The sequence below is a fragment of the Streptosporangium amethystogenes subsp. fukuiense genome, from assembly GCF_042665875.1.
GTDB classification, from domain to species: Bacteria; Actinomycetota; Actinomycetes; order Streptosporangiales; family Streptosporangiaceae; genus Streptosporangium; species Streptosporangium fukuiense.
In genome coordinates this window covers 5,381,983-5,496,489 of sequence record NZ_JBHTEE010000001.1, presented here as the reverse complement: position 1 = coordinate 5,496,489, position 114,507 = coordinate 5,381,983, and the positions used below count along the sequence as shown (strand labels likewise).

Annotated in this window: 95 protein-coding genes and 1 tRNA gene (2 of these 96 cut by a window edge); 43 read left to right on the top strand and 53 right to left on the bottom strand. The window is 70.9% G+C overall.

What is annotated here, in order from left to right; translation table 11 throughout:
* The 8 genes from ACFQVD_RS23450 to ACFQVD_RS23415 form a co-directional block, all read right to left on the bottom strand.
* Positions 1-1,239: the 5' portion of a pectate lyase family protein gene (locus ACFQVD_RS23450; RefSeq protein WP_343973589.1), read on the bottom strand. 69 nt of this gene lie to the left of the window's left edge; only the first 1,239 of its 1,308 coding nucleotides appear in the window; it begins with the start codon at positions 1,237-1,239; its stop codon lies off the left edge, out of view.
* A 121-nt stretch (positions 1,240-1,360) separates the two neighbouring features.
* Positions 1,361-2,677 (bottom strand): ABC transporter substrate-binding protein, encoded by a 1,317-nt coding sequence (locus ACFQVD_RS23445; protein ID WP_343973586.1) that lies wholly within the window; start codon positions 2,675-2,677, stop codon positions 1,361-1,363.
* Positions 2,678-2,804: 127 nt separating this feature from the next.
* On the bottom strand, positions 2,805-4,778 hold the full coding sequence (locus tag ACFQVD_RS23440; protein WP_343973583.1) for a DUF6807 family protein: 1,974 nt from the start codon (positions 4,776-4,778) through the stop codon (positions 2,805-2,807).
* Positions 4,779-4,782: 4 nt separating this feature from the next.
* Complete coding sequence (locus ACFQVD_RS23435; protein WP_343973580.1) at positions 4,783-5,847, bottom strand: mandelate racemase/muconate lactonizing enzyme family protein; 1,065 nt, start codon at positions 5,845-5,847, stop codon at positions 4,783-4,785.
* A 7-nt stretch (positions 5,848-5,854) separates the two neighbouring features.
* On the bottom strand, positions 5,855-6,727 hold the full coding sequence (locus ACFQVD_RS23430; RefSeq protein ID WP_343973577.1) for a 5-dehydro-4-deoxyglucarate dehydratase: 873 nt from the start codon (positions 6,725-6,727) through the stop codon (positions 5,855-5,857).
* Entirely contained in the window at positions 6,727-7,611 is an 885-nt protein-coding gene (locus ACFQVD_RS23425) for an NAD-dependent epimerase/dehydratase family protein (RefSeq protein ID WP_343973573.1), read from the bottom strand. Before ACFQVD_RS23425 ends, ACFQVD_RS23430 begins: the two co-directional genes overlap by 1 nt.
* Before the next feature lie 48 nt (positions 7,612-7,659).
* Positions 7,660-8,541, bottom strand: coding sequence for a carbohydrate ABC transporter permease (locus tag ACFQVD_RS23420; RefSeq protein WP_343973570.1), 882 nt, complete (start codon positions 8,539-8,541; stop codon positions 7,660-7,662).
* Positions 8,538-9,452 (bottom strand): carbohydrate ABC transporter permease, encoded by a 915-nt coding sequence (locus ACFQVD_RS23415; RefSeq protein WP_343973567.1) that lies wholly within the window; start codon positions 9,450-9,452, stop codon positions 8,538-8,540. The genes ACFQVD_RS23420 and ACFQVD_RS23415 overlap by 4 nt, the downstream gene beginning before the upstream one ends.
* A gap of 257 nt (positions 9,453-9,709) precedes the next feature.
* On the opposite strand from ACFQVD_RS23415, the gene ACFQVD_RS23410 reads away from it, so the two are divergent.
* Positions 9,710-10,693, top strand: coding sequence for a LacI family DNA-binding transcriptional regulator (locus tag ACFQVD_RS23410; protein ID WP_343973564.1), 984 nt, complete (start codon positions 9,710-9,712; stop codon positions 10,691-10,693).
* Positions 10,694-10,723: 30 nt separating this feature from the next.
* Positions 10,724-11,677 (top strand): aldose epimerase family protein, encoded by a 954-nt coding sequence (locus ACFQVD_RS23405; RefSeq protein ID WP_343973561.1) that lies wholly within the window; start codon positions 10,724-10,726, stop codon positions 11,675-11,677.
* 50 nt (positions 11,678-11,727) lie between these two features.
* On the opposite strand, the gene ACFQVD_RS23400 is transcribed toward ACFQVD_RS23405, so the two are convergent.
* Positions 11,728-12,603 (bottom strand): LysR family transcriptional regulator, encoded by an 876-nt coding sequence (locus ACFQVD_RS23400; protein WP_343973558.1) that lies wholly within the window; start codon positions 12,601-12,603, stop codon positions 11,728-11,730.
* A gap of 75 nt (positions 12,604-12,678) precedes the next feature.
* Between ACFQVD_RS23400 and ACFQVD_RS23395 the strand changes: the two genes are divergently transcribed.
* Positions 12,679-13,203, top strand: a complete 525-nt coding sequence (locus ACFQVD_RS23395) for a cysteine dioxygenase family protein (protein ID WP_343973555.1) — start codon at positions 12,679-12,681, stop codon at positions 13,201-13,203.
* Between the two features lie 174 nt (positions 13,204-13,377).
* Here the strand turns inward: ACFQVD_RS23395 and ACFQVD_RS23390 are convergent, their stop codons facing one another.
* The 5 genes from ACFQVD_RS23390 to ACFQVD_RS23370 all read right to left on the bottom strand — a co-directional run bounded on the left by ACFQVD_RS23390 (position 13,378) and on the right by ACFQVD_RS23370 (position 19,080).
* Positions 13,378-14,124: a PspA/IM30 family protein gene (locus tag ACFQVD_RS23390; RefSeq protein WP_343973552.1), complete on the bottom strand. Its 747-nt coding sequence runs from the start codon at positions 14,122-14,124 to the stop codon at positions 13,378-13,380.
* An 8-nt stretch (positions 14,125-14,132) separates the two neighbouring features.
* Positions 14,133-14,864 carry a hypothetical protein gene (locus ACFQVD_RS23385; RefSeq protein WP_343973549.1) on the bottom strand — a complete coding sequence of 244 codons (732 nt, stop codon included), beginning with the start codon at positions 14,862-14,864 and terminating at the stop codon, positions 14,133-14,135.
* Positions 14,864-16,687, bottom strand: a complete 1,824-nt coding sequence (locus ACFQVD_RS23380; RefSeq protein ID WP_343973546.1) for a substrate-binding and VWA domain-containing protein — start codon at positions 16,685-16,687, stop codon at positions 14,864-14,866. The genes ACFQVD_RS23385 and ACFQVD_RS23380 overlap by 1 nt, the downstream gene beginning before the upstream one ends.
* 26 nt (positions 16,688-16,713) lie before the next feature.
* Entirely contained in the window at positions 16,714-17,445 is a 732-nt protein-coding gene (locus ACFQVD_RS23375) for a substrate-binding domain-containing protein (protein ID WP_343973543.1), read from the bottom strand.
* Positions 17,446-17,733: 288 nt separating this feature from the next.
* Positions 17,734-19,080 carry a M20/M25/M40 family metallo-hydrolase gene (locus ACFQVD_RS23370; RefSeq protein WP_343973540.1) on the bottom strand — a complete coding sequence of 449 codons (1,347 nt, stop codon included), beginning with the start codon at positions 19,078-19,080 and terminating at the stop codon, positions 17,734-17,736.
* Between the two features lie 292 nt (positions 19,081-19,372).
* On the opposite strand from ACFQVD_RS23370, the gene ACFQVD_RS23365 reads away from it, so the two are divergent.
* Positions 19,373-20,767 carry an aspartate aminotransferase family protein gene (locus tag ACFQVD_RS23365; protein ID WP_343973537.1) on the top strand — a complete coding sequence of 465 codons (1,395 nt, stop codon included), beginning with the start codon at positions 19,373-19,375 and terminating at the stop codon, positions 20,765-20,767.
* 70 nt (positions 20,768-20,837) lie between these two features.
* Positions 20,838-21,953, top strand: coding sequence for an alanine dehydrogenase (gene ald, locus ACFQVD_RS23360; protein WP_343973534.1), 1,116 nt, complete (start codon positions 20,838-20,840; stop codon positions 21,951-21,953).
* 53 nt (positions 21,954-22,006) lie between these two features.
* Here the strand turns inward: ald and ACFQVD_RS23355 are convergent, their stop codons facing one another.
* The 6 genes from ACFQVD_RS23355 to ACFQVD_RS23330 all read right to left on the bottom strand — a co-directional run bounded on the left by ACFQVD_RS23355 (position 22,007) and on the right by ACFQVD_RS23330 (position 29,045).
* Positions 22,007-23,419, bottom strand: coding sequence for a tetratricopeptide repeat protein (locus ACFQVD_RS23355; protein ID WP_343973531.1), 1,413 nt, complete (start codon positions 23,417-23,419; stop codon positions 22,007-22,009).
* Between the two features lie 99 nt (positions 23,420-23,518).
* Complete coding sequence (locus ACFQVD_RS23350) at positions 23,519-24,694, bottom strand: sulfite exporter TauE/SafE family protein (protein WP_343973528.1); 1,176 nt, start codon at positions 24,692-24,694, stop codon at positions 23,519-23,521.
* 72 nt (positions 24,695-24,766) lie between these two features.
* Positions 24,767-26,314, bottom strand: a complete 1,548-nt coding sequence (gene iscB, locus ACFQVD_RS23345) for an RNA-guided endonuclease IscB (protein ID WP_386368636.1) — start codon at positions 26,312-26,314, stop codon at positions 24,767-24,769.
* A gap of 224 nt (positions 26,315-26,538) precedes the next feature.
* Positions 26,539-27,183, bottom strand: a complete 645-nt coding sequence (locus tag ACFQVD_RS23340; protein WP_343973682.1) for a Uma2 family endonuclease — start codon at positions 27,181-27,183, stop codon at positions 26,539-26,541.
* Positions 27,184-27,273: 90 nt separating this feature from the next.
* The gene (locus tag ACFQVD_RS23335) at positions 27,274-27,921 is read right to left on the bottom strand and encodes a response regulator transcription factor (RefSeq protein WP_343973523.1); all 648 of its coding nucleotides are present in this window, start codon (positions 27,919-27,921) and stop codon (positions 27,274-27,276) included.
* Complete coding sequence (locus ACFQVD_RS23330) at positions 27,918-29,045, bottom strand: sensor histidine kinase (protein WP_343973520.1); 1,128 nt, start codon at positions 29,043-29,045, stop codon at positions 27,918-27,920. The genes ACFQVD_RS23335 and ACFQVD_RS23330 overlap by 4 nt, the downstream gene beginning before the upstream one ends.
* Before the next feature lie 131 nt (positions 29,046-29,176).
* Here ACFQVD_RS23330 and ACFQVD_RS23325 point away from each other — a divergent pair, with 131 nt between their 5' ends.
* Positions 29,177-30,958 (top strand): gamma-glutamyltransferase family protein, encoded by a 1,782-nt coding sequence (locus ACFQVD_RS23325; RefSeq protein WP_343973517.1) that lies wholly within the window; start codon positions 29,177-29,179, stop codon positions 30,956-30,958.
* Positions 30,959-31,089: 131 nt separating this feature from the next.
* On the opposite strand, the gene ACFQVD_RS23320 is transcribed toward ACFQVD_RS23325, so the two are convergent.
* The 3 genes from ACFQVD_RS23320 to ACFQVD_RS23310 all read right to left on the bottom strand — a co-directional run bounded on the left by ACFQVD_RS23320 (position 31,090) and on the right by ACFQVD_RS23310 (position 34,758).
* Entirely contained in the window at positions 31,090-32,547 is a 1,458-nt protein-coding gene (locus tag ACFQVD_RS23320) for a flavin-containing monooxygenase (protein ID WP_386272023.1), read from the bottom strand.
* A 320-nt stretch (positions 32,548-32,867) separates the two neighbouring features.
* A complete protein-coding gene (locus ACFQVD_RS23315) occupies positions 32,868-34,325 on the bottom strand; it encodes a flavin-containing monooxygenase (RefSeq protein WP_343972500.1) in 1,458 nt (485 codons plus the stop codon).
* A 256-nt stretch (positions 34,326-34,581) separates the two neighbouring features.
* A complete protein-coding gene (locus tag ACFQVD_RS23310; protein ID WP_169750083.1) occupies positions 34,582-34,758 on the bottom strand; it encodes a hypothetical protein in 177 nt (58 codons plus the stop codon).
* A gap of 132 nt (positions 34,759-34,890) precedes the next feature.
* On the opposite strand from ACFQVD_RS23310, the gene ACFQVD_RS23305 reads away from it, so the two are divergent.
* The gene (locus tag ACFQVD_RS23305) at positions 34,891-35,691 is read left to right on the top strand and encodes an SURF1 family protein (RefSeq protein ID WP_343972495.1); all 801 of its coding nucleotides are present in this window, start codon (positions 34,891-34,893) and stop codon (positions 35,689-35,691) included.
* Between the two features lie 29 nt (positions 35,692-35,720).
* Positions 35,721-36,032, top strand: coding sequence for a DUF3817 domain-containing protein (locus ACFQVD_RS23300; RefSeq protein ID WP_343972492.1), 312 nt, complete (start codon positions 35,721-35,723; stop codon positions 36,030-36,032).
* Positions 36,033-36,157: 125 nt separating this feature from the next.
* Here ACFQVD_RS23300 and ACFQVD_RS23295 read toward each other — a convergent pair whose 3' ends face one another.
* The 6 genes from ACFQVD_RS23295 to ACFQVD_RS23270 all read right to left on the bottom strand — a co-directional run bounded on the left by ACFQVD_RS23295 (position 36,158) and on the right by ACFQVD_RS23270 (position 43,987).
* Positions 36,158-36,349, bottom strand: coding sequence for a hypothetical protein (locus ACFQVD_RS23295; protein WP_326636344.1), 192 nt, complete (start codon positions 36,347-36,349; stop codon positions 36,158-36,160).
* Positions 36,350-36,574: 225 nt separating this feature from the next.
* Positions 36,575-37,933 carry a hypothetical protein gene (locus ACFQVD_RS23290; protein ID WP_343972486.1) on the bottom strand — a complete coding sequence of 453 codons (1,359 nt, stop codon included), beginning with the start codon at positions 37,931-37,933 and terminating at the stop codon, positions 36,575-36,577.
* Between the two features lie 27 nt (positions 37,934-37,960).
* Positions 37,961-39,520, bottom strand: a complete 1,560-nt coding sequence (locus ACFQVD_RS23285) for a serine/threonine-protein kinase (protein ID WP_343972483.1) — start codon at positions 39,518-39,520, stop codon at positions 37,961-37,963.
* Positions 39,513-41,243: a hypothetical protein gene (locus ACFQVD_RS23280; protein WP_343972480.1), complete on the bottom strand. Its 1,731-nt coding sequence runs from the start codon at positions 41,241-41,243 to the stop codon at positions 39,513-39,515. The genes ACFQVD_RS23285 and ACFQVD_RS23280 overlap by 8 nt, the downstream gene beginning before the upstream one ends.
* Positions 41,240-42,889 (bottom strand): serine/threonine-protein kinase, encoded by a 1,650-nt coding sequence (locus ACFQVD_RS23275; protein WP_386272014.1) that lies wholly within the window; start codon positions 42,887-42,889, stop codon positions 41,240-41,242. Before ACFQVD_RS23275 ends, ACFQVD_RS23280 begins: the two co-directional genes overlap by 4 nt.
* A 249-nt stretch (positions 42,890-43,138) precedes the next feature.
* Positions 43,139-43,987, bottom strand: a complete 849-nt coding sequence (locus ACFQVD_RS23270; protein WP_343975987.1) for an arylamine N-acetyltransferase family protein — start codon at positions 43,985-43,987, stop codon at positions 43,139-43,141.
* A gap of 292 nt (positions 43,988-44,279) precedes the next feature.
* Between ACFQVD_RS23270 and ACFQVD_RS23265 the strand changes: the two genes are divergently transcribed.
* A complete protein-coding gene (locus ACFQVD_RS23265; RefSeq protein ID WP_343975984.1) occupies positions 44,280-45,221 on the top strand; it encodes a GNAT family N-acetyltransferase in 942 nt (313 codons plus the stop codon).
* Between the two features lie 177 nt (positions 45,222-45,398).
* Here the strand turns inward: ACFQVD_RS23265 and ACFQVD_RS23260 are convergent, their stop codons facing one another.
* Genes ACFQVD_RS23260 through ACFQVD_RS23250 form a run of 3 tightly spaced genes read right to left on the bottom strand, consistent with a single transcriptional unit; the run spans position 45,399 to position 48,698 of the window.
* Entirely contained in the window at positions 45,399-46,163 is a 765-nt protein-coding gene (locus tag ACFQVD_RS23260; RefSeq protein ID WP_343975981.1) for an ABC transporter permease, read from the bottom strand.
* A 43-nt stretch (positions 46,164-46,206) separates the two neighbouring features.
* Entirely contained in the window at positions 46,207-47,784 is a 1,578-nt protein-coding gene (locus ACFQVD_RS23255; protein WP_343975978.1) for an ABC transporter permease subunit, read from the bottom strand.
* Positions 47,781-48,698, bottom strand: a complete 918-nt coding sequence (locus ACFQVD_RS23250) for an ATP-binding cassette domain-containing protein (protein ID WP_343975975.1) — start codon at positions 48,696-48,698, stop codon at positions 47,781-47,783. Before ACFQVD_RS23250 ends, ACFQVD_RS23255 begins: the two co-directional genes overlap by 4 nt.
* Before the next feature lie 87 nt (positions 48,699-48,785).
* On the opposite strand from ACFQVD_RS23250, the gene ACFQVD_RS23245 reads away from it, so the two are divergent.
* From ACFQVD_RS23245 to ACFQVD_RS23230, 4 genes are all read left to right on the top strand, one after another.
* On the top strand, positions 48,786-49,973 hold the full coding sequence (locus tag ACFQVD_RS23245) for a sensor histidine kinase (RefSeq protein WP_343975972.1): 1,188 nt from the start codon (positions 48,786-48,788) through the stop codon (positions 49,971-49,973).
* Positions 49,970-50,632, top strand: coding sequence for a response regulator transcription factor (locus ACFQVD_RS23240; RefSeq protein WP_343975969.1), 663 nt, complete (start codon positions 49,970-49,972; stop codon positions 50,630-50,632). Before ACFQVD_RS23245 ends, ACFQVD_RS23240 begins: the two co-directional genes overlap by 4 nt.
* Positions 50,633-50,865: 233 nt before the next feature.
* Complete coding sequence (locus ACFQVD_RS23235; protein WP_030906926.1) at positions 50,866-51,555, top strand: response regulator transcription factor; 690 nt, start codon at positions 50,866-50,868, stop codon at positions 51,553-51,555.
* A gap of 180 nt (positions 51,556-51,735) precedes the next feature.
* The gene (locus tag ACFQVD_RS23230) at positions 51,736-55,206 is read left to right on the top strand and encodes a DUF4153 domain-containing protein (protein WP_343975965.1); all 3,471 of its coding nucleotides are present in this window, start codon (positions 51,736-51,738) and stop codon (positions 55,204-55,206) included.
* A gap of 187 nt (positions 55,207-55,393) precedes the next feature.
* On the opposite strand, the gene ACFQVD_RS23225 is transcribed toward ACFQVD_RS23230, so the two are convergent.
* Both ACFQVD_RS23225 and ACFQVD_RS23220 read right to left on the bottom strand, forming a co-directional pair.
* Entirely contained in the window at positions 55,394-56,557 is a 1,164-nt protein-coding gene (locus ACFQVD_RS23225; RefSeq protein WP_030906920.1) for an epoxide hydrolase family protein, read from the bottom strand.
* The gene (locus ACFQVD_RS23220; RefSeq protein ID WP_343975960.1) at positions 56,554-56,985 is read right to left on the bottom strand and encodes a hypothetical protein; all 432 of its coding nucleotides are present in this window, start codon (positions 56,983-56,985) and stop codon (positions 56,554-56,556) included. The genes ACFQVD_RS23225 and ACFQVD_RS23220 overlap by 4 nt, the downstream gene beginning before the upstream one ends.
* Positions 56,986-57,368: 383 nt before the next feature.
* Here ACFQVD_RS23220 and ACFQVD_RS23215 point away from each other — a divergent pair, with 383 nt between their 5' ends.
* Positions 57,369-58,595: an MFS transporter gene (locus ACFQVD_RS23215; protein WP_343975957.1), complete on the top strand. Its 1,227-nt coding sequence runs from the start codon at positions 57,369-57,371 to the stop codon at positions 58,593-58,595.
* Positions 58,585-59,337 carry a MerR family transcriptional regulator gene (locus tag ACFQVD_RS23210; protein WP_343975954.1) on the top strand — a complete coding sequence of 251 codons (753 nt, stop codon included), beginning with the start codon at positions 58,585-58,587 and terminating at the stop codon, positions 59,335-59,337. Before ACFQVD_RS23215 ends, ACFQVD_RS23210 begins: the two co-directional genes overlap by 11 nt.
* A gap of 462 nt (positions 59,338-59,799) precedes the next feature.
* Here the strand turns inward: ACFQVD_RS23210 and ACFQVD_RS23205 are convergent, their stop codons facing one another.
* Positions 59,800-60,006 carry a hypothetical protein gene (locus ACFQVD_RS23205; protein WP_343975951.1) on the bottom strand — a complete coding sequence of 69 codons (207 nt, stop codon included), beginning with the start codon at positions 60,004-60,006 and terminating at the stop codon, positions 59,800-59,802.
* A 715-nt stretch (positions 60,007-60,721) separates the two neighbouring features.
* On the opposite strand from ACFQVD_RS23205, the gene ACFQVD_RS23200 reads away from it, so the two are divergent.
* A complete protein-coding gene (locus ACFQVD_RS23200; protein WP_343975948.1) occupies positions 60,722-61,246 on the top strand; it encodes a hypothetical protein in 525 nt (174 codons plus the stop codon).
* Positions 61,247-61,360: 114 nt separating this feature from the next.
* Here ACFQVD_RS23200 and ACFQVD_RS23195 read toward each other — a convergent pair whose 3' ends face one another.
* Positions 61,361-61,504, bottom strand: coding sequence for a helix-turn-helix domain-containing protein (locus ACFQVD_RS23195; protein WP_343976014.1), 144 nt, complete (start codon positions 61,502-61,504; stop codon positions 61,361-61,363).
* Between the two features lie 92 nt (positions 61,505-61,596).
* Here ACFQVD_RS23195 and ACFQVD_RS23190 point away from each other — a divergent pair, with 92 nt between their 5' ends.
* Together ACFQVD_RS23190 and ACFQVD_RS23185 are read left to right on the top strand one after the other, a co-directional pair.
* Positions 61,597-61,971, top strand: a complete 375-nt coding sequence (locus ACFQVD_RS23190; protein WP_343975945.1) for a type II toxin-antitoxin system RelE/ParE family toxin — start codon at positions 61,597-61,599, stop codon at positions 61,969-61,971.
* A complete protein-coding gene (locus tag ACFQVD_RS23185; RefSeq protein ID WP_343975942.1) occupies positions 61,968-62,300 on the top strand; it encodes a helix-turn-helix domain-containing protein in 333 nt (110 codons plus the stop codon). The genes ACFQVD_RS23190 and ACFQVD_RS23185 overlap by 4 nt, the downstream gene beginning before the upstream one ends.
* A 66-nt stretch (positions 62,301-62,366) precedes the next feature.
* Here ACFQVD_RS23185 and ACFQVD_RS23180 read toward each other — a convergent pair whose 3' ends face one another.
* On the bottom strand, positions 62,367-64,061 hold the full coding sequence (locus ACFQVD_RS23180) for a glycosyl hydrolase family 8 (protein ID WP_343975939.1): 1,695 nt from the start codon (positions 64,059-64,061) through the stop codon (positions 62,367-62,369).
* Positions 64,062-64,255: 194 nt separating this feature from the next.
* On the opposite strand from ACFQVD_RS23180, the gene ACFQVD_RS23175 reads away from it, so the two are divergent.
* The 4 genes from ACFQVD_RS23175 (at position 64,256) to ACFQVD_RS23160 (ending at position 68,727) form a co-directional block, all read left to right on the top strand.
* Positions 64,256-65,779 carry an N-acyl-D-amino-acid deacylase family protein gene (locus tag ACFQVD_RS23175; protein WP_343975936.1) on the top strand — a complete coding sequence of 508 codons (1,524 nt, stop codon included), beginning with the start codon at positions 64,256-64,258 and terminating at the stop codon, positions 65,777-65,779.
* A gap of 179 nt (positions 65,780-65,958) precedes the next feature.
* Positions 65,959-67,068, top strand: coding sequence for an alanine racemase (locus ACFQVD_RS23170; protein ID WP_343975933.1), 1,110 nt, complete (start codon positions 65,959-65,961; stop codon positions 67,066-67,068).
* A 32-nt stretch (positions 67,069-67,100) separates the two neighbouring features.
* Complete coding sequence (locus tag ACFQVD_RS23165; protein WP_030906870.1) at positions 67,101-67,487, top strand: Rid family detoxifying hydrolase; 387 nt, start codon at positions 67,101-67,103, stop codon at positions 67,485-67,487.
* Between the two features lie 31 nt (positions 67,488-67,518).
* On the top strand, positions 67,519-68,727 hold the full coding sequence (locus tag ACFQVD_RS23160; protein WP_343975927.1) for a hypothetical protein: 1,209 nt from the start codon (positions 67,519-67,521) through the stop codon (positions 68,725-68,727).
* Between the two features lie 12 nt (positions 68,728-68,739).
* On the opposite strand, the gene ACFQVD_RS23155 is transcribed toward ACFQVD_RS23160, so the two are convergent.
* On the bottom strand, positions 68,740-69,294 hold the full coding sequence (locus tag ACFQVD_RS23155) for a TetR/AcrR family transcriptional regulator (protein WP_343975924.1): 555 nt from the start codon (positions 69,292-69,294) through the stop codon (positions 68,740-68,742).
* Positions 69,295-69,363: 69 nt separating this feature from the next.
* Here ACFQVD_RS23155 and ACFQVD_RS23150 point away from each other — a divergent pair, with 69 nt between their 5' ends.
* Complete coding sequence (locus tag ACFQVD_RS23150; RefSeq protein WP_343975921.1) at positions 69,364-70,122, top strand: alpha/beta fold hydrolase; 759 nt, start codon at positions 69,364-69,366, stop codon at positions 70,120-70,122.
* Here the strand turns inward: ACFQVD_RS23150 and ACFQVD_RS23145 are convergent.
* Positions 70,074-70,694 carry a LysE family translocator gene (locus ACFQVD_RS23145; RefSeq protein WP_343975918.1) on the bottom strand — a complete coding sequence of 207 codons (621 nt, stop codon included), beginning with the start codon at positions 70,692-70,694 and terminating at the stop codon, positions 70,074-70,076. The two genes, ACFQVD_RS23150 and ACFQVD_RS23145, sit on opposite strands and share 49 nt — an antisense overlap.
* Before the next feature lie 312 nt (positions 70,695-71,006).
* Between ACFQVD_RS23145 and ACFQVD_RS23140 the strand changes: the two genes are divergently transcribed.
* Entirely contained in the window at positions 71,007-73,766 is a 2,760-nt protein-coding gene (locus ACFQVD_RS23140) for an ATP-binding protein (protein ID WP_343975915.1), read from the top strand.
* A 208-nt stretch (positions 73,767-73,974) separates the two neighbouring features.
* On the opposite strand, the gene ACFQVD_RS23135 is transcribed toward ACFQVD_RS23140, so the two are convergent.
* Positions 73,975-74,352 (bottom strand): response regulator transcription factor, encoded by a 378-nt coding sequence (locus tag ACFQVD_RS23135; RefSeq protein ID WP_343976011.1) that lies wholly within the window; start codon positions 74,350-74,352, stop codon positions 73,975-73,977.
* A 183-nt stretch (positions 74,353-74,535) separates the two neighbouring features.
* Here ACFQVD_RS23135 and ACFQVD_RS23130 point away from each other — a divergent pair, with 183 nt between their 5' ends.
* From ACFQVD_RS23130 to ACFQVD_RS23080, 11 genes are all read left to right on the top strand, one after another.
* On the top strand, positions 74,536-75,717 hold the full coding sequence (locus ACFQVD_RS23130) for a C40 family peptidase (RefSeq protein ID WP_343975913.1): 1,182 nt from the start codon (positions 74,536-74,538) through the stop codon (positions 75,715-75,717).
* Between the two features lie 91 nt (positions 75,718-75,808).
* Positions 75,809-75,880 (top strand) — tRNA-Arg (locus ACFQVD_RS23125).
* A gap of 326 nt (positions 75,881-76,206) precedes the next feature.
* Positions 76,207-78,222 (top strand): sensor histidine kinase, encoded by a 2,016-nt coding sequence (locus ACFQVD_RS23120; RefSeq protein ID WP_343975911.1) that lies wholly within the window; start codon positions 76,207-76,209, stop codon positions 78,220-78,222.
* On the top strand, positions 78,219-78,869 hold the full coding sequence (locus ACFQVD_RS23115) for a response regulator transcription factor (protein WP_343975908.1): 651 nt from the start codon (positions 78,219-78,221) through the stop codon (positions 78,867-78,869). The genes ACFQVD_RS23120 and ACFQVD_RS23115 overlap by 4 nt, the downstream gene beginning before the upstream one ends.
* A gap of 237 nt (positions 78,870-79,106) precedes the next feature.
* On the top strand, positions 79,107-79,727 hold the full coding sequence (locus ACFQVD_RS23110) for a hypothetical protein (protein WP_343975905.1): 621 nt from the start codon (positions 79,107-79,109) through the stop codon (positions 79,725-79,727).
* 764 nt (positions 79,728-80,491) lie between these two features.
* Positions 80,492-81,208: a Crp/Fnr family transcriptional regulator gene (locus ACFQVD_RS23105; protein WP_343975902.1), complete on the top strand. Its 717-nt coding sequence runs from the start codon at positions 80,492-80,494 to the stop codon at positions 81,206-81,208.
* Between the two features lie 137 nt (positions 81,209-81,345).
* Positions 81,346-82,050 carry a hypothetical protein gene (locus tag ACFQVD_RS23100; protein WP_343975899.1) on the top strand — a complete coding sequence of 235 codons (705 nt, stop codon included), beginning with the start codon at positions 81,346-81,348 and terminating at the stop codon, positions 82,048-82,050.
* 17 nt (positions 82,051-82,067) lie between these two features.
* Positions 82,068-82,409: a hypothetical protein gene (locus ACFQVD_RS23095; RefSeq protein WP_343975896.1), complete on the top strand. Its 342-nt coding sequence runs from the start codon at positions 82,068-82,070 to the stop codon at positions 82,407-82,409.
* On the top strand, positions 82,406-84,514 hold the full coding sequence (locus ACFQVD_RS23090) for a hypothetical protein (RefSeq protein ID WP_343975893.1): 2,109 nt from the start codon (positions 82,406-82,408) through the stop codon (positions 84,512-84,514). Before ACFQVD_RS23095 ends, ACFQVD_RS23090 begins: the two co-directional genes overlap by 4 nt.
* Positions 84,511-85,914 carry a hypothetical protein gene (locus tag ACFQVD_RS23085; protein WP_343975890.1) on the top strand — a complete coding sequence of 468 codons (1,404 nt, stop codon included), beginning with the start codon at positions 84,511-84,513 and terminating at the stop codon, positions 85,912-85,914. Before ACFQVD_RS23090 ends, ACFQVD_RS23085 begins: the two co-directional genes overlap by 4 nt.
* Entirely contained in the window at positions 85,904-87,211 is a 1,308-nt protein-coding gene (locus ACFQVD_RS23080) for a DUF4407 domain-containing protein (RefSeq protein WP_343975887.1), read from the top strand. Before ACFQVD_RS23085 ends, ACFQVD_RS23080 begins: the two co-directional genes overlap by 11 nt.
* A 259-nt stretch (positions 87,212-87,470) precedes the next feature.
* Here ACFQVD_RS23080 and ACFQVD_RS23075 read toward each other — a convergent pair whose 3' ends face one another.
* Positions 87,471-89,237 carry a PD-(D/E)XK nuclease family protein gene (locus tag ACFQVD_RS23075; RefSeq protein WP_343975884.1) on the bottom strand — a complete coding sequence of 589 codons (1,767 nt, stop codon included), beginning with the start codon at positions 89,235-89,237 and terminating at the stop codon, positions 87,471-87,473.
* Between the two features lie 480 nt (positions 89,238-89,717).
* Here ACFQVD_RS23075 and ACFQVD_RS23070 point away from each other — a divergent pair, with 480 nt between their 5' ends.
* Genes ACFQVD_RS23070 through ACFQVD_RS23060 form a run of 3 tightly spaced genes read left to right on the top strand, consistent with a single transcriptional unit; the run spans position 89,718 to position 93,021 of the window.
* Positions 89,718-90,590 (top strand): polyphosphate polymerase domain-containing protein, encoded by an 873-nt coding sequence (locus ACFQVD_RS23070; RefSeq protein ID WP_343975881.1) that lies wholly within the window; start codon positions 89,718-89,720, stop codon positions 90,588-90,590.
* A gap of 16 nt (positions 90,591-90,606) precedes the next feature.
* On the top strand, positions 90,607-91,284 hold the full coding sequence (locus ACFQVD_RS23065) for a DUF4956 domain-containing protein (protein ID WP_343975878.1): 678 nt from the start codon (positions 90,607-90,609) through the stop codon (positions 91,282-91,284).
* A gap of 6 nt (positions 91,285-91,290) precedes the next feature.
* Positions 91,291-93,021, top strand: a complete 1,731-nt coding sequence (locus tag ACFQVD_RS23060) for a CotH kinase family protein (protein WP_343975875.1) — start codon at positions 91,291-91,293, stop codon at positions 93,019-93,021.
* 156 nt (positions 93,022-93,177) lie between these two features.
* Here the strand turns inward: ACFQVD_RS23060 and ACFQVD_RS23055 are convergent, their stop codons facing one another.
* The 3 genes from ACFQVD_RS23055 to ACFQVD_RS23045 all read right to left on the bottom strand — a co-directional run bounded on the left by ACFQVD_RS23055 (position 93,178) and on the right by ACFQVD_RS23045 (position 96,815).
* On the bottom strand, positions 93,178-94,326 hold the full coding sequence (locus ACFQVD_RS23055; RefSeq protein WP_343975872.1) for an NAD(P)/FAD-dependent oxidoreductase: 1,149 nt from the start codon (positions 94,324-94,326) through the stop codon (positions 93,178-93,180).
* A gap of 111 nt (positions 94,327-94,437) precedes the next feature.
* A complete protein-coding gene (locus ACFQVD_RS23050) occupies positions 94,438-95,403 on the bottom strand; it encodes a TIGR03557 family F420-dependent LLM class oxidoreductase (RefSeq protein ID WP_343975869.1) in 966 nt (321 codons plus the stop codon).
* Between the two features lie 77 nt (positions 95,404-95,480).
* A complete protein-coding gene (locus tag ACFQVD_RS23045) occupies positions 95,481-96,815 on the bottom strand; it encodes an NAD(P)/FAD-dependent oxidoreductase (protein ID WP_343975866.1) in 1,335 nt (444 codons plus the stop codon).
* Positions 96,816-97,089: 274 nt separating this feature from the next.
* Between ACFQVD_RS23045 and ctaD the strand changes: the two genes are divergently transcribed.
* Positions 97,090-98,790, top strand: coding sequence for an aa3-type cytochrome oxidase subunit I (ctaD, locus tag ACFQVD_RS23040; protein WP_386271995.1), 1,701 nt, complete (start codon positions 97,090-97,092; stop codon positions 98,788-98,790).
* A 7-nt stretch (positions 98,791-98,797) separates the two neighbouring features.
* Here the strand turns inward: ctaD and ACFQVD_RS23035 are convergent, their stop codons facing one another.
* The gene (locus ACFQVD_RS23035) at positions 98,798-99,631 is read right to left on the bottom strand and encodes an MBL fold metallo-hydrolase (protein WP_386271993.1); all 834 of its coding nucleotides are present in this window, start codon (positions 99,629-99,631) and stop codon (positions 98,798-98,800) included.
* 47 nt (positions 99,632-99,678) lie between these two features.
* Positions 99,679-100,995: a carotenoid oxygenase family protein gene (locus ACFQVD_RS23030; protein WP_343975860.1), complete on the bottom strand. Its 1,317-nt coding sequence runs from the start codon at positions 100,993-100,995 to the stop codon at positions 99,679-99,681.
* A 148-nt stretch (positions 100,996-101,143) separates the two neighbouring features.
* Between ACFQVD_RS23030 and ACFQVD_RS23025 the strand changes: the two genes are divergently transcribed.
* Positions 101,144-101,353, top strand: coding sequence for a hypothetical protein (locus ACFQVD_RS23025; RefSeq protein WP_343975857.1), 210 nt, complete (start codon positions 101,144-101,146; stop codon positions 101,351-101,353).
* A gap of 17 nt (positions 101,354-101,370) precedes the next feature.
* Here ACFQVD_RS23025 and ACFQVD_RS23020 read toward each other — a convergent pair whose 3' ends face one another.
* Both ACFQVD_RS23020 and ACFQVD_RS23015 read right to left on the bottom strand, forming a co-directional pair.
* Entirely contained in the window at positions 101,371-102,264 is an 894-nt protein-coding gene (locus ACFQVD_RS23020) for a serine/threonine-protein kinase (RefSeq protein ID WP_343975854.1), read from the bottom strand.
* 25 nt (positions 102,265-102,289) lie between these two features.
* A complete protein-coding gene (locus tag ACFQVD_RS23015; RefSeq protein WP_343975851.1) occupies positions 102,290-104,233 on the bottom strand; it encodes an N-6 DNA methylase in 1,944 nt (647 codons plus the stop codon).
* Positions 104,234-104,317: 84 nt separating this feature from the next.
* Here ACFQVD_RS23015 and ACFQVD_RS23010 point away from each other — a divergent pair, with 84 nt between their 5' ends.
* The gene (locus ACFQVD_RS23010; RefSeq protein ID WP_343975848.1) at positions 104,318-105,121 is read left to right on the top strand and encodes a PP2C family protein-serine/threonine phosphatase; all 804 of its coding nucleotides are present in this window, start codon (positions 104,318-104,320) and stop codon (positions 105,119-105,121) included.
* 76 nt (positions 105,122-105,197) lie between these two features.
* Here the strand turns inward: ACFQVD_RS23010 and ACFQVD_RS23005 are convergent, their stop codons facing one another.
* Together ACFQVD_RS23005 and ACFQVD_RS23000 are read right to left on the bottom strand one after the other, a co-directional pair.
* Positions 105,198-106,028, bottom strand: coding sequence for a phosphoribosylaminoimidazolesuccinocarboxamide synthase (locus tag ACFQVD_RS23005; RefSeq protein ID WP_343975845.1), 831 nt, complete (start codon positions 106,026-106,028; stop codon positions 105,198-105,200).
* 210 nt (positions 106,029-106,238) lie between these two features.
* Positions 106,239-107,933 (bottom strand): bifunctional NAD(P)/FAD-dependent oxidoreductase/class I SAM-dependent methyltransferase, encoded by a 1,695-nt coding sequence (locus tag ACFQVD_RS23000; protein WP_343975842.1) that lies wholly within the window; start codon positions 107,931-107,933, stop codon positions 106,239-106,241.
* 123 nt (positions 107,934-108,056) lie between these two features.
* Here ACFQVD_RS23000 and ACFQVD_RS22995 point away from each other — a divergent pair, with 123 nt between their 5' ends.
* Together ACFQVD_RS22995 and ACFQVD_RS22990 are read left to right on the top strand one after the other, a co-directional pair.
* A complete protein-coding gene (locus ACFQVD_RS22995; protein ID WP_343975839.1) occupies positions 108,057-108,662 on the top strand; it encodes a helix-turn-helix domain-containing protein in 606 nt (201 codons plus the stop codon).
* 207 nt (positions 108,663-108,869) lie between these two features.
* Positions 108,870-109,979: a DNA alkylation repair protein gene (locus tag ACFQVD_RS22990; RefSeq protein ID WP_343975835.1), complete on the top strand. Its 1,110-nt coding sequence runs from the start codon at positions 108,870-108,872 to the stop codon at positions 109,977-109,979.
* A gap of 97 nt (positions 109,980-110,076) precedes the next feature.
* Here ACFQVD_RS22990 and ACFQVD_RS22985 read toward each other — a convergent pair whose 3' ends face one another.
* The 3 genes in view from ACFQVD_RS22985 to ACFQVD_RS22975 are tightly spaced (at most 50 nt apart) and all read right to left on the bottom strand, a layout consistent with a single transcriptional unit that may run on beyond the window.
* Positions 110,077-110,439 carry a DUF488 domain-containing protein gene (locus tag ACFQVD_RS22985; protein ID WP_343975832.1) on the bottom strand — a complete coding sequence of 121 codons (363 nt, stop codon included), beginning with the start codon at positions 110,437-110,439 and terminating at the stop codon, positions 110,077-110,079.
* Between the two features lie 50 nt (positions 110,440-110,489).
* Positions 110,490-110,675: a hypothetical protein gene (locus ACFQVD_RS22980; protein WP_343975829.1), complete on the bottom strand. Its 186-nt coding sequence runs from the start codon at positions 110,673-110,675 to the stop codon at positions 110,490-110,492.
* Positions 110,672-114,507, bottom strand: partial view of a DNA repair ATPase gene (locus ACFQVD_RS22975; RefSeq protein WP_343975826.1) — the 3' portion only. 1,213 nt of this gene lie beyond the right edge of the window; the window shows 3,836 of its 5,049 coding nt (coding positions 1,214-5,049); the start codon falls outside the window, past its right edge — the gene reads right to left on this strand; its stop codon occupies positions 110,672-110,674. Before ACFQVD_RS22975 ends, ACFQVD_RS22980 begins: the two co-directional genes overlap by 4 nt.

Here is a 114,507-nt window from a genome sequence, read left to right as displayed (position 1 = left end):
GGTGTGCAGGGTGGGGGTCCAGCCCGCGTCCGTGCCGAAGTCGGGGTCGTGGGCGGCGTTGTAGGCGGCGACGAGGTCGAGGGGGACGACGGGCCCGCCGACGCGGAGCACGTTCCCCCTGGCGGTGAGGGACGTGCCGCCCCAGTTGTAGAGCAGGCTAGCCGGAGACACGGCCCGGCTCAGCCGGAAGAAGTTGTTCTCGGCGAAGATCTGCGACTGCACGCCCACGCCGAGGGCGTACACGAAGGTCGAGGCGTCCGGGATCTCGTAGTAGTTGTTGTAGACGTGCACCTGGCCGAAGCGCACCCGGGGCAGCCGCTGGAGCGTGTTGTCGAAGTGGTTGTGGTGGACGGTGACCTTCAGCTTGCCCGCGTCGGTCGCCGGGTTGTTGGTCGAGCCGATCAGCATCGTCTTGTCATGGTCGGCGAACCGGTTCCAGGAGGCCGTCACGTAGTTGGAGCCGCTGGTGATGTCGAGCTGCCCGTCGTGCACCTGGTAGGGCCTGCCGAAGTACAGCGGCTGGTTCGAGTCCGGGTTGTCGCCGTCGGTGAAGGTGTTGTGGTCCACCCACACGTGCGTCGAGCCGGTCACCGAGATGTTGTCGTAGAGGGAGTTCCAGTTGCCCTCGTCGCCGTCGGTCGGGTCCCACTGCGGGAAGCAGTCGGCGGTGTCCTCGAAGTCGATGTTGCGGACGATGACGTTGTCCGCCTTGTCGATGTGCAGGTTGACGCCCCGGATGCGCGCGTCCTTGCCGAGGCCGACGATCGTGGTGTTGGAACCGACCTTGAGCTTGATGTTGGCGGTCTGCCTGGCGGCCGAGGCGGCCCGCGCGTCCTCCAGCGGGCCCGAGGGCTCGGTGTCCCTGCCCCACACCGCGGGGTCGTACGCGGCCAGGTAGGCCTCCAGCGTGTAGCCGCCGGTCGCGTAGTCCGCGCAGGTCCTGTCAGTGTCGATGGTGCCCTTCACATAAATGATCTTCGGCGAGGGTGCGGCGAGCGCGGCGGCGAGCTGGGCCCGGGTGGACACGGTGTGCGTGTTCGACGTCGGCGCGGCGGCGCCGCCGGTGGTTCCGGTGCCCTCGGCGGCCCAGCCGTCGTTCGCGGGCAGGGTCTGGCGGCCGAGGTCGGCCTTCCGTCCGGCGGGTGAGGCGGTGGGGGTCTCCGGGACGGCGGCGGATGCGGCCGGGGCGGCGAGAACCGCCAGGGAGAGCAGGGCGGTGAGCGCGACGGCTCGTTTCATGGTGGTTCCTCCACAGGTCAGGTGGGAGGGGAGGCTCCGTGAGAACCTCGGGAGCCTTCCGGAATGGCGAAGGCGGGCGCGCCCAGGTCAGGGATGGGCGCGCCCGCCCCGATGGTCAGGCTCAGCCGCCGTTACGCTGCTTGTACGACGCCTGGGCCTCCGTCAGTTTGGCCGCGAACGCGTCCAGGAAGTCCTTGGGGGACAGGGCGCCCTGCAGGACCTTCTGGAACTCCGGCTCCATGTCGGTCTTGGTGATCGCGTTGAACTCCGGCAGGTGGTAGGGCATCTGCACGATCTTCGTCGCCGGGTCGTTGAGCACCTTGACCGCCGCGGCGATGTGCTGCAGCCCCGCGATCCACGGCTCGTCGTTGACGTCGGTGTTGGCCGGGAGCACGCCGGTCTGCTCCGACCAGTAGCTGTTCATCTCCTTGGAGGCGGCGAACTCCGCGAACTTGTACGCGGCGTCCTTCTTCTCGCCGGAGGCGAACACGCCGATGCCCGAGACCGGGTTGGACAGGATCGCCTGGACGCCCCCGTCGGACTTGGGTACGGGCATGGCCGCCACGTTGCCCGCGCCGATCGTCTTGACGTGGTCCTGGTACGACCCCAGGTTGTGCTGCATGATCGCGATGTTGCCGCCGTCGAACTGGGCGACCATCTTCGTGTAGTCGTTGCTGATGTCGGCCTCGGGAGTGACCTTCTTGTACAGCCCGGCCAGCTTCGTGAGGGCCGCCACGTTCCTCGGGTCGTTGACCGTCGCCTTTCCCGAGGCGTCGAAGATCTCGGTGATGCCGGACTGGCCGTACACCACCTCCAGCATCTGCGCGATCGAGCCCGCCCCGCCGCGGATGGTGAAGCCGTAGCGGTTCTTGGCGGTGTCGGTCAGTTTTTCGGTGGCGGTGAAGAAGTCGTTCCAGGTCGTGGGCGTCTTGAGGCCGGCCTCCTTGAACCAGTCGGTCCGGTACCAGAAAACACCCATATTTGTGGACATGGGAACCAGGTAGGTCTTGCCGTCGGGCACGGTGCCCTTGACCGTGCTCACCACCTGCTCGTTCAGCTTGCCGTTCAGCGCGCCACCGGAGATCCGGGCGTCCACCGGCTCCAGCGCCTTCTGCGCCACCAGGCTCGACAGCATCGCGGTGGAGACACCGCCCACGTCGGGCAGGCCGCCTCCGGCGATCGCGGTGTCGTACTTCTGCTGCGCCTGGGCGATCGGGATGCCGACGTACTTCACCTCGATGGACGGGTTCGCCTTCTGGAACTCGGCGATGATGTGCTGCCACACCGGGGTGCGCGCCGGGCCGCCGTTGTCGTCCCAGAAGGTGATCGTGGTCTTCCCGCCGGAGGACTCCGGCTCCTCCGCGCCGCACGCGGCAAGCCCGGTGCCGAGCGTCAAGGCCGTGGCCAGGATCGCCAGGCGCTTTGAGGGTGAAGTCATTGCTCTCTGCCTCTCTGTGTCGTGTCCCCCGACATTGCTTGACCGTATGGGTGCCGCACTCCGCCCGAGGCGCTCTGCTGTCCCGGGTTGGTCACATCGCGTGAGATGCCGTATCGCCCCTGGCCCGTCACCGGGCGACCTCCGCGGCGAGCGCCGCCGCGTCGCCGGGGTCCAGCCGGCCGTCCGCGACGACGGTGACGATCCTTCGCCTCAGGGTGCCCTCGATGAGCAGCGGCGTGTCCCAGGCGAGGGCGGGGCCGGCGCCCGGGTACTCCACGATCCGGACGAACCAGGGGTCGTCCCGCTGGACGAAGACCAGGGTCCAGTCCGCCGAGGCCATGGCGAGCCACGGGGCCGTCGACCCGTGCACCGCGTCCTCGCCCTCGGCGTCCGCCGTGAAGACCTGGCGTCCGGCGGCCGTCCCCGGCGCCCGCCAGAAGAAACCGCCGTACCCGGCCCCCGCGCGGCCCTTGGTGGCCGAACTCCTGACGGGCAGCGGCTCGCCGGTGAGGTTCGTCAGCTCGAACGACATGTCGAGCGCCCAGCAACCACCCAGCTCCACCACCCGTACGCTCCGCGCCTCGCGGGCCGTCTCGACGCCGTCGGGCCCCTCCCAGGCCAGTGACTCCCCGAACCCGGAGGAGTCGCGCCAGGAGAATCCGAGATGCCGCTGCGTGCCGTGGTCGCCGAGCCAGGTGGGACCGGCGTCGCGGACATAGGTGCGCCCGCCCCAGAAGTTGCCCCCGCCCAGGTCGGAGATCGCGATGCTCACTCCCAGGTGGTGCACGTGGTCTTCCGGCGCGACCTCGGTCACGGTGGTGCCGCCGAGGGTGCGCACCGGGTGCAGGTACGGCCGGGGCGACGACGTCGGCGGCAGCTCAGGCGCCACGACGTACTCGGCGACCTGGCGCCCGTGCGCCACGAGCACCGGCCGCAAGGCGTCGCCCCGGAGCGGTCTCCGCGCCCCGTCGCCCGGGCCGGGAACCGTCCGTCCCGCGCCGGCTCCCCCCGCGCGGCGGAGGCGCCCGCTCCAGGGCACCCGCAGTTCCGAGTAGAGCGCCAGCCGCTCCGCGCTCGACGCCGTCACCTCGGCGATCCTGGGCAGCACCCGGCGCTCCGCACCGACCTCCTGGAACACGTCCGGTATGGCGGTGGGCTCGGGCGCCAGCCGGACCGCCTCCAGGACGCGCATGAAACCCCGGGTCCGCTCCAGCGGTACCAGCAGCTCCGTGCCGTCGCGGAGGTGCGCGACGAGGTTCTCCAGCAGGTCGGTCCTCGGGTGCACGGCCGAGGTCCCGTCGAACTCGACCCGGTCCTCGGTGTAGGTCAGCCTGATCCGTCCCTCCTCGCCGTGCACGATCAGGTACGGCTCGTGCCGCCGATCCGCGCAGAGCGAGACCGCGACGGTCACCACGGTCCCGTCGTCCATCCGCATCCGCACGGATGAGGTGTCGTCCGCCTCGATCGCGTTGGCCCGGTAGAGCTCGACCTCGACGTCTCCCACCTCCGCCCCGGAGATGGCCAGCGCGGTCGCGGTCGCGTGCGCGAGCGGGTTGGTGAGGGCGCCGTCCACCACGGGCACCCCGTCGACCTCGCGCCTGCCGGCCCACGGCACCCGGCTGTAGTAGGTGTAGGGGCGCTCCCACGCGCCCGCGGCACCGATCCCGGTGACCCGGCCGATCGCTCCCTCGGCGACCATCCGCCGGATCGCGGGGATCGCCGCCGAGCCCAGGCTCTGGAATCCCACCTGGCAGGCGAGCCCGGTCTCGGCGACCACCGCGGCGATCCGCTCGTAGTCGGCGTAGGTCGCGGCGGGCGGCTTCTCCAGCAGCACGTGCGAGCCGGCGCGCAGTGCCCGCTCCGCCAGCTCCGCGTGGGTGTGGATGGGCGTGCACAGGATCGTCACCTCGGCGGAGGTGCGCCAGATCAGCCCGGCCAGGTCGCCGGAGAACTCCACCCCGGCGGGCAGGTCGTCGACCGGCCGCACGTCGCACACCCCGACCAGCTCGACCAGCCCCGCCTCGGTCAGCCGCCGCACGTTCGACAGGTGCCACCAGCCGTGCCCGTGCGCCCCGGCCAGCACCACGCGAACCGGTTTCATCAGGTCACCTCCATCGCAGTCCAAGGCCCCGGTGGTCTCCGGCGCGCAGCTCGCCCTTCTCCACCGAGACCGGGTAGGGCTCTTCGATCAGGCCGAGCGCCGCGAAGGAGGCGTCCTCGACCTCCTCGGTCATGCACGGCAGCGGCAGGGCCAGGGCGAGCTGCCCGGAGATCTCCGGCAGCAGGTGCGGGTAGACGGGCACCCCGAACGTCCTGGCCAGCTCGGCGATCCTGAGCAGCGGGGTGATCCCGCCGACCCGCACCACGTTCGGCTGCAGGACGTCGCAGGCCCCGGCGAGGAGCAGGTCCCGGAAGTCGTAGACGGAGTAGGCGCTCTCTCCCACGGCGATCGGGACCTCGACGCAGGAGCGGAGCCGGGCCTGCCCGGTCACGTCGTCGGCGGGCAGCGGCTCCTCCACCCAGTGCAGTCCGTACTCCGCCAGGGCGGAGATCGCCCGCCGGGCCCGAGGCAGGTCCCAGCGCTGGTTGGCGTCCACCATGAGCAGCGTGTCCGGCCCGATCACCTCGCGGACCGCGGCGACCCGCGCCACGTCCTCGGCCAGCGAGTCGCGGCCCACCTTGACCTTGACCGCCGGGTGGCCCGCGGCCCGCCACCGCCCGGCCTGCGCGACGAGCTCCTCCATCGAGTAGTGCAGGTTCACGCCGCTGCCGTACACCGGCACGCTGTCACGGCGCCGCCCGAGCGTGTCGACCAGCCCCGCCTCGCCGCAGCGCAGGTCCCACAGCGCCAGGTCGACCCCGGCCATCGCGATCGTGGTGAGCCCGCCGCCGCCCGCCTCGCGCAGGTGCCGCCAGAGCCGGTCCCAGACGACCTCCGGATGCGGCTCCAGGCCGACGACGGCCTCGCCGATCTCGCCGTCCAGCAGGGCCCGCACCGCCCGGGCCCCGATCTGCGGGGTCCAGGAGAACCCGGTCCCGCTCCGTCCGTCGGCCAGCGTCAGCCGTACGACGACCACGTGGTTGGCGGGCACGTCGGCACCCCACGGCCGCGGCAGCGCCACGGTCCGCAGCGTCGTCTCCAGGGAGGTGATCACTGGCCGCGCGGTCATCGGCCGCTCACCGCCCGACCAGGGCCAGGCCGGACTTGATCAGCCCGGCGAGCTCCTCCACGTGCTCGGCGGAGGGGTCGACCAGCGGCGGCCGTACCCCGCCGACATCCAGGCCGCGGTGCCGTACCCCGGCCTTGACCAGCGAGACCGCGTAACCGGGAACCCGGTCGCGGAGCCGGACCAGGGGGGCGTAGAACTCCCTGATCAGCCGCTCGTCGCCGCCCAGATAGGCGGTGGCGATCTCGGGGGCGAAGCAGAAGACCGCGCTGGAGTACAGCTCCACCCCGATGCCACGGTAGGCCGGCATGGTCAGCTCGGCCGTCGGCAGGCCGTTGAAGAACAGGAAGTCGGGCCGTTCCTCCCGCACCGCCAGCACCGTCCGCTGCATGCGGTCGATGTCGCCGACGCCGTCCTTGATCCCGATCACACCGGGGATCCGGGACAGCTCGACCGCCTGCTCGGGGGCCAGTACCACCGAGCCGCGCTGGTAGATGATCGTGGGCAGCACCCCGGCGACCGCCGAGACGTACGCCGAGTAGCCCTCGCGCGTACCGTTCACCAGGTAGGGGGGCATGAGCAGCAGCCCGTCGGCGCCTGCGTCCCTGGCCGCCCCGGCCTGGGCGAGCGCGGCGCCGATCGGTCCTCCCGCTCCCGCCAGCACCGGCACCCGGCCGTTCACGGTCTCGGCCGCGATCCGCACCGCCTGGGCGTGCTCCGCCTCCGACAGCGCGGAGAACTCGCCGGTCCCACAGGCCACGAAGACCCCGCCGGGACCGTGCTCCAGTCCGCGCCCCACATGCTCGGCCAGTACGTCACCGGCCACCGAGCCGTCGGCGCGGAACGGGGTGACGGGAAAGAACAGCACTCCGCTGAGGTTCATCACAGGGCTCCAATCTCGGTGCGCCAGCTCCGCTTCGCCTGCCAGCCGAGCAGTCGCCCGGCCTTGGCCGAGGAGAAGGCAGGCGTCGAGCCGGTCAGTTTCTCCGCGAGTCCCGCGGTCGCGGGGTTGACCCGGGGGAGGAGTTCGGCCAGTGGCTCGCGGGCCAGCGCGTCGGCCGCGCCCGCGAAGAACACCTCGCCGCTCGGCAGTCCGGGCAGCTTGTCCAGCAGGGCCAGCACCATGTCGGAGGCGTCACGGGCGTCGATGTAGTTGAACAGCGACGTCCCCGCGATCTCCGGCCGGTCCAGCCGCTCGGCGATCGTGTGCCCCGACTGGGTGGGCGCGCCCGCCCACTCCTCGGGGGCGACGACGAAGCAGGGCCGCACGGCCGCGAACCTCGCCTTCGAACTGCGCGCGAACGTGGCCATCACCTGCTCGGCGACCAGCTTGGACAGGCTGTAGGCGTTCCACGGCGCGACCGGATGGTCCTCGTCGAGCGGCAGGTAGGAGGGGACCCAGCCCTCCGTGCCGTACCCGATGACCGTGGGGCTGCTGGCGACCACGATCCGCTCGACCCCGACCCCGGCGGCCGCCTCGCAGACGTTGAACGCCAGCTGGGTGTTGACCCGGTAGGTGAAGGCGTCCGTCCTGCTGAACGGGGTGGCGATCGCGGCCAGGTGCACCACGGCGTCCGGCCGGAACCTGGTCATCACCTCGAAGGACTCCCCCAGATCCGTCAGGTCGGCGGGGAGCACCGCGGTGGCCGCCGAGGGGGTGCCCGGCGCGGTGTCCACACCGATCACCTCGTGCCCGGCGTCTGCCAGCGCGGTGACCACGCTCCGGCCCAGCCGCCCGGCGCTCCCGGTGACGAGAGTTCGTGTCATTGGTCGCTCACCGTTCCTTAGTCGACATGGGACTCGCCGCCAGGGGACTCATCCCTTCACCGCCCCGGCGGACATGCCCTGTACCAGATAGCGCTGAATCACCGCGAAGACCAGCACCACCGGTACGGCGGCGACGACGCCGCCCGCGGCCAGGGCGCCGAAGTCCACGCTGAACTCGCCCAGGGTGTACGCGAGACCGACGGGCACCGTGAACTTCTCCTGCTCGCTGACGAACATCAGCGCGAACAGGAAGTTGTTCCAGCTGTGGATGAAGGCGAACGAGCCGACCGCGACCAGGGCGGGGCGCAGCAGCGGCAGCACCACGGCGAAGAAGCCGCGCAGCCGGCCGCAGCCGTCCACCCAGGCGGCCTGCTCCAGCTCCACCGGGACGTTCCTGATGAAGCCGCTGATCAGGATGAGGGAGAGCGGCAGCTGGAAGACCGTCTCGGCGATCACCAGGCTCCACAGCGAGTTGACCAGGCCGAGGACGCGGAAGATCTCGAAGAGCGGGATCAGCATCATCGCGCCGGGGATGAACTGGGTGCAGAGCATCCCGACCATGAACAGCTTCCGGCCGCGGAACTCGTACCTGGCCAGGGCGTAGCCGCCGGCCAGCGCGACCACGGTCGTCATGACCAGGGAGGCGACGCCCACCATCAGGCTGTTCTTGAAGAAGACCGCGAAGCTCAGGTCGTTCCAGACCGTCGCGAAGTTGTCGAACGTGATCGGCCAGGGCAGCAGCGAGGTCGATCCCCTGGGCCGGAACGCGAAGACCAGCATCCAGTAGAAGGGGACCAGCGTGAACAGCAGGTAGAGCCCGAGGGGGACCCAGATCTCCCAGCGGCCGACCTTCCCCTTCTCCCTGCGGCCGGTACGCGGCGCGAGCGCGGACGGGGCCAGGCGCGGCCGTTCGGCCGTCTGGAGTGTCATGACTTCGCTCCGAACTTGCTCAGCCGCAGGTAGGCGATCGAGAAGAAGGTCAGGATCAGGAAGGCGGCGGTGGTCAGCGCCGAGCCGTACCCGAAGTCGTGGGACTGCACGGCCTTGGCCGCCACGTACAGCGGCAGTGTGGTGGTCGCGTGCGCCGGGCCGCCGCCGGTCAGCGTGTAGAGCAGGTCGACGTTGTTGAACTCCCACACGCAGCGCAGCAGCGTGGACAGGATGATCGCGTCCTTGAGGTGCGGCAGCGTGATGTGGACGAACCGCCGCACCCGCGAGGCACCGTCCACCGAGGCCGCCTCGTAGAGTTCCTTGGAGATGCTCTGCAGGTCGGCCAGGAGCAGGATCGCGAAGAACGGCACCCCGCGCCAGAGCTCGGCGAGCACGGCCGCCCAGAAGACGGTGTCCGGGTTGGCCAGCGGCGCGGCGCCGTACTGCATGAGGCCGAGGTCGGCGAGGTAGCGGGAGACGCCGGTCGTCGGGTTGTAGAGCAGGATCCAGATGCCGGTGGTCAGCACCCCGGAGACCGCCCAGGGGGAGAACACGGTCGCCCGTGCCAGGCCGCGGCCGACGAAGGTCTCGTTCACGATCAGCGCCAGGACCAGCCCGAACACCAGCTGCAGGAACACCTCGACGCCGACCCACTTGAGGCTGAAGCCGAGGCTCTGCCAGAACAGCGGGTCCTCGAACAGCAGCCTGCGGAAGTTGTCGAGGCCGGCGAAGCCGTTGTCCCAGGGCTTGGTGACGTTGTAGGTCTGCAGGCTGTAGTAGATGACGCTGGCCATCGGGTAGACGAGGAAGCCGAGCATCGCGATCACCGCGGGGGCGATCAGCAGGTAGGGGGTCCTGGCCGCGGGGCCCAGGCGGCGGCGTATCCGGGGATTCGCCGTGGTGATTGCCATCGCCGGCAACTCCTTCCGAGTCGGCGTCAGGGGCTGCAACCGGTTGCATGAAACATGGCGGACATATCCCAGCAACGTCAAGGGCCCAATTTCGTAAACCACCGCTCATTTACGGATTTTTCGTTATTTGCAACTTTGATGGCCTCGCGGTCCCTGCCGCTGGGCCCGATCCCGGTCCGGTTCCGGCGTTGACAGTTACGCAACCGCTTGCACTAATGTGCTCAGGGGCCGGTGAAGGGCCATGACGGAGGAGCACGGTGGCAGCGACGATCAGAGATGTGGCGCGGGCGTCGGGAGTGCACGTCTCGACGGTGTCCCGCACCTTCTCGGCGCCGCACCTGGTGAACGCCGAGACCCGCAATCGCGTGCTCGCGGTCGCCGAGGACCTCGGCTACCGGCCCAACCGGGCCGCGCGGGCACTCACCACCGGCAGGACCCACAACATCGGCCTCATCGTCGCGGACATCTCCAACCCGTTCTTCCCGCCGCTGATCAAGGCCGCCCAGGCGCATGCCAGAACCCGCGACTACCACGTGTTCGTCGCCGACACCGACGAGGATCCACAGGTCGAGGAGGAACTGATCCAGACCCTCGCCAAGCAGGTGGACGGGGTCCTGCTCTGCAGCCCGCGGCTCTCCAACCGGGTCATAGAACGTCTCCACGCCGAGGTGCCGTTCGTGGTGGTCAACCGGAGGGTGAAGGGCATGCCGACGATACTGATGGACGTGGGCCAGGGCGCCCGCCTCGCCATCGAGCACCTGACCGGGCTCGGCCACCGCAGGATCGCCCTGCTGTCCGGGCCGAGCGGCTCGTGGACCAGCGGCGAGATGCGTGCCGCGGCGGCCGCGATGGACGGTGTCGAGCTGGTGATCCTCGGCCCGAACGCGCCCACCGAGCGGGGCGGCCTCGCCGTCGCCGAGGAGGTGATCGCCTCCGGCGTCACCGGTGTGCTCGCCTACAACGACCTGGTGGCCATCGGGCTCATCGAGGGGCTGTACGAACGAGGCGTGCGCGTCCCCGACGACATCAGCGTGGTCGGCGTCGACGACATAGTGGCCGGGCGGCTGAACCGGCCCAAGCTGACCAGCGTGGCCATGCCCACGGCCGCCGCCGGGCGGATGGCGGTGGACCTGCTGCTGCAGTCCTTCGACGAGGGCGCCACCCCCACCCTGGCCACCCTCGACACCCACCTGGTCGTCCGCGAATCCACAGACCGTGCCGCGCTTTTCCCCCGGGGCTGAGCCCCCAGGTCTCCACGCTGGAGGTTTTTGATGAACTTCGGAATCACCCCGACGGGGGAGCATGTCGAGCGGCACGTGCTGTCGAACGGGCCGATGCGCGCCTCGATCCTCAGCTACGGGGCGATCCTGCAGTCGCTGGAGGTCCACGGCGTCGACGTGGTCCTCGGCTACACCGGCCTCGACGACTACCTGACGCGCAGCCGCTACTTCGGCGCCGTGGTCGGCCGGTACGGAAACCGCATCGCGAACGGGCGTTTCACCCTCGACGGCCGTGACCACGAACTGCCGGTCAACAACGACCCCAACAGCCTGCACGGCGGCCCCGGCGGCTTCTCCAACCGGGTGTGGCGGGTGACCGAGGTCTCCACCTCGGCCATCACGCTGGAATATGTCAGCCTCAACGGCGAGGAGGGCTATCCGGGCATACTGACCGCCTCGCTCACCTACACGCTGACCGAGGACGCGCTAAGGCTGGACTACCGCGCCTTCACCGACGCGCCGACGGTGCTGAACCTGACCAACCACTCCTACTTCAACCTCGCCGGCGGCGGCGACATCCTCAAGCACGTGATCCGGATCGACGCCGACCGCTACCTCCCCGTCGACTCCACCAAGATTCCGACCGGTGAGCTGGCCCCGGTGGCGGGCACCCCGTTCGACTTCACGACCCCGCGGGAGATCGGCGACAGGATCGACGATCCGCTGCTGGGGGGCGGCTACGACCACTGCTACGTGCTGCGCGGCGGCATCGAGGTCAGCGAACCGGTCAGCGGGCGCGTCATGGAGGTCTCCACCACCGAGCCCGGCGTGCAGTTCTACTCCGGCAACATGCTGGACGGCATCGCCACCGCGTACGGCAGGCACGCCGGCCTCTGCCTGGAGACCCAGCACTTCCCCGACTCGCCCAACCAGGACCACTTCCCCTCCACGGTCCTGCGCCCCGGCGAGGAGTTCACCTCCACCACGACCTACCGCTTCCGCTGAGTCCCCGGAGCCGGCGGGCGCGGGCCGGGCGGGTCGGCCACGGCCGGCGGCTAAGGGCGGGTCACCGAGGTCAGGGTGGCCAGCAGGGCGGCGGTGGCCGGGGGGTCGGGAGGCTCGCCGTAGGTGGCGGCGTAGACGCGGCGGGTCGAGCCGGGCAGTTCGGTCAGGGTGACCTCCGGGTTCCGGTGGGCCCGCAGGGCGAGGCTCGGCAGGGCGGTCACCCCGATCCCGGCGGCGACCAGGGCCTGGACCGCGACGGCGTCGTCGGTCGTGAAGGCGATCTCCGGCTCGAAGCCCGCCCTGGCGCACAGTTCCAGCAGATGGCTGCGGCACCGGTCGCAGCCGCCGATCCACCGGGAGTCGCGGTGCGAGGCCAGATCGCCGCCGTCGCCACTCTGGCCGGAGGTGACCAGGTAGCTGGTGTCGTCCAGCAGGTGCAGCAGGCGGATCCCGTCGTCCTCCGGGTCGGTGTTCTCGAAGCGGAAGATGACCGCCACGTCCACGTAGCCCGCCCGGAGCATGCGCAGCGCGTCAGGGGGCTCGGTCTCGGTCAGCCGCAACTCCAGGCCGGGGTGCTCCCGGGCGAGGGCGGCGGCGGCCTGCGGCACGAACGTGCCCAGGGCGGAGGGGAAGGCGGCCAGCCTGACCCGTCCGGCGCGCAGGCCCACGTGCGCCGACAACTCGGCGGAGGCGGAGTCCAGGCGGCCGATGATCTCGGTGGCCCGCTCGGCCAGCAGACGGCCCGCCTCGGTCAGCCGGATGCCCCGGCCGGCCCGCTGGATCAGCTTGGCCCCGGTCTCGGCCTCGAGCTTCGCGAGATGGTGGCTGACCGAGGGCTGGGAGTAGTGCAGTTCCCTGGCCGCCGCGGTCACCGAGCCGTGTCTGGCCACCGCGGCGAGGACACGAAGCCGCACGATATCGAGCATGTATCAACTTTATCGATGAATGAACGGAAAAATGGGCATTAGACGTTATGTATCCCCTCGGCGCATCCTGGGGCCATGAAGACGTTGACGCGCACCCGTCCAGGCCTGGCCGAGATTGTCGAGGGGGTCAGGGAACTCGTCGATCCGTCCGCCGACCCCAGGGCGACCGCCTTCGCGGTGGCCGACCTGCTGCGCGAACGGCTGCCGTCCCCCGAGATCCTCACCGAGGAGGAGCGCCTCGGCGACCCCGACGGCTACATCGGCCACACCCTCCACGCTGAGGAGGGCTTCTCGATCGTGGCCGTGGTCTGGCGGCCCGGTCAGCGGACCGCGATCCACGACCACATCGCCTGGTGCGTGTTCGGCGTGCTGCGGGGTGTCGAGTACGAGACCCTCTACCGCGACCACGGCGACCACCTGGCCGAGATCGGCAGGACCGCCAACCAGACCGGAGAGGTCAGCGGTTTCGCCCCGCCCGGCGACATCCACCGCGTCCACAACACGGGGGACGAGACCGCCATCTCGCTGCACATCTACGGGGCCGACCTCAGTGCCGCCCCCACCAGCGTGCGGCGCGTCTACGACCTGCCCGTCCGCTGAACCACGCCGGGAGCGGGCACCCTCGCCCCGGTCGTACGTTCGCCGCGAGGCAGGTTCGGCGAGCGGGTCCGTGGCCCACCCCGTCCCGCCGGGTGCGCCCCTCCGAGGGGCGTGTCGGCGGAGCGGGGAACCCGGTCCGCCGAGGGCCGGGCGGCGGTCGATTCACCGCGGGGCCTACTTTCCGATCTCGGGCTTCCTGTCGGTGTTCAGGCTCTCCCTGATGGCCTCCAGGCGGGCCGCGCCCTCGACGTCGATGGCGGCGCGCTCGACCTCGATCATGCGGGCCTCGACGGAGCCCGAGGTCAGCTCGGCCTCGCCGAGTGCGCGGGCATAGCGCTTCTCGATCTTGTCGCGGACCTGGTCCAAGGTGGGCGTCTCACCGGCGGGGGTGAGCCCGGACAGGTCGCCCATGGCCTTGTTGAGCTCCTCCTGGACCTTGGCCTGGTCGAGCTGGGAGAGCAGCCGCATCCGCTCGGCGATCTTCTTCTGCAGGGCCATCGCGTTGTTCTCGACCGCGGCGCGCGCCTGGGCGGAGAACTGCCTGGCCCGCTCGTACGTCAGCTGCGACTCCTGCTGCGCGGCCTCGGCCGCCACCAGGCGGGAGGCGAAGGCCCGGGCCGAGTCCTCGTACGACAGGGCCTTGCGCTCGTCGCCCGCGGACCGCGCCTGTTCGGCCAGCAGGAGGGCCTGGCGGGCGTTGGCCTGGAGCTTCCCGGTCTCCTCCATCGAGCGGGCGAGCTTCATCTCCATCTCGCGCTCGTTGCCGATGACCGAGGCGGCCTGCTGGCTCAGCCGCTGGTGCTGCTCCTTGGCCTCCGCGATGGCCTGCTCGATCTGGACGCGGGGGTCGGACAGCTCGTCCAGCCGCCCGGAGAGGGCGAAGACCAGGTAACGCCAGGCCCTACGGATGACCTTGAACATGGGGCTCCTTATCGATCCAGCGCGTCGCGCGTGATCTGCTCGGTTTCGTGGAGGCCCTGGCGGACTCCTTCAAGGGCGTCGGCGAGCTCGTCCAGTACCCGAGTCGGCTCCAGCCGGCCGTTCGCCGACACCGCCGACAGCTCCACCACACGGGCGAGGAGCTCCTCGATGCTGATGGCGCTCGACTCCATCCGGGCGAGCACCTGCTCGCGGGCCGAGGCGAGCCGGTCGACCACGGCCCGCTGGGAGGCCAGCGAGGCGAGGGCGCGGTCGAGGTCCGCGACCAGGTCCTTCCTGGCCTCCGCGCGGGCTCGGGTCAGCCGGGCCTGCTCGTGGCCGAGCCTGTCGAGATCGAACCTGGCCAGCGCGGTGCCGGTGAGCGAGGCCTGCTCGGCCAGCCGCTCCAGGGTGGCCGTCGAGTCGTCCACCTGGGGGCGCATCAGCGCGATCCGCTCGGCCAGCGGGCCCTGCCCCATCGAGGCGCTCAGCTCGGCGAAGCCGTAGGCGGCGGATCCCGCCCGTCTCAGCCAGTACTCCTCCTGGCTGCCGGCGGTGACGGCCGGCCGGTCACGGCTCCCGCGCTCCGGTAACGCCGAGATCCCGGCCTTGACCAGCCAGACGACGACGCCGACGAACCCGGCGGCGACCGGGTGCACGCTGACGGCCCACGCGGCGCCGCCGGCGGTCGCGGCCAGCAGCAGGCCCCAGGGGTCCTTGAGTTCGTCGACGAAGCGTGCCATCAGAAGTTGGATACCACTGCGGTGAACACCTGGTCGATACTTCCAGGTTTGCGAGAGTCATACGCGGCGGCGCTGGTCGCCTCGGAGATCTTGCGCAGCACGTCGAGGTCGGCGTCCTGGCCGTAGGCGATGGTGAACATCCGCACCGTCTCCTGGCCGGGTTCGGTGCGCAGTTCGGGCAGCAGGTTCTCCAGGGCGAGGCTGTCGGGGTCCTCGTTCTTGCCGTCGGTCAGGAAGACCACCGCGTTGATCGCGTCACCGTTCCGCAGCTTCCGTACCCGCTCGTGGGCGGCGAGGGCGGTGTCGTACAGGCCGGTGCCGCCATCGGGGGTCAGGCCGTCAAGCCTGGCGCGCAGCTTCTTGCGCTGGGCGTCGTCGACGGCGGAGAGCGAGGCCAGTTCCAGGTGGTCCTTGTCGCCGTCCCGCTTGGTGGAGAACATCCACAGCCCGACCCTGTCGTGCGAGGCGAACTGGGGCAGCGCGTTGATCGCGGCCTGCTTGGCCAGGTCGAGCTTGCTCTTGCCGGTGCCGGGCACGGTGGCGCCCATCGAGCCGGAGACGTCGATGACCATGAGGACGTTCGCGGGCTTGCGCAGGTCGGCCCAGCTGGTGAGCACCTTGTCGAGCACGTTCGGCGCGGGCGGGCTGAGGGTCGTCTTCGGCTCGGCGGGCAGCAGCCCGTTCGCCTGGGTGATCAGCTTGCCCGCCTTGCCGTCGTGGGAGCGGAAGGCGAACTCGGCGAACCGCTCCTGCTGCTCGGGAGCCTGCAGGTGCGCCAGGAAGTCGGCCGCCACCGCCCGCTTGGCGTCGTCGACCCACGAGGCGGTCAGCACCGCGTACGGGTTGTCGGAGTAGAGCGTGCCCTCCTTGGGATAGATCGCCACCAGCGGCACCTTGGGCTTGGCGTGCTTGCCCAGCGTCGCGGGGTCACCGGTCGGGTTGCCCTGGTTGTAGTCCCAGACCGACTTCTCCTCCACCGCCACCGCGGAGATGTAGCTCAGGCCCGCGCCCGCGTCGTCGGCCCGCTGGAGGTTGGACAGGAACGTCAGCGTCGTGTCGCCGTAGTGCACGATCGAGCGTTCCACCTCCCGGACGAAGTCCCTGGTCCTGGCGTCGGCCACGTTCTTCTCCGACAGGTCGCCGGACAGGCCGGTCGCCGCGAAGTAGGCGCCGACCGTGGCGTTCAGGCCGCTGGTGGAGAAGTTGGGGTTGGTCTTGCCAAGCTTGAAACGGCCCCACTCGGGGTGACCGTACTTCGCCCACGACCCGGCCGACACGGCGAGCAGGTCCGACCAGCCGAGCTTCTTGTCCGGCCAGCCCAGCGCCTGGGCCATCGGCATGGGCATCGCCACGACCAGGGGCGTCTTGGCGATCGACGGGTTCTCGGCGGCGACCAGAGAACCGGTGTCCTTTCCCGCGACGCGCTGCTGGAGCAGGGTGACCCAGCCGCTGCTGGCGGGTGACCACACGTCGGGGCGGGGGCCGTCCTGCCGCTCGTCCCAGCCCCTGGCCAGGGCCTGCAGCGCGCCGCCGCTCGCCTTGGTCTCGATGACGACGTCGGCGCAGCGCCCTTCCACGGTCCTGCCGCTGTAGCCGGAGGCGATCTTCCTGAGCAGCTCGGCCTTCTCCGACGAGGCGGCGACGGTCAGGGTGACGCCGTCGTCGCACGCCTTGGGCCGCTCGCCGGCCTCCGACGCGCCCGGCCCTCCGGGTTCGTTCGCGCCGACGAAGATCCGCAGGGCGACGATCAGAGCTCCGGCGAGAATGATCGCGACGATGAACGGGGCGAAGTTCCTACGCCGTCGCTGCGGCTGCTGGTACAACCCTGCCTCCCGGGGGATGTCTGTACTTATCCGACGAATGAACCGCCTTCGGAGTTCGCCACGGTCAAAAGTCGCCGCGGTGAGATGTAGGCCATCGACTCGCCCCGGTCGTCCGCGCGCAGCAGGTTGCCCAGAAACGTCATGGAGATGTCGCCGTAGTGCACGATCGATTGTTCCACCCCCTGGACGAACCGCCGGGTCTTCGGGTCGGCCACGTCACGGGCCGTCAGGTCCGAGGTGGTGCCGGTGGCGGCGAAGTAGGCGCCGATGGTGGCGTTCAGGCCGCTGGTGGAGAAGTTGGGGTTGGTCTTGCCCAGCTTGAACCGGCCCCATTCGGGGTGGCCGTACTTCGCCCAACCCTGCGGGGCGGCCGCCAGCTCGGCCGGCTCCGACCAGCCGATCGCCTTGCCGGGCCAGCCCAGTGCCTGGGCCATCGGCTTGGGCATCGGCTTGGGCATCGCGAAGACCAGGGGAGCGGTGACGATCGGGTTCTGTCTGCCGTCGGCGACCGGTACGGTGCCGTCGGTGTTGGAGGCCTGCTGGCGCAGCAGCGTCACCCAGGCCGACGGGGCGGGGGACCAGACGTCCGGCCGCCTGCCGTCGGCCCTCTCGTCCCACCCCTTGGCCGGCGCCCGCATCGCGGTGCCGGAGTTGGCCTCGTCGACGACCACGTCGGCGCAGCGCCCGGCCACGCTACGGCCGCTGTAGTCCTTCGCGACCTCGCGCAGGATCCAGATCTTGTCCTGCGAGGACGCCACCCTGATCTGCGTCGACTCGCCGGAACAGGCGCTGGGCCCGTTCGGCTCGCCCCCGGGCCACCGCTGAAGTACCAGCGCAGCCCGGCGAGCAGGTACGGCAGGACACGCCGGCGGGGTCCTGCAGGGGGTGGACCACGAGGTGATCGTACGACCAACGGCGATTCTTCGCCGGACGGTAGCCCCCTGGAAAGCCGGAGAAGACGGGGCCCGCCCGCCAGGTGATCGCGCGGTCGCACGAGGAGAAAGCCCGGCACGAACCCGTGGGCGTCGTGCCGGGACCTTGGACGGTCAGGCCGTCGAGGAGCCGTACTCCTGGAGGAAGAGCGCCTCGGCGGTGGCGGTGCGGCGGAGTTCCTCGATGTTCACCCGCTCGTTGGGGGCGTGGATCGCCGCGTCGTCGTCCTCGGCGCCGAAGAGCAGGATCGCGGCGGCGGGGAACTGCCTGGCGAAGGTGGAGACGAGCGGGATCGAGCCGCCGGCGCCGACGTCGCGCGGCGGGCGGCCGAAGGCGCGCTCCATGGCCCGGTTCAACGCGGAGCGGGCCGCGCCACCGGTGTCGGCGAGATAACCGGAGCCCATGGTGTAGTCGCCGACCTCCACCTGGACGCCCCAGGGCGCGACCTGCCGCAGGAAGTCGACGACCGCCTCGATCGTCGTCTTCGGGTCGCCGGCCGGGGGCACCCGCACTGTCACCCGGGCCCTGGCGACGGCCTGGACCGCGTTGACGGCGCCGGAGACCGGCGGCACGTCCAGGCCGGTGACCGTGATCGCGTACGAGGCCCACAGCCGGTCGGCCAGCGAGCCCGAGCCGATGGTGGAGACGCCGTCGAGCACGCCCGCGGTGGACCGGAAGTCCTCCTCCGACGGGCCGGAGCCGAGGAAGCTGCCGCGCGGCAGGCCGGGAACGCGGATGTCGCCGTGGTCGTCGTGCAGGGCGGCGAGCATCCGGATCAGTGCCGCGAGGGCGTCCGGGGCGGCGCCGCCGAACGAGCCGCTGTGCAGCGACTCCCTGAGGGTGCGCACCTCGATGGTGAAGGCGCCCATGCCGCGCAGCGAGGTCGTCACCGACGGATCGCCCACCCGGGGGTTGCCGGTGTCGGCGACCACGATCGCGTCGGCGCGGAACAGTTCGGGGTTGCGCTCGACGAAGGACTCCAGGCGCTCGCCGGCGTACTCCTCCTGGCCCTCGATGATGACCTTGACACCGACCGGGAAGCGGCCCTGGAAGGTGCGGAGCGCCGCGACATGGGAGATGACGCCGGACTTGTCATCGGCCGCGCCGCGACCGTAGATCGCGCCATCGATCTCCGTCGGCTCGAAGGGCGGGGTGCGCCAGAGCACGAGGTCGCCCGTGGGCTGCACGTCGTAGTGCGCGTACAACAGGACGGTCGGCGCGCCGGGCGGGGCGGGGGCCTCGGCGTAGACGGCGGGGAAGCTCCCCTCGACGGGGATCTGCTGGACACGGGGCAGGCCGGTGCTCCGCAGCAGTTCCTCGGTCAGCGCGGCGGCCGCGTGCACAGGCTCCTCCGGGTGGCCGGGGAAGGCCACGGAGGGGATGGCGACGAGCCTCTTGAGGTCCGCGATCGCCTGGGGCAGGCCGGCGGTGACGGCGTTCTCGATCTCGTCAGGAGTCACGACTTTCCCTCGCATCTGAATATCTGGTCCGCCCTATTGGATCACAGCCGCCGACGCGGAGGCGCTCGCACATGGCGTCGGCGCGCCAGGGTTCCGCCAAGTGGGACAGGGGGTTGGGTAAGATTCCGGCGCCGGTGTCGGGTACCGGCATCCGATGACGGATTTCGTCGTTCTTGTATATATGTTTTGCGGATTTCGACGCTCTAAACACTTCAATACCACGTTTTCACTTGGCAAGAGCGGTTCTGGCAGGCAGACTGTTGAGGGCTCAGCTAAACGAGGGAAGATCGTGATGAAGCACCCTGAAAACACCGACGTGACCTCACTCATGAAGGCCGCGCAGGACAACCTGTGGATGCACTTCACCCGGCACAGCTCGTATGAGGGCGCCGAGGTGCCGATGATCGTGAGGGGCGAGGGCTCCTATATCTACGACGTGCACGGCAAGCGCTACCTCGACGGCCTCGCCGGGCTCTTCGTGGTCCAGGCGGGACACGGCCGCAGCGAGCTGGCCGAGGCCGCCGCCAAGCAGGCCCAGGAACTGGCGTTCTTCCCGCTCTGGTCGTACGCGCACCCCAAGGCGGTCGAGCTGGCCCAGCGCCTCGCCGCCGAGACCCCCGGCGACCTCAACCGGGTCTTCTTCACCACCGGCGGCGGCGAGGCCGTCGAGAGCGCGTGGAAGCTCGCCAAGCAGTACTTCAAGCTGATCGGCAAGCCGCTCAAGCACAAGGTCATCAGCCGCCAGATCGCCTACCACGGCACCCCGCAGGGCGCCCTGTCGATCACCGGCATCCCCGCCTTCAAGCAGATGTTCGAGCCGCTGGTCCCCGGCTCGGTCCGGGTGCCCAACACCAACCACTACCGCGCCGACGAGATCACCGGCGTGCCCGGCATGACACCGGAGCAGTACGGCCACTGGGCCGCCGAGCGCGTCGCCCGCGCCATCGAGATGGAGGGCCCCGACACCGTGGCCGCCGTCTTCGTCGAGCCGGTGCAGAACGCCGGCGGCTGCTTCCCGCCGCCGCCCGGATACTTCCAGCGCCTCCGTGAGATCTGCGACGAGTACGACGTCCTGCTCGTCTCGGACGAGGTCATCTGTGCCTTCGGCCGCCTCGGTACCATGTTCGGCGGGCAGAAGTTCGACTACGTCCCCGACATCATCACCTGTGCCAAGGGCATGACCAGCGGCTACTCGCCGATCGGCGCCATGATCGCCTCCGATCGCCTCTTCGAGCCGTTCAAGAACGGCACCGAGATGTTCGCCCACGGCTACACCTTCGGCGGCCACCCGGTCTCCTCCGCCGTCGCGCTGGCCAACCTCGACCTGTTCGAGCGGGAGGACCTGCTCGGCCACGTCACCCGCAACGAGCCGGTCTTCCGTTCCACCCTGGAGCGCCTCCGAGACCTGCCGATCGTCGGCGACGTGCGCGGCTCCGGCTACTTCTGGGGCGTCGAGCTCGTCAAGGACAAGGTCACCAAGGAGACCTTCAACACCGAGGAGTCGGAACGCCTCATCAGGGGCTTCCTCTCCGGCGCCCTGTACGAGGCGGGTCTCTACTGCCGCGCCGACGACCGGGGCGACCCGGTCATCCAGCTCGCCCCGCCGCTCATCTGCGGACCCAGGGAGTTCGACGAGATCGAGTCCATCCTGCGCTCGGTGCTGAAGGAGGCGTGGAGCCGACTCTGAGCGCGAGCGGCCGCGCGAGGCTCACCGAGGCTCACTGTGACATCCCGTCGAAACCCCGAAAGGAACTCCCATGAGGATCGGCGTACCTGCCGAGGTCAAGAACCACGAGTACCGTGTCGCCGCGACCCCGGCAGGTGTGTACGAGCTTGTCCGGCACGGCCACGACGTCTACGTCCAGCGCGGCGCGGGCATCGGCTCGCACCTCGGTGACGAGGAGTACGTCTCCGCCGGAGCCAAGATCCTTGATGCCGCCGACGAGGTGTGGGGTCAGGCGGAGATGATCCTCAAGGTGAAGGAGCCCATCGCGGAGGAGTACCACCGCATGCGCCCCGGCCAGGTGCTCTTCACCTACCTGCACCTCGCGGCCGGTCGCGAGTGCGCCGAGGCCCTGCTGGAGCGGCAGGTCACCGCCATCGCGTACGAGACGGTCCAGGTCGGCAACACCCTGCCGCTGCTCGCCCCGATGTCCGAGGTCGCGGGCCGCCTGGCCCCGCAGGTCGGCGCCTACAACCTGATGCGGTTCAACGGCGGGCGCGGCGTGCTGCCCGGTGGCGTGCCGGGTGTGGCTCCCGCCAAGGTCGTCGTCATCGGGGCCGGCGTGGCCGGGCTCAACGCCGCGCAGATCGCGGTCGGCATGGGCGCGGACGTCACGGTCCTCGACCTCAACATCGACCGCCTGCGCTTCGTCGACGCCGTCTACCAGGGCCGTCTCAAGACCCTCGTCTCGACCTCGTACGCGATCGAGAAGGAGGTCCTGGCGGCCGACCTGGTCATCGGGGCCGTGCTGATCCCCGGCGCCAAGGCCCCGACCCTCGTCTCCAACGAGCTGGTCTCCTCCATGAGGCCGGGCTCCGTGCTCGTCGACATCGCCATCGACCAGGGCGGCTGCTTCGAGGACTCCCGGCCGACCACGCACGCCGAGCCGACCTACCGGGTCCACGACTCGGTCTTCTACTGCGTGGCCAACATGCCGGGCTCGGTCGCCAACACCTCCACCTACGCCCTGACCAACGCCACGCTGCCCTACGCGGTCAAGCTGGCCGGCCTCGGCTGGAAGGACGCGCTCAGCCAGGACGCCCCCCTCGCGCTGGGCCTCAACACCCACGCGGGACGGCTCACCAACGAGCAGGTCGCCATCGCCCTCGACCTGCCCTTCGTGCCGGTCTCCGAGGTCGTCGCCGCCTGATCCGGGCGCCGCACGGCCCGCGTCCCAACCGATCGGGACGCGGGCCGTGTCGGTCACGGGGACCAGGTGGAGCGCAGGGCGCGGGCGGTGGCCAGGGCCTGCTCGACCTCCGCCGGGGCCGGCCAGGGGGCGCCGCCGGGGCGGAGCAGCGTGGCCCGGATGGACGCCAGGTGTTCGATCGCGTCCGGCGGCAGCCCGCTCCGCGCGGTCAGCCAGGCCGTGACGTCGGTATGGTCGCGCAGTGGCCGGGTGACGAGATCCCAGGTACCGAGGAGTTCGGTCAGGTCGCCGACCCTCAGCGGGGTGCCGCCCCGCCGGGCCACGGCGGCCGCGGCCAGCTCGGCGCGGGCGACGAGCTCGGGCTCGGTGCTCCGATCCCAGAGCGGGGACGGAGGATCGGCGAGCCACCGCTCCGCCTCACGGGAGAAACCCGCGGCCGACAGCAGCGCGGCCAGCTCGACCGCCGCCCTGTGGTGCCCGGCCTGTGCCGCCTGACGGAACCAGTGCTGCCCGCCACGCAGGTCGCTGTGCTCGGCGATGAGCAGCAGACCGAAATTGAAAGCGGCCTCCGGATCGCCACCCGCCGCGGCCCGGCTGAACCAGTGGCTGGCCCCCCGAGCGTCGCTCATCTCCACGCACACGAACCCCGCGGTCCGCTGGTCGTCGATCCTGCCGGTGCAGGCGGCCCGCTCGAACCAGGCGCGAGCGGTGCGCAGGTCGCCGAGGGAGAGCGCGATCCCGCCGAGCTGGGACGCGGCTCCGGGATGCTCGTTCCTGGCGGCCAGCCGGTAGAACGCCTCCGCCCCCTCCGGATCGCGGTTGGCCTGCAGGAAAAGGCCGAGGTGGTAGGCCGCGTCGGCGTGGCCGCCCCGGGCGGCCAGCTCCCACCAGCGCAGCGTCTCGTCGTCCTCGCCGGAGGCGTAGGAGAGGAAGCCCAGGTCGTGGGCCGAGGCCAGATCGCCGTCCAGCGCGGCCCTGCGGTGCCACTCCCCGGCGCACTTCGTCTCCCCGGCGTCCTCGCAGAGCAGCGCGAGCCTCCTGGCCGCGGCACGGGAGCCCGCCCTGGCCGCCGTCTCGTACCACCGCCGGGCGGCCGGAACGTCGCCGTGCTGGTCGAGCAGGAGCGTCGCCAGGTTCACCGCGGCCTCGACGTCGCCGGCGTCGGCCGCCAGCTCGTACCACCTCGCGGCCTCTGCGGGGGTGCCGTGCTTCTCGTGCCAGACGCCCAGGTTGTAGGCGCTGTCGAGATTGCCCGCGGCCGCCGCGCGCTCCCACCAGTGCCGCGCCGCCGAGCGGTCGCCCCGCTGCGCGAAGTGGCGGCCGAGCAGGTGAGCGGCCTGCACGTCACCGCCGTGCGCGGAGAGCAGCAGCTCCGTCTCGCCGTCCGTGTCGTTCTCGTGCTCAGTGCTCCGGGGGGTGGGTATCAGCCCCGCGCTCGCCTCCGGGTCGTCAGGCCACCACCCCATGTCCCCTCCTTGCCGACGGCACGCAGCCGACAGATCACAGAGTGCCATGTAACCGCTCGATCGCGGAGGGTAATCCTGGAGTTCCGTCTCGCGTCCGGCTCAGACGAAGTTCACGAACCCCACGTACATTCCCATCGAGCAGCTGTAACGCAGGGAGCCCGCGTCCCGCGCGCCGAGTCGCACGGTGGCGGGGAGCGCCACGTCGCGGCCGTCGATGGTGAGCGTCCGGGTGCAGCCCGGGTCGCCCCCGAGGTGGAAGACGAGTTCGGTGGGCACTCCCGCGCGGGCGGTCACCACGCCGGGACGGTAGCCGTCGCGGGTGGCCCAGATCTCGATCCGCCGCACGCCGCCGGAGCTCGTGGCCGCTCCCGCCGGATCGGCCGCCGTCCGCCCCGTCCGGCCGCCCGCCGCCTCCGCCGGGCCGTCCGTCCCCGGTGCGGGAAGGCCCGCCGCCAGTGCCGGGCCGCCGGATCCGGGGAGCCAGCCTCCCAGGCGCAGCCCCGAGGAGACGGTCCACAGGCCCGCCGCCAGCGCGACGACCCCCGCCAGCGCCGCCAGCCTGGTGGTGGCGGCCCGCCGCAGGATGAGTCCGAGCAGTGCGAACGCCGGTGCCGTCCCGGCCACGAACCCCGCCATCACCGCGGCCCCGCCCAGCGCGGATCCGCTGGAGACCGCCACCATCTCGACGCTGAGCGTCACCCCGCACGGCAACAGGACCGTCGCCGCGCCCAGCGCCACCGCCCTGGGCCGGGGAGCGGTGATCCGGGAGAAGGTGCCGCGCCAGGAGACGCGCCCGTCCGTGGCCCCGTCGGCCCCGTCAGGTCCGCAGCCGCCGTCCGGCTCGCCGCTTCGCGGCGCCTGTTCGCAGCCGTGCCCGCCGGGTCCCGGGTCCCGCTCGCGGCCGAACGCGCGGACTCCGAAGATCATGACCGCGATCCCGGCCACGACGAGCAGCGCGGCCCTGAGCTGAGGTCCCAGCTGTACGGCGGACCCCGCCAGTCCGAGCAGTGTCCCGGCCGCCAGGTGGGAGCCGGCGCGCCCGGCCAGGAAGAGCGCGACGGCCGCCGGGCTCGACGGCCCCGGGGCGAGCCCGCCGCGCCCGCCGGAGCAGGCCGATCGGCCACCTGAGGAGAGTCCGGTGAGCAGGCCGCCCTGCACGGCCGCGCACGAGGTGGTGCCCGCCACCAGCCCCGCGGCGAACCCTCCGGCGAACAGCGTGGCCGCCCCCGCGCTCAGCGGACGTCTCCGGTGCCACTCCAGATCCCCACGGAGCAAACCTAATCCCGCCGGAGGTCAACCGACAGTGACATTTCCTTACCCAGCGCTCACATCGCCCTTACTGGACGCTCAGCGCCCTCCCGGTAGGGATGCGACACCCGGACCGCTCCCGCCGCGAGTCATCACGCTGTGCGGGGCGTAAGCCCATCTGTCATCAATTACCTTCAGCGTGGAGACCCCCGCCTTCAGGCGGGGAGGAAACGCGGCACGGTGCCGCGTTTCCGGGTGGGTGGTGTAGCCGTAGCCATCGGCTCGTTGGAGCAGACGGACATGGCGGTGTCCGATGCCCTGCACGAGGCCGTGCCGGGTACGGATGTTGAAACTGCCGGTGGAGCGGACCGCGACCCGCCCCGTGTACGTCCCGGCCTTCTTGCCTGCCGGGACGACCGCGCGGATCAGGTCGCCGGTCTGGAAACCATGGACGGACTTGGTACGGGGTAGCGCCAGTCGGGGGAACCCGTACCTGTCGGCGCGGGTGCGGGCATAAGTGCCGCGCCCGGTCGCGGCGACCACCAGGACAGTGGACGGCCAGGCGGTCACGCTCTCCAGTTCGCCGACGTGCAACGCGTCCAACGTGTGCGACTTCGATGCGCCGGTGCGGGAGCGGTTCCATTTCGTGCGCCCGCCCGAGGCGCATGCCACGGGCAGGCCGGTGGCCTCCAGCGCCCGCCACAGTGCCCACCGGGTGGCGTTCACGGCGGCAGCGTCGCGCAGTGGGGCCTTGACCTGCCGCAGTACCTTTGCCAGCACCTTCGGCCGGTCGGCGAGGAATTCCTGCACGGGGGTGGCGGCCTTGGCCTGGTTGCACGGGATGCACGCCACGGCGAGGTTGCTGATCCGGTCGGAGCCGCCCCGGCTGCGGGGGTGGAGATGGTCGAGGTTCAACGGCACGCCGCTCGCGCCGCAGTAGGCGCAGGTGCGCTCCCACTTGGCGAGCAGGTATTCGCGGGCCTCGTACCCGGCGAGGGTGCCCTGCTGGTATTCCGCCCCTTGCAGGGGTCTGCCCGCCGATAGGGTGTGGGTGTCGAAGGAGACCCGCTCGACATGGACGGCGGCCACGGGCGCCCACCGGGTCAGCCGTCTCACCCAGGACATGGTGGTCTCGACGCGGTGGCGCAGCGACGGCGCCAGCCACCCCTGCGGTTTCGTGCGGTTGTTGAAGCGGGGGGCGCGGTAGCGCAGGTTCCGTGACCGGCGGCCCCGGCGCAACGCGGCCCGCGTGGTGAGCCTGTCGCGGATCCGCCCGCCCCGATGGTCGAGCTGGAGTGAGTACCTGCCGGTCCGGCTCCCGTCCTGGCCGGTGAACACACTGATGCCGGTGTGCCTGCTGCCGGGGTCGATACCGACCCGCACGCCGCAGGCGGTGGAGTCGGCGGCTACGCGGTCGCGCAGCCGGATGACGAACGGGGTGTGGCGCACCACCACCGCCCTACCGGCCGCCAGCAGGCGGCGGGCGCGGGCGGGGTGGCACGGGTCAAGCGGGTGGCCGTGCCTGTCGAGGACGAACACGGCCGGGTGAACCTCACGGTTGGCTCCCTCGGACACCGCGGTGTCCTCGGGGTGACGCCGCGACAGACGGGTGCCCTCTGCCGCGATCTCCCCTCGCCCATGTTCCACGCCGGTTACCGCGCCGAGGCGGTGTCCGCGTCCCGTTTCGTGCCCACCCTCGGGCGTGTCTGCTGACGCGGATTCCAGAGCGGCCCGCTGAGGAAGCACGGACCGGTGGGTCTGCTGGCCTACGTGAAACGTAGTCAATCGAATGCACCTCCTTCAAGATGATCGACTTGGGCTGGTCAACGCGGGGCTGTCAGTGCGTGGTGTAGCACCTCAAGCCTTGGCCTTCAGGCCGGGGTCGTTGACGTCGCGTCCTGGATGTTCGCGAAGATCGACGTGTCGAGGGTGAAGTCGACCGGTTCAGGGATGTGCAGGTGCGAGCCCATCTCGACCCGGGTGGAGGTCCGGTACGCCCCCTCCTTGGGGTCGCTGAGGACCGTCACGGTGGCGGGGGTGGCCACGGGGTCGACGAGGAGCATCACCGGGACGCCACCGGAGGCGTAGATGTCGGGCTTGCGGTCGCGGTCGTCGGTGACGCTTCCCGGCGACACGATCTCGGCGACCATGAGCAGGCCGGAGGAGAGCAGCTCGCGGGCGCCCCAGCGCGGGCAGTCGGTCCGCGCCAGTACGAAATCAGGAACAACCGGGTCATAGGAACCGTCGACGCAGACCGCGACGTTGCTCGTGTAAGCCTCCAGATCGCCATCCGTGATCAGTGGGCTGAGCCGTAAGGAAAGGAGCATCGCAGCTCGGGCGTATTCGGGGGTCCCCAGTGGGCTCACTACCAACCTCCCGTCGATCACCTCGGCCCGTAACCCCGGAAGGGAGGGAAGTGCGTCGAAGAGCTCGCGCGGTGTGTGTGGCAGGCGTCGGGACGCGGTCTCGGGTGAGGGGCGCAGATCCGCGTGGCGCCGACGTAGTGCTGTTTCCATGCCCATATGCCCCTCCGTGCTTTTGTGAACACGCTGAGTTTTCCAGAGCGAGGAGGTAAGGCGCGGAATTCCAGTGAAAAAGCGAGAGGGTCAGACCCAGCCGGGGCGGACGAGGCCGGATTCGTAGGCGATGACGACGAGCTGGGCGCGGTCGCGGGCATGGAGTTTCATCATGGTCCGGCTGACGTGGGTCTTGGCGGTGGCGGGGCTCATGAAGAGCTTGCCGGCGATCTCGTCGTTGGTCATCCCGGTGCCGACCAGGGCGAGGACCTCGCGCTCGCGGTCGGTGAGCAGGTCGAGATCGCGGCTGCGGTGCGGCTCCTTGGCGCGGCTGGCGTACTCGGCGATCAGGCGGCGGGTCACGCTGGGGGAGAGCAGCGCGTCGCCTCCGGCCACCACCCGGACGGCCTGGATGAGCTCGGCCGGTTCGGTGTCCTTGACCAGGAAGCCGCTGGCGCCGTTGCGGAGGGCCTCGAAGACGTACTCGTCGAGCTCGAAGGTGGTCAAGATGATGATCTTCGGCCCGGGAGGCATCTTCCTGGTGGCGGTCAGCCCGTCCATGCCGGGCATGCGGATGTCCATCAGGACCACGTCCGGCTCGTGTTCGGCGGCCAGCCGCAGGGCCTGGGCCCCGTCGCCTGCCTCGGCCACCACGGTCATCCCCGGTTGCGCGTCCAGCAGGGCCCGGAACCCCGCCCTGACGAGGGCCTGGTCGTCGGCGAGGACAATCTTGATCATTCGGACTCCTCCGGGATCGGCAGCCGGGCCTCGACGCGGAAGCCCCTTCCATGGTGTGCGGCGGTCAGCGTTCCCCCGAGGGCCGAGGCCCGTTCCCGCATGCCGGGGACGCCGTTGCCGCTGCCGAGACTCTCGCCGGGGGCGTTGCCGCCCGAGTCGGTGATCTGAAGGGTCAGCGCGCGGGGGCCGTAGTCGAGGGCGACCGTGACCGAGGCGCCCGGGGCGTGCCTGGTGACGTTGGTCAGGGCCTCCTGGACGATACGGTAACCGGCCCGGTCGACCCCGGGAGGCAGCGGCCTGACCTCGCCGATGACGTTCTTGACGACCCGCAGCCCGCTGCGCTCGATGAGTTCGTCCAGCCGGTCCAGACCGGCGGTCGGGGAGCGGGGCGCGCCGTCCCGGAGCACGTTGAGCACCGAGCGCATCTCGGTCAGCACGTCCTTGGAGGCCTGCTTGATCGTGGTGAGCGCGGTCTTCGCCTGCTCGGGATGGTCCTCGATGAGGTGCAGCGCGGTGGAGGCCTGGACGTGGATGAGGGAGATGTTGTGCGCGAGCACGTCGTGCAGCTCCTGCGCCATGGTCAGCCGCTCCTCGCTGGCCTGCCGCCGCACCTCCTCCCGCTCCACCCGCTTGTGCTCGGCCTGCCGCTCGTTCCTGGCCCGGGAGAACTCCGCCACCGCCAGCACCAGGCCCATCAGCGCGGCCATCGCGACGTTGTGGAACCAGCCGGGAGGAGGGGCGGGGGCGAACCAGGACAGGTAGACCACGAAGAACACGTAGGCCAGGCCCCACAGCGGCCATGCCACCCGCCGGTGGCCGCCGACCACGGCGGTGTGGAACGCGATGATCGGGCTGAGGAAGACCGGGCCGTAGGCGTGGCCCAGGCCGATGAAGAGCAGGGTCGCGTCCACCGAGACGATCACGCTGAGCGCCGGGTGGCGGCGCCGGACGGTCAGGGCCAGCGGCCCGGCCAGCAGCAGCGCGTAGCCCAGTGGACCGAGCGGGACGCGGAGCATGCCGGTGTCGTGGACCTGCCACCACTGCACACCGAGTGTGCCCACGACCTGGAGGGTCCCCACGAACAGTGGGAGGAGGAGGTCGACCCGGCGGGATTCGGCACGCACGCTCAGCACTTTACGTGCGCTTTCGCAGCGTTTGCGTCCCTTCAGTGATGTATGTGGCACTACACCCTTCGGGTGAGGGAAGGGGCTGACAAGGCTCACAGGCTGAGTCAAGCTGTCTGCGGGAGGTCATCATGATCAGTCGTCGCATCACCCCCCTGGCGGGGATCCTGGTGGGAAGTTCCTTACTGCTTGTCCAGCCCGCGCTGGCGTCTCCACCGGCGCTGTCCCCGTCCGCGGTGTCTCCACCGGTCTCGCAGGCGGAGAAGAAACCTGTCGCGGAGGGATCCGGTGGCGCGGTCTCGACCGTCGACCTCGACGCCAGCAAGGCCGCGCTGGGCGTGTTGCGCGAGGGCGGCAACGCCATGGACGCCGCGGTCGCCGCGGCCGCCACCCTGGGCGTGACCGAGCCCTACTCGGCGGGACTGGCCGGCGGAGGGTTCATCGTCTACTACGACGCGCGCCGCAAGAAGGTCCACACCATCGACGGCCGGGAGGCCGCGCCGAAGGCGATGGGCCCGGCCTCCCTGGAGGGCATCCCGTTCGACGACGCCGTGACCAGCGGACTTTCGGCGGGGGTGCCCGGCAGCGTGGCCCAGTGGGAGCTGGCGCTGCGCAGATTCGGCACACTCTCGCTGCGCCAGGCGCTGAAACCCGCGATCGACGTCGCCACCAAGGGGTTCAGGGTCGACCAGACCTTCTACGACCAGACCGCCGCCAACGCCGCCCGCTTCAAGGACTTCACCTCAACGGCCAAGCTCTACCTGCCGGGCGGCGCCCCGCCGCCGGTCGGCTCCACCTTCCGCAACCCCGAGCTGGCCGACACCTACCGCAGGCTCGGCAGGCTGGGCGGGGAGTGGCTGTACGGCGGTGCCCTCGGTGTCGAGGTCGTGGCCACGGTCAAGAAGCCGCCGGTCACCCCCGGATCCACCCGTAATGTGCGGCCGGGGCTGATGGAGTTGGCCGACCTGAAGGCGTACCGGGCGCTCGAACGGCCGCCGACCAAGATGACGTACAAGGGCATGGACGTGTACGGCATGGCGCCGCCGTCCTCGGGAGGCTCGACGGTCGGCGAGGCGCTCAACATCCTTGAGGCCCTGCCCAAGGTCGGCGAGCACGAATACCTGGAGGCGTCCAGGCTCGCCTTCGCCGACCGGGGCAAGTACGTCGGGGACATCCCCGGCGTCCCGCTCAAGGAACTGCTCTCCGACGGGTTCGCCAAGGAGCGCGCCTGCCTGATCGGCGAGCGGGCGATGCCGCACCCGGCCGCGCCCGGCGACCCCGACGGGATGTACGGGCCGTGCCCGGCGGCGCCGTCCGCGGAGGCCACCGAGGCGGCGAAGGAGGGGCCGGAGACCACGCACCTGGTGGTCGCGGACCGGTGGGGCAACGTGGTCGCCTACAACATCACCATCGAGTCGACCGGCGGCAACGGCATCGTCGTCCCCGGCAGGGGCTTCCTGCTCAACAACGAGCTGACCGACTTCACCTTCGGTCCCGCCCCCGGTGACCCGAACCTGCCCGGGCCGGGCAAGCGCCCCCGCTCCTCGATGGCGCCGACGATCGTCCTGGACGATGACCGGCCGCTGCTCGCGCTGGGGTCCCCCGGCGGCTCGACGATCATCACCACGGTGCTGCAGATCCTCCTCAACCGCTGGAACCTCGGCATGTCGCTGCCCGAGGCGCTCGCCGCCCCCCGGGCCACGCAGCGCAACACCGCCCAGACCCAGGCCGAGCAGGCGTTCATCGATCGTTACGGCGCCGAGCTCACGCGCCGGGGGCACAGCCTCGTGCTGAACCCCGAGATCGGCGCGGCCACGGCCGTCGAGTTCCTGCGGCACGGGAGGCTCCAGGCTGTGGCGGAACCGACCCGGCGCGGCGGCGGTAGCGCGCTGGTGGTGAGCGAGCGAAGGTAGCCGCTCGCGGCGGTACGCACGGACGCCCGGCGGCGCGGCTTCGGCCGCGCCGCCGGTTTCGGTGACCGAGCGAGCGATTGAGCGACCAGGTGGCCGTTCCGCCGCCGGCCGGGAACGGGTCGCTGGACCTCTCAGCGGATCAGTTCGTAGGCCTCCGGCCTCAGCCTCCGGGTGCGTGCCCAGTACTCGAAGCTGAAGCCGGGCCAGATGGTCCTGTTGACGCCGTGTTCGTCGAGGTACCAGCTGTCGCAGCCGCCCTCGTTCCAGACTCGCCGGCTCAGCCGGCTCTGGAGGCGGTCGTTGTAGTCGCGCTGCGCCTCGGGGCGTACGTCGAGGGCCCTGGCCTTCGTCCTCGACAGCAGGCGCAGGCAGTCGAGGACGTACCGGACCTGGGATTCGATCATGAAGACGACCGAGTTGTGGCCCAGGGCGGTGTTGGGGCCGAGCAGGAAGAACAGGTTCGGGAACCCGGCGGTGGTGATGCCGTAGTAGGCCTCCACGCCGTCCTGCCAGGCCTCCTGGATCTTCACACCGTTCCTGCCGATGATCCGCTGGTTCTTCAGGGTGTCGGTGACCTTGAAGCCGGTGCCGTAGATGATCACGTCGACCTCGATCTCCCTGCCGGTGGAGTCGACGATCGAGTTCTCCCGGATCTCCCGCACCCCGTCGGTGATCACCTCGACGTTGTCCCTGACCATCGCCGGGTAGTAGTCGTTGGACAGCAGCATGCGCTTGCAGCCGATCGTGTAGTCCGGGGTCAGCTTGGCACGCAGTACGGGGTCGGAGACCTTGCTGTTCAGGTGGTACAGGGCCGCCCGCTGGTGGACCTTCATCAGGCGCGGGTCGACGGCGAAGCCCATGGCGAGGCTCTCCATCGCCCAGTAGATCGAGGTGCGCAGCGTCCGTGCGGCTCCAGGCAGGGCGAGGAGCCTCTTCGCGCGTGTGGAGAAGACGAGGTCGGGCTTGGGCTGGATCCAGGGCGGCGTCCGCTGGAAGAGGTGGAGTCGGGAGACCTTCCCGGCGATCTGCGGGACGAACTGGACGGCCGAGGCGCCGGTGCCGATGACCGCGACCCGCTTGCCGGTCAGGTCCACCGAGTGGTCCCACTCCGCCGAGTGGAAGGAGACGCCCGCGAAGCTCTCGCGGCCGGGGATCGCGGGGAAGGACGGCACGTGCAGCGCGCCGCCGCCTGAGACCACCGCGTTGGTGGTGAAGGCCTCCCCGTTCTCGACGCTCACCCGCCAGTGGCGGGCCGTGTCGTCGTACTCCAGTTCGCTGACCTTCGTGCCGAGACGGAGGTGCGGCCCCAGGTCGTACTTGGCGACGCAGGCCCGCAGGTAGTCCCAGATCTCGGCCTGGCCGGAGAACATCCGAGACCAGTTCGGGTTGAGCTCGTAGGAGAAGGAGTAGAGGTGTGAGGGGACGTCGCAGGCGCAGCCCGGGTAGGTGTTGTCCCGCCAGGTGCCGCCCACCTCCTGGTCCTTCTCCAGGATCACGAAGTCGTGGTATCCGGCTTCCTTGAGTTTGATCGCCATGCCGAGTCCGGCGAAGCCGGAGCCAATGATCGTGATGCCGGGGCGCGTGCTCATGCGTCTCCTTGCTGGGTTTCCGGCGGCGCCGGTCCTTCCGCGGTGCCGGGTTCTCCGGCGGCGCGGTTCGCGAAGTTCGGACAGGACGGGTGAGGCGCGGACGCGTGCGGCACGACCGAGAGTTGGCATCCAGCTGCGGTTCACGCTGTCGGAGGCCTTGTTCATGATGGAGGGCCGATCTTGTACGGTCCATACCGGTGGAATATGACGCACCTCACATCGACGTGACGGGCGTGTCCCCCGGTCCAGGAACGCCGAGAACGCCGAAGGGCAGTGCCGTCGGCGTTGTCGAATCAGCGGGAACGGGCCGCCGGGCCCCTTCAGCGGATCAGTTCGTAGGCCTCCGGCCTCAGCCTCCGGGTGCGTGCCCAGTACTCGAAGGTGAAGCCGGGCCAGATGGTCCTGTTGACGCCGTGTTCGTCGAGGTACCAGCTGTCGCAGCCGCCCTCGTTCCAGATCAGGTGGTTCAGTCGGCTCTGGAGGCGGTCGTTGTAGTCGCGCTGCGCCTCGGGGCGTACGTCGAGGGCCCTGGCCTTCGTCCTCGACAGCAGGCGCAGGCAGTCGAGGACGTACCGGACCTGGGATTCGATCATGAAGACGACCGAGTTGTGGCCCAGGCCGGTGTTGGGGCCGAGCAGGAAGAACAGGTTCGGGAACCCGGCGGTGGTGATGCCGTAGTAGGCCTCCACGCCGTCCTGCCAGGCCTCCTGGATCTTCACACCGTTCCTGCCGATGATCCGCTGCTCGTCCAGCGCCTCGACGACCTTGAAGCCGGTGCCGTAGATGATCACATCGACCTCGATCTCCCTGCCGGTGGAGTCGACGATCGAGTTCTCCCGGATCTCCCGCACCCCGTCGGTGATCAGCTCGACGTTCTCCCTGCCCAGTGCCGGGTAGTAGTCGTTGGAGATCAGGATGCGCTTGCAGCCGATCGTGTAGTCGGGGGTGAGCCTGGCACGCAGCGCCGGGTCGGGGACCTGCTTGGCGAGGTGGTTCAGGGCCATCTTCTCGTGGACCTTCATCAGGCGCGGGTCGACGGTGAAGCCCAGCGCGCGGGTCTCCAGCACCCAGTAGATCGAGGTGCGCAGCGCCCTGGCGGCGCCGGGCAGGCCGAGGATCCGTCTCGCCCGGGAGGAGAAGGGGAAGTCGGGCTTGGGCTGGATCCAGGGGGGCGTGCGCTGGAAGACGTGGAGGCTGGAGACCTTCCCGGCGATCTGCGGTACGAACTGGACGGCCGAGGCGCCGGTGCCGATGACCGCGACCCGCTTGCCGGTCAGGTCCACCGAGTGGTCCCACTCCGCCGAGTGGAAGGAGACGCCCGCGAAGCTCTCGCGGCCGGGGATCGCGGGCAGCGAGGGCACGTGCAGCGCGCCGATGCCCGAGACCACGGCGTTGGTGGTGAACGTCTCCTCCCCGGCGACGCTCACCCGCCAGTCGCGGGTCGCGTCGTCGTACTCCAGTCCGACGACCTCCTTGCCGAACCGCAGGTGCGGGGTCAGGTCGTACTTGTCGACGCAGGCCCGCAGGTAGTCCCAGATCTCGGCTTGGGGGGCGAACATCCGAGACCAGCCGGGGTTGAGCCGGTAGGAGAAGGAGTACATGTGCGAGGGGACGTCGCAGGCGCAGCCGGGGTAGGTGTTGTCCCGCCAGGTCCCGCCCAGGTCGTCGGCCTTCTCCAGGATGACGAAGTCGTGGTATCCGGCTTCCTTGAGCTTGATCGCCATGCCCAGGCCGGCGAAGCCGGTGCCGATGATCGTGATCCCGGGATGCGTGCTCATGCGATCTCCTTGCTGACCTCTGTCGTCGGTGACCTCTCGGGCGGCACGGGCTTCCCGCCGGTTCCGGCTGCGGCGATGAGAGCGTTCCGCGCTCGTTGCTATTAGATTCTTCGTCTAATTTAATGAGCGACGGTCGCGCCGTCCATACGCGCGGCACGGTGAGCCACCTCACACCGACCGGTCGGCACGCTCCCGTCGTCAGGGAACGCGAAAAGCGCCGAGGGCGATGCCGTCGGCGCTTCAAACTGTCCGGTTGCTAGAGCAGCAGGTATGCGGCCACAACGACGATGACCAGCACCGCGACCACCACGGCCGCCGTGATCGGCAGTGCCAGCGACCGCTTCTCGGGGGCGGCCTCCGGGTCCTTGCGCTGGGCGAACGCGCGGAACGCCTGGGTGTTGCCCGCGGGGTCAATCTGCTGAGGATCAGACATGGGGATGACTTTAGCGATATCGGATGCCTCCCCAACACTGATTTGTCCACTTTCCCGGGAAGCTCGTTCCCGCGCCGGGCCGAGGCGGGTACTGAGGACCGGACCGCCTACCGGGGCGGATAGCGTGGTGTCATGCTCCGCATCCTGTTCTCCGCCCGCGTGGTGGTGCTCCACCTGCTCGCGATCGGAGCCCTCGTCGTGTGCGGGCTGCTGGGCAGGTGGCAGCTCGGCGTTTTCGAGGAGTCCGGTGGGCCCCGGGCACTGGTCGACCCCGCCCCCGTGGCGGTCGCCACCCTCACCGCGCCCGGAGAGCACATAACGGCCGACGAGGCCGGCCGCAGGGTGATCGCGGAAGGCACCTTCGACGCCTCGAAGCAGTTGCTGGTGGCCGAGCGCGACGGGGGCCTGTGGCTGCTCACGGCGTTCGATCTCGGCGACGGAACCTACGTCCCCGTGGTGCGCGGCTGGGTGGCCACGGCGCAGGATCCCGCCGTGGCGGCCGTGCCCGAGGGCAGGGTGACCGTCGGCGGACGGCTGCAGCCCTCGGAGGCCACCGACAGCGTCCAGCGCCGGACCCGGCAGCTGCCGCAGGGGCAGGTGCTGACCGTGTCGTCGGCCGAACTGATCAATCTCTGGCGGGACACGAAGCTGCGCAACGGCTTCGTGGTGGCCGCCGAGCAGTCACCGGCTCCCGCGGTCGCGGCCAAGCCGGTGAACGTCTCTCCGCCGACCGAGTCCGGGGTGCTCACCTGGCGCAACCTCGCCTATGCCGCCCAGTGGTGGATCTTCGGGCTGTTCGCGGTCTTCATGTGGTGGCACTTCGTACGCGACGCGCTGCGCGGCCGCGCGCAGAAGGACGCCCCCGGCCCCGATTCCGGTACTGAGCCCGCCGCTCCGGAAACCCCCGCTCTGCCAGCTCGCACCGTCCCGTGAACCGAACCCCAAGACCGAGGTAACCGACCGTGGAATCCGCTCTCAAGCCCTTTCGCATCCTGGCGTACATCGTCGGCGTGATGCTGCTCGTCCTGGTCACCTGCATCGTGCTCAGGTACGGCTTCGGCATCGAGGAGCCCTCGAAGGTCGTCTCCCCGATCCACGGCTTCCTCTACATGCTCTATCTGGTGGCCGCGATGAACCTGGGCATGAAGGCGCGCTGGACGTGGCCGTACATTCTCGGGGTGATGCTGGCCGGCACCGTGCCGCTGCTCTCGTTCGTGTTCGAGCGCAAGGTCACCCGCCGGGTGGAAGCGGAGTTGGTGACCGCCACCGCCTGACCGCCACCGCCTGACCGCCACCGCCTGACCGGCCGGGCCCACGCGTTCCCCCGCAGGCCCGGCGGTCGCGGCCCCGAGACGCGGGCTCGCGAGGCCGGGCCTCGACGGGTGGGACGGTCTTCGCGTCAGCGGCCGAGACCGCGGCGCCGGGCGCGCTTGAGCCGCTCGCGCTGGGACGGGTCGAGCATCAGGTAGCCGACGACCGGGGCGGCGACGACGCCCAGGAGGATCAGCAGCGTCAGGAAACCCGGCAGGAACAGCCACGACAGGAACACCACTGCTCCGGCGCCGATCGCGTACTTCTGGATTGGCGACATCCTCAACATCCTCCGAACGCGGGGCGGATGCCCCGTCTGTTTTCATTGTGCGTCGCCAGTCCAACGTGTGGACCCGCCGCGCGGTTCCAACCGAGATATATCGTGATTCCCGCTGTTCCGCCAGTGCCCTGAGCGCCCCGGCGCGTTCCGTGACCGTGGTGGATCGGCGGTTTCGCCGACGGCCGGAACGAGCTCCCGCTGCCCGGCCGAGGTCAGGACCGGGGCTCAGCTCTCGCGGCTGAGCCTTTCGAGGATCCACCGGGTGGTCTTGAGTGCTCCCTCGCCGGTGGTGCCGTTGGGGTCTTCGGGGACGCCGCGCTGGTACTGGACGATGATCACGAGGTTGGCCGCGCGGAAGCCCACGGAGCTGCTGCGGGTCAGCCCGTTGGTGACCTCGTTGCGGTAGGCCTCGGAACCGATCCCGGCCAGTGCCTCCACCGGTTTGACGTGGGTCAGGGCGGCCCCCACGTCCGTCCTGGTCCGTTCGCGGGTCTTCTTGAGGAACCTCGCGTAGTTACGCCGGGCCGCCTCGTCGGAGGTGAAGCCGAAGGCGGAGATCCACAGGGTGTACTTCAGGTTCGGCGGTTGCCCGGAGTCATTGGTCACCCATTTGCACTCTTTGCCGTCCTTGGTGGGAGTGGTGTCCAGTGCCAGGTCGTCCGCCTGCTTGGTGGAGATGAGCGAGCAGGGGTCGGGCGTGCGTGCAAAGGCGGTGGGCAGTGCGACCGGCGTGGATTCCGTCGTGGATTCGGTGGGGCGAGGCCAGAACCAGTAGGCGGCGCCCAGGAGGAGTACGGCGAGGACGGCGACGGCGACGGCGAGGAGAGACGTCCTGCGGGGGCCGCCGCCGGCTCCGGGCTCCCCGCCGTGTCCGCTGTGGGTAGGCCGGGGGAGGAACCGCTCCAGGGTCAGCCGTACCGAGGTGGCGTCGGGCCGGTGACCGGGCCCGGCGGTGAGCAGTTCCTCGACCAGCGGGGCCAGCGGGCCGGAAGCCGCCGGACCGCTGCCGGGCTCGGTCAGTGGCGTACCGCCCACCATCAGTGGAGCCGGGCGGGGACCGGTGTGCGGAGCCCGGCCCTCGACGGCGGTGAACAGGGTGCTGCCCAGATCGCGCAGCTCGTCGGTGGACCCGAGGGCGGCGACGCCGGTCAGCACCACCCGCCCGTCGGGGGCGAGCAGCACGCTGTCGGGAGCGGCGGCCAGATGGACGCCCAGCTCGCGGGCGGCGGCCAGCGCGTCCAGCACGCGGAGCCCGATCTCGGCCGCCCGCTCGGCGGGGAGCGGGCCGTCCGCCCGGACGTGCTGGAGCAGCGAGCGCCCCTCGACCGACTCCATGATCAGCCACAGCCGGTCGGGACCCGAGATCACGTCGTGCAGGGCGGTGACGCCGGGGTGCCGCAGGCCCGCGGCCGCGCGGATCTGGTCGAGGAGGCGGTCGCGGGCCGGCCCGGGCGGCGGCAGCGGCACCTCGGAGATCGTGACGTCGCGGCGGAGCAGCTCGTCGCGCGAGCGCCAGCTCGTCCCCGCGCGGTCGCGGCGCTCCAGCATGCGGTAGCGCCCGGCCAGGAGGCTGGGATCGGTCACGCGAACCCTTCCGTCGCGGCGCGTTTCTCAGTCACGGCTGTTCAGCTCCTCGGAGACCTGGCGTGCGATCTTCAGGGCATCCTGCCGCAGTGCGGTTCCGGCACGCTTCCCCACCTCCGACAGGTTGACCTCGACCAGCAGGTTGCTCACCCGGAACCGGATCACGGAGTGGACCCGGTCCAGGGCGACCACGTCGTAGGAGAACGCCTCCGCCCCGACCCGGCCGATGTTCCTGAGCGGGCCGGTGGAACCCAGGAGGCCGTTGCCCTGGTCGGCGACGACCGAGGTGCGTTCGGCGACGAAGAACGCGTGGGCGGTGTCGGGGCCGCTCTTGCCGGGGGTGGGGGCCTTGTGACCGACCGCGACTCGCAACCTGCGGTCGGTACGGCTGCCACCCAGGGGGTCGTCCCAGCTGCAGTAGGGCTCACTGTTCTGGGTGGCCTCCATGGACAGCGGCGACGCGCTCGGCACCGCGACCTTGACCTGGGGCCCGGTCAGCAGCGTGCACGGGTCGGGGGCGGTGGCGAACCGCCCGGCGTTCGCCGCCCGCGACGGTGTCTCGGGGGTGTCCGGCCCGCTCATGGTCAGCAGCACCGTACCGGTCACCGCCGTCGCGACCACGGCCAGCACGGCGCCGACGATCAGTCCGGTACGCCGCGGTCCTGCCGGCGCCGGTGCCGGTGCCGTGGACTGGGGGGCCGCGGCCTGGGGCGGCGGTACCTGCGGCGCGGTCGCCGGGGAGAGCGGTCCTGGCGGCAGTCCCTGGGCGACCTGTCGCAGCGCGGCGCGCAGCCCCGACTCTCCCGGCCGCTGCCGGGGATCCTTGGCCAGCATGGCCAGCAGTACGGGAGCCAGCTCCCCGGCCCGGGAGGGGAAGGGGGTCTCCTGGGTGAGTACCGCCCCGATGGTGGCGACCGGCGTGTCGCGCCGGAAGGGCCCCTGGCCCTCGACCGCCGCGTAGAGGGTCGCGCCCAGGGACCACAGGTCGGCGGACGGGCCGTCGCCGGTGCCGCGCAGCCGCTCGGGGGCGATGTAGCCGGGGGAGCCGACCAGCGCGTCCGGTGAGGTGAGCTGGGCGTCGCCCTCCACCGTGGCGATGCCGAAGTCGGTCAGCAGCACCCCGCCGTCCTGGGCGAGCATGATGTTGGCCGGTTTGACGTCGCGGTGCATGATGCCCCGGCTGTGCGCGAGGGCCAGCGCGTCCAGTACGGCCAGGCCGATCGCGGCCACCCGGTGCGGTGGCAACGGCCCGTCGGCGCGGATCGCGTCGTCCAGTGAACGACCCCTGACCAGGTCCATCACGATCCACGGGCGGCCGTCCTGGGCGATGACGTCGTGGACCGCCACGATGGACGGGTGCCCGAGCCTGGCGGCGGCGCGGGCCTCGCGCATGGTGCGCTCCCGCATCTCGTCGCGGTGCTCCTGGGACAGGTGCGGAGCGAGAATGACCTCCTTGATCGCGACCTCGCGGTGCAGGAGTTCGTCATGGGCCCGCCACACCACGCCCATCCCGCCCGCGCCGAGCCGTGCGAGCGCCCGGTAGCGGCCCGCCAGCACGGGCAGCGGGCCGGCCACCGGATCAGCCATCGGTCTTCAGGGACTCGGCGAGCCAGCGCGCCGCCTGCAACGCGCCTTCGGCGATCTTGCCGTCCGGGTCCTCCTTGACGCCGCCCCGCTCGTAGTCGACCTCGGCGATCAGATTGCTGATCCGGAAGACCACGGTCGCCTTGTAGGACCCGCCGTACAGGTTGATGGAGTTGTGCCCGCCGGAGGTGAACGCCTCCTCGCCGATCCCCCGCAGGTCCTTGGGCGGGAGCGGCTTGGGGGTGGCGAACTGGCCCTTGTCGAGGATGTCCTTCTTCTTGCCGGCCAGGTACTCCTTCGCTCTGGCGACCTCCGACCCGTTCTGCTTCTGGGCGATCAGCCGGACCCGCAGGTCGTACTTCTCCACGTTGGGCTTGCGCCAGTCGTACCGGTTGAGCCAGTCGCACGCCGAGTGTTCGACCTCCGAGCTGTTGAATCCCGGCACCAGTTGGTTCACCTGCTTGTCGTCGAGCAGGCCGCAGGCCCGGGGCGCCGCGGCGAAGCGCCCCTTGGCCCCGGAGGGTTCGGCGGAGACGTCGTCGTCCGCGTTGGCGAGCACCGAGGTGAGCAGGATGCCGATGCTGACCGCCATGCCGAAGAGCAGCACCCCGGTCAGCGCCACGACCGGCCGGGGCACGAGTATCCCCGTCGCCCGGGTGGAGCGCTCGGTGGGCTCGTCCGCCGCCTCCCTCACCGCGTCGGGGACGGGGACCTGCTCAACCGAGGTGGGCGCGTCCGGAGGGTTCGAGTGAGGCGGCGGGGAACCGTGCTGGAAGGGCACGCCAGGGTGGGGCGGGCCCTGGGGCGGGCCCAGAGGCGGGCTCTGAGGCGGGCTCTGAGGCGGGCTCTGCCAGGCGGACGGTGTGTCCAGGGGAGGGATCGGGCCCTGCCAGGCGGTCGGCGCGTTCGAGGGAGGGGGCGCGGCCTGCTGAGGGGCCGGGACGTCCTGGAGGGTGAGCCCGGCGGTGACGGCGGATATCTGCTCGGTCAGGTTCTTTCTCAAGGGCGCGGTCACCTCCGCCTCGGTGACCGGAACGGTCCCGCCCTCCTGTCCGGGGCTCCTCTGCGGTTGGGGGGTCGCCTGCCCGAAGGCCGCAGGGGCCCCGGGGGTGAAGGGGACGGAGGCCGCGGGGCCCGCAGGGCCGGAGACCTGGGAGGGCGCGCCCACGGGGAGTGGTGCGGCGGGAGATTCTGGACGGTGCTGGGAGATGTCGAGCAGGATCTTGCGCAGGGTGTCGGGGTCGGGCCGCTGGGAGGGGTCGCCCGCGAGCAGCCGGAACAGCACGGGCGCGATCGGGCCCGCGTTGTCCAGGGAGCCGCCCGGCGACGGCGGGCGGCCTTCGACGGCGGTGTAGAGGGTCGCGCCGAGCGACCACAGGTCGGCGGCGGGGCTGGTCACGCCCTCGGGAGAGGTGAAGAGCGAGGACGGCAGGGAAGGCGCGGCGAGAATGATCTGCTCGTACGGGCCGAGCAGCACCGAGCTCGGTCGCACATCCCCGTGCAGCATGCCCTGCCTGTGCATCACCACGAGCTGGTCCAGCACGGCCAAGCCGACCACCGCGACCCGTTGCGGGGACATCGGCCCGAACCGGGCGATCACCTGCTCCAGCGAGCTCTGGTCAAGCATGGGCGGGACCCCGGCTCCGGCGATCCCCGGCCCCGGCGCGGGAGCGGTGTGCCCGCCCGCGTGCCTGCCCTGCGATAGGGGGACGTCTGGATGGTTCATTCGCCCGCTTTCTGGTTGTTCAACGCGTTCGCGACCCATGTCGCGGCTGTGTGGGCGCCCGCCTGGATCGCCGGACCGTCCTTGCTGCCGTCCACCACGGCGTAACCGACCTCCAGAACGAGGCTGTCCACGCGGATGATCACGTAGCTCTGCTCCAGCCTGCCTGTCATGCGGTTCTCGTAGACGTCGTAGCCGAACGACTCCTCCCCGACGGGGGCCACGGCCCTCGGCGCGGTGGATCGGGCGGAGCGGACACCGGCCTGGATCTCCGGCCAGCTCCAGGCGTTCTCCCCGCTCGGTATGGTGCTCTGGCGCTGGTTCACGAACAGCTCGTGGGCCTGCCGGGGGCTCTTGCCCCACTGCTTGCCGGTACCGGGGAGACGCACCTCCAGTCCCATGCCCTTGGCCGGCCACTGGCAGCCCCCGTCGTTGGTGGGCTTGCCCTCGCCCGCCAGCGCGGGCAGCAGTTGCCTGGCCCTGGTAGCGGGAATGAGCTTGCACACGTCCACCGGGGTGCTGAAGGCACCGGGACTCTCGCTGAGCCTGACCACCTGCTCGGCCGCGGTCGGGCCCGAGGTCAGCAGGAACGTCACCCCGAAGGTGACCCCGATGACCACCGCGATCCCGGCCATCTCGGCGGCGGCCCATCGCAGCGCACGCCCCCGGCCCGGCGCGGGCGGCCGTACCGGGGCGGGAACGGGGTCGGTGACGGCAGGGACGGCGGGGATCGCGGGCGGCGGAGAGGGGGGCGATGCGGCGGCCGGCATCCCGGCGACCCCGGCGGTGTCGCCGACCCCGCCGACCCCGCCGACCCCGGCGGCCGGCTGGCCGGTGGCCAGCTCCGCCAGGGAGCGGGCGACGGCGTCGAACGACGGCCGGGCCTCGGGGGCCGGGTCGAGCATGCTCATCAGCAGCGGGCCCAGCCCGCCCGCGCGTTCCGGCGGCCTGGGCGGTTCGGTGAGCACCCGGCCGATCGCCGCGATGGGGGTCTCCGCCGGGTGCGGCGGCATCCCCTCGACGGCGAAGTAGAGCGTGGCACCGAGGGACCACAGGTCGGAGGCGGGGCCGCCGCGCTCGCCGCGCAGCTGTTCCGGCGCGATGTAGTTGGGCGAGCCGATCAGGTGGCCGGTCCGGCCCGAGGTGACCTCGCCGTCGACGACCGCGACGCCGAAGTCGGTGAGGACCGCCTTGCCGGTCCTGGTGAGGAAGACGTTGCCCGGTTTCACGTCACGGTGGAACACCCCGGCGGTGTGGGCGGCGCCGAGCGCGCCGAGGATGCCCACGCCGATCCTGGCCACCTGGTGCACCGGCAGCGGGCTCCGGTCGCGGACCGTCTGCTCCAGGGACGCGCCCGACAGCAGCTCCATGACGAGCCAGGGCCGTTCCTGGTCGACGACCACGTCGTGGACGGTCACGATCGAGGGATGCCTGAGCCGGGCGGCGAGGTTGGCCTCGCGAAGCGCCGCGGCGAGGACCTCCTGCCGCCTGGCGGGATCGAGGTCGGGCGGGAGCCGCACCTCCTTCACCGCCACGTCACGGCCGAGCATCTCGTCGGCGGCGAGCCAGACCGTGCCCGCCCCACCCTCGGAGAGAGGGTTGAGCAGCCGATAGCGGTCCGCCAGCACTTGAGTGTCGATCCTGCTCACCCCGTTCGCTATCCCATCGCGGACAGCAACATAGTCACTTAGTGGCACATGAACCAATGAAAAGGGATTCCGCATGCCGCATTGAGCCCTGGTTTCCGCTTACGCGGTGCCATGGGCATCCGCACAACGCGATGGAGCCGAGGGCAGGCGCCCGCGCGTCCCAAGCCGCCGGCAGCCTGGAGCCGAGGTCAGGCGCCTGTACGGGCGGGGGAGGTCATGCCTCCCGGTTCGGCCGAGCCGCCCCTTGGATCACTGGAAATCAGACCATCTCTCGTGGGCGGTCCACAGGCGCTGCCAGAGTTTGGCGCGTTCGGCAGAGGTGACGTCGGACAGATGGAGGGCGAAGACGTCGGCCAGTATCTCGAAGTAGTCACGTTCGCTCTGCGCGACCAGGGTGTGCTCGCGGTCGCCGACCCGGGTGAGGACCAGGCCCCGCATCGCGTCGACACCGCTCGCGTCGCGCCGCTGGACCGTGGCCACCCGGACGAAGCCCGACTCGGGGGAGGTGGACAGGAACTCGTGCATCACCGCGAACTCCGACATCTCGGCGGGTCCGATCCGGAAGTCCATGCCGAGGAAGCCGCCGCGCGGATCATGGTCGAACCGCCATCCTCCGGGCTCCACCTCGGAGGCGCGCAGGCCGTAGCTGAAGGGGCCCTGCCGGTAGGTGCCCTCGACGAGCGGGAGCGGGTCGTGGATCGCGTCGCCGAGGCCCTGGTCGACCAGCCACTCACCGCCGGGGTTGTCCGGGCAGGGCAGGCCGGAGACGGTGAGCACGAGATGGCCGCCGTCTATGTTCGGCGGCCCCTCGGCCTTGCCCTGCACTCCGCCCACATGCCTCCTCACCCGGTAGCCGAGCGCCTCCAGCAGCAGGGAGAACGCCCCGTTGAGGTGGTAGCAGTAGCCGCCCCGGCCCCCGATGATCCGCGCGGCCGACTCCGCGGGGTCGACGGTCGTCGGCCGGCCCAGCCAGATCTCCAGGCATTCGTACGGCACTCGCTGCACGTGTGCCCGGTGCAGCAGGTGCAGCGACTCCACGCTCGGGGGCCCGTCGACCCTGACGCCGATCCTGCGGAGGTACGCGGTGACATCGATCACTCCGTCAAGGTAACGCCGGGACGGTCACAGATCTAGCGATACCGGCTCGTGGCGCGTCCGGCGAGGTCAGGTACGGTGCCCGGCGCCGCGATACGAGGGGCGCCGGTCATCCCGGCCGCCGGCCCCGCCGGGTTTATCCGGTTGAGGGCGGGACGGGCACATCGGTAGCCTGGCCGTCCCTTCGAGCGCGAGGAGGTGAGGAGCACATGTTCGCCACCCTGGTCACGCGCTCCCGCCTCGGGCGACAGGCCGCCTGAGAACCGGGAAGCGCACCCGCTTTCTGGAGTTTCCCTTGTCCGATCTGCTTTTCCGCCCGCTCGACGCGGACGAGTTCGACCTGTTCCACCGTTACGGCCCGCTGCCCGCCTCCGGCGTGGGCGCCCGCAGCCTGCCCTTCGACAAGCTCGACTACCGGTCCGGATGGGTCTGGGTCGCGCTGCGCGGCGACGAGGTCGTCGCCAGGGCCGGATTCTGGGGGCCTCCCGGCTCCGAGCATCCCTTCAGCCTCGACTGGTTCGACCCCGGGTTCGGGCCCGACCGGGTCGAGGTGGGCGCCGCCCTGCTGCGGGCCGCGTACGCGGAGCTGGTCACGCCCGGGTACGCCACACCGTCCGGCGCCCGGCCCGACTACCACCTGTTCCTGCCCGCCGACTGGCGGGAGCGTCCCGACGCGCTCGCCGACGCCTCCGACCGGATCGCCGCCGCCGAGCGGGCCGGGTTGCGGCAGTCCGTCGAGCGGCTCAACCTGCGCTGGTCTCCCGAGTACGGCCTGCCGCCCAGGCCCGGCCGGCTCACCTTCGCCCCGGTCGACGACGACGAGACGGTGCTGGACCTGCTGGCACGCGTCAAAGAGGGCAGCCTCGACGACTGGGACCGGCGCCACCTCGCGGAGCAGGGCGCGCGGGCGACGGCCGAGCAGACCGTGACCGAGATCGCGGACATGCCGGGCGGACGCGACCGGTGGCGGCTCGCCCGTGACGCCTCGGGTGAGCTCGTCGGCGTCGTGATGCCCACCCGCAACTCCAGGTGCGCCACGATCGGCTATCTCGGGGTGGACCCGGCCCACCGCGGTCGCGGTTACGCCGACGACCTGGCCATCGAGGCGTTGCACATCTTCAGCGCCGAGGGTGAGCCCGAGGTGAACGACAACACCGATGTGGGCAACAGGCCCATGGCGGCATCGTTCGCCCGGATCGGCTACCGGATCACCGGCCGCCGCCTGATCCTCGCCTGACGGTGGGAACCGGGCGGGGCCTTCGCCCTCGCGGAGGCCCCGCCCGGTGCTTCCCCGACGGAGCCGACGGCCACGCCTTGGGTCTTGGCGCGGGTAGCAGGGGCACGGCGTCGGTGATGATGGCGGTGCCTGCCCGGGGCGTCCGGCCCCACCTGCCGCCCGAGATCCGGCTGGCGGCTATGCGTCGCGCATCCGTAGGAGCAGCCCGCCGCCCAGGAGCGCCGCGGTGGCCCATGCGGCGAGTACGCTCAGGCCGGCCCACGGGCTGAGGGGGAGGGTGGCGAGGTTGGTGGTGGCCTGTACGGCGAGCCCGGCATTCATCGGGGAGATCTGCCAGAGAAGCCGCTGCCAGCCATCGTCGGCGATCATGAGGATCAGGGCGGGGAAGAGGTAGAGCAGGCCGAGCACCACCCCGATGGCGGTGGCGGAGTCTCGTACGGCGGTGGCGACCCCCAGGCTGAACAGGGCGATCAGCGCCAGGTAGAGGACCGAGCCGACGGCGGCGCGCAGCATGGGACCGCTGGTGAGGACGAGCATTTCGGCGGGGAAGCCGTTGCCGAGCAGGATGCGCGGCGCGGCAAGCGCGGAGGCGAGCACGGCGACGCTCCCGGCGATCAGGGTCAAGCCGACCAGAATGATCGCCTTGGCGGCCAGGACGCCGGTCCGGCGCGGCATGGCGGTCAGGGTGAGGCGGATCATGCCGGTGCCGTATTCGCCGGTGATCGTCAGGACGGCCAGGACGGCGACGACCGCCTGGCTCACCTGGACCCCGAAGAGGCTGATCCTGGCGGGGTCGTAGCCGCAGCCTTCCGAGGCACAGGACACGACGGCGGAGGCCGCGACGCTGCCGGCGACGGTCAGCACCACGATCGCGAGCAGCAGCCGGCCGGTGCCGGCCAGGGTACGGAGTTTCGTCCATTCCGCATGCAGGAGCTCTGTCACGCACTCCTCCCGCGGCACCAGGAGAGGTCCCGATGGGGATGTCTCATGCGTCCCTCCGGCGGAGCCGGTGGACGGCCAAGCCGAGGGCGAGCGCGGTATAGCCGGCCGATACGGCCAGACCGGCCCACGGCGGCAGCGGGTAGAACCCGGCGGTGGGCGCGTAGTGGCCGAGCACGTGCGCGTACTGCGGGATGCTCTGCTGCATGGCGAAGCCGGCCGCCGGGGTGAGGCGCAGCAGCCATCGCGCGGCGCTGTCGGGCAGGACCGAGGTGGTCGCCAGGACGTGCGGGACCACGATCACCGCGATGGCGGTGATGACCGCCGCGACGCTGCGCCGCAGCAGCGTGCCGAGGGCGAGGGAGAGCACGGCGGCCAGTGCGAACAGCGCCGCCATGCCGACCACGATGCGCATCTGGGTGAGCAGGGACACCGGGAGGACGGTGTTGCCGTTGTCGCGCAGGATCCGCCCGCCGGCCGTGAACGTGATCGCGATGGCGGGCAGGGCGGCGGCGAAGGTGACCAGGCCGAGCGCCAGTGCCTTGGCCGCCAGCGTCCGGCCGCGGCGCGGGCCGGCCAGCAGGGTGATGCGGATCAGGCCGTGCCGGTACTCGGCGGTGATGAACATGACCGCCACCACGATCACCAGGATCAGGCCGATCAGCGCGCTGCTGAGGGAACGTTCGGGGGTGGTGCCCTCGATGGTCGGCGCGATGTCGCCGACGCCGGTTACGGAGAAGGTGCCGCCAGACCGGCCGGCGCGGCCCGGGTGGTGCGCCGACCCGTCAGGCGCGACGATGACACCGATGTCGTCGTTGCGCCACGCGCCGGACGCGTTGCCCTGGAGCATGACCTGGTCGAACTCGCCGGTGGTTTCGGTGAAGCGGGCCGCAGAGCCGGACCCGCCGAGATCTCCCCGTGTGACCGTGAGGTCGCCGGGAGAGGCGGCGAACATGCCGACCTGGACGGTCTGCGGTAGTCCGGTCAGGGTCGCGGTGCCGATCTGGACCCACTCGGTGCCGTCGGCGGATTCGTACCCGGTGAGGGTGTCGCCGGAGCGGATCAGCCGGAGCCATCGCGGCGATTGCCGGGAGACGCCGCCCGGCCGACCGGCCACGTCGTGGGTGAAGTCGTGCTGCATCCGCACCCCGTGCTCGCCGGTCATCATCACCGCCGCGTAGGCGGAGCCCTGCCTGGTGCTCTCCTTGATCATGACTCCGGCCTTCGCCCATGGCACGACCCCGGGCACCACGTTGCGCTGCCCCGGGATGACATCGGGCTTACGGATCTGGCCGGTCATGGAGGTGAGGCGGACGGTGATGCCGCCGTCCCCGGCCAGCGGCCGGTGCACGAAATAGAACTTGTCGTCCACCGCTTCGCCGCCCGGGCCGACCAGAGGCGGGGGACAGGCGACCTCGATCGGACCGGCACCGCACGAGGCGTGGTTGCCGGCCGCGGACAGCAGTCCGAACAGCACGGTCACCAGCGCCGCCGCGGTCATGGTGACCACCCAGCCGCGTACCGTCCTGAACTTGGTCCACTCGGCGCGCAGCAACCGCCCGAAGCCTCCGCGGCCGGCCTGCGGTTCCGAGCGGTGTGCGGAGCGGTGTGGAGGGGCGCTCATCGTGCCGCTCCCCGGTATTCGACCGCATCGGCGGTGAGGTCCATGTATGCCTGCTCCAGCGTCACCCGGTCCGTCGCCACCTCGGAGAACGGCACCCCGTTGGCGTTGAGTACCGCCACGATGTGCTCCGACGGCAGCCCTGAGACGACGATCGTGTCGCGATCGGCCGCGGCCGTCGTGGCGCCGGCGTGACCCAGCGCGGACATCGCCTCCGAGCGCGCCGCCGTGCGCAGTGTGACCCGGCCGCGGGAGGCGGCCGCGATCAGGTCGGCCACGCTGGTGTCGGCGATGACGCGGCCCTTGCCCACCACCACGAGATGGTCGGCGGTGTCCTCCAGTTCGCTCATCAGATGGCTGGACACCAGCACGGCCCGCCCCTCGTCGGCCAGCGACCGCAGGAAGCCGCGCATCCACACGATGCCCTCGGGATCCAGGCCGTTGACCGGCTCGTCCAGCATGAGCACCGGCGGGTCCCCGAGCAGCGCGGCCGCGATACCGAGCCGCTGGCGCATGCCCAGCGAGAAGCCGCCCGCCTTGCGCCGGGCTGCGGACCGCATCCCGACCTGTTGGAGCACCTCGTCGACCCGCCTGCCGTCCAGGCCCTGGGAGTGGGCCAGCCACAGCAGGTGGTCGCGTGCGGTGCGGCCGGGCTGAAGCGCACCGGCGTCGAGCAACGCGCCGACGTGGGTGAGCGGGTTGGGCAGGCTGGTGTACGGCCGTCCGCCGATCAGCGCGTGGCCCTCGTCGGCCGCGTCCAGGCCGAGGATCACCCGCATCGTGGTGGACTTGCCCGCCCCGTTGGGGCCGGCGAACCCGGTGACCTGGCCGGGCCGCACGGTGAACGACATGCCGTCCAGCGCCAGGGTCGGGCCGAACCGTTTGCGCAGCCCGTTGACTTCGATGGTTGCTCGCATGCGATCGGTTGTACGGACCCGGCCCTAACACGGGCCGAACAGAGGCTGTCACACCGCTGTTAGGTCCGGCACGGCATCCTGGAACGCATGCGAAAGTGGCGACGACCGGCGCGCACCGTACGACTGCGCTTCACCGTCCTGTACGGTGCCATGTTCCTGCTGTCCGGCGTCGGGCTGCTGGTCATCACCAATCTCGTGGGACTCGGAGGGACGCGGACCAGTCGATCCGCACCTTCTGGCACCCCGCCGGTGGAGCCGGCCACGCTCGCCGCCGCCAACGATCGCATCGCCTGGCTCCAGACCCAGCTGTCGGACACCCACGCGGCCCAGTCCCGCCAACTCCTGATCGGCTCGGCGGTGGCACTGGTGGTCATGGGCGCGGTGTCGGTCATCCTGGGCCGGGTCGTCGCCGGCCGGGTGCTGCGCCCGCTGCGGATGATCACTGCGGCCACCCGCCGGATCTCCGCCGACAACCTGCACGAGCGGCTGGCCGCGCAGGGCCCGGCCGACGAGGTCAAAGACCTCGCCGACACCATCGACGAGCTGCTGGAAAGACTGGAGAGTTCGTTCGCCGCGCAACGCCGGTTCGTCGCCAACGCCTCCCACGAGCTCCGCACTCCGCTGGCCACCATGCGCGCGTCCCTGGACGTGGCCCTGGCCAAGCCGGAGCCCGTACCTCAGCAGACCGCCGCGCTGGCCGACCGGCTCCGCACCGAGCTCGACCAGGTCGACCGGCTACTCGAAGACTTCCTCGTGCTCGCCCGCACCCAGCACGGCGCCCTGGCCGACCGCACGACGCTCTCGCTCCGCCGGCTGGTGACCGTCGCCCTGGGCGCCCGGGCCGCCGACATCACCACCAAGAACCTCACCGTCCACTCCACGGACGCCGTCGACGACAGCGCGTGGGCACAGGGAAACAGGACGCTCCTCACCCGAATGATCGACAACATCATCGACAACGCCATCACCCACAACCAGCCAGGCGGCTGGATCCGCCTGGCCACCACCACCGACGGCACAACAGCCCAGCTCGTCGTCGAGACCGGCGGACGCGTCCTCGACCAGGAGCAGGTCGACCGACTGGCGCAGCCCTTCCAGCGACTCGGCGCCGACCGTACCCACTCCGGCAACGGCTCCGGGCTCGGCCTTTCGATCGTCACAGCCATCGCCGCCGCACACGGCGGCGCCCTCGACCTGCGGGCCCGGCCAGAGGGCGGCCTCCGGGTCGCCGTCTCGCTGCCCCTGGCGGCCGTGCCGGCGGAGGTTCCGGCATGAGGGTGCTCGTGGTGGAGGACGCCCGCTCCCTCGCCGACGTACTCGTCGAAGGTCTGAGCGATCAGGGCATGGCCGTGGACGTGGCCTACGACGGCCTGGAGGCCGCCGCCAAGCTGGACCTCAACGCCTACGACGTGGTCGTCCTCGACCGAGACCTGCCGGGCATCCACGGCGACACCCTCTGCCAGATGATCACTGAACGCGACGACCGCGTCATGGTCCTGATGCTGACCGCCGCCGGCTCGCCCGTCGACCGAGTCACCGGCCTGACCCTGGGGGCCGACGACTACCTGGCCAAGCCCTTCCACTTCCCCGAGCTGGTGCTGCGCATCCGCTCCCTGGCCCGCCGCCGGCCCACCGCCCGGCCTCGCACGCTGCGCGCGGTCGGCATCGAGCTCGACCCGCTGCGCCGTACCGCCACCCGCGACGGCCGGCATCTGGATTTGTCGGTCAAGGAGTTCGCACTGCTCGAAGCCCTCCTGCGCGCCGTCCCCGCCTTCCTCAGCGCCGAGGACCTGCTCGAACAGGTGTGGGACGAACACGCCAACCCCCTGACCAATACCGTCACGGTCACCATCGGCCGCCTGCGCCGCAAACTCGGCGAGCCCCCGGCCATCACCACGACGCCAGGGGTGGGGTATCGGATCACGGCCCGCTGACCTCCTACCCACCCCGCAGCGAGACCCTCATCCGGGGCGGTACGGTCCGGCACGGTCGAGCGGTCCCGGCCCCCACCACACCTCCGTGGACGCGACCGGACGGAGGGGACCCGCGATCGCCGGATGCGGTGTCGTCCATCCGTGTTCACCGGAGACGGCGCACCCGGTGAGTGCGCAGAACCTTCACAATTCACCACAGGTCTTCTGCACGGCTCCGGTCTACGCTGCCGGGCATGGCAACCCCTCAGCAACGACGTGTCCTCGTGGTCGAGGACGACGAGACGATCGCGCGGGCCGTACGCCACAGGCTGGCCGCCGAGGGCTTCGACGTGCGCGTCGTCGGGGACGGGGAGGCGGCGCTGGCCGCCTACGCGAAGACGGCACCCGACGTGGTGGTGCTCGACCGGCTGCTGCCCGGACTCGACGGCCTTGAGGTGTGCCGGCGGATGCAGGCGGCCAGGCCGGTCCCGGTGCTCATGCTCACCGCGCTGGGTGAGGAGACCGACCTGCTGGTGGGGCTCGGGGTCGGGGCCGACGACTACATGGCCAAGCCGTTCAGCATGCGCGAGCTGGTCGCCCGGGTGCACGCCCTGCTCCGCCGGGTCGAGCGGGCCTCCCAGCTGGCCGTGGCCGACACGGTCATCCGCGTCGCCGACGTCGAGATAGACACCGCCGAGCGGCGGGTCTACGTGCGGGGCGACGAGGCCCAGCTGACCAGGACCGAGTTCGACCTGCTCTGCCGCCTCGCCGAGCGCCCCGGCCAGGTCTTCGAGCGGGAGCGGCTGCTGGCCGACATCTGGGGCTTCTCCGAGGCCGCGGCCACCCGTACCGTCGACAGCCACGTCCGCGCCCTGCGCCGCAAGCTCGGCCCCGGCGTCGTCCGTACCGTCCACGGCGTCGGTTACGCCCTGGTGCGGCAGTGAACGCACGTCCCGGCGACCCCGGGTCCGCGGCCACGTGCTCGCGACCTCCGCCGCGGAACGGAGCACACGCCGTCGACGCGGGTTCCGTTACGGCCGGGAGCCTCCGGCGCGAACCGATCGCCCTCCCCGGCACTCAACCCCTGTATGCCCCTTCCCTCCGACACCGGGATGCGCCGACCCTTGAGACCTCTCGACTTCCTTGGCCGGATCAAGGCGAAGCTCGGCATGGTGATCCTGCTGGCCGTGGTGGCGGCGTTCGTCGTCAACGAGGTCGGCCTCAACGCCGGTTACTCGCGCGACGTGCGCGTCGCGGTGGCCGCGGTGTTCGCGCTGATCATGGTGCAGTTGCTCGCGCGGGGGATGACCAAACCGCTCCGCGAGATGGCCGCCGCCGCGCAGACCATCGCCAAGGGCCGGTACGGCCTGCGGGTCACCGCGACCTCCCGTGACGAGGTCGGCGAGCTCGCCCGGGCCTTCAACGCGATGGCCGCCGACCTGGGCGAGGTGGACCGGCAGCGGCGGGATCTGGTGGCCAACGTCAGCCACGAGCTCCGCACGCCGATCACCGCGCTCCGGGCGGTACTGGAGAACGTGGTCGACGGGGTCTCGGAGCCCGATCCCGTCACCCTCGGCACCGCGCTCGCCCAGACCGAGCGGCTGGGCCGGCTGGTCGCGCAACTGCTCGACCTGTCCCGGCTGGAGTCGGGTGCCCGGCTGATCGAACGTGAGGACGTCGAGCTGCGCCCGCTCTGCGAGCAGGCCCTCCGGGAGGCCGTACTGGCCAGGGAGGGCGTGACGGCCCGCTGCGAGGTTCCGGAAGGACTGAGCGTACGCGCCGACCCCGACCTGCTCGCTCAGGTCCTCGCCAACCTGCTGGACAACGCGGTGCGGCACAGTCCCGACGGCGGGACCGTGGTGCTGGCGGCGGCGGCCGGGGGAGAGGGCGTCCGGCTCCGGGTGAGCGACCAGGGGCCGGGGATCGCGGCCGAGGACCGGGCGCGGGCGTTCGAGCGCTTCTCCCGCCTGGACGCCGGACGGGCCGCCGACGACGGCGGTGCCGGGCTGGGCCTGGCCATCACCAAGGAGATCGTCGAGCTGCACGGCGGCTCCATCCACGTCGCAGACGGTCCCGGCTGCCACATCGTGACCGACCTTCCGGAAAGGATTGAGATGACCACCCCGTCCTCGCCCGCCAAGGAGCCTTCCTCCTCCGGGGTGAATTCCCCGGAGGTGCACGGCACCGTCCCGGGCAAGGTCCCTGTGGATCCCGAGACCTCGGTGCCTTCCGGTGCCTCCGCGCTTTCCGCCCCGGACAAGGCCCCTCCCGTGTCCGCCCCGTCCACTGTGCCCGAGGTCCCCGTGGATCCCGCCGTCTCGACGCCTTCCGTCCCGGACAAGGCCCCCGAAGATCTCACCGCATCCACGCCTTCCGTCCCGCAGGTGAGCGGTACACGAACGGGGATCGGCGAGCGTCACGAGGTCACCGGGAGTGCTCGGGAACCTGATGAGATCTCAGGGGGTGCTCGGCAGCCGGACCCTGGCGAGACCGCCGGGATCGACTCCGGTTCCGGTGAACCGGCCGGGGCCTTGGGGCCGGCCGCGACCGGTGCTCCTCGACGGGAGGTCACCGCCGGGGAGCCTGGGTCCGTCCCCGTCTCCACCCCCACGGACTCCGAGGCGCCCATCGGGCCACCTCCTCCGCCCACGCAGCCGTTTCCCCCCCGGCCGGTCCTCGTCCGGGACAGGCGGGCCGGGGACGGGCGCCGGGAACAGGTCGTGGTGCGGAACTGGCCCGGGGCGTTCCTCGGCCTCTTCCTCGGAGGTGTCGCCGGACTGGTCTGCGCGGTGATCATGGGCATCGGCCTCGCGGGCTTCGACGCCCTGCTGGCCGCTTTCGTCGGTGCCGTCATCTTCATGATCGGTGTGTTCGTCGGCACGGTCATCGGCGCCACCACGCCCACCAACGAGATCTGGTCCGGCGGCGAACCGCTCCCGGAGCGGCCTCCCGCGCGGGGACCCGTCGCGCAGCGCGTCACCGTACCGGAGGTCCGGGAGAAAGAGAGAGCGGCGCAACCGGTGGGACCCCCGGGAGGTTTCGCGCCGGTCCGGGAGGAGTACCGGCCGGCTGTTCGGCCACAGGGAAGCCCCGGAGGCCCCGGCGGGTACGAGGCGCCGCCCCTCTTCCCCCGGCCCGACCTGCCGGACACCCCCCGGTGGGTGCTGCCGGTCTCCGTCGCCGTCGGGCTGCTCGCCGCGATCGCGGTGCCGTACAGCAGGGCGGGGCTCGGGCTCGTGCTGGTCTCCGCGGCCATGGGGGCGGCGGCGATTCCGGCGGTGCGCGGCAGGATCACCCCGTGGTCGGCCGGGATGGGGGCGATCGCCTACGGGCTGGTCGCGACGGTGCTGTTCAGGGACGCCGACTGGCTGGTCGGGATGGTCCTGCTGGCCGGGTTCCTGCTGGCCGCGCTCGCTCTGTCGGGGGCCGGGCGCGGCTGGTTCGGGGTGCTCAGGGGAGGCGCGTCGGTGCTCCTCGGCCTGCTGCCGGTGCCGTGGTTCCTCGGCGCGCGGCTGAAGGGTCTCACGAACACCAGGAAGATGGTCCCCCTGCTGCTGGGGGGCGGGCTGACCGTCGTGCTGCTGGCGGTGTTCGGGGCGCTGTTCGCCTCGGCGGACGCGGTCTTCGCCGAGGCCGTCGAGCAGCTGTTCAGCGCGCAGGACTGGGCCGAGTCGCTGCCGCTGCGGATCCTGCTCTTCGTGGTCTTCGCGGTCGTGGTGGCCTCCGCGGTGCTGGTCGGCCTGCGGCCGGTGGCCGAGCCGAAGGCCCCCGACCTGAAGATCACGGCCGGCCGCGCTCTCTGGGTGACCCCGCTGACGGCGCTCAACCTGCTGTTCGCCACGTTCGTGGGGATGCAGCTCACCGTGCTGTTCGGCACCACCCGGTGGGTGGCCTCCGCCACCGGGCTGACCTACGCCGAGTACGCGCGTTCGGGGTTCTTCCAGCTCGTCGTCGTCAGCGTGTTCGTGCTGGCGATCGTCGCGGTCGCCTCGGGGACGCTGGATCTCAAGGGCTTCGACCGGTGGCTGATGGCCGGGCTGCTCGGCCTGCTCTGCGTGCTGACCCTGGTGATTCTCTTCTCCGCGCTGCACCGCCTGGACCTGTACACCGAGGTCTACGGGCTCTCCCGGCTGCGGGCCTCGGTGGCGGCGACCATCTGGTGGCTGGGCGGGGTCTTCGCGCTGGTCCTCATGGCGGGCGCGGCCCGGCTCACCAGGCGCGGGCACGCGCGCTGGCTGCCCAGGACCCTGGTGCTGATGACGAGCGCCTCGCTGCTGGCGTTCGCGGTGTGGAACCCCGACCTGCGGGTCGCGGAGACGCAGATCGCGGTACGGGGCGTGAACCGGATCGACCTCGACTACCTGGGCGACCTCGGCGCCGAGGCGGTCCCCGCACTGGACCGGTTGCCGGAACCGTCCCGCAGCTGCGTCCTGCTGGACGTGATCGCGGCCAACGACCTGGCCGGGCCCGACCCGTGGAACGGCTGGAACCTGGCCCGCCGCGAGGCGCGGGAACTCCTGGCCCGGCGACCGGCGATCAGGAACGCCTCGTGCTCGCAGACGCTCTCCCGCCTGGAGATCCCCGACCAGGACTGAGCGACGTCGAGGGCCGCCGGGCCGGACGACTCGTCCGCCGGCGGCCCGCACCGGTGCTCAACCGGACTGATGTCGGGTTACCGGGCAGCCTCCCCGGGGCCGCGTGCTCACGGAATGTGAGGGGAGAATCTTGAGTCGCCGTGATTCCGAGCGTGCCGCGCCGGTATCGGGTTCGCTCCAGAGCCCGTCAGCGGAACCGGCGGAAGAACGCGCGGACGTCGTCGGTGAACAGGTCGGGTTCCTCCATCGCGGCGAAGTGGCCGCCTCGGTCGAACTCCGACCAGTGGACGATGTTGTTGTCGCGTTCGGCGAGCCGCCGGACAGGGCGGGCCACGTCGGCGGCGAAGACCGCCACCGCGGTGGGCGTCGCCGACGGCCCGGTACGCGGCGGCCGGGAGGGATGGAAGGCCTCCCAGTAGTGGCGGGCCGACGACCCGGCGGTCGCGGTGAGCCAGTAGAGCATCACGTTGGTCAGGAGCCGGTCGCGGGGGACCGCGTCCTCGGGCACGTCCGCGCAGTCCGTCCACTCCTTGAACTTCTCGACGATCCAGGCGAGCTGCCCGACGGGGGAGTCGGTGAGCGCGTAGGCCAGTGTCTGCGGCCGGGTGCCTTGGATCTTCGCGTAGCCCGACATCTCCGGCTCCGCGCTGACCAGCCGGTCGAGCCGTGCCCTGTCGTCATCGGTAAGCTCGGCGGCCTCGGCGGGGTCACTGGGAGGCGGCGTCAGCAGGGTGTTGAGGTGGATTCCGACGACACGGCCGGTGTCGACGGCGGCCAGCTCCAGGGTGATCGCGTGGCCCCAGTCGCCGCCCTGCGCGCCGTAGCGGTGGTAGTCCAGGCGCCGCATCAGCTCGGCCCAGGCCTTCGCGACCCGGTGCACATCCCAGCCGCCCTCGCGAGTCGGTCCGGACAGTCCGTATCCCGGGATGGAGGGGATCACCAGGTGGAAGGCGTCGGCCGGGTCGCCACCATGAGCCCGGGGGTCGCTCAGGGGCCCGATGACGTCGAGGAACTCCACGATGGATCCGGGCCAGCCGTGAGTGATCAGCAGCGGCAGCGCATCGGCCTGGGGGGAACGGACGTGCAGGAAGTGGATGTCGGCGTTGTCGATCCTGGTGGTGAACTGGGGGAACCGGTTGAGATGTGCCTCGTGTTCCCGCCAGTCGTAGCCGGTGCGCCAGTATGCGGTCAGTTCCTTGAGGTAGGCCATCGACACGCCCTGGGACCAGCCCGCACCGGCCTGCTCATCCGGCCATCTGGTCGCGGCCAGGCGGTCGGTCAGGTCGTCCAGGTCGGCCTGCGCGATGTCGAGGACGAAGGGGTGGACGGCGGTCCCGGCGTGCTCGCTCATTTCGTGTCCTCGCCTTCGGGGGTGCCGGCGAGCACGCGCGCGGCCGCCAGGTCGTTCTCGTCCCAGCCCCAGTGACCGTCGCGTTCCCCGGCCTGTTCGTCGATCCATCGGTTGTGGGCCTCCCACGCCGCCTGCTCGCTGGTTCCCAGGGCGGCACCGATCTGCGACCACGAGGCGCCGGCCCGGCGGGCGGAGCGCACGGAGAGCTGACGTCCGTAGCCCGCCTTCCGCGCGATCACCTCGCCCAGCGCGAGAAGCTCCAGCGCCTCGCCCCGGGTCAGGGGCTCCGCGCCGGGGTCGGGCGGTGTGAGCGCGGGGTCGTCCTCATCGGCCGGTGCGGCCAGGACGTCACGGGTGCGTAGCGCGTCGTAGCGCGCGGCCGCGGTCAGGAGTGTGAACTGACGTTCAAGTTCGTCGGGAGTGGACATGGTTCGAGTATTTCGTCAGGCTACCTTGACGTCAAGGTAGCCTGACGTCGATTCGCGGCTCTCCCGGAGTCAGCCGGTTGAGCCGCGCCGACCGGCGCCGGCGCGGAAGTCGGGCATGCCGGGGTGGACGGTGGTGCGCCGGATGGTTCCGCCCACTCGTGTCACGCGCCGTACGGGTGCCTTTCTCCGTGCCCGCGCCGGACGACAGGCACAATTCGCCGCGTCGAACCACGACCCGCAACAGCGACACGGTCCACAGCACGAGCACGGCATCGGGATGTAGGCCCCCGCCCTGCGTTCTGCGGTGAGTTTGACTCCGCCCCTACGTCATAGTTTGTGCTTGAGACATGAAGCTCGTTCCTGTCGCATATCTCGCCTCGTACGTGTTGTCCCTGCTCGGGAACTCGATCGCGGGGATCGCGTTGCCGTTGATCGTGTTACAGACCACAGGGAGTGCGCTTGGTGCAGGAGCGGTCGCCGCAGCGACCGCCGTCCCGGCCGTTCTCGCGGGGTTGCTGATGGGGGTGGTCATCGACCGCATCAACCGGCGCACATCCTCGGTGATCACCGATCTCGTCTCCGCCGCGTCGATCGCCGCGTTGCCGCTGGTCGATCTGGTGTCGGGGCTCAACCTGGGGTGGTTCATTCTGTTCGGCATCATCGGCTCGCTCGGCGACGTGCCCGGTGCGACGGCACGGGAGGCGCTGCTTCCCGCGGTCGTTCGCCACGGGGGCGTCAGTGCCGAACGACTGATGGGGGTGCGAGAGACTCTGGGTGCGGTGGCGATCTTGCTGGGGCCGGCGGCGGCAGGGACTCTCATGATCCTCTTCGACGGCTCAACGGTGTTGTGGATCACCGCCGCTACGTCGCTGGTGGCCGCGCTGATCACGCTCCTGATTCCGCGGCACGTCGGCACGATCGTGTCGGAGGACGGTATCGCGGCGGCTCCGACCGGTACCGGGTGGTCACAGTTGCGTGACGGCTGGCGGGCCCTGTTCCGCAGTCGCTTCCTACTCGTGGTCACCATGATCGGCTTGGCATCGGTGTTGGTCCTCGGGGCGATGCAAGGGCTCGTGCTGCCGGTGTTCTTCACCCAGGAGAACCGGTCCGGCCTCCTCGGTTTCGTGCTGAGCGCCCTCGCCCTCGGGATGCTCCTCGGCGGCGCGAGCTACGCCGCAGCCGGCACGCGCGGTGCCCGCCGAGCCTGGTTCGTCACCGGTCTCGCCGGAACAACAGCCGGGATCGCCCTCATCGCCGCGCTACCGTCCGTATGGGTGGTGTTCGCTGGGGCGTTCGTCGTCGGATTCTCCAGTGGACTGTTCGGCAGCCTGATCGGCGTGCTCATGATCGAGCGGATACCCGAGACGATGCTAGGACGGATCATGGGCACCCAGAACGCCATGATGACCGCCGCCCCACCGGCCGGCATCGTGCTGGCGGCCATGCTCACCGAGTACATCAGCGTCAATGTCGCAGCTCTCGCACTCGCAGCCGTATGGACCGCCGCCTTCGTCCTCGCACTGACCGCACGGTCGCTTCGTAGACTGGAACCAGAGAACCCAGGGCGAATGATGACGAACGAGGCGCGGGTGGCCAGCGGTGAACAGTAGCGAACTCGGCTCGCTCGCCGGAGTCACCGTCCGAGCACTCCGCCATTACCATCAGGTCGGCGTCCTCGACGAGCCGCCCCGCGGACCCAACGGCTACCGGCAGTACGACGTGCACGATCTGATCCGAGTCCTACGTATCAAACGTCTCGCCGCCCTCGGAATACCACTGGAGCAGATGCCCGCCCTTCTCGATGAGACCGGCGATCAGGCCATAGGGCTTCTTGATCGGCTCGATCAAGAACTCGCCGCCCAGATCGACCGGCTCACCACGCAGCGCGATCTCATCGCCCGGCTCCGGGAACAGAAAGCAGCGCCGGACATCCCGCCCGAGCTCGCGCGGTTTCTCACCACCTTTGCGGCCGGCGGGCTCTCCCCGGCGATGGCACGAATCGACCGGGATCAAACCGTTCTCCTCGCCCACCTGGTCGGCGCCGACGGCATGCCTTACCTCGTCGGGTACTACGAACGGATCAGCGACCCCGGTCTCCTGCCCGCCATCACAACCGTGATCGCACAGTTCGAAAGCCTGGGACCCCACACCGGCGACGATGAACTTGACCGGTTCGTTGACGAGTTCGTCGCAACCTTCGCGCCGATCGTGCGAGAACTCAACGAAACAGAGTCGGACATAGACCTCACCGGAGTTGCTGGACTCTTCACCGAACACACAACAGATGTTCTCAACAGCACGCAGCAACACGCACTCGATCTCATCGGCGCACGACTCAACGACATCAACTGACTGCCCGCGCCACCGTCACCCTGGAGGCACCCGTCCAGCAGTGGCGTCAAACACGACATGTGGTGTTGCCGACGACCCGGAAAGCGGTGGCGAGCTCGACGTCGGACGCGTTACTGAGTAAGGCCCAGGCTCGGATGTCCATGTCCGCGAACATGGGGATGTTACTGGGGCCTCCCATCGCCGGTGTCCTCATGGACGTCGCCGACGTGCGGGTCGCCTTGCTCATCGATGCGGCCACCTACCTCTCTTGACTTTCTTCTTTCGCGTGCGGCGTAGCGACTTCAGAACCAGCGATCGATCGCGTTCGTCTGCTGCCGTGTCAAGCCTGATGCCACTGCGCTCCAGCAGTTCCACGATGTTCAGGACCGAATCCTGGAGTTGCCGAGTCTCCTCCCCTGACAGCACTGCCGCAGGCGGGGCAGCAGATGCCATCGCCGCGGCCTCCAGTCCGACCTTGTGCAATCACGCGCTCGGTTTCATGCCCACCGCTGTCGCGGCCTCGGTCAGCAAGCCGAGGTCATCGGGGCTGACCCGCACTGGTACGGCACGATCAAGGACGGCAGGGGTGGACTCCTCGGCGACCTGCTCGCGGTTGTCGTAGAACCACTGGGCGCGCTCCGCCTCGTCCATCGCGGCGATGTCCCGCGCGTTCGGTTCGTTCTCAGTCACGATCCTCCTTTTTGCTCCGTTGTTGTCGTACGAACCGGCCTCGGAGGCGGAGCATCAGACCGGTCCATCGCGGGTCAACGTTGCGCGCTGTGGACATGCCTCGTCACCCAGATCACAGAAATCACCCCTCTCGCGGTGCCGAGGCCGTCTTCCGAGACGTCGTTTTCGGATATTTGGGGGCTTCTGCGTGGGCGACGCGGGCAGGCCGGGTGAGCGTGCCCACCCGTGATTCTTTGGGATCGTGCTGGGGGTCTTTGTTTCCAGCTTGCTTCTGATGGCATTGCTCGCTTACTGGGCCTATTACTTCCTCATCTGGCGCTGAGCAGGTCGCGGCAACAACCCGATCCGAACCGCCGTTCCTGCGACGCCTGGGTCGGCCATACCGGATCCATGACAGCGGGCAGGGCAGAGTGATCGGGGAAGCCATCGGCGCGCTCAGTGAAGAGCACAGGGGTGACCTTGTTGGCCGCCGTCCAGGTGGAGGGCTTCGCGCCCGTGGTTCATGCCGTCACGACCGCAGGTGACCGACGGTGATCCGCCCGGGGGCGTGAGCTTGATGTCGGATCCCCACCAGCAGGCTCCAAGCCATCGACAAGACACCCCCGACAGGCTCTATGGCGAACGTCATCACCACTCACAGGGGCGACGTGAACGGCTACCACCACAGGCTCAATTTCCGCCTGGAGCCCGCCTGTCAACGGAAAACGAGGAGCGCATGAACAACGTCCTGTCGAGGGTGGGCACTCTGGCCGCCGGGCTGGCACTCGCCGCGGCCCTCGTGTCCCCGGCCCAGGCCGCCGAGCCCCCTGCTCTCGGCGTCGATACGGCCGCCGCCGGACCCCTGCTCAAGATTGTGTTCGGCTCGCTTCAGGCCTTCGATCTGGAGGAGAGCGGCGAGGACGAGATCCGTGTGCGGATCATAGGTCAGAACGGCGCCGAGTACCTCGGCTGGCCCACCAACGGTGACGAGGCCGACACCAAGGCCGGAACCTGCTGGGTATGGGAGTATTCGATGTGCACCCCCGGCTCCACAGAGCGCGCCGCCGGATCGTACAAGAGCCAGACCACCGTCGCCGGAGGCTCGTTCACCATTGAGGTGTGGGAGGACGACATTGTCGGCGACGACCTGCTGCTGCGCATCCCGGTGACCGCCACGGGCGGCTATCAGGACATCGAGGCTTCCTCCCCCACAGGCAAGGGATTCTCCTACCGGTTCGTGGGAAACCTGGAGCCCGCGTAACAGGAACCGCATTTCCAGAGCCTCTGTTTCAACGCTTCGGCCGGCTTGATCGGAACTTTGTGTTCGTCTTGTCCGTCATTTCGGTCAAGCAGGGAAACGGGCGGCGCTGATTGCTTATGCGTTGGCCTCGTACCACTGGACGCTCAACCGCATCTCCAGAGCCTCCGCGAGCCGCTCCAGCATCGGGATGGTCGGCATCGTCCCGCCCGCCTCGAAGCGTGCCACCGCCGGCTGCCTCAAGCCCGTGCGTTCAGCCAGCTCGGTCTGGAAGAGGCTGTCGCATCACGCAGGTGCCGCATACTTCCGGCAACAGCCTTCGGAAGGATATAAGGATCCGTTATATTGACCGTATGACCTGGGAGATCACGCTGCACGCCGAGGTGAACGCCTGGTTTCTCGACATCTGCAAGAACGATCTCGCCACCGCAGAGAAGATCGAAGAAGCATTGGACGAGCTCGCGTTGCAGGGGCCGAAACTCGGTCGTCCACTGGTTGACCGGATCCACCATTCCCGTGTCCTGCACAACCTCAAAGAGCTACGGCCCCGAGTGCCCGGGGAGGCGGAGATCCGCCTGCTGTTCGTCTTCGACCCGACGCGGGAGGCGATCGTGCTGGTCGCCGGAGACAAGGCCGGGGAATGGAGTCGGTGGTATCGCACGGCGATTCCCCTGGCGGAGGAGCGTTACGCGGCATACCGCGCTGAGAAGGAGGAGGAAGGGCGATGAGTGAGTTCGTGAAGTGGTCCGACACCAAGGCCAAGATCCGTGAGATCGATCCCGATCGGGACTCCCCCGAGCGAGTCGCCGCCCGGGAGAGCAGCCGCGAGCAGTTGCGGGCAGAGCTTCGCGGTGTCCAACTCGCCGAGATGCGCAAGCGTCTGGGCATCTCCCAGAAGCTCCTCGCCGAACGGATGAGCATCACTCAGGCGCGCGTGTCCCAGATCGAGCACGGCCAGATCGGTGGTCTGGACACCTTGCGCTCCTATGTCGTCGCCCTGGGGGGAACACTGGACATAGTGGCCGATTTTGGGGACCACTCCGTGAAAGTCGCCTGAGTACGGTTACGGGTACGAAAGTGCGGCCCCGACCGAAGGTGGGAGCCGCACTGGTACGCGTGAGGGTCAGGGCACCCAGTGGTTGCCGGTTACGGTGATCATGACTTGGAGCTGGACGCTGGTCGAGTAGTAGTCGGTGGCGGTGAACGGGGTGTTGAGCATCTTGGTCCACAGGGCGTCCAGCCAGGCCTGGCTGCCGGAGTCGGTCATCGCCGCCACCGCGAACGGGGCGAAGTAGGCCGGCTCGCTGCCGCTGGAGATCTGGGTGCCGTTGAGCGAGTAGCCGACCGCGATGTTGTTCGGGTTGCCGCCGGTCTTGCTCTTGATCCAGGTGTTGAGCTTGCGCGCGGCGGCCAGGGACTTGGCGTCGCCGCTGGTCACCGCGTCGTTGCCGATCCGCCACGGGTCACGGCAGGCGTTCCACCAGAACTTGCCGTCGTTGGGGTCCTCCAGGACCTGGCCGGTGGCCGGCTTCGGGGTGGTGTTGGTGTTGACCACGAAGTCGGCCAGCAGGCCGGTGCTCGCCGCGTAGGTCGACTGCTGGGAGGCGATCAGGTTCTGGTGGTTGGTGCGGACGGTGTCCCAGGTCGTGTCGCCGGTGGCCTTGCGGAACGCCCTGAAGTGGTCGATCATCCAGTCCGAGGAGCGGCTGATCCAGTAGTACTGGTCGCCCGAGCTGCTCCAGTCGCCGAGCTTCATCAGCTTGGTGGTCGGGTTGACCTCACCGGCCTTGATCGCGTTGATGTGGTTGATCGCGAGCTGCTTGTAGTTGTAGGTGCCCGTGCTGCCCCACTGCCGGTCGGCCAGGAGCAGGCCGTAGGCCACGTCCAGGTCGCCGTCGGTGGCCGAGTCGCTGCCGTTGACGCTCTGGCAGGCGGTGTTCTGCTCGGCGGCGAGCAGGCCGGGGGTGATCGACGACGGGTGGGCCAGCACGTACTTCACCAGGCCGTCGAAGATCTTCTTCGCGTCCGGGTCGGCCCCGGCCATCGTGGCCGTGATGACCATGCCGTAGCCCTGCGCCTCGGCCACGTACGGATGGTCGGCGTCGGGGGAGATGATCTGGTACCAGCCGTTGCCGCAGTTCTGCTTGACGAAGGCGGCCTTCCAGCGCTGGTAGTAGTCGATCACCTTCTGGTCGAGCGTGGCCTGGGCACCGCTGGGGCGCAGCATCCCGGCCGCGTAGGGAATCGCGTGCGAGCCGAACGGCACACCGGGGCCGCCGGGAGTGATCGTCGGGGTGGGGCTCGGGGTGCTGCCACCGGTGTTGCCGTAGACCTCCATCTCGTACAGCGAGTAGCCGTAGACGGTGCCGCGCGCGGTGCCGTACATCCGTACGTAGCGGCCGGTGCCGGACAGGGTCAGGTCGTCGACGCCGCCGTCGCCGGAGGTGGTGGAGTAGACGGAGGTCCAGGCGTTGCCGTCGGGAGAGGTCTCGATCCGGTACGACTTGCCGTACGCGGCCTCCCAGGTCAGTTTGACCCGGGAGATCGTGGCGGAGCCGCCGAGGTCGACGCGGAGCCACTCGGGGTCGTGGCCCTCGGCGGAGGCCCAGCGGGTGCCGGTGTTGCCGTCGAAGGCGGCCGACGGGAGGAACGTGGCGTCCTCGTTGGAGGACGAGGTGGCCGGACGGCCCTGGGACAGCAGGGAGTCGGCGGCGAAGCCGGGTGGAGCCGCCAGCACGAACACCGATGCGATCAGTGCCGACGCCAGTGCCAGGACGAGGACGGTCGAGGGGCGTTGGAGACGCGGTCTCGCATGCACAGGGGGTGCCCTCTCTGCGATCATCTAGTTAGGAAAGGTTCCTAACTAGGAAAAGATGCCACCATCCATGACGCGTCACGGTCAAGAGGGCAGGGGGCCCAAATTCCCGGTTACCTGCGATGCGGGGGAAATCCAGGGAGAACGTAGACAGGTGTCGGGTGCCTCGAACACCTTCCCGGTGATTGAATCCGGGCATGTCGTTTGATGTGTTGATCAGGGATGGCTGGGTGCTCGACGGCACCGGCGCCCCGGCCTGCCGAGCCGACGTCGGCGTCACCGGTGACCGGATCGCAGCGGTGGGCCGCCTGGACGCGGCGGCGGCCACCACGGTGGTCGAGGCCGCCGGGCGCCATGTCATGCCCGGCCTCGTGGACTGCCACGCGCACGGCGACGCGCTCGTCCTCGACAAGGAGGTGCAGCTCGCCGCGCTCCGGCAGGGGGTGACCACCTTCGTCCTCGGCCAGGACGGGCTCTCCTTCGCACCCTCCACCACCCCGCAGACCTTCGCCTACGCCACCCGCTACTTCGCGGCGGTCAACGGGGTCCACCCTTCGGCCGACGGGCCGATCGGCGTCGGGGAACTGCTCGACGGCTACGACCGGGCGACCGCGTTGAACACCGCCTACCTGCTGCCGCACGGCACGATCCGGTACGACGTGATGGGCGCCGCCGAACGGGCCGCCTCCCCCGACGAGCTGGCCGCGATGCTGGACCGCGTCGAGCGCGGCCTGGCCGAGGGGGCGGCCGGCCTCTCCACTGGGCTGGAGTACGCCCCCGGCCGCTACGCCGACGCCGCCGAGCTCGCCGCGCTCTGCGCGCCGCTCGGCCGCCTGCCGTACGTGACGCACATGCGCGGGTACGGGGCGGCGGCCCCGCAGGGGATGGCCGAGGCGACCGACATCGCCCGGCGCTCGGGCGTCGCGGTGCACGTCTCGCACTACCATGGCCCGGCCGCGACCCTCCTGCCACTGGTCGACGAGGCCCGGCTCCGGGGGCTGGACGTCACCTTCGACACCTACCCCTACCTGCGGGGCAGCACCATCCTGGCGATGGTCGCGCTGCCTTCGTGGGTCCCGGCCGCCGACGCCGACCGGGCGCTGGAGACGCTGGAGTCCGAACGGATCGAGTGGGACGAGCGGCTCTGGCCGAGGGTCACCCTCTCCCACGTGCCGGGTGCCGAGTGGGCCGAGGGACTGACGCTGCCCGAGGCCGCCGACGAGGCGGGGCTGGAGCCGGGAGAGTTCTGCCGCCGGATCCTGATCGACACCCGGCTGGAGGCCGGATGCGTGGTGGCCCGCCCCGACGAGGGCCCCGAGGGGGAGGCGTCGGTCCGCGCGATCCTGCGCCACCCGGCGCACACCGGCGGCTCCGACGGCATCTACGTGGGCGGCCACCCCCACCCCCGAGGCTACGGGGCGTTCGCCAGGATGCTCGGCCACCACGTCCGCCAGACCGGGGACTGGACCCTGGAGCAGGCGGCGGTCCACCTCGCCTCGCACCCGGCACGCCGCTTCGGCCTCGACGGGCGCGGGCTCGTCCGCCCAGGGCAGGTCGCCGACCTGGTCGTCCTCGACGCGGGAGCGGTCGCAGACCTGGCCACCTACGCCGCTCCGCGCACCCCGGCCACCGGGATCGACGACGTCCTCGTCTCCGGGGTCCCGGTCCTCGCCGGAGGCCGGCTCACCGGCGCCACCCCCGGCAGGGCGCTGCGCCCCTGAAAGCCGTGCCCTGAAAGCCGCGGCCCTGACGAGCTGCGGCTCTGACAACACGGCACCGGAGAGGGCGCCAGGAGGATAGGGTCCTCAGGGCGACCAACGGGGATGTGATCTCCCACGCCCGGATTCAACGGCAGATGGCCCGCTAAATCCGCATAGGTGACCACAGGAAGGGCCGGGACGTGAAGGGGATCGTGGATCCCGAGGGGGCGCTGGGGGCCTCGCTGTTCGGCGGGGCGTTCACCTTCCCGGTGATGGTGGCCCACGCGAGCGCACTGGAGCACAACATCGCGACGCTCGCGGCCTTCACCGGGGCGTACGGGCTGGTCTTCGCCCCGCACGCCAAGACCACCATGTCGCCGGAGCTCGTCAGGGCGCAGCTGGAGGCGGGCGCGTGGGGGATGACCGTCGCCACCCCCAGCCAGGCGCTCACCCTGCGCGAGTTCGGAGTCGCAAGGATCGTCCTCGCCAACCAGGTCTTCGACCCCGCGGGCCTGGACGCACTCGCCGCGCAACTGGCGGAGGACCCCGCGTTCGAGTTCCTCTGCTTCGTCGACTCGCCTGCCGGGGTCGAGACGCTCTCCCGGCACGCCGGGGCCAGACCGTTCCGGGTCCTGGCGGAGCTGGGCCATGAGGGCGGCCGGGGCGGCAGCCGTACTCTCGCCGAGCTGCTGGAGGTCGCCTCGGCGGCGCAGGCGGCCGAGGGCGTGCAACTGGCCGGCGTCGCCGGGTACGAGGGTTCACTGGGCTCCGCCGGCGAGGTGCGGGCCTACCTGCACCGGCTGCTGGAGGCGCTGGAGCACCTGCGGGTGCGCGACCCGATCCTGTCCGTGGGCGGCAGCCAGTGGTTCGACGTGATCGGCCGTGAGCTCGCCACCTGCCGGGCCAGGGTCATGCTGCGCAGCGGCGCCTACGTCTCCCACGACGACGGCTACTACCGCGAGCGCACCCCGTACACCCGGATGGACGGGGAACTGCGCGCCGCGCTGGAGATCTGGGCACATGTGCTGAGCGTTCCCGAGCCCGGCCTGGCCGTGGTCGGATTCGGCAAGCGCGACGCCCCCTTCGACGAGGGGTTGCCGATCCCACGCGGAGCCGTCGCGGACGCGACGGTGCTCAAGGTCTCAGACCAGCACACGATCCTGGGACTGGCGCCGGGATCACCGGTGAAGCCGGGAGACCTGGTGTCGTTCGGCATCTCCCACCCGTGCACCGCCTTCGACAAGTGGCGGGTCATGCCGGTGGTCGACGAGGAGTACGTCGTCGTCGATCTGATAAACACCTTCTTCTGATCCCCCTTTTTCCCCTTTTGAGGAGTGGCGAGATGAGCGGCAAGCAGGAGCTGCGTACCGACGAGGGCGCGGCGCCCGTGGGGGCGTACTCGCAGGGCCTCGTGGTCGGCGATTTCGTCTACACCTCGGGCATGGGACCGCTGAGCCCCGAGACCGGAGAGGTCGTCGGGACCGAGGTGGCCGAGCAGACGCATCAGGTGATGCGCAACCTCGGCGCCATCCTCGCGGCGCACGGCCTCGGCTTCGACGACGTGGTGAAGTCGACGGTGCACCTGCAGCACCTCAAGCGTGACTTCGCCGCCTACAACGAGGCGTACAAGTCCTATTTCACCCGCCCCTATCCCGTCCGTACGACCGTCGGCTCCGACCTGATGGACATCCTTGTCGAGATCGACTTCGTGGCCTACAAGCCGCGTTAGAGTCTGACCGACTTCATGGGAGGGCGGCGGCTTGGACAGCTCGCTATACGTCTACGTCGAGGACGTACGCGGGGAGGGCATGGAGGCGGTCCTTGACCGGATCACCGGATACGGCCTGACGGGGATGACGGTGGCCGCGGCATACCGCCGCGCCCGCGACGTCACCCCGCACGGCCGATCCCGGGTGACGCTCCGCAGCGACGGCGCGCACTTCACGCCGCCCGCCGACCTGTTCGGCGAGCTGCGGCTGGTCCCGCCGGTCCAGGAGGGCGCGGAAGAGGAGCCGCTGGCCGCGCTCCGCCTGGCCACCGCCGAGCGAGGACTCGCGCTGCACGGCTGGACCGTCTTCCTGCAGAACACCACGCTCGGCCTGGCCAATCCGGACGTGACGGTACGCGACTGCTTCGGTGACCGGAGCTCGCCCGCGGACCTGTGCCCCTCCCACCCCGACGTCCGGCGGTACGCGGTCGCGCTGGGCAGGGCGGTGGCCAGACAGGGCGTCGACAGCGTGGTGGCCGAGGCACTGCACTTCTCGACGTTCGGCCTCGGCCACCACGAGTGCGGCTTCGTCCCGCTCGGGCCGATGGACGCGTTCCTGCTCGGCCTCTGCTTCTGTGACTTCTGCATGCGCGGAGCGGCCGGCCTGGGGGTCAACGCCGAGGTGGCACGTGAGGAGTGCACCAGGATCGTGGGGGCCGTCCTGGACGGCGCCCCGCCCGCCCAGGGCGAGGTGACCCGCGCGGCACTGACCGCGTACGCGGGTCCCGAGGTGGTCGCCTACGCGCGGGCCCGCTCCGAGGTGGTGACCTCGCTGGTCTCCGATGTCTCCACCGCCGTCACCGCCGAGGGCTCACGACTGGTCTTCCTGGACGCCACCGGCTCCGTCAAGGGCTACCGCGACGGTCTGCCCTCGCCGGGGCTCGCCGCGCACGACTCCTGGCAGCTCGGCGTCGACCTGGTCGCCCTCGGCGACCTGGTGCCCTCGCTCGGCGTGCTCGCCTACGCCCGCGACGCGGGCAGGGTGGCGGACGACGTGGTCGCCTACCGCCGCTCGACGGGCAAGGACAGGGAACTGCGGGTCGTCCTCCGGCCGGGTCTCCCCGACACCGACTCGGCCGAGCGCCTCGCGGCCAAGGTCCGCGCCGTGCGGGCCTCGGGGGCGGACGCGGTCGACTTCTACGCGTACGGGCTCATGCCCTACCCGATCCTGGACCGCATCCCGGGCGCGCTCTCCGCCTGACCTCACCTGACCTCACCGGGCGAGGGAGCCGTCCAGGACGGCGCTCACGGCCCGGGCGGCGAAGTCGTCGTCGAGGGGGAGGGCGCGGAAGACCGCGCGCAGCCAGACCGCCCCGGCGAGCAGGTCCACGATCAGCATGGGGTCGGCCTCGGCCGACAGCTCGCCGCGCCGCCGCGCGCGCTCGAAGACGGCCGCCTCCCGCGCGAACCGGTCGGCGAAGAAGCCCCGGGTCGCCTCCGCCAGCTCGGGGTGGTGGACGGCGGCGCCGAGGGCGGCCACCGCGACGTCGGAGGCCGGGGGACGGGTGAGCAGCGCGGCCACCCCCTCGACCAGGGCCTCCAGATCGCCCCTGAGACCGCCTGTGTCCGGTGGCTCCATCGTGAGCAGGTCGGCCTCGACCAAGGCGGCGGCCAGCAGTGCCGCCTTCGACGGCCACCAGCGGTAGATCGTGGTCTTGTTGACCCCCGACCGCTCGGCCACCCCCTCCACGGTCAGGCCCTCGTAGCCCTTGGCCGCGAGCAGTTCGAGCGTCGCCTGGAAGATCTGCTGTTCCTTACGGGGTGCCATACGCCCAACCATAGCAACGCAACGATGCGTTGTGTTTTAATCGGGACACCTCTTCGAACTGGAGACCTCATGCTCCCCGTCGTTCTCGTTCACGGCATCCGGCTCAGCGCGACCATGTGGGGCCCCGTCATCTCCCACCTCGACCGTCCCGCGATGGCGGTCGACCTGCCCGGCCACGGCACCCGTTCCGGCGAGCCGTTCACCATGGACGCGGCGACGTCGGCGGTCGCCGACGCTGTCGACGCGCTGGGCGGCCGGGCGCTGGTGGCCGGTCTCTCGCTCGGCGGGTACGTCGGCATCGCCACCGCCGAACGCTTCCCCGGACGGGTGGCGGGGCTGATGGCGATGGGATGTACGGCCCGTGGCCCGGCGGCGGCCGGAACCTACCGGTTCGCCGCCTCGCTCGCCGCCAGGAACCCCTCGCTCGCGAACCGGATCAGCTCCTACGGCCTCCGCCGCCTCCTGCCGGGTCCCGTTGGAGAGGCGATGGTGGCGGGTGGGCTCTCCTGCGAGGTGATGCCCCAGGTCGTCGAGGCCGTCACCGGTCACGACCAGCTCGCGGCGCTGGCCGCCTACCCGGGACGCGTCTGGCTGGTCAACGGCGCCCGGGATCCGTTCCGGGCGAACGAGCGCGAATTTCTCCGGGCCTGCCGGAACGGGCGCCTGATCCTGATCCCCCACCGGGGGCACCTGGGTGTGCTGGCGGCCCCCGGACCGCTGGCCCGCCTGGCGGGGGACCTGTGCGACCAGCTGGGTTCGTACGTTCGGACTTCGTACGTTCAGGAAGAGCGGCCGGAGAGTGCGGTCGCGACGCCGAGGACGAGGTAGACGACCCCGCTGAAGTGGCCGAGCAGGGTCGACCTGATCCTCAGCCGGCTGCCGAGGAGGCCCGCGGCCATGGCGTAGATCAGGTCGGAGAACAGGCCCAGGAGCAGCAGGGTCGTGCCCAGGATGGCGATCTGCAGCGGCACCGCACCCGCCTCCGGTTCCACGAACTGCGGCAGGAACGCCAGGAAGAAGAGGATGACCTTGGGATTGAGCAGGTTGACGACCACGCCCTCAAGGAAGATCGCCCGCAGTGGCTGCCGGGCCGTCTCCCGGGCTGCGAGCTCCTGCCTGCTCGTCAGCGCCCGGACACCCAGGTAGACCAGGTAGGCCACACCGGCCCACTTGATCACGTTGAACAGGGTCGCGGACTGTGCGATCACGTACGAGAGACCGGCCGCCGCCGCGGCGATGTGCACCAGCGTGCCGACCTCCACGCCGAACGCGCTCGCCACACCGGCGGCGCGGCCCTGCGAGACGGCGCGGGTGACGATGTAGATGTGGTTCGGGCCCGGCACCAGGACCAGTGCCAGTGACGCGGCCGAGAAGATCAGCAATGTGGACGGGGAGACCATGCTCCGACCTTAGGGTCGCCCGGTTCTCCGTCGTCAGGGCCAATGCGCGGGCCTCGCGGGGGACCAATCGGGTCCCCGCGCCGGCCGGAACCGGCCCCGCCGATGCCTTGCGGGTCGTTCCGGCCGGGCGATCGATTCCGGCACCGACGCGACGGCGACGCGATGGCGACCGCGGTGCGGAGCCGGCCGGAATCGGCTCCGCCGGTGCCCCGTACGAGAGGTCTCGGGCGATCGGTCCCCGAGCCGATGCGACGTCGGCCACCCGTTCCGGTCGGTGTCACGTGCGATACTCGCCGACGGGGGGAGGAAAGCGTGCAAAACGTTCTTATTGGGCGGGCGACAGAACTCAGTCGGCTGACCGTCGTACTCGACACCGCCGCGGCGGGGCAGGCCGGAGTCGCCTTGCTGGGAGGTGACGCGGGCATCGGCAAGACCCGGATGGTCACCGAGCTGGCAGAGCGGGCCGAGGCCGCCGGATTCGCCGTGCTCGTCGGGCAGTGCGCCGAACTCGGCGATGCCCTTCCGTACCTCCCGCTCGCCGACGCGCTGCGCTCCGTGCGCGGGGAACTGCGCGCCGAACTCGACGCGCGGCCGGTTCTCGGCAGGCTGCTGCCCGGCGGCACCGACCCGGGCAGGGAGAGCACATCGGGCCTGACGCAGCAGCAGCTCTTCGGCTCGATGCTCGGCTTCCTGGGTGTCCGGCCGGTGCTACTGGTGCTCGAAGACCTGCACTGGGCCGACCAGTCCACCCGCGACCTGCTGGTCTTCCTCAGCCGGATGCTGCAGACCGAGGCCGTCTGCCTCGTCGGCACCTACCGCACCGACGACCTGCACCGCCGCCATCCGCTGCGCCGGGTCCTCGCCGAGCTCAAGCGGCTCCCCTCGGTGACGTCCGTGGAGCTGGAACCCCTCGACCCTCACGAGATGACCGACTATCTGGCCACGCTCGGCGGCACCGACGCCCGCGTGATGCGGGAGGTGGTCGACCGGGCCGAGGGCAACCCCTTCTACGCCCAGGAGCTGCTGGACGCGGTATCCGCCGGCTGCTCGATGCCCGACGGTCTGGCCGGCCTGCTGCTCTCCCGCGCGGAACTGCTCTCCGACCCCGCGCAGGGGGTGCTCCGCAGCGCGGCCGTCGCGGGCCGCCGAGCCGACCACGACCTGCTCCAGCAGGCCTCCGGCCTCGACGACCTGGCCTTCGACGAGGCCATGCGGGAGATCGTCTCGCGCGGCCTGCTCCGCCTCGACGGGGAGTACGGCTACGCCTTCCGGCACGCGCTCCTGCAGGAGGTCGTCTACACCGACCTGCTGCCCGGCGAGCGGATCAGGACGCACGCCGAGTTCGCCCGCCTGCTGACCGCCCGAGGTGGTTCCGCGGCCGAACTCGCCCACCACTACCTGGCGGGCCACGACCTGCCGGGGGCGCTGGCGGCGTCGGTGGAGGCCGGGCGGAGGGCCGAGCGGCTGGGCGCCCCGGCCGAGGCGCACCGCCATTTCGACCGGGCGCTCGGGCTCTGGGACCGGGTCCCGGACGCCGAGCGACTGGCCGGGATCGACCACGTCGGCCTCGCCAGGCGCAGCGCCGACGCGGCGGCCGACAGCGGCGACAACCACCGGGCGATCTCCCAGCTCCGGCGCCTTCCGCCCTCGGCGGAGGTCAACGAGCGGCTCGCGTACGTCCTCATCGACACGGACGACCTGGAGGGCGCGATCGCCGCCGCGCACGCGGCCGTCGAGGCGGCGCCGGAGGGGCCGGTGCTCGCCCGCGCGCTCGCGACCTACGCCCGCTCGCTCTACTGGAGCGAGCGGCACGACGAGGTCGAGGCGCTGGCGGGCCGGGCCCTGGAGACGGCCCGCAGGAGCGGCGCCACCGACGCGGAGACCAGCGCGTTGATCACCCTCGCGACTCTCGCGGCCCTCGCCGGCGACATCCCCAGGGCCAAGGAACTGCTCGCCTGCGCCACCGCGGAGAGCTCGGGCAACCTCGCCATCGACCTGCGGGCCATCTTCAACCAGGCCCGCCTCCAGTACGAGAACGGAGACCTGGCCGAGGCGGCGGTCACCACCGGCCGGGGGGTCCGGCTGGCGCAGGAGACCGGGCTCAACTGGAGCACCTTCGGCACCGACCTGCGCTTCCTGCGGCTTCTGATCCACTACGTCGCGGGAGAGTGGGACCAGGCGGAGCAGGTCGCCTCCGGGTTCGGCGTCCGCGTCGGCACCCCGGCCGAGGCGCTGCTGTCGTCCTTCGCGCTCTTCGTCGAGGTGGCCAGGGGGCTGCCCAGGGTCGAGGAGCGCCTGTCCTGGCTGGAGCCCTTCTGGCCCGCCGACGTCACGATCACCTCCATGGGCCGCGGCCTGGCGGCCGAGCACGCGCTGTGGCGCGGCGACCCGGAGAGCGCGCTCGAACACGCCCTCGCGGGACTCGACGCCCATGCTCCCGACGACCCGGCCGTGATCCGGCTCAGCAGCATCGCCCTGTGGGCGCTGGCGGACCTGGGACGCGCCGACGGGGCCGACGCCCTGCTGGAACGGGCCAGGGTGCCCGCCGAGGTCGGGCCCGGCACCGTACGCCGGGGGTCGATGGGCCCCGAAGGGCTGGCCTGGCTGGCCAGGGCCGAGGCCGAGTGGCGCCGGGCGCACGGCCGCCTCGACGTCGCGGCGTGGCGCGCGGTGGTCGAGGCGTTCGACTTCGGATTCGTCTACGAGGTCGCGCGCTCGCGGTGGCGGCTGGCCGAGGCGCTGCTCGCCGCGGGCGAGCGCGCCGCTGCCCTGAAGGAATGGGAACTCGCCGTCGAGGTCGCCGAGTCACTGCGCGCCAGGCCGCTCGCCACGGCCCTGGCCGAGCTGGGCCGCAGGGCGCGCTTCGTCTCCGCGTCGTCGGCCCTGCTCACGGCTCGTGAGCAGGAGGTGCTCGCCCTGGTGGCCGAGGGGCTGCCCAACCGCGAGATCGGCGAGCGGCTGTTCATCGCGCAGAAGACGGTGAGCGTGCACGTCTCCAACATTCTCGCCAAGCTGGGCGTCTCATCCCGCACCCAGGCCGCCGCGGTGGCCCGCAGGGACGGCCTGCTCTGACTCACCCCGCCACCGTGGTCGCCGGACCGGGCTCGTTCCGATCGGCGGTGCGATCACGACCCGCCGTGGCCGGATTCGCGTGATCGGGGCCTACTCCGTGCCGCCTGGCGGTCAGAGCCCACTCTGATCGGCCAGGCGATTCCAGCCTGTCCCGACCCGTCCGGTGTGGCCGGGCTCGCCCTGATCGGCCGCCGAGGCAGGACTCGCGCTAACCGCTGCGCGCGGTCAGGGCCAGATCGCGGACGACCTGGATCAGCTCGGCGGGGTCGAAGGGTTTCGTCAGGTAGGCGTCGACTCCGATCCCGAGCCCCCGCCGCTTGTCGTCCTCCTGCGCCCGCGCGGTGATCAGGACCACCTTGATATGCCTGGTCCCCTTGTCGCCCCGCAGCCTGGTGGCGGTCATCCAGCCGTCCAGTCTGGGCATCATGACGTCCAGCGTGATGACGTCGGGCATCACGTCCAGCACCCGGTCCAGGCAGTCCTGCCCGTCGGAGGCCGTGTCGACCTGGAACCCCTCCAGGGTCAGGTTGACCGCGATGAGCTGCCGGATGACGTCGTCGTCATCCACTACCAGAACTCTGCCCAGAACCTCTCCCACGGCGTGAGGCTAACCCCTCTTTCCCGTCCCCGCGCGGGTTTCCGCGGATGTGTACGCACAGTTGTCCACAGGCGACAGGTTTTCCACAGAATCCTGTTCGGCTCCTTGGGGATCACCCTCTCCCGCCGATTCTGGGGCCTCGATCCTTCAGCGAGCCCAAGGAGGGCGTGCGTGATCACCGCACTCGTCACCGTCTCCATCCTCTCGGCGACCCTCGTGGGGAGCCTCCAGCTCCCCGCGCCCCGCCTCTCCCCGGAAGCCTGCGACATCTGGGCCGGTCTGCTCTCCACGGCCGCCCCGCGCCGGCTGCCGGAGGAGATCCGCACCGTCCTCACCTCCGCCTGCGAGGTCCGGCGCCCCGTTCTCCAGGACACGGGAGCCCTGAAGGACCGCCCCGCGCCGACACTGCCCGGCACCGTCCTTCCGGGCATGGACGGCGACCGGCAGACGACCTTCTCGGATCCGGACGGCAGCCGGCCGGTGGACCTCTCGGACGAGGACGGTGAGTGGACGGGCGCCCCTCGAAGTCCTGACGGCGGACTGACGGTCTACTCCCAGGGCTCCCAGGGCTCCCAGGGGGAGCATGACGAACGGCCGGGAAGCGACAGCCCTCAGGGAGGTGACCACTCCCGCCGCGTCCGACGGCTCGTCACCCCTCCGGGTTCCTCTGCCAGGACCGCCACAGGTCCCCTCGCCGGTGCTTCGGTGGATCCTCCTGTCGGTTCGAGTTCCGCCTCCGCCCCCTCGGCGAAGCGGGGGGCTCCTCGGGCCTCCTCCCGGCCGGAGCCCTCGCGAGCGCTCGCCGAGCGATCACAGCGCCCCCCACGCGGGTGGGAAACGCCATCCGGCGGATGGGCGGCGCCCTCACTCGGCCGGAAAGCCCCATTCAGGGGGCGGGCGGCGTCCGCACGCGGGCAGGCGGCGGTCTCGCGTGGACGCGGCGCGCCCTCGCGGGGACAGATCGCAGCGGTCGCGGCGCTCCGCCAGGTCGGCAGGCCGTACGTCTGGGGCGGCGGTTCGAGCGCCGGCCCGACCGGTGGGGGCTTCGACTGCTCAGGGCTCGCCCTGCACGCCTGGTCCAGGGCCGGGGCCAGGCTCCCCCACTACACCGGAGCCCAGTTCAGGCAGGGCCGCCGGGTGCCGTTCTCGCAGCTCCGAGCGGGAGACCTGGTCTTCTTCGGCGGAGGTGTCAAAGACCCCACCCACGTGGGCGTCTACGTGAAGGACGGCGTCATGGTCCACGCCCCGGGGACCGGTGACGTCGTCAGGACGACCGACTTCGCCGCCTCGGCCTACCACCTCTCCCGCTACCGGGGCGCCGTCCGACCCTCCCCGAGCCGGCCCGCCGGATGATCCTTCGTCCCCGAGCTCTCCCCGAAGATCGCTCGCTCCCCGAAGTGAGTGTCGGTCAACCCCAGGATGCTGGTAATGTAATGACGCGTTGGCCCCCTTAGCTCAGGGGATAGAGCACCGGCCTCCGGAGCCGGGAGCGCAAGTTCGAATCTTGCAGGGGGCACTTCTCAACAGCCAGGTCGGACAGGGTCCGGCCTGGCTGTCTGCTTGATCGGGCCGGATTCCGGTCTCGCCGTCTCGTGACGGTGGAAGGTAAAGAAATCCGGCAAGTGGCGTAGTTCCGCGTAATGGGGCGAACCATCGGCAAGCCCGGCTGTGTCCATTCCAGGCAGGACGCGGATCCCGGCCGGGATGTCACTCCTGCATGACTGGGTGCTATATGGCACTCTGGGCGATGTGCCCGACCCTTCTCTCGCCGGTCGCGTCCAGGCCCCGCCGGGGCACTCCTCCGGCGGCCATGCTGTCTCCACGGTCGGTGGTGCCTCTGCCATGGATCGGCGCCTGGCGGTTGGGGCGGTGGCTCTCGCCGCGCTGTGCGTCGTGGCCTACGGGGCCGCCACCTGGCTTGACGTGGTGACCGGGACGGTGACGCGGCCCGAGCCACTGAACTGGGCGGTGTGGTCCTCGACGGTGCCCGGCGTGGCCTTCACGATCGCCGGGACCGTGCTGGCGGTGCGCCTGCCCCGCCACCTCATGACCTGGCTGCTCATCGCCGGAGGCGTCGTCGCCGCCGTGAACGGCCTGGCCGCCGCGTACGCGGTGCTGTCGCTGACCCGCCACGGTGGCGTACTGCCGCTGACCCCGGCCGCGGTCTACGCCGGGGCGCGGCTGGGGCCGCTTTTGAACCTGTTTCCGCTGCTGGTGCTGCTGTTCTTTCCTGATGGGCGGCTGCCGTCACCGAGGTGGCGCTGGGCCGCGTGGCTGTCGCTGGGCACTACGGGCCTGACGGTCGTGCTGTTCCTCACCGTCCCGTGGCGGATCGAATCGCCGGGCATGAACTGGCCGGGACTTGATCCGCCGTTCCCGCCACTTCCGGATGCGGTGTGGCGCTCGGCACTGGTGACGGCGCCGGCGCTGCTGGTGGTGGGCCTGCTGGTGGCGGTGGCGGCCTTCGCCTGGCGGTTCCGGGGTTCGGCGGGCGTTCGGCGGGCGCAGCTTCGCTGGATGCTGATGGCGGCGCTGCTGAACGCGATGCTGATCCTGGCTTCCGCCCTGCTGGACGGGTTGCCGCAGGACCTGTCGTTCGTCGTCTCCCTGGTGGTGCTCGCAGCGGCGGTCATGGTGGCGGTGAGCCGGTACCGGCTCTATGACATCGACCCGGTGCTCGGCTGGACCCTCCTGTACGGCGGGCTCGCGGTCGCCGTCGTGGCGATCGACGTGCCGGTCTTCGTGGGGCTGGGGGCGATCATCGACGAGCCGGTGGCGGCGGTTCTGGCGGCGGTCCTGGTCGGCATGGTCTACGCGCCGCTACGGGAGCGGGTCCGGCGGTGGGTGAACCGGGTGTTGATGGGGCGGACGGAGCCGTACGAGGTGGTCTCGGCCCTTGCTCGGAGGCTTGAGGAGTCCGTGCGGCCGGAGGAGTTGTTGCTGCAGGTGGCGAAAGCGGTGTCGGCGGCGTTCCGTTCGCCGTACGTGCGGGTCGAGCTGGACCGAGCGGACGGGAAGACCGTCGTGGTGGAGCACGGCACGCCTCGCGAGGACGTTGTGGTGCTGCCGTTCGCCTACCGGGACGCGTCGATCGGGCGGCTTGTCCTGGTACTGCGCGCGAGTGCGTGGCCGGCCGAATCCGACCAGCGACTGCTGGCCGACGTGGTACGGCAGGCTGCCGCAGCCGTGCGGGCGACCGCGCTGACCGAGGAACTGCAGCACAGCCGCGAGCGTCTGGTCACCGGCGTGGCCGAGGAGCGGCGCAGGCTGCGCCGGGACCTGCACGACGGGCTGGGGCCCACGCTGGCCGCCGCCGCGCTGAAGGTGGAGGCGGCGCACAACCTGCTCGCCCGGGATCCCGGTGCCGCCCGGGAGGCGCTGGACCAGGTGAGAAAGGATCTTGCCACGATGCTGGGGGACGTGCGGCGGGTCGTGCACGATCTGCGGCCGCCGGCTCTGGACCAGTTCGGCCTGGCCGGCGCGCTGCGGCAGGAGGCCGCCCGGTTCCGTAACGGCGGGCTCGCCGTGCGGGTGGAGACGGAGGGGGACCTGGCGGAGTTGTCCGCCGCGAGCGAGGTGGCGGCGTACCGGATCGTCTGCGAGGCTCTGACCAACGTCGCCCGGCACGCGGGCGCGGACACCTGCCACGTGCGCGTCGCCGTGGCGGGGAACAAGTTGGAGGTCGAGGTGACCGATGACGGGCGCGGGGTCCTGCCGGGCGCCGTGGTGGGGGTGGGCTTGGTCGGCATGCGTGAGCGCGCGGAGGAGTTGGGCGGCCAGTGCGCGGTCGGGGCCGGCCGCGGCGGCGGAACCCGGGTCCACGCCGTCCTGCCCGCCGGGGCGGTGACCTCCTCGTGACGCCGCGCGTACTGATCGCCGACGATCATCCCGTGTACCGGGACGGTCTGTGCATGATGCTCGCCTCGACCGGCCAGGCCGAGGTGGTGGGCACGGTCGCGGACGGGGAGAGGGCCGTCGCCGAGGCCGTCCGGCTGCGCCCCCAGGTCGTGGTGATGGATCTGCGGATGCCCCGGATGGACGGCGTGCAGGCCACCGAGCGGATCGTCGCCACCTGCCCGGATACGCACGTGCTGGTGCTCACGATGCACGAGGACGACGAGAGTGTCTTCGCCGCCATGCTCGCCGGCGCTCGCGGCTACCTGCTCAAGGGGGCTGATCAGGCGGAGATCCTGCGCGCCATCACGGCGGTGGCCAGCGGGGAAGTGATCTTCGGGCCGGCGCTCGCGGGGCGGGTGACGCGCTACTTCGCCCGGCTGGCTGTGGCCCGCCCGGCCCGAGAGGGGGCATTCCCCCAGCTCACCGGCCGGGAACGGGAGATACTCGACCTGATCGCGGCCGGCCTGTCCAATCGGATGATCGCCGAGCGGCTGTCGCTGGCGCCCAAGACGGTGCGTAACAACGTGTCCAACGTTTTCACCAAGCTTCAGGTCGCCGACCGGGCCCAGGCCATCATCCAGGCCCGCGAGGCCGGCCTTGGCCGCTGACCGGCGTGTTCTCGGCCTCGTGCGGGCGGTGCCCACGCACGGGTGAGTGAGCGTTGGTCGACGCCGGCCCCACGCAGCCCGCCCCGCGTGCCTGGGAGCGATGTCCCCGCCGCCCCGGGACGCCTGGCCCAGGTCACGCCGGGCCAACTCGGGACCGCGCGCATGGCCGCGCTCCCTGGGCGCCCGGGACGCACGGCCGGGATCGTGTTGCCACCGACAAGCAACGGAGGAACACCAATGTCCAGCCGCATCGTGCCCAGCAACGTCAATCCCACCGAGCCCGTCGCGATCCGACGTACCGCGAACCCGGCGTGGATCCGGATCGCTGGACTGCTCCTGGCCGCCGGGTCCGTCTCCTGGGCGGTCGGCACCGTCATCGTCGGGGAAAAGATCAAGGAAGGCATCCAGACCCTCGACACCATCACCGGGATGCTGTTCGTCGTGGGCATGTTCGCCTTCGTCTGGACGGTGCTGGCCACCCGCGGCGTCGGCGACGGGTGGGCCCGGATCGTCCCGGCCGGTCTGCTCGTGCTGTTCGTCGGCGCGTTCCTGCTCAACGCGCTGTCCTTCGGCTACGCCAGGCACGAGGATTTCCCGCTGCCGCTGATGATCATGGACGCCTGCTGGCCGCTCAGCCAGATCGGCATGCTGGTCCTGGGCATCATCCTCGCGGTCAAGGCCCGCTACCAGGGAGCGCTGCGGTGGCTGCCGCTGCTGGTCGGCATGTGGTTCCCGGTGTCCATAGTGGCCGACATCGTTGGCGGTGGCACCTTCTCGGTGTACGTCAGCGGGGTGTGGCTGGTCGTCATGCACGCCCACCTGGGTGTCCGCCTCGCCGTTCGTCCCGTCTCACGGTAGGGACGCCCAAGGGGTCGCCGTTGAGGCGGAACTCGACGGCGATGGCGGCACGGTGAGTTCGCGGGGCACCACATCCCCGGGCGCGGCCACATCCTCCGCCGCCACGACCCCGCGCGGAGTGACCTCGAGAATCCTCTCGGGGGCACCAGCGATCTACCAGGGAAATCCGGCAGCGACCTGCGGGAACGCAGGTCGTTTCGCGTTCCGGGGTGTGCCATCGATGGCAGCCGGATGCCATGATCACGTACGAGGAGCGTACGGAGCAACCGGCGGCTGCCGGTGAATGTGCCTAACGGCACCTGTGGCCGGGTTACAGATGTACGGCAGGCCCGCGCTGTGGCTGACACTCGCACCGCGTTGCGACTCCAGAGTGAAGGATTTCATGTGTCAAGCATCTCGGCCGGAAGGTGGAGCAGATGCCGTTCGGCAGATGGCGCCCGGCGTTAGTCAGCTGAGCCTCCCCCGGTTCTCCGGACACTTGACCTGAGGTCACCCCTTGAGGTGAACGGCTCGCCCTTCGGGCGGGGACGGTTCGGTCTGAAAATCCGCGAGCGCGAGCGGTGGGAGCCGATGATCGGGGCTCGGCATCCTGTCGCCAGGCGGCGCCGGTGTCGTTCCGCGCTCGGCGGGACGACCTCACCTGCGGGCCGCGCTTGAACACACGGGAGCCGACCCGGCGGGCGCGGCCGTGGGCGCGACGGAACCCATGGGCCGCCTCCGCGGACGCGGTCCGGGGCGGTCCTCGCGTGCGAGACTCGGTGTCCGTGTCCGTACAGTCATCGCGCGGGGCCTGGCCCGCGAACACGCTCTTGGACCGGCTCCCTCCGAACGTCGTCACGGACCTGCTGGCGCTCGGCGGCGTCAGGCGGTACGCGGTCGGCGAGATCCTGATCCGGCAGGGTGAAGACCGCGACCATGTCGTCCACCTTCTCCAGTCCACCCGTGTCTCGCGTCCCGCGTGCGTCAAGGTGGTCGCCGCGCTGCCCGACGGCGGGGAGACCCTTCTCGGCATCAGGGTGAGCGGTGATCTGGTCGGCGAGCTCGCGCCGCTGTCGAACCGGCCGCGCTCGGCCACCGTGGTGGCCTGCTCGCCCACGTTGACGCGGGCCATCCCCGGTGAGGTGTTCCGGGCCTTCCTCGACCGCAACCCGGTCGCGTGGTCCGCTGTCACGCGGATGATCGCTGACCGGCTGTCCTCCGCCAACCACCACCGGCTGGAGATCGCCCAACACGGCGTGACGGCCCGCCTCGCCCATGTCCTGGCCCAGCTCGTGGAGCGGCACGGTCAGCGACGCCCAGGGGGCGGCCACGACCTCGGCATCGGCCTGACCCACTACGAGCTGGGGCAGCTCATCGGGGCGCGTGAGGACGCGGTCGGCAAGGCTCTGCGGACGTTGAAGGGCAGAGGGCTCGTGAGCGTCGGCTACCGGCAGATCATCGTCTTCGACCCGCTGCTTCTCCGCGGCTTTCATGGCGAATGAGGAGAATGGGAGATTTTGTCGGGAAATTCGCTGCGATATCTCTCGTGAATGCCGTACGAATCAGGCATCTGGGGATCTTGGCCATGGCAAACTGTCCCCACTTCGCGCCTCTGCCGCTTGACGGAGGATTATTCGCAATGAACAGATTGAACAGACGGGGACTGCTTCTGGGCGCCGACGTCGCAGGCTACGGCAAAGGGGACTCCTCCCGCCAGTTCGCCGTACAGGGCGCTTTCCTGCAGCTCGTGAGCGAGGCCGCGGCATGCGCGCGCCTCGACAGGGACACCTGGCTCAGACAGCCGTCGGGCGACGGCGAGCTCGCCGTCATCCCCGACGACGGCTCCGAGCCGCAGGTGGTGGACGATTTCGTGCGCCATCTCAACGTTCTTCTGGGGCGCCACAACGAGGGGACGGATCCCTCGTTCAGACTTCGACTCCGGGTCGCCGTCCATTTCGGGATGACCAGCCCCGCTGCCAACGGCATAGCGGGCAAGGCCGTCGTGGAGGTCAGCCGCATGCTGGATTCGGCCGTGCTGCACGAGGCCCTCCAGACGACGCCCGACGCCAACCTGGCGCTCATGGTCTCCCAGCGCGTCTACGAGGACACCGTCGAGTACGGCCTGACCACCTACGCGGGGGACGACTTCCGGCAGGTGACGGTCAGGCACAAGGAGTTCGAGCAGTCGGCGTGGATCCACGTCCCCCGAGCGGCGGTCGAGGGCCCGGCCGACGCCGGACCCGCCGACCCGAGGGGCGCCGCCCCGCGGCAGGTCGTCGTCAACCAGTTCTGGGAGACCGTCCAAGCCGACGGCTCCGTCATCGGAATCTCCAACAACCGCTGACCACCGCAAGGATCGACATGAGCGCTGCTAACCTGCCCGAGGTCGCCGACACCCTGTGGAGCGCGGTGTCCACCGGTGGCCTCGAACGAGTCGGCGCGATGGGTACGGAGAGCGCCGCCAGGGGGTTGTTCGCCCTCTGGAACCGCATCCGCGCCCACCGCTCCGGCAGGGGCCAGAACGAGGAGCCGGAGAACAGGGAGGAACTCTGCCAGACCCTTCTCGAACTCGCGACGGACGCTTCGGCCGCCCGCCTGATCCAGGAGTTCCATGCCGAGCAGGCCGTCTCCAACGTGTTCAACGACGAAGTCGTCGTGCGAGGGGGCACGATCGGCATCAGTAACGGCCCGAGGCGGCCTTGACCGCCGTCGACGGGCCGGCGCCGGCCACCGCGAGGAGCTCGGACGAAACCCCCGAGGGGGCGAGGGAGGCCCGGCGGGAGTACGGGCAGGACCAGCAGGGGCTCCGCCAGGACCAGCAGGTCTTCAACCGCTTCTTCGGGCCGGTGCTCCTCACCGGCGGCTCGACGCTCGGCGTCGCGAACGCCGGAGACGAGCCCGTCGCCAAGGCCGCAAGCCGCCGGATGACCGGCCCCGTCCCCGCCGTGGAGATCGCCTCCGCGTTGGGGCGCTACGCCGTTCCCGCCCTCCACACCCGGGCGATGGCCGGCCTGCGCGCCCACCACGTGGTCGTGCTGTACGGCGAGGGCGGCACCGGCCGCCGCACCGCGGCGATCAACATGCTGCACGCCGCCGCCCCCCGCTCCCTGGTGGCGCTCTCACCCGCCGAGACGCTGGACAAGCTCGCCGCCGACCAGGTCTACCGGGAGGGCAACGGCTATCTGCTGTGCGGACTGTCCGCCGGTGACCTTCAGGCCGAGGCGGCGGACTTCGTGCTCGGCAGACTCGCCCTGCGCGTCCAGGAGGCCGGAGCCTGGCTGGTGATCACCAGCCAGGCCGCCCTGGGAGACCCCCGGTCCGCGGCCGTGCCGCACTTCCGTTGGGAGCGTCCGGGGACGGTGGCGGTCCTCACCACGCACGGAGTGGCCGCCGAGCTGGCCGAGTCGGCGGCCGAACGGCTAGGGGAGACGACGCCGCTGAGCGACGTGGTCCGGCTCGCCGAGCACCTCGTCGCCGGCTCCGGACTGGAGGACGCGCTCGGCCGTACCGGCATGGGGGCGGCCGAGCAGATCGAAAGCTGGCTCGACGACGAGCGCCGCACCGACGAGGAGGTGCTGGAGGCCGCCGCCCTGCTGTTCCTCGAAGGCATGCCGGAGCAGCGCTTCGAGGCGCACCTGGCCAGGCTCACCGCCGGTGTCCCCGCTCCAGAGCAGGAGGGGGCCGGTGACCAGGGGACGCCGCTTCCCGCGCGGCGACTGCTGGACGGGCGGCGGCCCCGCCGCGACGCGCGTTCCATCATCAAGGTCGAGGAGCGGATCACCGACATGGACCTGGACGTGCCGGGTCCGCCGCGGCGATGCCTGGTGTTCAGGTCGCCCGCCGTGCACGAGCGGGTCGGGGCCGAGCTGAGCCTGCAGTTCGGCGAGCGCTTCTGGGAGCCGATCTTCACCTGGTTGCACGAGACCGTCCAGATCGCCGACGTCGAGACCCGCATGCAGATCGCCCGGGGGCTGGCGATCCTCGCGAGTTACGGACATTTCGACACGGTTCGCGAGAGATTCCTGCAACCCTGGTCGGAAGGCGCCTACGGGGCGCGGGCCTGGGTGACCGCGCCGAAGGTGGTGTGGTGGATGAGCGCCCACGACCCCATCGCCGCGATGGCGGTGCGGACGGCCATCCGGTGGGCGCGCAGCAACAACCCGGCACGCAGGCAGGCGGCCTGCCTGGCCTTCGCCGGTGAGATGGGCGTCCGCTACCCGGCCGACGCGACGAAGTGGCTGTGGCACCTCGTCACGACGGAACCCGAGCCGGGGGAGGCCCAGGTGGCCCTCGCGCAACTGTACGCCCTGCTCGTGGAGATCGCTCCGGCCGACGCCAGAGCGATCCTCGCCGACCTCGGCAGACGGCTCGCGCACAGGCAGACGGCCGACAGGCGGGAGCGCATCCTGAAGACGCTGCTCCTGGTCATGGCGGTGTTCGGGGTGAGCGGCGACCACCCCGCCGCGGCCCGTCACCTGCTGGCACGTGCCGAGGACCTGCCGGACATGGCGGCCCTGTGGGCCGTGGCGCTGTGCCACCGGCCCGTGCGCTCCGCCGCGTTCGGCGTCCTCTACGACCTGCTGTGCGCCGTCGGCACGGCCGGCCGTACGCCCGAGGAGCATCTCAGGATGATCGGCGACGCGTTGCACGAGGCACTGCCGGAGCACGAGCGCGAGCCGTTCCGCGCCGGGTTCGAGCGTTACGTGATCCGCAGAAGGGCCGGTGGGGACACCGGCCGCCTCCTGCTCTCCATCCTGCTCAACGTCTTCAGGCCACCGGCGCCTGTTGCCCTCCCGGAGCGTCGATGACAGTCACATATCCGATAATCAGCCAGGACCGGCTCGAACCGGTCACCAGGCGGCGGAGGTTCCTGCGCCGCGGCGACCGGCGCGAGCCGAACGCGGTCCCGAGCCCCCTGCCCCGCGAGGTGGTGGTCCTGCGGGTCGGCGACCGGCTGGTCAGGGCCGACGACGGCGGGCGGCGCGGGCAGGAGGACCTCGACAACGCCACCAGCTACTGCGTCGTGGACACCACGCAGGACCGGCCGGTGACCGTGGAGCTGCGCATCCCCTCCGACGGGGTGGACGAGTTCACGGTCAGGGCCGTCTTCCTGTGCACCGTCAGAGACCCGGTGCGCGTGGTCGAGGCGGGGCCGGAGGACATGCGGAGACGGCTGGAGGTGTACATCGCCGGATGCCAGGCGCTCCAGCGGGCGGGCGCGGCCTTCGAGGTGACGCGGGCCGTGGCGGCCAAGGACGACGCGCTGGACGTGCTCTCCGACTACTGCCGGATCAGGCCGCTGGTGGTGCCCGGCATGTACCTCGAACTGAGCGGCCTCGAACTGCTGACGCCCGACGAGCTCCGCGAGGAGCGGCGGCAGGAGGAGAAGGCGCGCAAGGAGCGGGAGCAGGCGCTGCAGGCCGAGGAGGAGCGGATCAGGGACCGCCAGTACATCGAGCGCCTGGAGCTCGAACTGGAGGAGGCCCGGCTGGAGAACACGCGACGCCTGGAACCCCTCAAGCGTGACCTGGAGGACGACAGGACGCGCGCCGGCCGGGAACGGCAGGTCGATGAGGAGCGCTTCACCTGGGAGCGGCAGCACGAGGACGACGCGCAGCGCAGGCTGCGCGACCGCCGCCAGCGTGCATTCGACCTGGAGGAGGTGGAGGCGCTGAGCAGGGGACTGGACGGCCCGGAGAAGCTGGAGGCGATGGCCCGCGTACAAGGCGAGCTGACCGCGTCCGAGCAGCTCGCCAGGTCCGACGGCGAGCGGCGGCGGCGGCACGAGGAGAGCGCGGAGAGGTTCAGGGCGCAGCAGGCGGCCCAGGAGACGAGGGAGCTGGCCGACCGGGAGCAACAGAGCCGGGAACGGGCGTGGCGGTTGGAGCGGGCGGACCGGGAGTGGCACCGGAAGGTCGAGTTGGAGGACCGCGAGGCCGAGGCGCAGCTGGAGGTGCTGCGCCTGCTGACCCAGCAGGGCCACGGGAGCGACATGCCGCTCGACCAGTTCATGAAGCAGCTGATGAGCGACATCACCGCCAACCGTCGGCCGATCGGCCGCGCCCCGGACGGGACCGGGGAGCGGGCCGCGCTGCAGCGGGGCGGGACAGAGACCGGCGCCGGTGACGCGGAGGCGCCGCGGGACCGGCCCCGGCGGCCGGAGCCGGAGGACCACGAGGGACTGGCGGTGGACGACTTTGGCGATTGACACGGCCGATCCCGTCACGGGCCCGATCGACATCCCGCCGTCCGGCCGCGGTCGCGGCAGGGGCGCGGGCAGGATCCTGCGCGCGGTGGTCGGGGTGGACGAGGACCTCATGGACAGGGTTCCGGAGGAGCGGCCCAAGTACACCCGGCAGGGCGCGCTCGTCGTGGCCACTGCGGCGATGGCGGCGGTGTCGATGGGATACGCCGTCTTCGACGTCTTCGACGCCCCCTGGCCGGTGATCGCCGGTCTGGCCCTGGTGTGGGGCGTGCTCATCGGCATCCTCGACTCCTGGCTGGTCATCAGCCTCAACGGGGTGACCGGGCGGGGCCGCAGGCGGCTGCTGCTTCCCCGTCTCCTCATCTCGGCCGTGGTCGGTGTGATCATCGCGGAGCCGCTGACCATCAGGGTGTTCGAGCCCACCATCGTCCAGCGGATCGGGGAGGACCAGCAGAAGGCGGACAAGGACCTGCTCAGCGCGTACCTGTCCTGCCATTCGCCCGCCGGGGCTCCCGGGGCCGTCTCGATCGCCTGCGAGAACTACCGGCTGCCCGTCGCCGCCCCGAACGACACCGGCTCACTGACGACCAAGCAGCGCGAGCTGGGCCGCCTGGAGACCACGATCAAGCGGACCGAGGGCATCTGGACCGGAAAACAGCGGCTGGCCAGGCTGGAGTGCGCGGGCGAGGGCGGCTCGGAGAGCGGGTTCTCCGGCCTGGTAGGGGAGGGGCCGCGATGCGCGCGGCTGACCCGGGAGGCCGAAGACTACGAGCAGAGCAGCGGCATCCAGCAGATGTACGCCAGGCGTGCCGCGCTGAACGAGGAGATCGGGCGGCTCACCGACACCGCGCGTGACTCCGGCAAGGACTATGACGCCGCCGTGGTCGCCGCGGCCGAGAAGGAGGTCGCCCGGCAGCAGCGCAATCGTCCGTCCAGGCCGGACCTACTGAAGAAGATCGAGACGCTGAACGTACTCTCGGCGGAGAAGCCGGCGGTGCTGCTCGGGCACATCTTCCTGACCCTGCTGTTCCTGCTTATCGACTGCTCACCGGTGCTGACCAAGCTGCTCAGCCGCCCGACCATGTACGACCTCCGGCTGGCGGTGCTGCTGTCCGACCGGGCGGACGCGCACGACACCCAACTGCGCCGGACCAAGCGGCGCCGCCGCAACCGCGACGACCTGGACGCGCACCGTCAGGATCTCGTGGTACGGCGGGGCATGGCCGACGCCTCCCGGGAGGCCGGCATCGAGGACGCCATGCGGGAGGCGCAGGCCAGGAAACGACTCGACGACCGGTGACTCCCGGGGACGGGGGGTGCGGCGGGACCGCCGGCGTGGGGAGCCACTACGGCTCGTAATCCCGTAGACGTACGCCCCCGGCCTCCACGCGGTCGCCGTGGCCCTGATGGAGTGCCGCCTCGCTGACGGCCACGGCGATGAGGGCACCACGGGCGTGATCGACCTGCTCGCTCGCTGGGGTGTGTCCTGTGGATCTCCCCGCGACAGGGAGATCCACAGGACACGCCCCAGGGGCCTCCTGGCGTTGCTCTCCAGCGGCTCAGAACGGAGGTTCGTCGTCGGGTTCGGGGTCGGCGAGGATGGCCGCGAGCGCTTCGAGGTGACCGTCCAGCCGGCCGGGGCTCGCCAGGACCTCCCCGGTGAGGGGATCGAAGGTGAGATCGTCCACCGCGGGTAGGCCGGAACCCGAGGCGTCCGGGCACCAGCGGGACACCGGGCAGAACCGGCACCAGGCTCCCGGGGTGGCACGGAAGACGACATCGCGATGCCAGGACCGGACCCGATCGAGGACGACCGCCTGGGCGGTCGAGACGGTCGCCGGGTCGGTCGCGTCGAAGGTGAGCACCTCGGCGGAGTCCGGGGTGAGCTGCTCCAGCTCGACCAGCCCGTCGGTGTCCCCGAAGACGCCGGCGGCGATCAGGCGGACCGCCAGGGCGAGCTGGGGGACCATCTCCAGCGCGTTTCCCACGGTGATGCCGCGCGGCACGGCCGACGTCTTCTGCTCGCGGTAGACGAGGCGTCCGTCCACCCGGCGGAGGAGATCCGGGTGGGCGAGCACCAGCACATCGGCCCGCGCGTCGTACGCGGCGACCTTCGGCTCGGGTCTGATCTCGGTGACCTCGCCCGGACCGCGCAGTGGGCATACCGTCAGATGCCGGAGCAGGTACGGCCGGGCCCGGTGGTACTCCTGGCGCTCCATCAACTCGTCGGCGATGCCGCAGTCATCGGCGCCCGACTCCGGCAGGTCCGCCAGGGTGCAGGGCCTGCCACGGGTGTGCGCGGCCTCAAGCCACGCGTGCGCGTGCCGGCCGCGCTCGGCGGACGGGCTCGTCTCCCGGTCGCCGGGCAGCCGGAGCTCTCGCAGGTGAGCCTGTGCCGGGCAGACTTGGTAGTAGCGGGACGTCGTGATCGACCATGTCCGCAGGTGCGTGCCCCGGTCGTCGAGGCCGAGCAGGCCGGGGGCGTGTGCGAGGTCCCCGCAGGAGGTCCGTGCCTTGCACTCGGCGCAGTCCCGGCCCGGGGCCCGGCCGCCACCGGCCAGCAGCCGGGCCGTCGCGGGTCTGACGTTCGAGGCGTAGGCGCCGCGGATCCCCTCCAGATCCGCCGTGTCGACAAGGACCTGCTCCGTGCCGGTGGTCAACCCGACCTCGACCACCCGTACTCGCCGGGGGGCGGGAACGGGCCGCACCGGGACGGGGATGGCGCGATGCAGCTCCGACGGCTCCGTCACCTGCTTGCCGACCGCCGCCACGTACGCCATCGCCTGGGTGGACGGAACATCCGTGCCGCCCAGGGGGCGGCGCAGGCGCATCCGCCGGAACTCCACCGTCGTACCGTCCGGTGAGCCGTACCACCGGCCCCACACGGTGAGGGACCGCATCTCCGCGGGGGACCGGCCGCCCTGGACGATCCGCGGCCGGTGCTCGGGCCGGAGCTCCACCCCCTCGGAGGCGAGTGTGGCGGCCAGGCTCTCGGAGACCTCCAGGTAGGTGTGGCAGGCGTGCTCGATCCAGTTGGCGACTCCCGGATGCACGGTGTCGCGGGCGTTTCCGAGGACCCTCGGCAGCGCCTCGTCGATCGGGGTGCCCTCGAACTCGACAGCGTCGAGCACGCCCATCACCAGGCCGAGCGGAAAGGTCTCCCAGGGCGCGTACCTGCGCCTTTCGGAGACCCGCGGCCACAGTTTCGGGCGAGCCTTGACCGCCGCGAAGTCTCCGCAGTCACCGTCCCGGCGGTCGAGCAGGCTCGCCGACAGCCTGACGACATCGGGGTTTCCGGTGAATTCGGTACTGGAGGGCTGACTCAACGCACTCTCCTCGGTATGGGGGAAGTAAAGAGGTGCTACTGCGCTGTAACACAGTGAAACATATTGTGAATTAGAGTCACAAGTTTTGTGATGATAGATGGAAATCCCCAGATGAAACATGGCGGCCGAGTATCCGTCGCGGGGCGAGGACCGGCCCCTTTCGCGGTCCGCGTTTAACGACGGGTTACCGCCGTTCGTCCGCCGGATGAATGGAAGTTGACACGCTTCTCAGACGACTCTCATCGAGGGCACGTAGAACGACGTCATGAACGGTTCGGTCGCGGCGAAGGCGCTGGTCGCCGGTGACGGGCCCGACATCCGTGAGTCGCCGTCCGGGGCACTCCGGCCGGGCGGCCTCGCCGTGCGGACCGCCGCTCGCGGGACGCGCGCGTCCGGAGCGTCCCGCGCCGGGGGCTCGGACACCTCGCTCCCGGGTTCGCACCATGACATGTCCGCCGACGCTCTCTCGAATGGAGCAACATGCTGCGCAGACTTCGCAGGTCGTCCGCGATCGCGGACAGCCCCGCGGATCCCGGGGACGGTGGCGGGGACGGGCGGGTGCCCGATTCCGGGCACGCGCTGCGTGCGCCGAGCAGGCTGCACGCGTTCAACCGCTACGAGATCAAGTATCTGGTCGACACCGGTCTGGTGGACGGGCTCCGGGACGAGATGGAGCGGCGGCTCGACCGTGACGCGCACAGCGGGGACGAGGGGTACGGCATCTGGAGTGTCTACTACGACACCCGCGGGCTCCGCTTCTACTGGGAGAAGATCGAGGGCCTGAAGTTCCGGCGGAAGCTGCGGATCAGGCACTACGGCGACCGTTTCAAGGTCACCGCGGACACTCCGGTGTTCGTCGAGATCAAGCAGCGGGTCAACCGGGTCACCCAGAAGCGCCGGGTCTGCCTGCCGTACGCCGACGCGCTGCGGTTGTGCGACGGGCGCGAGCCGGTCGAGCACACCGAGGCGGAGCGGCCCTTCGTCGAGGAGGTTCTGGACCTGGTCTGCAGGCTCGACCTGCGGGCCACCGCGATGACCGGCTACCAGCGGCACGCCTATGTGGGCCGGGACGCCGACGTCGGCCTCCGGGTCACCTTCGACCAGCGCGTACGGGGCCGCGACCGGGACTTCCACATCGGCGCCGACGCCCAGAACCGGTTCATCGTCCCGCCCACCAAATCGATCATCGAGGTCAAGGCGAACGAGCGGGTTCCCTACTGGCTCACCGATCTGACCGCCAAACGGAACCTGCAGGTGGTGCGGGTCTCCAAGTACTGCCAGAGCGTGGAGGCCTTCGGCCGGGCCCCTCGGTCGATCTTCCACGTCCCCGACCATGACCCCCACTCCGCCTGATGGAGGCGTAACCCCCATGAACTTCGATTTCCAGGACCTGTCCGGCACCTTCAGCGTGATGGACATCGCCATCGCGATGTCGCTGTCGTTCGTGCTCAGCGTGATGATCGGCTGGGTGTACCGGGCGACGCACCGCAACGTCTCCTACAGCCAGTCCTACGTCCAGACGCTGGTCATCCTCGGCATGATCATCTCGCTGATCATGCTGGTCGTCGGTTCCAACATCGCGCGCGCGTTCGCGCTGGTCGGCGCGCTCTCCGTGGTCCGGTTCCGCAATGCGATCAAGGAGACCCGGGACGTCGGTTTCATCTTCCTGGTGATGGCCGTCGGCATGGCCGTGGGCACCCGCTTCTACGTCCTGGCCGCCGTCGCCGCCGTGGCGATCTCGCTGGTCATCATGATCATGAATCGCTTCAACTGGTTCCACCTGAACGTCCAGCGCCAGGTGGTCAAGGTTCAGGTGCCCTCGGACGAGGACTACACCCACACGATCCAGGACGTGCTGATCCGGCACACCGACGAGTTCGAACTGGTGAGCATGGAGTCGATCCGCGGTGGCGCGCTGACCGAGCTGATGTACACGGTCAAGATCAAGAAGGGTGGCGAGCCCTCGAACCTGATCGCGGCCCTGCGGGAGCGCAACAGCGGCCAGCCGGTCACGGTCCTGACCGGGTACGACCAGACCGACCTGTAGGCGGCCATGACCATTCCCAAGAACCGGCCGCGGCTGCGGCACCGGATTCCGGTCAGGCTCCGGCACCACTGGAGGGTGGTCGCCGTCTTCGCCGTGTTCCTGCTGGTGGTGGGTGCGGGCTTCGGCACCGGGACGATCCGGCCCTACGTCACCACCGGGCAGGTCGCCGCGGCGCGGACGGTCACCCAGGACATCGCGGGCACCCAGGACATCTTCGACACCGCGCTCTCGCACAGCGTCCAGATCACGTTCAAGGACGGGGCCTACCGGGACATGCTGGAGGAGTACTTCAAGGAGGGGGAGAAGAAGTACGTCGAGGCCGACCTGGTCATCGACGGGACCACCCTGCCGAGCGTGGGCATCCGGCTGAAGGGCAACTCCACGTTGAGGGGGCTCACCTGGAACGGCAAGTCCCGCACCGGGGAGCGGGGCGGCGGCCCCGGCGGCGGGCGCCCGGGGAACTTCCAGCCTCCGGAGGGCTTCCAACCTCCCGAGGGCTTCCAACCCCCGGAGGGCTTCCAGCCGCCGGACGGCGGTGCGGAGGGTGGCGGGCTGGGGCGGGGTCCGGGCGGTGCCATGACCGCGCTCAAGGCGGAGGAACCCGAGAACCTGCCCTGGCTGATCAGCTTCGACGAGTTCGTGGAGGGGCGCCGCTACCAGGGGCACTCGCAGATGGCCGTGCGTCCCGCGACCGGGCAGTCCCCGACCCTGCTGAACGAGGCACTGGCGATCTCGCTGGTCGGCGCGGCCGGCGAGCCGACCCAGCGGTACACCTACAGCTCGTTCACGGTCAACGGCCGCTCCTCGGCTCCACGTCTGCTGGTGGAGTATCTCGACGAGGGATACGCGGAGCGGCTCGGCGACGGCGTGCTGTACAAGTCGCTCGCCTCAAGCGGCTTCAGCTACAAGGGAGAGGACCAGACCGCCTACGGCACCGACTTCAAACAGGTCAACAAGGTGGGAGGTAAGGACCTGCAGCCGATCATCGACCTGGTCAAGTGGGTGGAGCAGGCCTCCGACGAGGAGTTCGCCGCCGGGCTGGCCGACCGGGTGGACGTGGAGTCCTTCGCCCGCTATCTCGTCCTGCAGAACCTGACGGTCAACTTCGACGACATGAGCGGTCCCGGGCGTAACTACTACCTGTGGTACGACCTGGACGACAAGAAGTTCACCGTCATCGCCTGGGACCTCAACTTCGCCTTCAACGGCAACGCCACGGCGGGACCGAACGACACGATCGGCATGGGGTTCGGCAGGGGCGGCCCGACGCAGGAGGCGGGGTCCCAGGCTCAGCCGGCCCAGGAGTCGCGGTCCCAGTCCCGGCCGACCGGGAGCGGGCAGCCGCAGGTTCAGCCGACGCGAGGCGGGCAGCCACAGGGCGGTGCCGGTCAGGACGGTGCCGGTCAGGACGGTGCCGGTCAGGACGGTGTCAGCCGGGAGGGCGGCGCGCGTCAGATCAGCCCGATGGGCGGGCCGCGGATGGGCCACGTCTTGAAGGACAGGTTCCTGAAGGCGCCCGCCTTCAAGAAGGTCTACGAGGAGCAGTACCGGAACCTGTACCAGAGGCTCCTGGGAGGCGGAGCCGCCGCCACGCTGCTCGACGACATCGTGAAGTCCTACCGGCTGAACGAGGGCGCCGACACCGCCAAGGTCGAGGCCGACGCCACGTCGCTCCGTACCACCCTCAAGACCCGCGCCGAGGCGCTGGGCTCGGACAAGGTGATCGCCGGCGGGTGATCCCGCGAGGAACGGCGGAGTCCCGCCGTTCCTCGCTCCCTTTCCTCTAACCGCGATGAGGACCACGAGGCGCGGATCGGCGTCGTTGACCGGTGGTTCTCAGGTGGCCGGGAGAAACCGCCGTGCCGTCACCTGGGGAGCGTGCGTGTGCGGTGTTCAGCGCCGTCGGACGCCGCTCGCGATCCAGCGGCGGACCACGGCCAGTGCCAGCGGGAGCGGTACGGTGCCCGCGCCGAGGCCCACGTCGACCAGCAGGTCGAACACCTCCTTGCGGCGGGCGGCCGTGTCGATCGCCGCGTCGATGAAGCCGGGTGACTGGGCGGCGAGGGCGAGCACGTCCGTGGTGCGCAGGTGCCGTCCGAGTGCCTTCCTCAGCTCGCGCCGGTAGGCGGGCAGCGGATCGGCGGCGGCCCGCACGGCCGCCTCGCCGGCGAGGCGGCCGGAGACCAGGGCGTAGTAGATGCCCTCGCCGGTGAGCGGGTTGATGAGACCGGCGGCGTCGCCGGCGAGCATCACCCGCCCGGAGCCCGGCCTCGGCCGCCCCGGGGACAGGGGCAGGTGGTGGGCGCGCAGGTCGTGGGGGCTCAGCTGGGGCAGCAGTTCGGCGAGCCGGCCGTGCAGCACCTCGCGGCCCGGCAGGCCGGTGGCGCGCAGCCTGGGCAGGAGCATCCCGAAGCCGATGTTGGCGGTGCCGTCGCCGATGGGGAACGACCACGCGTACGCGGGCCATCCGTCCTGCTGCATGAAGATGGACTGCACGTCGTCGTCGGCGGGTACGTCGGCGTAGCCGCGTACGGCGATCGCGGTGTGCCTGTCGGGGGCGGGGGAGACGCCGATGAGGCGCCGCATCGTCGAGTTGGCCCCGTCGGCGGCGACGACGGCACGGGCGGTGACGGTGCCGTCGAGGACGATGCGGTCGTCGAGGACGGCGAGCGAGCGGACGTGGTGGCGGCGGACCTCGACACCGCGGGCACGGGCGGCGTCGACGAGGCGGGCGTCGAAGACCCGGCGGGGGACGACATGGTTGGGCCGGGCGGAGGTGGCCGAGACACGCGCGCCGCCGGGGGAGACCACCGCCAGGCGCCGCGCCGGCCGGTGGTCGGCGATGAGGTCGGGGATGCCCAGCAGGGCGAGTTCGTCACGGCAGTGGGCGGCGATGCCGTCGCCGCAGGCCTTGTCGCGGGGGAAGTCGGCCCGATCGAGTAGGAGCACCCGCGCGTCAGGCCGGAGCTGCCTCGCGCGCAGTGCGGCCGCCGCCCCCGCGGGCCCACCGCCGACGACCGCCAGATCCCACACGTCATTCACCCGGGTGAACCTTCCCTGTGCGCTCTTGCGGAACCGCCTGGCCGTCGCTCCCCGCGAAGGGAGGATCGACCCGGCCTCCGGACCATCTCGCCCGTTTCCCGCCGGGAGCCACTAGAGGCGGCTCAGGGCGGGAAGCAGTTCCTTCTCGGACCAGTCGAAGAACATGCCCTGGTGCTCGTGGCCGATCTGGACCAGGGCGACGTGCGTGAAACCGGCGTCGGTGTAGGCGCGCACCGCCTCCACCACGGCGTCCACGTCGGGACCGCACGGCACCTTCGCCGTGATGTCCTCCGGTCGCACGGTCTGGGCGCCGGCGGCGAAGTTGACGGGCCCGGGGAGCTCGGCCATGACCTTCCAGCCGGCCGCCGACCAGCGCCACAGCCGGTGCGCCCGCTCCGTGGCGGCCGCCACGTCGGGGTCGTAGCAGATCGCGAGCTGGCCGTAGACGGGCTTGCCCGCGCCGCCCGCGTCGGCGAACACGCGCACCAGGTCCGCGTCGGGGTCGATCGCGACCAGCGCGTCCCCGTACTCGGCGGCGATGTTCCCCGAACGGCCGCCAGAGGCGGCGATCGCCAGCGGGACGGGCTGCTCGGGCAGGTCGAACAGCTTGGCCGAGTCGACGTCGAAGAACTCGCCACGATAGTTGACGTACTCGCCCTCGAACAGCTCCCTGATGATCTGTATGGCCTCCCTGAACATCAGGTGCCGGGTGTCGGCCGACGGCCAGCCCTCCCCGATCACGTGCTCGTTGAGGTTCTCCCCCGCGCCCAGCCCCAGCGTGAAGCGGCCCTCGCTCAGCACTCCCATGGTCGCCGCCTTCTGCGCCACCACCGCCGGGTGGTAGCGCATGATCGGGCAGGTCACGTACGTCATCAGGGGCAGTCGCGCGGTGGCCTGCGCGGCCGCGCCGAGCACCGACCAGGCGTACGGGGAGTGCCCCATCTCCTCCAGCCACGGGAAGTAGTGGTCGGAGATGACCGCGTAGTCGAAGCCGACCCGCTCGGCCGTGGCGACGTCCTCGACCAGCTGCCTGGCGGGTGTCTGCTCGCACATCATCGTGTAACCGATTTCTGCCATACCCGGCCCCTTACCCCGCTTCGGTGTGGCATCGCCGAGAGGGTCGAAGATTTCGCCGTCCTTTACGCTTCATCCGCTCAGGCTCGCCTCGCCGGCTCGGGCTCCGGGGCGCTCACTCCGTGCGGGCGCTCGGGGGTGGTGGAGGTGAGCGGGACCTCCGCGCCGCTGACCATGCCCAGCTGGACGGTCTGGCGGGGCAGCACGAGGTCCAGCAGCCAGCTTCCGGCGATGCGCGCCCGGCCGTGCGGGACGGCCAGCAGGTGGTAACCCCGGGTCACCGCCTTGGCGACCATGCCGGACAGCGGCACGCCCAGCGGGTCCGCGGCGGCGGCGGCCCCGCCCAGGTCGACGGCGAACCCCAGGTCGTTGTGCCGGTACGGCCGGAGCCGTCCGCGACCGTACGAGGCGGCGATGTTGCGGGCGGCACGTCTGCCCTGGCGGCCGGCGTGCTGGGCGGTCATCGCGGTGTACCGGCCGGGGCGGGTGAGGTCCGGCACCGCGGCCGCGTCGCCGCAGGCGTAGATCTCCGGGTGTCCCGGCACCCGCAGGTATTCGTCGACGAGCAGCCGCCCCTTCTCGGTCGGCAGCCCCAGTGACTCCACCATCGGGTCGGGGCGCACGCCGACGCACCAGATCAGCGACCGGGTCGCCACGAACTCCCCGTCGGAGAGTTCGACGCCGTTCGCCGTCGCCTCGGCCACGCTCGTACCGGTGCGGATCTCCACGCCCCGCTCCGACAGCGTTCGGTGCGCGGTCCGCGACAGGCGCTCGTCGAGTTCGGGGAGGATGCGCGGGGCGACGTCGGCGAGGATCCAGCGGACCGGCTGGTCACGCAGCTCCGGCAGCCTCCTGAGGATGTCGAGGGTGAGCAACTGTCCCTGGGCCGCCACCTCGGTACCGGTGTACCCGGCGCCCACGACCACGAAGGTGCATCGGGCCCTGCGCTCCTCGGGGGAGGAGGTGGCGGCCAGTTCGATCTGGCGGATCAGGTGGTCGCGCAGGTAGAGGGCCTCGGCGATGCTGCGGAAACCGTGGGCGTGCTCGGCGACACCGGGTATGGGGAGCAGCTTGTTGACGCTGCCGACCGCGATCACCAGGCGGTCGTAGCTCAGCTCACGGGGGTTGCCCTCGGCGTCCGTGCACCTCAGGCGGCGTGCCTCGATGTCGACGGTGTCCGCGGTGGCGAGCAGATGCCGCACGCCGGGGTGGTTTCCGGCCAGCGGGATCGCCACCTTGCGCGGGTCGAGGATCCCCGCCGCGACCTCGGGCAGCAGCGGCAGGTAGAGGAAGTAGTCGGTCGGGTTGATCAGGACGATCTCGATCGCGCCCTTCGCCATCCTGGAAAGGGTGCGAACCGCGGTGAAGCCCGCGAACCCTCCTCCGATCACGACGACGCGCTGTCGCTGGGCCATGAGGTGTTCCTTTCGACGCTCCGTATTCCAGCGGAGTGCCCTTTTCACTCCCGGGTCAAGCACGGCGGGGCGTCCCATGCCGCCCACCCGGGCCGGCGAGGTCCGGATGAGGGCGATTAATCGCCAGGTCAGCGCGCGGGCAAGATGGCGGAAGGGAGCGAGTGGGAGTGACTTTTCCTGGGGATGGCGGGATGGAAGGCGGCGGGGATCGGATGCCGCGCCGGTTCGAGGATGGGCCGGTTCATGGACGAGCCGGTTTCCGAGGGGGTGGGCTGTGACGACCTCCGAGCAGTCAAGTGAGGAGCCGCTGACCTCACCGCTGGCGCCGCGCAACCGGGTGCCGGGCTCACTGGTCGTGAACTGGCTGACCAGCACCGACCACAAGGTGATCGGGTACCTGTACATGATCACCGCGTTCGTCTTCTTCGTGCTCGCCGGGCTCATGGCCATGATCATCCGGGCGGAGCTCATCCAGCCGGGCATGCAGGTGGTGAGCCTGGAGCGGTACAACCAGATGTTCACCATGCACGGCGGGGCCATGCTGCTGCTGTTCGCGACCCCGCTGTTCGCCGGGTTCGCCAACGTGATCATGCCGCTGCAGATCGGATCGCCGGACGTGGCGTTCCCCCGGCTCAACATGGTGAGCTACTGGCTCTTCCTCTTCGGCGGCGTCATCGTCATCTTCGGTTTCCTCACCACCGGCGGCGCCGCCGACTTCGGCTGGACGTCGTACGCGCCGCTCTCCACGGCGCCTCACTCCCCGCAGGTCGGCGGTGACCTGTGGATCGTGGGCCTGGTGATGGCCGGTCTCGGCACGATCCTCGGCTCGGTCAACTTCATCACCACGATCATCTGCATGCGGGCCCCCGGGATGACGATGTTCCGCATGCCGATCTTCACCTGGAACGTGCTGCTGACCGGCCTGCTGGTGCTGATGGCCTTCCCGGTGCTGTCCGCCGCGCTGCTCGCGCTGGAGGCCAGCCGCAGGCACGGCGCCCACGTCTACGATCCGCAGACCGGGGGAGCGCTGCTCTGGCAGCACCTGTTCTGGTTCTTCGGCCACCCGGAGGTCTACATCATCGCGCTGCCGTTCTTCGGCATCATCACCGAGGTGATCCCCGTCTTCAGCCGCAAGCCGATCTTCGGCTACATCGGCCTGGTCGGCGCGACCATCGCCATCGCGGGGCTGTCGATGACCGTGTGGGCGCACCACATGTTCACCACCGGACAGGTGCTGCTGCCCTTCTTCTCCTTCATGTCGTTCCTGATAGCCATCCCGACGGGGGTGAAGTTCTTCAACTGGGCCGGCACCATGTGGCGCGGGCACATATCGATGGAATCACCGATGATGTTCGCCGTCGGTTTCCTGGTCACCTTCCTGCTCGGCGGGCTGACCGGGGTCATCCTGGCCTCCCCGCCGCTGGACTTCCAGGTGCACGACTCGTACTTCGTGGTCGCGCACTTCCACTACGTGGTCTTCGGCACCGTGGTGTTCGCGATGTTCGCCGGCTTCTACTTCTGGTGGCCGAAGATGACCGGCAAGATGCTGCACGAGGGGCTGGGCAAGCTGCACTTCTGGATGCTGTTCATCGGCTTCCAGGCCACCTTCCTGGTCCAGCACTGGCTGGGCGCGCAGGGCATGCCGCGCCGCTACGGCGACTACAGCCCGATCGACGGGTTCACCACGCTCAACCTGGTCTCCTCGCTCGGCGCGTTCCTGCTCGGCGCCTCCACGCTGCCGTTCCTCTACAACCTCTGGCACACCGCGCGCCACGCCCGGCGGGTGACCGTGGACGACCCGTGGGGGTTCGGAAACTCACTGGAGTGGGCCACCTCCTGCCCGCCGCCCCGGCACAACTTCACCTCGATCCCGACCATCCGCTCGGAGCGGCCGGCCTTCGACCTGCATCACCCGAGGATCGCGAACCAGCCGCGCCAGCTCGACCCGACGGCCGGGCTCCGGGAGGAGATCTGAGCCGCGCTCAACAGGGGCGGCCGAGGGCGGTCCTGGTGGTCTCCTCCGGGTACGGCGACAGGCGCACGGCGTCGGCGGGGGAGAGCAGGCCCGCCGCCACCCGCTCGCACAGGCGGGCCAGGGCGGTGATCTCCGCGTGCTGGGCGGCGGCGAAGGCGCGGTCGACCGGGTCGCCGTGGCCGGGGACGACGACGCCGCTGCCGCCGCTGCCGCCGCTGCTGCCGCCGCTGTCGCCGAGGAGGTCGAGCAGCCCGGCGAGGGTGGCCGGCCATTCGAGGGGATAGGCGTCCTCGTAGGCGGGCGGGGCGCCGTTCTCCACCAGGTCCCCGGCGAAGACCACGCCGGCGTCCGGCACGTGGACGACCAGGTCGTTGCCGGAGTGGCCGCGGCCGAGGTGGGCCAGGACTACCGGGCGACCGCCGACGACCAGCTCCGCCCGGCCGGCCACCAGGTGGTCCGGCAGTACGATCTCGGTGCTCGCGATGTCGTCGGCGATGTCCGCACGCCCCCGATCCCGGTAGTGGTGTGCCCACTCGTCCCTGGCCCGGCCGCCGTTGTCGGCCAGGTCGGTCCGGCAGCCCTCGTGCGCCCAGACGGGGCAGTCGAGGAAGGGCCGGGTGCCGAAGCTGTGGTCGAAGTGCGAGTGGGTGATCGCCACCGCCCACGGGGCGGATGTCACCCGCCTGACCTCCGAGACCAGCTCGGCCCCCTGCCGCTCGTCTCCCCGCGTGTCGACCACCAGGCAGCCGCCGTCGCCCACGACCAGCCCCACCGACAGGTCCAGCTCGGCGTACCGCCGCACCAGCACCCGGTCCGCCACCTCGACCCATCGCCCTTCCACGGGGCGTATTCTCCCCGATCGCCGGTCACGGGGCACCGTGGCGGCGGTCAGGCGTCGGCGAACCAGGAGCCGTGGAAGCCGGTGGGCACCCGGCGTGGCAGCCGCACCGTCGCCACGGACTCCAGCGTGCCGGCGTCCAGCACCCACAGTGCCGAGTCGCCTTTCGAGGTGACGACCGCCATCAGCCAGCCGTCGTCCTCGGCGCGCTCGCCCTCGGCCGGGACGAACACCGCCTCGCCCGTCGCACCGCCGGTCTCCCTGACGTCGTTCGCGCCGGTCTCCGTGTCGTACTTGACGATCGCCTTCTCGGTCACGGTGTACAGGTAGCGGCTGGAAAGTCCGGTGCGCGCCCCGCTGATCGTGGGGAACTCGACGGCGCGGTCGTCGAGCCGCTCCTCCTTGGCGAGACCGTTCCTGGCGTCGAGCGTCCACCGGTGCAGGGTCGCTCCCCGCTCCGGGTTTCCCGCGGCGCCGGGGCCGGGGACCTCGTCCACCCCGCTGCCGACCCTCTCCCACACGCTCTGGAAGCTGCCGGGGGTGTAGCGGATCGCGTCGAGGACGATCCGGCCCAGGGCGTCCTCGTGGGCGTTGCCGACGTGGAAGACGTAGCAGGGGTCGACGTCGAACCAGCGCGTCTTCCCGTCGGCGCGTCCCATCACGCCGAGCCGGGCGCCGTAGGCGTCGTCCCACCGGTAGGGGATGCCGTGGTCCGTCATCTCCAGATCGAAGACCACCGGCAGGTCCAGCCAGACCACGTGGTTCTCGGTGATCGCGAAGTCGTGCATCATGGTCGGCCCCGGGACCTCGATCTCCCGGCTCTCGACCAGCTCGCCACCGGCGGACAGGCGGTGGTAGGTGAGGTACGGGGGGAAGAAGCCGTAGCCGAAGAAGAGCAGTTCCCCGGTGCGTGGGTCCTCCTTGGGGTGGGCGGTCATGGCCGTGGTCAGCCTGCCGCCGAAGTCGCAGGCGCCGACGGTGCCCAGCTCGGGGGTGATCTCGTACGGCAGGCCGTTCTCGACCAGGGCGAAGAGCCGATCGGAGTGCCGGACCACGCTGGTGTTGGCGCTGATGGCGGTCAGGTCGATGCCGTCGGGGCCCAGGAACCGGGCGTCGCCGGTGAACTGGGTGGTCCGGGTCCACCGGTTGCGGTACCACTCGGCGCGGCCGTCGCGCAGGCGGACACCGTGGATCATGCCGGGGCCGGCGAACCAGTGGCCGGGGTCCTGCCCCGGCAGCGGGTTGGGGCCGTTGCGGAAGTAGCGTCCGCTCAGCTCGGCGGGGAGGAGCCCTTCGACGGTCAGATCGTGGACGTCGATCTCGTCGGGAACCGGGGCGAGGTCACCCTGCAGATAGGACGGGGTCATGATCCCTCCTGGATCTTCCACTGGTGATATGTCGAAAGAAAGCTCCCATGAGCGACATGTCAATAGAAGAACGTCGGAAGAGGCCGTAAGCTTTCGACGCGCGCCGCCCGGCCTGCTCTCCGAGGGGCCGGCGAGCGGATACGACCTGATGAAAGTCTTCGCTGTCTCGCTCGCCAACGTCTGGCCCGCCACCCGGAGCCGGCTCCACGGCGAGCTCGGCCGCCTCGCCGACGCCGGGCTGATCGAGGCCGCCGCCCTCGCCCGGGACGCCCCCGACGGGCAGGCCGCCGGACACCGGAGGCCGGCCGGGAGACCGGCGACCGCTAGGACACGCCCCGCCGGGACGGTCGCGCGGTGACCGCCGGGCAGGGGCCGTCAGGCCAGGACCCGGCCGACCATCCGTGCGTACATCCGGCCCGGGCTCGGCACCGACGACGGGTGCAGGAAGCCCGGCAGCATCGGCAGGTCCACCGCGAAGGGCTGCAGCCGCTCGTAGAGGACGTCGGCGCCCGCGGGGCGGTTCTCCGGGTCCTTCTCCAGCAGGTCGGCGAGGAGGCGGTTCAGCTCGGCGGGGACCCCCGGAACCTCGGGCGGGCGCTCCTTCACCTGGCGCTCGAACACGGCGTACTCGGTGGGGCCGGTGAACAGCTGGCGGCCGGTCAGCATCTCGTGGATCACGCACCCGAGGGCGTAGAGGTCGCTGCGGGGACCGGACAGGCCGCGCTGGATCTGCTCGGGTGCCATGTACGACGGGGTGCCGAGAATCTGGCCGACCCGGGTGAACTGCGTCGAGTCGGCCTCGCGGAGCACGGCCAGGCCGAAGTCGAGGACCTTGACGCTCCCGTCGGGGCAGAGCATCAGGTTGGTCGGCTTCAGGTCGCGATGGCAGACGGACAGCGCGTGGGCCGCGGTCAGCACCGCGCAGGCCTGGGCGGCGATCGCCGCGGCCCAGGGCACCGGGAGCGGGCCGTGCTCGCTGACCACGTCGGCCACGGTGACGCCCTCGATGAACTGCATCACCTGGAACAGCCGCTGGTCGAAGGTGCCGAAGTCGTAGAGGACCGGTGCGCCGGGGTGCTCCAGCCTGGCCAGGATGCGGGCCTCGCGCAGGAAACGCCGCTTCAGCTCCTCGTCGGGGCCGGTGAGGAACCTCAGGAACTTGACGGCCACCCTGCGGTCGAGATGCCTGTCATGGCCGCCGTAGACGGCCCCCATGCCCCCCTGGCCGAGAGGGAGGTCGTCGAGTACGTATCGGTCGCCGATGACCATCGACCCTCCCCTGGAAGCGCGGGCATCACGCCCCTTGGTCGCATGGCCGGAGATGGCCGTCGACCAGTCCGTCAAAGCCTAGCCGGATCAGCGTTTCCCCCAGTGCCCTCGTCTCGCGCAGTCTGTCCTCCAGTTCGAACAGTTCGCGGAAGGCCGTTCCGTACATCCGCTGGTCGGACAGCGGCAGCATGGGCACCCTCGCCCGCCGCACGTCGAGGCGGCTGGATGAGGGATGGACCCTGGCCGCGTCGGCCGAGCGCAGGAAACCGGCCAGGAACCCGGAGTCGAGCCGCTGCGGGTCGACCCGGTACAGCGTGAGCTGCGGGCCGAGCGCCGCGCCGCTCTGGGTGATCACCCTGACCGCGCCGAGCACCGTGGTCACCACGTCGCCGGGCCTGATCATGATCAGTGCCGGGTCGAGGGTGGTACGGCCGGAGGGCGAGGCGCCCGCCGCGGTGTCGTCGGCGGTCAGCACCGGGAGAGGGCCCTCGTCCGCCGACATCCTCGGCGGCGCCTGCAGGATCGTGATCAGCCCCGCCTTGGCCAGCTCGCCGACCGTGGTGGTCGGCAGGTCCTGCCGCTCGGCGAGCAACTCCAGGGCGGGAGCGGCCTCCGACAGCGTGGCCGAGGCACCCATGAAGCCGGCCAGGGTCTCGGTGAAGTCGCGCGGGAAGTCGAGGCCGCTGTGCTGCGGGCGGTGCCTGGCCGGGGCGAGGTCGACCTCGTCGTCGAGCAGGTCGATGATGCGCACCGCGCGGCCCTCGCCGGATGGCTCGGCCTCGGGGTTCTCCAGGTACGCGCGCCAGGCGGGCTCCACGACCGACAGGTCCTCGCCGGCGTCCACCACCAGCAGCTGGGACGGTGGACGCCCGCCGTCGGGCCTGCGGAGTATCCACAGGTCGGGGCCGCCGGGCGCCAGCGTCACCACGGCCCGCAGCGCCCCCGCCCGGAGCAGGTTGCCGCGGATCCGCTTGCCCGGACGACGGCTGGCGGCGGCGGTGGGCATCAGGATCGCCACCAGGCCGCCCGGCCGCACGCGGGCGAGACAGTGCTGCACCCAGGCGAGCTCGGACTCACCGCGCGGCGGCAGGCCGTACTCCCAGCGCGGGTCGCCGGCGAGCTCCTCGTGCCCCCAGACCCGCTCGTTGAACGGCGGGTCGCAGACCACGGCGTCGGCCACGTCACCGGCCAGGCCGTCCTCGCGGAGCGAATCACCGGCGACGATCCGCGCCTCGGTCCCGCGCAGCAGCACCCGAACCGCGCTGAGCAGCGCGTTCGTCTCGTTGATCTCCTGCCCCATCAGGATGGTCTTCCCGCCGTTCGAAGCGCTTCCCCGCCGGGCCGTCGAGCTGTCCGCGCCCAGCAGCAGCGTTCCGATACCGCATGCCGGGTCCAGGACGACGTCCCCCTCCCGCACCACCAGCCGGACCATGAGCTCGGCCACATCGTCCCTGGTGACCGAGAGCTGGCGGGAGTGCGCCTCGACGTAGCGCTCGCACAGGAACTCGAAGACCTCCAGCGGGTCACGTTCGGCGGCCAGCTCGGCGACCAGCCGGACGAGGGCCAGATCGTCCAGGCGGAGATCGGCGGAGCCGGGGAGATCGGTCGTCACCTCTGCCATCCGGGTGAGAGACTTCGTACCATGATCACGCCAGGCGGTGGGCTCGCGGCGCAGGAACAGCAGGAAGGCGCCGACCTTGGCCACCAGTTCGCCCAGTCTGAGGTCGTCGACCGAGGTGCGCATCCGCTGCCAGACCAGGTCGCCGAGCGAGACCTCGAAGGACTTGCCGTTCGCGCGCAGCCACCCGGCGATCTCCGGCAGCGAGAACAGCGGGCTGGAGGTGGTACCGCCCACCGGCTGGGGAAAGTCCTCGTGGCGGCGGCGCCAGTTGCTCACCGCTGCCCTGCCGACCCCGGCAAGCCGGGCGATGTCGCCCGCGTTCACGGTGATCTCCTGGGACTCCTCCATGTTGGGCCACAGTAGTTGACTGTGCCGCAACGGTCTACAACGTCTTTGCTTGTGAAGTGCTTCAACCAATGATTTACTGCCTTCATGGCACTGAACCAACCACTGGCACTGCGCTACGCGGCCCGCTCCGACGTGGGGGTCCGCCGTGAGGCGAACGAGGATTCGGGCTACGCGAGCGCGCGCCTGCTCGCCATAGCGGACGGCATGGGTGGTCATGCGGGTGGAGAGGTCGCCAGCTCACTTGCCGTCACCGCCATGGCGGCACTGGACGGCACCCTTCCCGCCGACGGTGTCGACCTGCTCGCCGCGCTCAAGGGCGCCGCCAGGGACGTCAACCACACGCTGCGCGACATGAGCGAGCAGGATCCCACGCTGCGCGGCATGGGCACCACCCTGACCGCCATGCTCTGGGACGGCGCCACCTTCGCCCTGGCCCATGTCGGAGACTCCCGGGCCTACATGCTGCGCGACGGCGCCCTCTACCAGATCACCCATGACCACACCCTGGTCCAGTCGCTGGTGGACGAGGGACGGATCACCCCTGAGCAGGCCGCCGAGCACCCGCGCCGGTCAATGGTGCTGCGGGTCCTTGAGGGCACCGGCGACGGCGAGTTGGACCTGTCGCTGCGCGAGGCCTACCCGGAGGACCGCTACCTGCTCTGCTCCGACGGCCTGACCGCCGTGGTCGGCCCCGAGACCCTGTTCAACACGCTGACCGAGATCTCCGATCCCGACGAGGCGGCTCGCTGGCTCATCGACCTCGCCAACCGGGGCGGCGGCCCCGACAACATCACCTGCATCGTGGCCGACTTCGGGGCGCCCACCGGTTCCGCCCCGGTGGAACCGACCATCGTGGGCGCCGCGGTCGAGAGGAAACTCTCCCTGTAGGGGACTCAGGCCGCCTACCCGGGCGTCGGGGAGTCGGAGTTCGTACGCCTCGATGTGGCGGGTCCGGGCCGGGCTCCTACCAGGTTCTGCCGGTGATGCGTTCGTACGCCTCGATGTAGCGTGCCCTGGTGACCTCCACGACCTCGGCGGGGACCTCCGGGGCAGGCTCCTTCTTGTCCCAGCCCGTGCCGGTCGCCCAGTCACGCACGTACTGCTTGTCGAAGGAGAACTGCGCGTGGCCGGGCTCCCACCGGTCGGCGGGCCAGAAACGGGAGGAGTCGGAGGTCAGCACCTCGTCGCCGAGCACGAGAGTGCCCTCGGAGTCCCAGCCCAGCTCGATCTTGGTGTCGGCGATGATGACGCCCCGCTCCGCGGCGAGTTCGGAGCCTCGCCGGTAGATCTCCAGCGTGATCCGCCGGAACTCCTCGGCGACCTCGGCGCCCTCCAGGGCGACCACCTCGTCGAAGGAGATGGGCTCGTCGTGCTGCCCCAGCGGCGCCTTGGTGGACGGGGTGAAGATCGGCTCGGGCAGCTTGGAGCCGTCCAGCAGGCCGGGCGGCAGCGGCACGCCCGAGACCGACCCGTGCGCCAGGTACTCCTTCAGCCCGCCGCCGGTCAGGTAGCCGCGCGCGACGCACTCGACCTTCGCCATCTCCAGCTTCCTGCACCGCACCGCACGGCCCGCGAACTCGGCGGGTACGTCGGTCGCCGAGATCACGTGGTTGGGCACGATGTCGGCGAGTTGCTCGAACCACCAGAGCGAGAGCCGAGTGAGGATCTTCCCCTTGTCGGGGATGGGCGTGGGCAGGATCACGTCGTACACCGACACCCGGTCGGACGCCACGAGGATGATGTCCCCGCGGTCCTCGTAGACGTCGCGGACCTTCCCTGAATGAAGAAGCTTCACTGCTTTCCTTGCTTTCGCTCGACCCGGTCGCTGACCGACACCTGCTCACCGTATTCGACATCCGGCGACGACCTGGCAACCGGGCACCCCCTCACCTGCCCGGGGGAGGGTTTCGCGATCCCCCTTGGCCGGCGGCCCTCGGGGCGCGGTCGCCGCGCGAGGCGATGTCCGCCGACCCGAGGCTTCCCGAGCGGTGACCGGGGTGGCCGGTCACGGGCGCCTGCGGGCTCGCAGGATGGCGTCGTGGATGGTGACCTGGCGGCCCTCGGGGTCGTCGGCGAGGCGCGGTCTGGTGTCGGTGACGAGGATGTCCCACAGGTCGGGGTCGAGGGAGTGCGCGACCTCCTCGGCGGTGAAGAACATCTCGGGCACGTTGAGCCGGGGCATCGTGGTCTCCAGGTCCGAGAAGTGGTGGCCGACGATGAGCAAAGTCCCGCCGGGGGCCACCGCGGCGGCCAGCCGGGTGTGCAGTGCCTCGCGCTGCTCCTTCGGCAGGTGCATGAAATGGGCGGTGACCAGGTCGAAGCGGCCCTCATCGGGTGCCCAGCCGGTCAGGTCGGCGTGCACCCAGTCGATCCGCCCGGCCACCTCCGCGCCGAGGGCCTCGGCGTGTTCGGCGCCGCGCCGCAGGGCGACGGTGGCGAAGTCCGCCGCCGTGACCCGCCAGCCGCGTTCGGCCAGCCAGAGGGCGTCGGCCCCCTCGCCGCAACCGACGTCGAGCGCCGTGCCGGGGGGCAGGTCGGCGGTCTCGGCCACGAGCTGGGGGTTGGGCCGGCCACTCCAGACCGCGTCACGGGAACGGTAGCGCTCCTCCCAGGCCTGCTCGCTGAACATGCCCTCGACCAGGGCGTCCTGGTCGGTGTGCCGGTGAGCGTCCGGTGCTGCCGCGGTGGCGGGGCCGTGCCGGTCGTCAGGCACCCGTTCGGCGTGGCCGGAGAGGGACTCGGGCCGCCGGCGGTGAGCGGCGACGGCGTGGCGGGTGTCCTCGGCGATGAGGTCGGCGTTGATGGCCGCGGCGGTGTTCAGTGCCGAGGCGGCGGAGACGATCACCTGGGCGCGCAGGTCCGCCACGTTGCCGGCCACCCACACCCCGGGCACCGCGGTGGCCCCGGTGGGATCGGCGGGCACGTAGCTGCCGACGACGTGGCCGCCGACCAGCTGCGGGACCGGCTCCAGCCCGAGGGAGGCGAGCACGTCGGCCCGGGCGGTGAAGCGCGGCGCGACCACCACGGCCTGGCAGGGGACGAGCTCTCCCGAACGCATCCGGACGCCGTCGAGCCGGTCGCCGGTCGTCTCCAGGGCGGCGACCTCGCCTTCCACCAGGGTGACGCCCCGGGCGGCCAGCTGCTCGTACTCCTCATCGGTGGGCTTGGCGGCGGTGTGCAGGAACAGGGTCACCCGCTCACTCCACTGCCGGAACAGCAGGGCCTGGTGCGCGGCCATCGGGCTGTCGGCCAGGACGCCGATCGCCTGGTCGCGGACCTCCCAGCCGTGACAGTACGGGCAGTGCAGGACGTCGCGTCCCCATCGCTCGGCCAGCCCCGGAACGTCGGGCAGCTCGTCCACCAGGCCGGTGGTCACCAGCAGCCGCCGAGCCCGTACCTGTCGGCCGTCGGCGAGCAGCACGCGAAAGCCGTCGTCGCCCTCCAGCCGATGGACCGAGGTGACGGTGCCGGTCACGATCTCACCGCCGTAGCCGGTCACCTCGGCGCGGCCGACGGCCAGCAACTCGCCGGGGGGCGTGCCCTCGCGGCCCAGGTAGTTGTGCACATGCCCGGCCGGGGCGTTGCGCGGGGCACCGGCGTCGACCACCAGCACCGAGCGGCGCGCCCGGCCCAGGGTCAGGGCCCCGCTGAGACCGGCCGCGCCGCCGCCGACCACCACCACGTCGTACTTCTCCTCCACCGTGTGCTCTCCTTCGCTCGTCGTACGGCCGGAGTGGGATCACGGCGGCCGTCTCGTCGCTGGACTATCCGCCCAAGGTGGCGGATTTGACAAATGCCTTTGCCGGGATGGCAAATAGATGGCATGAACGACGACGCCCTCCCTCCGGACGAGGCCCTCGACAGGGCCATCGACGCGGTAGGCCCGCGCCTGAGGGCACTGCGCCGGCAGCGCGGCGCGACCCTGGCGCAGCTCTCCGAGGCCACCGGGATCTCGGTCAGCACCCTGTCCCGCCTGGAGTCCGGCCAGCGTCGTCCCACCCTGGAACTCCTGCTCCTGCTGGCCCGAGCCCACCAGCTCCCCCTGGACGAGCTCGTCGGCGCGCCGGAGACCGGCGATCCGCGCGTCCACCAGCGCGCGATCACCCGTGAGGGCATGACGTTCATCCCGCTGACCCGCAGGCCCGGCGGGCTGCAGGCGTACAAGATGATCATTCCGGCGAGCCGGCCCGGCTGCGGGCCGGAACAGCGGGTCCACGAGGGCTACGAGTGGCTCTACGTCCTGTCCGGGCGGCTGAGCCTGTCACTCGGTGAGAAGAAGATCGTCCTGATGCCCGGAGAGGTCGCGGAGTTCGACACCCACATCCCGCACGCGTTCAGCAGTCCCGGCCCGGAACCCGCCGAGATACTCAGCCTGTTCGGCCCCCAGGGCGAACGCCTGCACATCCGCGCCCGCCCCTCCGGCAGGTGAGCCGGCCGACGCCGGGCATCCGCCCCGAAGACGGCCGTGCCATCACGCGGCCTCCCGGCCGGGGCGGCGGATCCACGACTCGCGGCGCTCCCGGGAAGCCCCGGCCTCTCCTGCTCGTCGTGCGGGGCCGCACGACGAGCAGGAGGGACCTCCGTGCCCCATCGCGGCGGCGGGCCCGCCGCCACGACGTCCCATTGGAGAACACAGATGCCCTTCGCCGACGAGCTCATCGGACCCGACACCGCCCGCGCACTGGCCCGGGCGGTCGGGGCGGTCGTGCCGGACGCCCGGCTCACGGCACTTCGAGCGGCGACCTCCGAACTCGGCCCCCTGTCCCTGCGCGAGCGTGCCGACCTGCTGCGTGACGCCCTGCTGCGGGACCTGCCCGGAGACTACGGGTCCTTCGCGGGCACGGTCCGGGCCGCGCTGAACGGGAGACATCCCTTCAGCGGCTGGCTGATCTGGCCGGTGAGCGGTGCTGTCGCCACCAAGGCGATCGAGGACGGGAGCGGCGAGGCGTTCGATGACGCCCTTGACGCGCTCGCGGAGCTCACTCCACGCCTGACCTCCGAGTTCGCCATCCGCCTGCTGCTCGAACGCGATCTCGATCGCGCGATGGCACGGATCATCGACTGGACCGTTCATCCCGATGAGCACGTCCGCCGTCTCGCGACCGAGGGGACCCGGGCCTTCCTGCCCTGGGCCAAGCGGGTTCCGGCCATCCTCGCGAACCCCCGGTCGACCGTGCCGGTCATCAGTGCCCTGTACCGGGACGAGAGCGAGTACGTACGACGCTCGGTCGCCAACCATCTCAACGACCTCAGCAGGGAGCGGCCCGACCTGGTGATCGAGACCGCCGCCGCCTGGCTGGCCGATCCGGACGGCAACACGCGGAGAGTCGTTCGGCACGGACTGCGGACGCTGATCAAGAAAGGCCATCCCGGCGCACTGGAACTGATGGGGTTCACTCCGGGCACGGTTGTCGAGATCGTGGGTCCGAAGCTCGCCGGCACCACCGTGCCGTTCGGCGGCACGCTGAGATTCACCGTCTCCGTCACCAACCCCGGGCAGGAGCCGGTGCGGCTCGCGATCGACTACATCGTTCACCACAGGAAGGCGAACGGGAGCCAGAGCGGCAAGACCTTCAAGCTCACCACCAGGACCCTCGCACCCGGCGACACCATCGATCTCTCGCGCGACCACTCGTTCCGCGAGATCACCACCAGGCGCTACCACCCCGGTACCCACGCGGTCGAAGTCCAGGTCAACGGAGTCGTCTCCGGTCGCACCGACTTCACCCTGCTCGCGCCTGGCTGACAGCTCACGGGGGAGAGGCGGTCGGTGGTGTGCCCGATGGCGGTACTCACCCGGCCGCGCGCTCCCCTCGGTGCCAGGCTCACGTGGGACGCCGCGGTCAACTCCGCAGCAGGTCGGCGAGGACCACGGCCTCGCTGATGTCGGCCTGCCTGGTCGCGGTCAGGAGCGTCACCGTTCGCTGTCTCGCCAGCTCCCGCAGGTGCTCCAGCGCGGTGGCCCGCTCGGGGTCCTTCAGCTCGGCGCGGTAGCGGCGGCCGAACTCCTCGAACCGAGCCGGGTCGTGGCCGTACCACTTGCGCAACTCGGTCGAGGGCGCCACCGCCTTGCACCACTCCTGAAGATGTGCCTTCTCCTTGGACAGCCCGCGCGGCCAGACCCGATCGACCAGCACCCGGGCACCGTCGGAGGCTTCCGGCTCCTCGTAGACCCGGCGCACCCGTACCTTTGGTTCGTTAGCCATGACCTGGTCATTCCCAGGTGACGGCGATGACAGCCATCGGGCGGAGTCGATCAGCCGGGTGACAGCGTGACGTCGACCTCGTGGTCGGCGCCGTTGCCACCGGAGACCTGTCGCAGGTGGTGGCGGACGTCGGTGGCCGGCGGGGCGAGCTCGGCCGGGTACCGGTCACGGGGCCGGGCGGGCGAGGGCCACCAGAGTGTTCCTTGCCGCCCTTGGCCTCCGTGACCGGGTTTCACGGTTCGGGGGAGAGCCGGTCGGCGGCGTGTTCGATGGCGGTGCTCACCCGGTCGGCGAGGAGGCCGACCGCGCCGACCGCGCGGGTCATCGGGTCGTCCTCGGCGCCGCCGAGGGCCTGGGAGCGCAGGTAGGCGGCCTTCACCTCGGTCCATCGGGCGGCCTGCCCGGCGGTCAGGGTGCCGCGTAGCTCGGCGAGTTTGAGCAGGTTGGCCTCTGCCCCCGAGGTGAGGGTCTGGGCCTCGCCGAGGTAGTGGTCGTCGATCACCGCCTCCAGTTCGGCGTCGTTCATCACCGGGACGACCCGGGCCGCGAGCTTGTTCATGTTCCGGTACGAGCCCTGGAGCTGGTAGGGAGGCTCGGTCCGCGAGGCGTCAGACTGGGCGGCCGAGGCGATGTACGCCTGGTTGTTGGCCAGCACCACCTTCTGGATCCGGAGCAGCCTGCGGAGCACCGCGAGGACCTGTTCCAGCTCCACCGAGGAGTACGGGTGGGAGAGCTGGTCGGCCCGGACCCCCTCCTCGCCCCGCGCCAGCCGTACCAGCAGGCGGATGTCGCCGCGGTCGCGGGTGGAGAGCGGGGACAGCACCGGGTTGGAGGTCAGCGCGTTGTCGATGTAGCTCAGCGCGAACAGCTCGTCCCGGCCGGACAGCACGTCACCGAGGTTCCACACGTCGGCGCGGTTGGCGAGCATGTCGGGGATGCGGAAGCGCTTGCCGGACTCGGTGTACGGGTTGCCCGCCATGCAGACCGCGAAGCGCTTGCCACGCAGGTCGTAGGTGCGGGTCCGGCCCTCCCAGACGCCCTCCATCCGGCGCTGGCCGTCGCAGAGCGAGATGAACTTCTGCAGCAGCTCCGGGGAGGTGTGCTGGATGTCGTCCAGGTAGAGCAGCACGTTGTTGCCCATCTCCAGCGCGAAGGAGATCTTCTCGATCTCCTGCCGTGCCGTCGCGTCGGGCGCCTGCGCCGGGTCCACCGAGGTCACCAGGTGGCCCAGGGCAGGGCCGTTGACCTTGACGAAGATCAGCCCCAGCCGGTTGGCCACGTACTCCATCAGGGTGGTCTTGCCGTAGCCGGGCGGGGAGATGAGCAGCAGCATGCCCATCTGGTCGGTCCGCCTGGCATCCCCGGCCGCGCCGAGTTGCTTGGCCAGGTTGTCGCCGATCAGCGGCAGGTAGACCTCGTCGAGCAGCTGGTTGCGGACGAAGGCGGTCATCACCTTCGGCTGGAACTCCTCAAGACGCAGCCGCGTCCGCTCGGCCGCGACCAGCTCGTTGCGCCGCTTCTGGTAGGCGCGGTACGCGGGGACGCGGTGGTCGCGGAAGTGCCGGGTCCTGGCCAGGAACTCGTCCAGCCGTAGCCGGATCGCGCGCCCGGAGATCCGGGGGTGCGCGCCGAGCAGCCCCTCGACCGTGGCGGTCAGCGCCGCGGACGAGTCGTGCCGCGCCACCTCGCAGAGCAGTACGGCGACAGCCTCCACCAGCTCCGCCGATCCGGGGGCCGATGCCGAGTCCGGCCCGGAGTCCGGCGTCGAGAGGTCGAAGGCGGACAGCCATGCCTCGGCCAGGCGGTGACGCCCGGAGAGGTCGTCGCCGAGCGCTCGCAGGTCCTCCTCGAACTCCCGGCGCGCGGGGCCGAGCGCTCGGTCGAACCGGTCGAGCAGCGCCCGTGCCCCCGCGCTCGTCACGAACCCGAACGGCTTGCCGGCCAGTTCCTCGAAGAGATACTCCCCGGCCAGTTCGAAGACGCCCTCATCCTCCCGCGCGCGGGTCCCGGCCGCCTGGGGCGCCCCGGCCGTGCTCGCGGCGGCCACGGCGAGCGCGCCCGCCGGGCTCTCCGGACGGCCGTGGAGACCCCGGCTGAAGGACGCGATCGCGGAGCCGAGGGCGGCACGGGTCTCCCGTACCGCCTCCACCCGGCCGAACAGGGTCCGGGCCCGGGCCAGTGAGGTGGCCCGGGTGGTCCAGGTCGCGCGGGCGGCCTCGTCGGTGCCGTAGGTCCAGAAGAGCTGGGCGGCGGCCCGCGCCGCCGGCGGGTAGCGGAGCAGGCCCGCGCCCGCGTGCAGGCGGAGCGCCGCCTGCAGGATCGCGGTGGCGTCGTGGTCGTGGACGCCCCGCTCGTAGCCCTCGTCGTAGCGGGTCTCCGCCACCCGGCGGACGATCTCCAGCAGCTCCCCGTCGGCCACCGCCGCCTCGTGCAGCGCGTCCAGGGAGACCTGTCGCTCGCCCAGCGTCAGGATGCCGGACTCGGCGGCGGCCAGGATGGAGGCGGCCAGGTGCTCGCCCCGGTAGACCTCCGGCGACTCCGAGACCGTCAGCTGGTTCCAGAACGGCCGGGTCTCCTCGAAGGCCGCGTCGAGCACCGGGGAGCGGTAGTCGGTCCCGGTGACGGCGAACGCCATCCGGCCTTCGTGCGGGACCAGGGTCAGGTCGGCCGGCTGGGTGTTGACCGCGAACAGATGGCGGCCGAGCCGGATGGTCTCGCCGCCGTCGGTGTAGAGGTCGAGCCGGTCGCGCAGGGCGCGGCCCGCCTCCTGACGGGCGGACTTGACCCGGCCTTCGAGCTCCTCGGCGCGGACCTGGTCGCCCAGCGCGCGCAGTTCCCCGACCACGCCCTTGAGCTTGAGCACCATCGGGTCGGACCCGAAGTAGGTGTTGACCTCGTCCAGCGACTTCAGCCCGGCCAGGCGGCGCCGTACGCTCGACAGGATCCGGGTCGCGGAGTCGGACAGCCGGTCGGCGCGGCGGGCCCGTTCGTCGAGCAGCGCCTGGCGGCGCGAGGAGAACGCCTCGTAGACGTCCTCCCGTTTCGAGGACAGCTGCCCCAGGAAGTCGTCGAACTCGGCGAAGCGCGACTCCAGGTTCTCCAGCTGGAGCATCAGCCGGCCCAGTTGCTCGTCGCAGCGCTCGGGGGTGTCGGACATCGCCAGCGCCCCGGTGATCGCCTGCCCCAGCAGGGCGTACTCGGCGGCGAAGGCGGCCCTGCCCTCACCGGCCAGCAGCTCCCCGCGCCGGGCGTCCAGCGTGGCGCGGGCGCGGTTGACGCCGCCGAGCACCTCGCCGACCCGTTCCAGGATGGCGGTCCGCACGGTGGCGTCGGCGATGTCGAGCGTGCCGACCACCTCGACCACGATCTCCAGTCCCCGCGCCTGCCGCTCCAGCCGCTCGCCGATCGGCCCGGCCTCGGCCACGGTCGCGATGGCGCCCGCCTCGGAGACCAGCGCCTCGACCTCCGCGTGGTATCCGGCGAAGGCGTCGTCGCCGCGCAGGAAGCCCGCGGCGCGCTGCGCGGTGCTGTCCAGCTCGGCCGCCAGCTCCGCGTCGAGCGCGTCGATCCTGGCGACGTCGACGTGGCGCAGCTCGCGCAGGGTCACCAGGTGCCCCTGTGACCGGCGCAGCTGCGAGAGCCGGTCCACCCAGCCCTGGGCGGACCTGGGAGCCTCGCTCCGCGCCTGCCGGATCAGCGCGGTGGTGTCGGCGGCGGCGGCCTCCAGCGCCTCGGCGGCCTGCCGGGTGAGCGACTGGACGTTCTCGAACTCGTCCAGCACCTGCTCGGCGGTGGCCCGCACGTCGGCGAGCGGACCGCGCAGCCCGTGCTCGCCCAGCCAGTGGTAGTGGTCGAAGACCCGGGCGCAGGAGGCGATCAGCGCCTCGAAGACCGGGATCGACGGCGCCATCTCGTCGACCATCCCGGCCACCGAGAGGCAGTCGGAGATGCCCCGGACCAGCTCCGCGTTGCCGATCCGCTCCAGCGGGCCGGTGCCGACCGGACGGCCGGCGGCGTAGAGGTCCGACTGGTACGCCGTCTGCCAGACCTGCATCGGGTGGACGCGGG

What these genes read in the sequence shown, in the direction of transcription:
- ACFQVD_RS23445 (WP_343973586.1), bottom strand. Translation starts at nt 2,677, where the DNA reads ATGACTTCACCCTCAAAGCGCCTGGCGATCCTGGCCACGGCCTTGACG.
- ACFQVD_RS23440 (WP_343973583.1), bottom strand. Translation starts at nt 4,778, where the DNA reads ATGAAACCGGTTCGCGTGGTGCTGGCCGGGGCGCACGGGCACGGCTGG.
- ACFQVD_RS23435 (WP_343973580.1), bottom strand. Translation starts at nt 5,847, where the DNA reads ATGACCGCGCGGCCAGTGATCACCTCCCTGGAGACGACGCTGCGGACC.
- ACFQVD_RS23430 (WP_343973577.1), bottom strand. Translation starts at nt 6,727, where the DNA reads ATGAACCTCAGCGGAGTGCTGTTCTTTCCCGTCACCCCGTTCCGCGCC.
- ACFQVD_RS23425 (WP_343973573.1), bottom strand. Translation starts at nt 7,611, where the DNA reads ATGACACGAACTCTCGTCACCGGGAGCGCCGGGCGGCTGGGCCGGAGC.
- ACFQVD_RS23420 (WP_343973570.1), bottom strand. Translation starts at nt 8,541, where the DNA reads ATGACACTCCAGACGGCCGAACGGCCGCGCCTGGCCCCGTCCGCGCTC.
- ACFQVD_RS23415 (WP_343973567.1), bottom strand. Translation starts at nt 9,452, where the DNA reads ATGGCAATCACCACGGCGAATCCCCGGATACGCCGCCGCCTGGGCCCC.
- ACFQVD_RS23405 (WP_343973561.1), top strand. Translation starts at nt 10,724, where the DNA reads ATGAACTTCGGAATCACCCCGACGGGGGAGCATGTCGAGCGGCACGTG.
- ACFQVD_RS23400 (WP_343973558.1), bottom strand. Translation starts at nt 12,603, where the DNA reads ATGCTCGATATCGTGCGGCTTCGTGTCCTCGCCGCGGTGGCCAGACAC.
- ACFQVD_RS23395 (WP_343973555.1), top strand. Translation starts at nt 12,679, where the DNA reads ATGAAGACGTTGACGCGCACCCGTCCAGGCCTGGCCGAGATTGTCGAG.
- ACFQVD_RS23390 (WP_343973552.1), bottom strand. Translation starts at nt 14,124, where the DNA reads ATGTTCAAGGTCATCCGTAGGGCCTGGCGTTACCTGGTCTTCGCCCTC.
- ACFQVD_RS23385 (WP_343973549.1), bottom strand. Translation starts at nt 14,864, where the DNA reads ATGGCACGCTTCGTCGACGAACTCAAGGACCCCTGGGGCCTGCTGCTG.
- ACFQVD_RS23365 (WP_343973537.1), top strand. Translation starts at nt 19,373, where the DNA reads ATGAAGCACCCTGAAAACACCGACGTGACCTCACTCATGAAGGCCGCG.
- ald (WP_343973534.1), top strand. Translation starts at nt 20,838, where the DNA reads ATGAGGATCGGCGTACCTGCCGAGGTCAAGAACCACGAGTACCGTGTC.
- ACFQVD_RS23355 (WP_343973531.1), bottom strand. Translation starts at nt 23,419, where the DNA reads ATGGGGTGGTGGCCTGACGACCCGGAGGCGAGCGCGGGGCTGATACCC.
- ACFQVD_RS23340 (WP_343973682.1), bottom strand. Translation starts at nt 27,183, where the DNA reads ATGGAAACAGCACTACGTCGGCGCCACGCGGATCTGCGCCCCTCACCC.
- ACFQVD_RS23335 (WP_343973523.1), bottom strand. Translation starts at nt 27,921, where the DNA reads ATGATCAAGATTGTCCTCGCCGACGACCAGGCCCTCGTCAGGGCGGGG.
- ACFQVD_RS23325 (WP_343973517.1), top strand. Translation starts at nt 29,177, where the DNA reads ATGATCAGTCGTCGCATCACCCCCCTGGCGGGGATCCTGGTGGGAAGT.
- ACFQVD_RS23320 (WP_386272023.1), bottom strand. Translation starts at nt 32,547, where the DNA reads ATGAGCACGCGCCCCGGCATCACGATCATTGGCTCCGGCTTCGCCGGA.
- ACFQVD_RS23315 (WP_343972500.1), bottom strand. Translation starts at nt 34,325, where the DNA reads ATGAGCACGCATCCCGGGATCACGATCATCGGCACCGGCTTCGCCGGC.
- ACFQVD_RS23310 (WP_169750083.1), bottom strand. Translation starts at nt 34,758, where the DNA reads ATGTCTGATCCTCAGCAGATTGACCCCGCGGGCAACACCCAGGCGTTC.
- ACFQVD_RS23305 (WP_343972495.1), top strand. Translation starts at nt 34,891, where the DNA reads ATGCTCCGCATCCTGTTCTCCGCCCGCGTGGTGGTGCTCCACCTGCTC.
- ACFQVD_RS23295 (WP_326636344.1), bottom strand. Translation starts at nt 36,349, where the DNA reads ATGTCGCCAATCCAGAAGTACGCGATCGGCGCCGGAGCAGTGGTGTTC.
- ACFQVD_RS23285 (WP_343972483.1), bottom strand. Translation starts at nt 39,520, where the DNA reads ATGGCTGATCCGGTGGCCGGCCCGCTGCCCGTGCTGGCGGGCCGCTAC.
- ACFQVD_RS23280 (WP_343972480.1), bottom strand. Translation starts at nt 41,243, where the DNA reads ATGAACCATCCAGACGTCCCCCTATCGCAGGGCAGGCACGCGGGCGGG.
- ACFQVD_RS23255 (WP_343975978.1), bottom strand. Translation starts at nt 47,784, where the DNA reads ATGAGCGCCCCTCCACACCGCTCCGCACACCGCTCGGAACCGCAGGCC.
- ACFQVD_RS23250 (WP_343975975.1), bottom strand. Translation starts at nt 48,698, where the DNA reads ATGCGAGCAACCATCGAAGTCAACGGGCTGCGCAAACGGTTCGGCCCG.
- ACFQVD_RS23245 (WP_343975972.1), top strand. Translation starts at nt 48,786, where the DNA reads ATGCGAAAGTGGCGACGACCGGCGCGCACCGTACGACTGCGCTTCACC.
- ACFQVD_RS23240 (WP_343975969.1), top strand. Translation starts at nt 49,970, where the DNA reads ATGAGGGTGCTCGTGGTGGAGGACGCCCGCTCCCTCGCCGACGTACTC.
- ACFQVD_RS23235 (WP_030906926.1), top strand. Translation starts at nt 50,866, where the DNA reads ATGGCAACCCCTCAGCAACGACGTGTCCTCGTGGTCGAGGACGACGAG.
- ACFQVD_RS23225 (WP_030906920.1), bottom strand. Translation starts at nt 56,557, where the DNA reads ATGAGCGAGCACGCCGGGACCGCCGTCCACCCCTTCGTCCTCGACATC.
- ACFQVD_RS23220 (WP_343975960.1), bottom strand. Translation starts at nt 56,985, where the DNA reads ATGTCCACTCCCGACGAACTTGAACGTCAGTTCACACTCCTGACCGCG.
- ACFQVD_RS23200 (WP_343975948.1), top strand. Translation starts at nt 60,722, where the DNA reads ATGAACAACGTCCTGTCGAGGGTGGGCACTCTGGCCGCCGGGCTGGCA.
- ACFQVD_RS23190 (WP_343975945.1), top strand. Translation starts at nt 61,597, where the DNA reads ATGACCTGGGAGATCACGCTGCACGCCGAGGTGAACGCCTGGTTTCTC.
- ACFQVD_RS23185 (WP_343975942.1), top strand. Translation starts at nt 61,968, where the DNA reads ATGAGTGAGTTCGTGAAGTGGTCCGACACCAAGGCCAAGATCCGTGAG.
- ACFQVD_RS23175 (WP_343975936.1), top strand. Translation starts at nt 64,256, where the DNA reads ATGTCGTTTGATGTGTTGATCAGGGATGGCTGGGTGCTCGACGGCACC.
- ACFQVD_RS23165 (WP_030906870.1), top strand. Translation starts at nt 67,101, where the DNA reads ATGAGCGGCAAGCAGGAGCTGCGTACCGACGAGGGCGCGGCGCCCGTG.
- ACFQVD_RS23155 (WP_343975924.1), bottom strand. Translation starts at nt 69,294, where the DNA reads ATGGCACCCCGTAAGGAACAGCAGATCTTCCAGGCGACGCTCGAACTG.
- ACFQVD_RS23150 (WP_343975921.1), top strand. Translation starts at nt 69,364, where the DNA reads ATGCTCCCCGTCGTTCTCGTTCACGGCATCCGGCTCAGCGCGACCATG.
- ACFQVD_RS23145 (WP_343975918.1), bottom strand. Translation starts at nt 70,694, where the DNA reads ATGGTCTCCCCGTCCACATTGCTGATCTTCTCGGCCGCGTCACTGGCA.
- ACFQVD_RS23120 (WP_343975911.1), top strand. Translation starts at nt 76,207, where the DNA reads ATGGATCGGCGCCTGGCGGTTGGGGCGGTGGCTCTCGCCGCGCTGTGC.
- ACFQVD_RS23110 (WP_343975905.1), top strand. Translation starts at nt 79,107, where the DNA reads ATGTCCAGCCGCATCGTGCCCAGCAACGTCAATCCCACCGAGCCCGTC.
- ACFQVD_RS23100 (WP_343975899.1), top strand. Translation starts at nt 81,346, where the DNA reads ATGAACAGATTGAACAGACGGGGACTGCTTCTGGGCGCCGACGTCGCA.
- ACFQVD_RS23095 (WP_343975896.1), top strand. Translation starts at nt 82,068, where the DNA reads ATGAGCGCTGCTAACCTGCCCGAGGTCGCCGACACCCTGTGGAGCGCG.
- ACFQVD_RS23085 (WP_343975890.1), top strand. Translation starts at nt 84,511, where the DNA reads ATGACAGTCACATATCCGATAATCAGCCAGGACCGGCTCGAACCGGTC.
- ACFQVD_RS23070 (WP_343975881.1), top strand. Translation starts at nt 89,718, where the DNA reads ATGCTGCGCAGACTTCGCAGGTCGTCCGCGATCGCGGACAGCCCCGCG.
- ACFQVD_RS23065 (WP_343975878.1), top strand. Translation starts at nt 90,607, where the DNA reads ATGAACTTCGATTTCCAGGACCTGTCCGGCACCTTCAGCGTGATGGAC.
- ACFQVD_RS23060 (WP_343975875.1), top strand. Translation starts at nt 91,291, where the DNA reads ATGACCATTCCCAAGAACCGGCCGCGGCTGCGGCACCGGATTCCGGTC.
- ACFQVD_RS23050 (WP_343975869.1), bottom strand. Translation starts at nt 95,403, where the DNA reads ATGGCAGAAATCGGTTACACGATGATGTGCGAGCAGACACCCGCCAGG.
- ACFQVD_RS23045 (WP_343975866.1), bottom strand. Translation starts at nt 96,815, where the DNA reads ATGGCCCAGCGACAGCGCGTCGTCGTGATCGGAGGAGGGTTCGCGGGC.
- ACFQVD_RS23030 (WP_343975860.1), bottom strand. Translation starts at nt 100,995, where the DNA reads ATGACCCCGTCCTATCTGCAGGGTGACCTCGCCCCGGTTCCCGACGAG.
- ACFQVD_RS23025 (WP_343975857.1), top strand. Translation starts at nt 101,144, where the DNA reads ATGAAAGTCTTCGCTGTCTCGCTCGCCAACGTCTGGCCCGCCACCCGG.
- ACFQVD_RS23020 (WP_343975854.1), bottom strand. Translation starts at nt 102,264, where the DNA reads ATGGTCATCGGCGACCGATACGTACTCGACGACCTCCCTCTCGGCCAG.
- ACFQVD_RS23015 (WP_343975851.1), bottom strand. Translation starts at nt 104,233, where the DNA reads ATGGAGGAGTCCCAGGAGATCACCGTGAACGCGGGCGACATCGCCCGG.
- ACFQVD_RS23010 (WP_343975848.1), top strand. Translation starts at nt 104,318, where the DNA reads ATGGCACTGAACCAACCACTGGCACTGCGCTACGCGGCCCGCTCCGAC.
- ACFQVD_RS22995 (WP_343975839.1), top strand. Translation starts at nt 108,057, where the DNA reads ATGAACGACGACGCCCTCCCTCCGGACGAGGCCCTCGACAGGGCCATC.
- ACFQVD_RS22990 (WP_343975835.1), top strand. Translation starts at nt 108,870, where the DNA reads ATGCCCTTCGCCGACGAGCTCATCGGACCCGACACCGCCCGCGCACTG.
- ACFQVD_RS22985 (WP_343975832.1), bottom strand. Translation starts at nt 110,439, where the DNA reads ATGGCTAACGAACCAAAGGTACGGGTGCGCCGGGTCTACGAGGAGCCG.